Below are 115,343 nucleotides of genomic sequence, written 5' to 3'. Positions count from 1 at the left end.
CCTCCCTGCGCCTTGCCGCTGGTTCGCAAGCCGCCCCGCTGGACCGCAACGCCGTCGCCGCCGCCCTGCTCGGGCAGCTTGATGCGCTTTACAACATTTTGGAGCGGAACTTCACCTCCATCGTCGTCGAGGCGGGGGCCCGCAGCGTGCTTTTGGGCCGCTCCGTCATGGTGCACGACCCGGCTGGCCCCTATGAAGCGCAAGCCGAGGGGCTGGAGGCCGACGGCGGCCTGAGGGTTCGTTTGCCCGACGGCTCCGTGAAAGTCATCTGCACCGGGGAAGTCAGCGTGCGTAGTTTGTAAGCCCGAAGGGCCGCCGGGTTTTTGTTTGACCTGAAAATTGATTACCCGATAGTGTTGAACGCAGGTTATCAAAGGTTCAAACACCATGCGTCATACCGTAAGTCTAGCGGCGGTTATTTGCTCATTACTCATGTCGCAGGCTCTTTGGGCGCAGCAGACCGTGGAGGAGTGGCAGAAAAAGACCGTCGCCGATTTTCCCGACATCGGGGTCAGCGGATCGCCGATGAACCTCAAATTCATCCAGATCGTCAACGCCTTGCGGGTTTCGAATCCGGCGTTTTTTAAAACCTCCAACTGGCCCTACCTCATCGCCCAGCAGATTGCCGGGCCCAAGCCTTCCGAGTCGGCCATCATTCCCGGGCTCGTGGAGGAAAAAAAAGCCGAGATCCCCTCCGACAATGCCGAGAGCGTTGTGGACGTTCGTAAGTTGGCGGAGGACTTCAAAACAGGCCAAAGCGTCGCCAAATACACCGGCAAAAGAATCACGGTGAGCGGCGAAATCCAGCGGATCGCCCAGCCCGAGAACTCCGTGAGCGCCGCCTTTGTCTATTTAAAAACCGGGGACGGCCTTCCGAGCGTCAAGGTCGAGCTCAATAAGATGAAAAAGTACGCCGCCAACGTCATCAACGGCAGCACCATCCAAGGAAAAGACGGGTACGAGTTCCGGGTCAACGAAACCTCCTTGGAGGTGCGCTCCCATGAAACCCGCTCCACCTATAGCCCCATAAAGCACCACCACCGCAGCGACTCGGTAAAAAACGGCACCTGGGTCCCCATCATCAGCAAAGGCGAGGTCATCAAAATCGTCGGAACATGTAGCGGGATGACCTACGGAATCACCCTGACCGGCGCCGAACTGCAACGGGACAACAATGATCTGCCCTAGCGTCCAAGGAGCGGGTAGTTTTTACCCCTCTTCCGGTTCGAAAATGAGCAGCCCCGAGTTGGTGGTGACGACCACCTTTTTAGGCTTGGGCGGGGGCGCTCCGAACGGCAGGAACCGCTCGGAGGTGATGTGGTTGCTGAGCAACAGCGAAAGCGATGCCTCTGTAGCGAAGGGCAGCGGATACTGCGCCTTGGAAAAAAGATCCGGGGTGTTTTCCACCGTCGCAAAGAGGGGGAAAGCGTAATCCACGTGCACGGCCTGGAGCTCCAGGCAGCAGGCGGAGATGTTGGTCAGTTGCAACACGGAAATAAGCAGATAGTCGAAGGCTTCCACTCGCAAAAGAACATCGCCGTGCGGACGAATCTTCCGGTAGCGGCAGATATTTTGAGCGTAATAGGTGGGGTTGTAATACAGCCTTGGGGCAGGGTCGGGACTTCCGTTCGTTCTTTGGATCATAAGCCTGTGCGCACAGGCAAAAAAGAAGGGCGCGACCCGAGTCGCGTTGGCATTGAAGGCCCTGAGAAGCCCGAAACCAAAACGCGCCCGAGCCGCGCCGAGGTTTCGGCGTGGCTGGAAACGTTGGTTTCGGAAAATTTCTCAGGTTTTCAATGCCCAACTTCTGCCAATGCAGATTTTTTAAGATGTAAGGTGGTACTATTGCAGAACGCTTGCGTAGCGTCAAACTTTCCTCAATCACCGCCTTTTTCCTGAGTTCCTCAAGTTCCTGATAAAATCTCCCCCCACCCGAACGAAAAGAATTGACCCGACCCCGCCGTCCCTGAAAACTGCCCACTTTCTTTTAAACCAGATTATGTCTTATATCTCCGAAATCATCGCGCGCGAAATCCTCGACTCGCGCGGCAACCCGACTGTTGAAGTCGACGTGAAATTGGTTAGCGGCGCCGTGGGTCGCGCTGCCGTCCCCAGTGGCGCCAGCACCGGCGAACACGAAGCGCACGAGCTTCGCGACGGTGACAAGGGCCGTTACCTCGGCAAAGGCGTCCAGAAAGCCGTTGCCAACGTCACCAACGTCATCGCTCCCGCCCTCGAAGGCTTCGACGCCCTCGATCAAGTGACCATCGACAAGACCATCATCGAACTCGACGGCACCCCGAACAAATCCAAGCTCGGCGCCAACGCCCTCCTGGCCGTTTCCCTCGCCACCGCCCACGCCGGTGCCGCCGAACTCGGGATTCCCCTCTTCAAATACATCGGCGGACCCAACGCCAAGGTTCTGCCGGTCCCGATGGCCAACATTTTGAACGGCGGCGCGCACTCCGACGCTCCGATCGACTTCCAGGAATTCATGATCATCCCGAAGAGCGCCCCGACCTTCTCGGAAGCTCTCCGCCAGATCACCGAAGTTTTCCACTCCCTCAAGAGCGTGCTCAAGAGCCGCGGCCTCTCCACCGCCATCGGTGACGAAGGCGGCTTCGCTCCCAAGCTCGACTCCGCCGAGGACGCCCTCGACTCCATCGCGCTGGCCGTCAAGAACGCGGGCTATGAATTCGGCAAGGACATCTTCGTCGCCCTCGACGCCGCTTCCTCCGAATTCTACGACGCCGAGAGCAATCTCTACGTCTTCAAGAAGTCCGACGGCTCCAAGCGCACCGGCGCCGAACTCGTCGACTACTACAAGGCCCTCGTCGCCAAGTACCCGATCATCTCCATCGAAGACGGCTGCGCCGAAAACGACTGGACGACCTGGAAGCTCCTCACCGACGCGCTCGGCGACAAGATCCAGCTCGTCGGCGACGATCTCTTCGTCACCAACGTTGACTTCCTGCGCAAGGGCATCGCCCAGGGCGTTGCCAACTCGATCCTGATCAAGGTCAACCAGATCGGCACGCTCACCGAGACCCTCGACGCCATCGAAATGGCCAAGGAAGCCCGCTACACCTCGGTCATCAGCCATCGCTCCGGCGAGACGGAAGACACCACCATCGCCGACATCGCGGTGGCCACCAACGCCGGCCAAATCAAGACCGGTTCGCTCTCCCGCACCGACCGTATCGCCAAGTACAACCAGCTGCTCCGCATCGAGCAGATCCTCGGCGAGAACGCCATCTACGGCGGCAAGCTCAAGTAATAGCTTTTCTCCAGTAGACCATGGTTTTCATGGCGGGCGGCATTCTTTAAGGGATGCCGCCCGTTTTTTGCCTTGGCTAATTCGATAAGGTGGCGTTATTTTAGCAAAATACCCCCAGAGTTTCGGGATTACGCCGGGAATCATGTAACTTTCTAACCGCACGTGAACGGGACCTCCTATGGCGAAATTGAGCGTGGACGCAGCGACAGCGCGTTCCAGGTACTCAACCGTTTCCTGATCTTCGTGATCATCCTCGGCGTGTGCGTTGGTGGGGTGATCATGTCGGTCCCGATTATCAAGCAGTACCGGGAGCAGAGCGAGAAAATCAGGCGCCTCCAGAATGACCTTAGCCGCGAAAAAGCGCTCAACACGCGGCGCATCCGGGAGGAGCAGCTCCTCAAAAACGACCCGGCCTACCTTGAGATTGTTTCCCGCGACCGGCTCGACGTGATGAAACCGGGTGAGACCATCATCCACCTCGATCCGCCGAAGAACGGGAAGAACTAGTCCTTTTTCAATGAAGTTTCGTTGCGTCGCGTTTGCGTTTTTGTTGTTCGGTAGTTCTGCCGCTTACACCCAGGTTCAGCTCAAGCCCTTCCGGCCCGGCACTCCCACCGCGCAGGCGAGATCGCTCGCCGGGGCGTGGAAGGGAACGTTTATTTTCGAGCGGAAGGAAAACGGAGGGAGGGAAGAAGTGACCTACCTCATCGAGATCGGGCCCGACATGGGCACGCTGAAAGTGACCGCGCTGCCGCCCTTCAGCAGCGATCCCGATTCGCGCCTCTCTCCCCTTACCGAGGGGGCCATCCCGGCGGATTGGGACGGCGAATTCCTCCGAGCCCATTCGCAGAAAGGCTTCCAGGAGGGGAAGGCCGACGTCCTGATTTTTAAAAAATACATCCTGCGGCCCGGCGCCGACGAACGCCACCTCGGCGTCAGCTATGAAGTGACCCTGAAGAGTACCTCCCGCCGCAGCGAGCGCAGCGACACCGTGCGCGGCCGGGGCGAGCTGGTTCGCATCCGCTAGGCTTTTTTCTCCCCTCTCTTTAAATCTCCCATGATCATACGCACCCTCTCGTACCCCAGGGCCGGCCTTATCGGCAACCCTTCCGACGGTTACTACGGCAAAACCATTTCCGCCTGCTTCAAGGGCTTCCAGGCCTCCATTGAAATGTGGGAGAGCCCCTCGATCGAGCTGGTCCCGAGCCGCCGCGACCACTCCGTTTTCGAAAGCATCGAGAAACTGCACCGCGATGTGAAGCTGCACGGGTATTACGGAGGATTCCGGCTGCTCAAGGCGACGATCAAGGTCTTTTACGATTACTGCCTGCGCTACGGCATCGAGCTCGACGGGCGCAAGTTCACCCTGCGCTATAGCTCGGACATTCCCTCCCGCGTCGGCCTCGCCGGGTCGAGCGCCATCATTACCGCCTGCGCCCGCGCGCTCATGGCCTTCTACGGCGTCTCCATTCCGCGCCACCTGCTGGCCAACCTCGTCTTGAGCGTCGAGAACAACGAGCTGGGCATCCCCTCTGGGCTCCAGGACCGCGTGGCCCAGGCCTACCAGGGCGTGGTGTTCATGGATTTCGACCGCAAGTACCTCGAATCGCGCGGCTACGGCGAATACACCCTGCTCGCTCCCGATCTACTGCCCCCCCTTTACGTCGCCTACCGTGCTGAGCTTTCCGAGGGGACGGAAGTCTTCCACAACGACATCCGCGCCCGCTGGAAGGCCGGGGAGAAGGAGGTCGTGGACGCCATGGCGTTTTGGGCCGACTTGGCCGAGCAATTTAGAGCGGGCCTGCTCAAGGGGGACGTGAAGCTCCTCCACCAGCTCATGGACGCCAACTTCGACAAGCGCGCCTCGCTCTATGACGTAGGCGAGGGCAACCGCGAACTGGTGTCTACCGCTCGCAAGGCCGGAGCCAGTGCCAACTTTGCCGGAAGCGGCGGGGCGATCGTCGGCATTTTCGATGGCGACGAAGGCTTTGCCAAACTGGAGAGCGCCTTTGCGCCCAAGGGCATCCGCGTCCTGCGCCTCAGCCTCACCGAGCCGCTCTGCGACAAGCAAGCCTTCCCCGCCACCGTCCGATGAAAGCAGTTCTTCCCGCCGCCGGTTGGGGCACCCGTTTCCTGCCGATTAGCAAAGCCGTCCCGAAAGAGATGCTCCCGCTCGGAGCCAAGCCGGTAATCCATTACGTGGCCGAGGAGGCCGCCGCCGCCGGTTGCACGGACGTGCTCATCATTATCAACCAATCTAAGGAAGCCATCCGGCGCTACTTCGAGCCCGAGCCGTTTTTTGAAGGCATCCTGGAGCGCGCGGGCAAGCTGGAGGCCCTGGCGGAGTTCCGCAGCCCGGCCGGGCTCGCCCGCTTTCAGTTCGTTTACCAGCCGGAAATGCGCGGCCTGGGGGACGCGGTGCTGATGGCGCGTGAATTTGTGGGCGACGAACCCTTCGCCGTCATGCTGGCCGATACCGTGATCGCCGGGCCTTCGCCGCTGGGCCGCATGGTCGAGCTGGCGCGCACGCAAGGCCGTTCGTGCGTGGCGCTGGAGGAGTGCCCGGAGGAACGCGTTTCGCGCTACGGCATCGCTGGGGGGCTCGTGGAGGCTGACGGGCTCTTCCGGCTCGACGCGATGGAGGAGAAACCCGCGCCGGAAAAGGCCCCCCGCCTGCGTCGCGACGACGGGACGCAACTGCCGCCCCATGCCTTTGCCGCACGGTACGTTTTTACCCCTGCCATTTTTGATGCGCTGCAAGATTGCCCGCCGGGCCGCAATGGCGAGATCCAGCTCACCGACGCCATGCGCACGGTGATGGAAAAAGAGGGCTTCTACGGCGCGCGCCTGGGCGGCAAACGGCTCGACATCGGCAACCCGAAGGGGCTCATCGAGGCGAATACCAGCCTGGAAGCGCTCGGGTAGAGCTACGAGCGGATCATCGTCAGCAGTATCTTGAAGCGAGTGAGCGCCTTGAGGGCGTGGGGTACTTAATTCTCGTTACGAATCTCCAGATTCCCCACCCCTGCGAATCGGAGATTCGCTCCCAATGGCGTTCCCAATCTGGAGATTGGGAACGAGGCCCTTTTGTAAAATTCGTTTTACAACCCCTCGGGAGCTGCGATCCGGGCCGCGCGAGGGCGGGCGGCGAGCCGTGCCTTTACGCGAACGAACGCGCGGTGGAGGCGTTCGAAGAAGAGGTAGACCACGGGCGTCGTGTAGAGCGTTAGCGCCTGCGAAAAGAGCAGCCCGCCCACGACCGCGATGCCCAGCGGGCGGCGCAGTTCGGAGCCGATGCCGTAGCCGACCGCCAGCGGCACCGAGCCCAGCAGCGCCGCCATGGTGGTCATCATGATCGGGCGAAACCGGATGATGCAGGCCTGGTAGACGGCTTCCTCGGGCGAGAGCCCCTGGTTGCGTTCGGCGTCGAGGGCGAAGTCGACCATCATGATTGCGTTCTTTTTCACGATGCCCATCAGGAGAATAATCCCGATGAACGAGACCAGCGAGAGATCGTAGCCGCAGTAGATGAGCGCCAGCAGCGCCCCCACGCCCGCAGAGGGGAGCGTTGAGAGGATGGTGATCGGGTGGATCAGGCTCTCGTAGAGCATCCCGAGCACGATGTAGACGGTGACGAGCGAGGCGAAAAAGAGCAGCGGCATATTGGCCATGGAAGCCTTGAAAACTTGCGCCGTGCCCTGGAAGCTCCCCTGCACGCGCGAGGGCATGCGCAGTTCCTCCTTGGCCTTTTGCACGAGCTCCGTTGCCTCGCCGAGCGATACGCCGGGGGCGAGGTTGAAGGAAAGCGTGACGGAGGGGAACTGCCCCTGGTGGTTGACGGAAAGGTAGGCGTTGCCAAAGCTGAACTTGGCCACGGCGGAAAGTGGGACCTGCTTGCCCGCGCCGGATTTGACGTAAATGCGGTTCAACATCGCCGGGTCCATCTGCTCCTTGGGCGAGGCTTCCATGACGACGTGGTACTGGTTATAGCGCCCGTAGAGGGTGGCCACCTGGCGCTGGCCAAAGGCGTCGTACAGAGTATTATCGATGTCCTCCGGAGAGACGCCCAGGCGCGAGGCGGCGTCGCGGTCGATTTCCACATTAGCCTGGAGGCCGCCGGTGAGCTGGTCGCTGGTGACGCCGGTGAGCTGCGGGAGGCTTTTGAGCTTTTGTAGGAGCAGGTCGGACCAATGGTTGAGGTCGCCCAGGTCAGCGCATTGCAGTGAGTACTGGAACTGTGTCTTGGAGCTGCGGCCGCCGACACGAACGTCCTGGGCGGGCATCATGAAGAGGGTGATCCCCTCCACGTGGGCGAGCTTGGGCCGCAGGCGGTTGATGACTTCTTCGGCGGTCGCTTTGCGTTCTTTCAGCGGCTTGAGCGAGATGAACATGCGGCCGTTGTTGACGACGTTGTTGCCGCCGGTGAACGAGCCGAGATTGGCCACTGCCGGGTCCTCCATCACGATACGGGCCACGCGCCGTTGCAGCCGGGCCATGGTGGCGAAGGAGACGTCCTGAGCCGCCTCGGTGGTGCCCATGATGAGCCCGGTATCCTGCTGCGGGAAGAACCCCGTTGGGACGACCCGGTAGAGCGCGACGGTCGCTACCATCGTGGCGACGGCTACCCCGAGCATCAAGGTTTGGTGACGCAGCACCCACTGGAGACCCCGCTCGTAACCGGCCAGCAGGCGGTCGAACCCGGCTTCGAGTGCGCGGGCGAACGGCCCCGGGGGCGGGTAATCGGCGTCCTTTTTCAAGAACCGGGAGCAGAGCATCGGCGTCAAGGTCAGCGAGACGACTCCCGAGACCAGGATGGCCAGGCTGAGGGTTACGGCGAACTCGTGGAAGAGCCGCCCGATGAGCCCGCCCATGAAGAGCAGCGGAATGAAAACGGCCACGAGCGAAGTGCTCATGGAGATGACCGTGAAGCCGATCTGCCGCGCCCCCTTGAGCGCCGCCTGCATCACGGAATCGCCCGCCTCGACGTGGCGGAAAACGTTTTCGATGACCACGATGGCGTCGTCCACGACGAACCCGACGGAGACCGTGATCGCCATGAGCGAAAGGTTGTCGATGCTGTAATGGAGCAGGTACATCCCGCCGAAGGTCCCGGCGAGCGAAAGGGGCACGGTGATGCTGGCGATGAACGTCGGCCAGAAGCGCCGCAGGAAGAGGAAAATGACCATGACCACCAGCGCGATGCTCAAGACGAGCGAAAGCTCCACGTCGTCCACGGAGCCGCGGATGGTCTGCGTGCGGTCCATGATGACGTTGGTTTCGATCGCCGGGGAGATCCATTTTTGAAGCTGCGGCAGCGCGGCTTTGATCCGGTCCACGGTTTCGATCACGTTCGCGCCGGGCTGCTTGAAGATGATCATCAGGACGGCGGGCTGGTTGCCAGCCCACGCGGCGAGGCGCTGGTTCTCGACGCCGTTGACCACTTTGCCGAGTGCGTTGAGGGTGATCGGCGTGCCGTTGGGCTGCGTGACGACCAGGTTGCGGTAGAGGTCGGCGTCGAAAAGCTGGCCGTTGTTTTGCAGGGTCAGCGCCTGGCGGTCGCTCTCCAGCGAGCCGAGCGGGGAGTTGACATTCACGCTCCCCAGGAAGGTGCGCAGGTCTTCCAGGGAGAGGCTTGTCGCGGCGAGCGCGGCGGTCTGGATCTGGACGCGAACGGCTGATTTCTCCGCGCCGTTGATGTTGACCTGGCTGACCCCTTCGACCTGGCAGAGCTTCTGGCCGATGACCTGGTCGGCGGCTTCGTAGAGTTTGCTCGGCGCGAGGGTTGCGGACTGGAGCGCTAGGATCAGGATCGGCGCGTCGGCCGGGTTGATTTTGCGGTAGGTGGGGCGGCTGGGAAGGGTGGTGGGGAGGTCGTTGGCGGCGGCGTTGATGGCGGCCTGGACGTCGCGCGCGGCGCTGTTGATGTTCCGCGAAAGGTCGAACTGGATCGAGATGGAGGAGCTGCCTAGGTTGCTGACTGAGGTGAGCTCCGTGATGCCGGAGATCTGGCTAAGGCGGCGCTCCAGCGGCGCGGCCACGGCGGAGGCCATGGTGGCGGGGTCCCCGCCCGGCAGGGAGGAGGAGACGTTGATGACCGGGAAATCGACGCGCGGCAGCGAGGCCACGGGTAGAAAGTGGTAGGCCGTGGCCCCCAGCAGCGCGAGGCCGATGGCCAGGAGGGAGGTCCCGACGGGCCGTTTGATGAATGGCTCCGAAAGGTTCATTCCGGGGTTATTCCGCGTGGGCGGGTTGGGGCGTCGGGTGATGCGCGGGCCGCAGCCACCGGGCCAGGCGGTCCATGTAGAGGTAGATGACCGGCGTGGTGTAGAGGGTGATGAACTGCGAGAGGAGCAGCCCGCCCAGGATCGAGATGCCCATCGGGCGGCGCAGCTCGGAGCCGGTGCCCGTTTCCAGCGCCAGCGGCAGCGCGCCCAGCAGCGCGGCGAAGGTCGTCATCATGATGGGCCGGAAGCGCAGCAGGCACGCCTGGTAGATCGACTCCTCCGGCTTGAGGCCCTGCTCGCGCTCGGCCTCAAGGGCGAAGTCGATCATCATGATGGCGTTCTTTTTCACGATGCCGATTAAGAGGATGATGCCGATTAACGCGATGAGCGAAAGCTCCGTGCGGCAGAGCATCATGGCCAGCAGCGCGCCGACGCCCGCCGAGGGGAGGCTGGAGAGAATGGTGATCGGGTGAATGTAGCTTTCGTAGAGGACGCCCAGGACGATGTAGATGACCACGATGGCCGCGAGGATCAAGAGCGGTTCGCTGGCTAGCGAGGACTGGAACTCCGCCGCGCTGCCGGAGAACGTGGTGACGATGGTTTCCGGCAGGCCGATCTCTTTTTGCGCTTTCTGGATCGCCTCGACCGCCGCGCCGAGCGAGCTGCCGGGGCGGATATTGAAGGAGAGTGTGACGGCGGGGAACTGCGCTTGGTGAATGATGGTCAAGGGGGCGCTAACGGTTTTTAGCGTGGCAAAGGCGTTGAGCGGCACCATCTGGCCGCGGCTCGATTTCACGTAGACATGCGCGAGCGCGTCCTGCGTGAGCTGGAAGCCGGGTTGCAGCTCCAGGATGACTCGGTATTGGTTGAGCTGTGTGAAGATGACGGAGACCTGCCGCTGACCGAAGGCGTCGTAGAGCGTCTGGTCGATGGCATCGGGCAGGATGTTGAGCCGTGCGGCCTTGTTGCGGTCCACGTTGATGGCCACTTGCAGGCCGCCGGATTGCTGGTCACTGGCGACGTCGGAAAGCTCCGGCAGCGTCTTCATTTTCGCCAGGAGCGCCGGGGCCCAGTCGGCGAGCTCGGCTTCGTCGGCGTCCTGAAGCGTGTACTGGTACTGCGTGCGGCTCACGCGGCTGTCGATCTGCACGTCCTGCACCGCCTGCATGGAAAGCGTGATGCCGGGGACGTTCCTGGTGGCTTCGCGCAGTCGGGCGATGATCTCGTCGGCTCCTTCCTTGCGCCGGTCGCGCGGCTTGAGGGCGATGTAGAGCTTGCCGGTGTTGACGGTGGCGTTGACGGTGCCCGCGCCGACGAACGAGGCGACGTTGACGACGTCCGGGTCGCGCTGGACGATCTCCGCGATGGCCTTCTGCCGCGAGGCCATGCCGGTGAACGAGATGGACTGCTCGGCATCGGTCACGCCGATGATGAGGCCGGTATCCTGCTGCGGGAGCAGGCCCTTGGGGATGATCAGGTACATCCAGACGGTGAGAACCAGTGTGGCGATGGCGACGAACAGCGTGAAGCGCTGATGGGCCAGCACCCACTTGAGCCCCGTGTCATACGCGCGCAGGAGCCGCTCGAAAAGGCCCTCGGTGATCTGGAAAAACCGCCCGTGCTTCTCCTCGGCCTCGGCCTTGAGCAGGCGCGAGCACATCATGGGCGTCAAGGTCAGCGAGACGACCGCCGAGACGGCCACGGCGATGGAAAGCGTAATGGCGAACTCGCGGAAAAGCCGCCCCACCACGCCCGTCATGAAGAGCAGCGGGATGAAAACGGCGATCAGCGAGACGCTCAGCGAAATGACCGTGAAGCCGATCTGCTTGGCTCCCTTGAGCGCGGCCTCCATCGGCGTGTCGCCCGCCTCGATGTACCGGACGATGTTCTCGATCATCACGATGGCGTCATCCACCACAAACCCGGTGGAGATGGTCAGCGCCATGAGCGAGAGGTTATCCAGGCTGAAGCCGATCAACTGCATGACGCCGAAGGTGCCGATGACCGCCAGCGGCAGCGCCACACTCGGGATGACCGTGGCCCAAAATTTCCGCAGGAAAATGAAGATCGTCATGACGACCAGCACGACGGTGAGAACCAGCGTGAACTGGACGTCGGAGACGGAGGCGCGGATCGTCTCGGTGCGGTCGATGAGCGTGTGGATCTGGACGGAGGGGGGGATGGAGGCGCGCAGGCGAGGGAGGAGCTGTTTGACGCGGTCGGCGGTCTCGATGATGTTCGCGCCCGGTTGGCGCTGGATGTCGAGGATGACGGCCGGTTTGCTGCCGACCCAGCCTGCCATGCGAACGTTCTCCACGTTGTCGACGACTTCGCCGATGTCCTGGAGCCGGATGGGCGAGCCGTTGCGGTAGGCGACGATGATCGGCTTGTACTCGGCGGCGGAAAAGACCTGGTCGTTGACGCCGATGGAGTAGGCCTGGCGGGTGCCGTCGAAGCTCCCCTTGGGGTTGTTGACGTTGTTTTGCGTCAGTGCGGTGCGGATTTCCTCCAGGCTGATGCCGTAGTTGGCGATGGCCCCGGGGTTGATGCGCACGCGCACGGCGGGCTTCTGGTTGCCCTCGATGGTGACGAGGCCGACGCCGGTGACTTCGCTCAGCTTCTGCGCCAGGACGGTGTCGGCGATGTCGTTGACTTTCTCCAGCGGCAGGATGTCCGAGGTGATGGCCAGCGTCAGGATGGGGGTATCCGCTGGGTTGACCTTGTTGTAGGTCGGCGGGTTGGGCATCGACTTCGGCAGCACGCCGTTGGCAGCGTTGATGGCGGCCTGGACGTCCTGCGCGGCGGAGTCGATGTCGCGGTCGAGGTTGAACTGGAGGGTGATGGTCGAGTTCCCAAACGAGCTCGATGAATTCATCATGGCCAGGCCGCTGATCTGGCCGAACTGGCGCTCCAGCGGGGTTGTGACCGAGGAGGCCATCACCTCGGGGCTCGCGCCGGGGTACTGGGTGGTGACCTGGATGGTGGGAAAATCGACGGCGGGCAGCGCCGAGATCGGCAGCAGGGAGTAGCCCAGCAGCCCCATGATGATGACCCCCACCATCAGGAGCGACGTGGCAATCGGACGTCGGATGAACGGCTCGGAGATGTTCACGGGAAATTATTGTTCCGCTTCTGCGTCGGCGGCCCGGGCCGATTTCTCAAGCCGCACGCGGGAGTTGGCCTGCAAACGGTACTGGCCTTCGAGGACGACCTGTTCGCCGGGCGCAAGACCGGAGTCGATGAGCGCCTGGCCGTCCTGGATGAGCGCTACTTTGACGGGGCGCACTTCGACGCTCAGCTCGGGGCCGCCCGCGCCGGGGGCCGCGCCGCCGGAAGAGGCCGCTGATGGGCTCGGGGCGGCGGCGGGCTTGTCGCCATGGCCGCCGTGCCCGTGGCCGTTTGCGCCGCTGCCTTTGGTGATGACGAAGGCGAATTCGCCATTCGGCCCGCGCTGGATGACGGCGGCTGGGACGACCACGGCGTTTTTCCGCGTGGAGAGGAGCAGCCGGGCGTTGACGAACTGGCCGGGCCAGAGCTTCAGGTCGTCGTTGGGGAAGACGGCTTTCAGCTTGATGGTGCCGGTAGTGGAGTCGATGGCGTTGTCGAAAACCGAGAGCGTTCCGTTGCCGAGCGCCGGGCCGTCGTTGCGATCGACGGCGACGACAGGGAGGGGCGCTTTAGCCATTTCCTCGCGCACGGCGGGCAGGTTCTGCTGCGGTAGGGTGAAGATGACGGTGATCGGGTGGAGCTGCGTGACTTCGACGAGGCCCGTTGTGCCGGAGGAGTAAATGATGTTGCCCTGGTCGATCTGACGCAGGCCGACGCGCCCCTCGATGGGCGAGGTGAGCGTGGTGTAGGCGAGCTGGACGCGGGCGCTCTGCACGGAGGCTTCATCCGCGCTGACGGCCGCCTCGTCTTGGGCTACGAGGGCCTTCTGGGTGTCGTAGGCCTGCTGCGAGGTGGCCTTGCGGGGGAGCATCTCGGCGTAGCGGGCGAGGTCGAGCCGGGCATTGGCTAGCGTGGCTTCGTCCTGGCGCTTCTTGGCTTCCGCCTGGGCGAGGGTGGCCAGGAAGGGCGCGGGATCGATCTTGGCAAGGACGTCGCCCGCCTTGACGAGCTGCCCTTCGGTAAAGGCGACCTGCACGAGCTGGCCGTCCACGCGCGGGCGGATGGTCACGGTGTTGAGTGCCTGGACCGTGCCCAGGCCTTCTAGATAAATGGGGAGGTCTTTTTGCACGACGGGCGTGGCCACGACGGGCACCACTCCCGCTCCGGGCCGGAATGCGCCCCTGCCGTTGCCTGGAGCGCCCCCCGAGGGAGCGCTATGGCCGGGGCCTCGGAAATGCCAGTAGCCCAGGGCCGCGATGGCCAAGACGATGAAGCTCCAGCGAACGAGGTGGCGTTTCCACGCTGGCTTTGGTGTCTCCGGTACCGAGCCGGGGAGATTCGAGGGCTTCTCGGAAATAGGATGTTGAAGCATGTGAGATCTCGGGTGGTGTCGAGCGGAAGTTTAGGACGAATTCGGGTGGTTACAAGTTGCATTTTTTGTCAGTTGTCATAAAAATCAAAGCAACGCATGCCACCTGAATCTGCCAAAGAATCCCCAACGCGCCATCTGATTGTTCAGGCGACGCGTTCGCTTGTGAGCCAGTACGGAGAGGAGAAGGTGACGGTGGTGGATGTGGCGCGCTCGCTCGGGATGTCGCACGCCAATGTGTACCGGTTTTTCCGCTCAAAGGCCGAGATTCTCGACGCGGTGATGGACGAATGGCTTGCCGATGTGGAGGGGTTCATCAAGAGCGTGGCCGCGCGGCCTGGCACGGTGCCGGAGCGGCTGGAGGCGGTGACGCTGGCGATCTACCGGCGCAGGCGCTCCAAGTACGAGAAGGACCCGAAGATGTTTCTTGCGTTCCGGAAGGTGATCGAGGCCCGCCCCGACGCCATCGCCAAACGCAAGAAGGCGCTCTTCGATGTTTTCCGCGAGATTTTCGAGCAGGGGATCGAGTCCGGGGTGTTCGCGCCCATCGACGCGGTGGATGCCGCGATGCTTTTTGAGGACGCCACGGCAAGTTTCGTGCATCCGCTTTCGATCCCCAGGCACCCGTCCGCCCCCAGGGAGGAGCGGCTCAAACGGGTGATTCACGTCCTCATCGCGGGGCTCTCGGCGCGGGTTTAAGCCGGGTTGAACCGTTCGCGGAACTGCGCGGTTGTGTAGCCGGTTTTTTTCCGGAATTGGCGGTAGAAAAAATAGGGGGATGTGTAGCCGAGCTGCTGTGCGATCTCGGTGGCGGGCTTGGCCGTTTCCAGCAAGAGGACCTTGGCCTGTTCGATCCGTTCGTGGATCTGGTAGCGGCGGGGGCTTTCGCCGACGCAGGCCTTGAAGCTGTGGGCGAAGTGGGAGGTGCTCATGAAGGTTCGCCGGGCCAGCTTTTCGAGCGCCATGCCCGCCGAGACGTTTTCCTGGAGGAGCGAGGCCGCAAGGCGGATCTGGTCGCGCATGTTGCTCTCAGGTTTCTTCGTGGCACTGCCTTGGACGGCCCGGCGCAGTTTCACGATGAACTCCACGAGGTAAGCGCCGAGCATCATTTGCGAATCGGGCTCCTGCTGGCTGAACTCGGTGCAGATCCGGTTAAAGAGGGCCACGAACTCCGCTTTCTGCGGCAGGTTCAGCACGGGGCAGCGGTTACGGGTGCTCGGGAATTCCAGGTGGGAATTGGACAGGTCCTCCGGCCGGAAGCGGTAGACGAAGAATGAGATGGTGCGGGTCCCGGCGTATTCGCCATGGGCCTCGCCGGGCCTGAAGACGATGAGGTCGCCCGCTTCGGCGCGGTATTCGCGGCCCTCGACCCACAATTCCCGCACGCCTTTGGTGATGTAGAGCAGTTCGTAATGCCGATGGTAGTGGAGGTAGCGCTCCGGATGCGCGGGGCGCGGCGGCTGCGGGCTGGCGGTCATCGCGACGATGGGCTCGGCGCTGTAATCCTCCAACGTCGGGGGCGGAGTGGGGTCAGCCGAGGTTTTGGGATTCACTTTTCGCATCGGAATCGAAAAATAGTGCATTCCCTCGGCCGGGGCGAGCGCTTTTAGAAAAGCGGGCTTTTAGCATGCCGTCTCGGGGCTGTCCCAGAGGGGCTTGAGGTCTTCGTCCTCGCGGGCCATCGGCTTCATTTCCGGAGCGAGGCGCAGGGAGATGTCCAGGAATTGCCGGGCCGCGCCGAGGTCGCCCAATTGGCAGTCGTAGCAGGCAAGGTTATAGGGGATGATTGCTTCGGTGGGGAAGCGGTCGAGGGCGTCCATCAGAATGGCCCGGGCTGCTTCGATCGACTCGGCGCGGCGCGTGGCGTAGGCCAGCGAGACGGCCCACTGGGAGTTTCCCGGGTCGAGCGTCGCGAGCTTCTGTGCCGCCGCTTGCATGGCCGCCCAGCGCCGTTCTTCCTGGTAGACGGCCAGGCGCACCACGAGGACCTCCGGCGCGGCAACCGTCGAGGGGCTCATTTTCGCAAGCTCCGCTTCGGCTTCCCTAGACATCCCGAGGCCCAGGAACCCTTCGGCCCGGGTGAGGTAAGGCTGATCGTCGGCGGCAATGGACATGGCTGGGAGAATCCCCTATTCGCGCCCCGTTTTCAAGCGGCATACCTGCTTCATTGGCGCTGGTTGAGTTTGCGGTATTCGAGCGGCGTTAATCCCAGGCGGTGTTTGAAGGCATGGCAGAAGGCGCTTGCGCTGGAAAAGCCGCACTCGGTGGCGATCTGCTTGAGCGGGCGGTCGCTCCCGGCCAGGCGCTCGCGGGCGATCTTCATATAGTGGCGCAGCGCGAGTTCGTGCGGCGTGGCCTGGAGGACTTCTCGGCAGACTTCGTGCAAATGCGCCACGGACCAGCCGACCTCCCGGGCAATGTCGCGTAGCGAGGCCGGGCGCTGTTCGATCATTTCGAGCGCCTGGCGCAGTTTCTCCGGCAGCTGGGAGCGCCCGCTGGTCTGCTCCCAGAGGCGCGCCTGGAACAGCAGCCGCCCGTAGGTGTAGGCGAGCAGCGCGTGGCGCTCGAAGCGGTCGTCCACATACGCTCGCACCGTTTCCGTGATGAAGGACTCGATCGCCTCGACGTCCCGCCACCAGGTGAGCCGGGGAACGCGTCGGCGGCCCCGGTTGCGTGGTGCTTGAAACATGGCGTTGAGGCAGCGGTAGGGGGCCTCGGGATCGCTGCGCGAAATCGTCTGGTCCCCCTCGTGATGCCAGAGGATGGCTCCGGCGCTGACCTCGGTCTCCCGGCCCTCGATGACCACCCAGCAGCGCCCGCCCGTGACCACCTCCACCCGTTCCATCCGGGGCGGGATCCGCTCGAAGGCGGGGACCTCCATCGCCGGGTGGTGGTAATATCCAATACTCATAATTTGGCTTGGGGGAGCCAGAGGCGACGTCTGATCAACTAATCCGATGTTTTCGACATGGTTTTGTTTTGAAACGCGCATTTAGGAGGAGGATAAGTGGATTCATCGTAGTTTTAAACAATTTACTTTCAAACCACCCGATGCATCTCTCCCTTCCCCTCAACACTCAATGGCAGTTCCAGGCTCCCGGTTCCGCCCGCTGGCTGGCGGCCACGGTCCCTGGCTGTATTCACACCGATCTGCGGCGACACGAGCTGATCCCCGACCCGTTCTGGGGGAGCAATGAAGCGGAGCTCCAGTGGATCGAGGAGCGGGACTGGCGCTACCGGTGCGACTTTGAAGCGACGCCAGAATGGCTGGAGCACGAGCACCTGGAGCTCGTCGCCGAAGGGCTCGATACCGTGGCGACGGTGTGGCTCAACGGCCGGGTCATCCTGGAGACGGAGAACATGTTCATCGGCTACCGCGCGGAAATTTCCGGCCTGCTGCGGCGCGGAAAGAACCGGCTCGAAATCCTCTTCGGCAGCCCGATGAAAACGATCCGCTCCCGTCAGGCCCCGGGGGATCTGCGCGAATGGAACGACCCGGTGGGCGGGTGCTCCCATCTTCGCAAAGGAGGCTACGCCTTTGGCTGGGACTGGGGCCCGCGCTTTGTCGCCTCGGGCATTTACAAGCCGATGCGCCTGGAAGCGTGGAGCGGCAACCGTTTCGAAAATGTGCGGCTGCGCCAAAAGCACGGGGCCAAAACGGTCGAGATCAGCGTGGCGGCGGCGACGGCGAAAAAGGGCGTGGGGAAGCTTCGCGGCACGCTTTCGCTGCGCGGCGCGGTGGTGGCGGAGCTGAGCGGAGGGAAGTTCGTGGTGAGCGCGTCGGAGCTTTGGTGGCCCAACGGGTACGGGGAGCAGCCGCTCTACACGGTGGAGCTGGAGCTGGTCGAAAAAGGCGAGGTGCTCGACACGTGGTCGGGCCGCGTGGGGCTGCGCACGATCGAGCTTGATCGGCATGCCGACGAGTTCGGGGAAAGCTTTCAGTTTGTCGTCAACGGCCTGCCGATTTTCGCAAAGGGGGCGAGCTGGATTCCCGCCAACAGCTTTGTCTCGGCCGTGGACCGCGCCACCTACGACAACCTGCTCTCCAGCGCGGTGGCGGCGCACATGAATATGATTCGCGTCTGGGGCGGGGGGATCTACGAAATGGATGATTTCTACGACCTGTGCGACGAAAAGGGCCTGCTCATCTGGCAGGATTTCATGTTCGCCTGCGCGCTCTACCCGGGCGGAAAGAGCTTCCTGGCTTCCATCGGCGAGGAGGCGGCCTTCCAGGTAAAGCGCCTCGGTGGCCACGCGTGCATGGCTCTGTGGTGCGGCAATAATGAAATCGAGCAGATGCCGCAGGAGATCCTCAAAAACCGCGGGCGCAAGAAAGCCTACGAAGATGTATTTTACAAAGTATTACCCGATGCCGTTCGCCGTTGGGACGGCGTGACGCCCTACTGGCCCTCCTCGCCCCACAACCCGGAGGGCTACCGCCACGGGAGCGTCAACGAGGCGGCTGGAGACGCACATTTCTGGGACGTCTGGCACCAGCGTAAGCCGGTCAAGCGGTATGAGGAGGTGAGCTTCCGGTTTTACTCCGAGTTCGGTATGCAGTCGTACAGTTCGCCGGAAGTCGCGGCCACCTTCTGCCCGCCGGAGGAGCTCAATGTCTTTGCTCCTGCGATGGAGAACCATCAGAAAAACGGTGCGGGCAACGCGATCATCCTCGACTATGTGGCGCGCCGCTACCGGATGCCCGCGAGCTATGATGCGCTGGCCTATTTGTCGCAGCTCAACCAGGCCTACTGCATGAAAGTGGCCGTGGAGCATTTCCGCCGGTCGATGCCCCGCACGATGGGGGCGCTCTACTGGCAGCTCAACGATTGCTGGCCGGTCTTTTCGTGGAGCAGCCTGGAATTCGGCGGAAAGTGGAAGGCGCTCCATTGGGCGGCCAAGCGTTTTTTCGCGCCGGTGCTGGTATCGGCCCGGGTCCCGGGTGATGAATCGGTCGGCACGGGCAATTCGCTCATCAGCACGATTCACGACGTGCAGCTCTACACCGTGTACGACGGCGTTCGCCCCACTACGGGTAAGCTGGAGTGGAAGCTCTACCACATCGACGGCAGGGTGCTGGAGGAAGGCCAAAAGAAAGTCGCGCTACGGTACGGAAAATCGCAACTGGCCAGGAAGCTGGACTACGCGGAGGCCCTCAAGCGCTACGGAGCCGGGAGCCTCTATTTGCGGGTTCGGCTCGAATCGGCTGAAGGAGCCGTTTCCGAGGATACCGTGTTCCTGACCGCGCCGCGCCGCGTTCATTTACCGCGCGGCCCGATCTCGATTGGCCTGGCGCCGGGGGCCGAGGGGGCGTGGGAGCTGACTCTGGTTTCGGATGTGCTGCAATACCAGTGCGAGATCATCCTGCCCGGCGTGCAGCCCGACGATAATTTCTTTGACCTCTACCCTGGCGAACCCCGGCGCATCCAGCTGCGGGGTGCCGGTGGCGTTGGCCAGCGGCAGATCGAAAAGGCGCTGCGCGTCCGTTCGCTGGTAGATACTTACGCTTACTGAGTAACCGGATCCCTGGGCAGGGTGAACCAGAACGTGCTTCCCTTGCCCAGCTCGCTATCGACGCCGATCCGGCCGCCGTGGGCTTCGATGGCGAGGCGGCAGAAGGTCAGCCCCATCCCGGAGGAGTTCTTCGTATGCGGGCCGACCTGGCCGAACTTTTCGAAAATGATCCCGTGATGGGCCGGGGCGATGCCCACGCCGTCGTCAATGACCTTGATGAGGAATTCGTTCGCTTCGCCCACCGAGACGGCCACGCGAATGACGCCGTCCGGGTTGGTGAACCGGAGGGCGTTGCCGATCAGGTTCTCCATTACGCGCCGGATAAGGTAGGCGTCGCAATGGACGGGCTCCAGTGTTTCAGGCAGTTCCAAGACGAGCTGCCGTTGCTCCAGGATGGGGCGGTAGAGCGCCATGGCTTCGGCGAGGATGGCTTTGAGCGGGTTCGGGGTGAGGCAGACGGGGAGGTTCCCGGACTCCAGGCGGTTGACGTCCAGCATGGAGTTGACCATGTTGACCAGGCGCACGGAGGATTGCCTGGCGGCGGCGAGACAGCTTCTTCCGGTGTCGTCCAGCGACGCGGAGACGGTTTCCATCAGGACGTCGAGGAAGCCCATCTGCACCGTCAGCGGGGAGCGCATATCGTGGACGATCATCTGTACGAGGTTGTCGCGCATCAGGCTGGCTTCGTTGAGTTGCCGGTTGACGTCGGCCAGTTCGCGGTTCCGTTTCTCCAGGCTCAGCTGCAACCCCCGGAGCTTTAGCTGGCACTCGACGCGCGCCAACACTTCCTCGGCTTGAAAGGGCTTGGTGATGTAGTCCACGCCTCCGCTTTGGAAGGCCCTGACTTTGGCTTCGGGGTCGCTGAGGGCGCTTAGGAAGATGACGGGAACCGTTGCCAGCTTGGCATCTGATTTAAGCCGTGCGCACACGGCGTACCCGTCCATGTCGGGCATGGTGATATCCAGTAAGATCAAGTCCGGCGGTGCGATCTCGATGGCCCGCAGCGCGTGCGCCCCGCTCGATACGGGCCTGACCTTGTAGCCTTCGCGGCTGAGGATCCTGGCCAGGAGTTTGAGGTTTTCCGGCACATCGTCGACCATCAGGATGGTGGGCGTGGCCCCCTCGGGTGGGATGAGGTTCATGGTGGTTTGGTTGTTTTTAGGTGGTTTGCCGGGCGGCGGAGTCCAGGAAGCCCAGCAGGCGGTCGGCATCGAACCGGTCGGCGAGGGCTAGCAGTTGTTGCGCGCGCAGGGGATTGGTGGCGGCGATGCTCTCGATGAGGTTTTCCACTTGCTGGTAATCCGCCGCTTCGACGGCCTCGCGCATGGCCGCGATCCAGTCGGCGCTCAGCCCGGCCTCGGAGATGGGGCCAGATGTGACGGTACGCGGGGCCTCGGGGCACTCGATGATGAAATCGGCCTTTAGAAGGGTGTGGATGGCCCGGAGGAGCTCCTCGTGGTTGATCGGCTTGGCGAGGAAGGCATCGGCTCCGGCGGCCAGGGCCTCGCGCTGGTGATCCTCAAGGACGCTGGCGGAGTTCACGATGATCTTTACCTCCGCGCCTCGGGGGCCGCTGGCGCGGATGCGTTTAACGGCCTCGGCGCCGTCGAGCAGCGGCATCCGGGCATCCATCAGGATCAGGTGCGGCGCCCAGGTGTCGAAGAGGGCCACGGCTTCTGATCCGTTGACGGCTTCCTTGAGTTCGAACCCGACGGGGGCGAGCAGTTGCCGCAGGAGGCAGCGGTTTTCCTCCAGGTTGTCGGCTAGCAGGACCCGGACTGGGGGCTGGCCGGGGCGCAGGCGGAGCGCCTTGGCGGGGTGGGGGGCGGGCTCGTCGGTGGCCTCGGCTTTCTCCAGATGAACGTGGAAGCGGAAGGTGCTCCCTTTGCGCACTTCGCTGGAGACGGAGATTTTGCCTCCCATGATCTCGACGAACGCGCGTGTGATGGCCAGGCCGAGGCCGGTGCCGCCGCCCACCTGGCGGCCGCTCTCGGTTTGGATGAAGCGCTGGAAGAGCTGGCTCTGGTCGCTCTGGGAGATGCCGATGCCGGTATCTTCCACCTCGATGTCGAGCCGCAGCGCGTGGTTGCCGGTTTCCACGGCGTGCGCCCGCAGGGCGATCCATCCGGTGAAGGTGAACTTTACGGCGTTGCCCAGCAGGTTGAAGAGGATCTGGCGCAGCTTGCGCTCGTCGCCGATGACGTGGCGGGGAATCTCTGCCAGATCCGGCGGGATCAGGCGCAGGTGCCGGGCCTCGATCTGGGGCAGGAAGATGCGCTCTAGGTCGGTGAGCAGGGCGTGGAGGTCGAAGGGAACGGGGACGAGGGTCGTCCGGCCGGCTTCGATTTTCGACATTTCCAGGATGTCGTTGATGAGGGAGAGCAGGAAATTACCGCTGCGGGTGATGATTTGGAGGTGTTGTTTTTGATGCTCTGGAACGGCGTTGTCTTCCTGCATCAAATGGGCAAAGCCGAGGATGGCGTTCATCGGCGTGCGGATTTCGTGAGACATGTTGGCCAGGAAGTCGCTCTTGGCGCGGTTGGCGGCTTCGGCGGCGTCCTTGGCCTCGCGGAGGGCGTCTTCCGCGCGGCGGCGTTCGGTGATGGTATGGCTGGTGCCGACGATGCCGAGGATTTCCCCGGCGGGTTCCCTGAGGGGCGTCTTGATGGTCTCGACCAGTTCCCAGGTGCCGTCGGGGTAGGGGACCCATTCCTCGATGTGGATCGGCTGGCTCGATGCCATCGCCTGGGCGTCGTGTTTGCGGAAATGATCGGCCAGATCCCGCTCGAAAAGTTCGTAATCCGTTCGGCCGATGACTTCGTCGCGTGTCTTGCCGACAAATTCCAGAAACGGCGAGTTGCAGCTTAGATACGCGCCGTTGATGTCTTTGGAAAAGATGATTTCGGGGATGGCGTTGAATAGGGAATTGATCAGGTTGGCCTGGCGCTTGAGTTCTTCCTCGATTTGCTTGCGCTTGGTGATGTCGAAGAGCAGCCACATGCGCCCGTGGGATTGGCCTTCGATGGTCAGGGGGATGAAATCCCACTGCAAGGTCCTGCCGTTGGCGATGGCGAGCTCTTCTCCCTTGATCGGCTGGTTCTCCTGAATGATCTCGCGGGTTCGCGCAAGGGACTGTTCCGGGTCGATGTAGGCATCGCGGAGGGCGGCGAGCATCTGCTGGGTGGAGAGGCCGATCAACTGCGCGGGTTTTTGGGTGATATTCAGGTTGGCGCAGAAGGCCTCGTTGACGAACTCGACGATGCCCTCGCGGGTCTCCAGGCAGACGCCGGAGTACATTCCCGAGAGAATGGTGAAGAAGCGTTGCAGCATGGTCTGGCGCTCCTGTTCGGCCTGTTTGCGTTCGGTGATATCGACGCCGACTCCCAGGATATAATGCTGGCCTTGGCTGACGAATGTCTCGCCGGAATAAAGCACATCGACGACGGTGCCGTCCTTGCGGCGGGTTTGTATTTCGACGTCGATGACGTGCCCTTTTGCATGAATTTCGGTGTCGATTTTGTTTCCGCTGGAGGGGTCGAGGTAGAGCTTGAGTTCCTCGGGGGTTTTGCCAATGACCTCGTCTCTGGAATAGCCCAGCGCTTCGGTGAAGGCGCGGTTGACGTCCACGAATTTTCGGTCGGGCAATGAGAGCAGGCCCAAGAGGGAGGGGTTGTTTTGGAAAAGGCGCTCGAAGCGTTGCCGGGCCGCCTGTTCGGCGCTGATGTCTTTGCTCAGGCTGATGAGTGCGGGGGCTCCGTTCCAGTGCCCCTGGCAGATCCGGGTCTCAACGGGTACGAGATCGCCGCCCTTGGTTTTCATCGGCAGCGGGCAGGTGGTTTGCTCGTTGCGCAGGATGGCGGCGAGGAGGGCGTCGGCGTCGGACTGGGGAGCGCGGGCATGTAAGTCCCGGTAGTGCATCCGGGTGAGCTCGTTGCCGCTGTAGCCCAGCGCGGTCTCCAGGGAGGGGTTGGCGCAGAGAATCCGCCCCTCCGGGGAGATGACGGCGACTAGGTCGGTGATGCTTTCAAAGAAGATCCGGAAGTTGGTTTCGCTCTCCAGCAGGGCGCGTTCGGCCTCCATCCGCTGGGTAATATCGTGGATGATGCTGTAGAGCAGCTCGCGGTTGTCCACGAGGATCGGGCTGGAATGCACTTCGACGTCTCGGATCTCGCCGTTTGCCAGGACGTGCCGGAAGTGAAATCCGGCGTAAAGCCCGGAACGGGCCTGCTCCATTTCATCCAATATCCGGCCGGGCGGGAGGATGTTGATTTGGGCGATATTCATCTTCCGCATCGCTTCGCGCAGGTAGCCGTAGAATTCGCAGGCCGCCGGGTTGGCGTCGACGATCTGGCCGTCTTTGGGGTTGATGAGCAGTTCGATGGAGCGGTTTTTTTCGAACATCGCCCGGTGGCGCGCTTCGCTGGCGGCCAGCGCGGCGGTCCGTTGTACGACCAGCTGTTCCAGTTCCTCCCGTTTCCGGACGATGGTGTAGGCCCGGATGGCCAGCAAGAAGGTGAACAAGAGGCCCACCCCGAGGGTCAGCCAGCCCGCTCGCCGGGGGTGGTTGGCGTCGAATTCCGGCCCGGGATGTGCGGTGAGCTGCATGACCTTTCCGAAGGCCATGATGGGGACGGTGTAGGAATATTCGCGGGAGGAGGCGGGCTGGGTGTGCGGCAAATTCGCGGCGACCGGTTTGGCTGTTCCGTCTTTTTGGAGGAAGGCCCATTCGATGGAAACCGTCGGATCGGGATGGGTGTTTTCCAGCGCGGTTTCGATTTTCAGCACCGCCATGGCGAACCCGCGGAGACGGTTGGGTTCGTTGTTGGCAAATACGGGTTGCAGGACGATGAGGCCCCGTTGGGGTTTGTTGTCGATGACCAGGTCGAGGGGTTCGCTGGCGGTCGCGAAGCGGAAGCGGACGGCTTCCTCCAATGTGGCGCGCCGCAACGGCTCCGAGCCGAGATCGAAGCCCACGGCGCGTTCATTTCCCTCCTTGGGCGCCGGGTGTAGGACGGGGTAATAGGTGTCGCGGCCGGAGGCGGGTTCGCGGATTTTCCGGGCGTCGTTCTGCCAGATCTGAAACTCGGGGTCATCCTGTTCCCGGATTTGTTGCTCGAACTTTTCCTTTTCCTCGGCGGCGATGGCCGGGACCCAGTCCCAAGCCTGAAAACGCCGGGCGTCTGTCAAGTAGCTGGCGTACGCCTGGAAGCCATCCCGGGTGACGACGGCGCAGCTCCGGAAGTAGCTGGCCAGGCCCTGCAGGCCGCTGTCGCGCAGGTACTGCAAGCTTTCGGAAAAGGTGGCGGTTTTGCTTTCCGCGAGGTTTTCGAAGGCGCGGTTCCGGTTCCGGTTTTCTGTTTCATGCGCCATCCAGGCCCAAAAGAGCGTGATCTGGATTCCGATAATGATCACCGCCACCGGCTCCAGGAACCAGAGCCAGCGGGGGGCATTCGCCTGCCTGGAGCGGCGGCGGATCAGGTGGGTGGCGGCCCCCAGGACGGCCACGACTGATAGGGTCACCAAAAGCGGCGGAAGGGCGGCCTTGATGATCTTTGCGTGGACCGATTGCGCATCGACGGTGAACTCCAGTAGCGCAATCGGCTTGGTCGTTACCGGATCGTTAACCGGGACGACGGCGGAGAGCCACCTTTTCCCGCCGCTCGGGACCGGTTTGGCGATGACCGGGACATTGGACCGGTAGGCGTGAAAATAGCTCTTGGGGGCCTTCTCAAGAGGGCTGCCGGGCTGGATCCCCTCCGGGGAATCCTTCGATTCGCTGTTCAAATAGTAGAAAAAGGGGCTGGAAGCATGCCGCCCGATGAGGGCGATGGAATGGCAGTCGGGGTGGCTTTTTTTGAGGAGCTCGTAGTAGCCTTTCAGCCGCAGGTAAGCTGGTTCCGTCAGATCGGAGGGGGCGGCGGTGAGCTTTTTGATGCGCTCGGGATTGGTTGCCAGGGCGATGGCGCGGGCTTGGTGAAGTAGAATCTCCTCCTGTTCGCGGTTGGTCTGCTGGGCGAAGAACCAGGCCCCAAGGATGCCCGCGATGGCCACGGCTGCTAGCGTGATGGCCAGCCAGATGGTTTTGCGGCGATCGTCTGGTTCTTTCATGAAAAATGCGCCCCGCCTCCACAGGGTTTTGTATCATGCGACCGGGTAGACATAAGCATTCATGAGCTGGAGGTGATGTTTTTTCTTAGATGATAGGTAGGAAACCGCCAGTCCGTTGATTACGGAGTTTTACTTATAGCAATAGCTTTGCCGTTTCGCCAGAAAGATTAGCAGGTCAGAGGGGGGACCCGCGTCCGCGGCGTACGCCCCCTCCCCCCAAAAAAACGGGCGGAGTCGCCGGTCCGGGCAGCCTGTTTGCCCGGTGATCGTGACTCCGCCCGCGGGGGGGTGAATCGGGAATGGTTGTTCTATATCTAGAAAGTCACAAGAACGCGGCAGCCGAGCACCAGCACGTCGTGGTTATCCGTGCCATAGGGGTTGATGATGCCCTGTACGTTGGGCTGAATCGCGGTGAATTTGTTGAGCGCGATTTGATAGCCGAGCTCCAGCACTTTTTCGGCTCCGGACTTCTGCGAAACCGACGCGGTGTAGTCATTGCTGAATTTCCCGTAGGTGAACCCGAAGACGGTCATGTCCGCGGGACGGCTGGGGATCAGCCCTTTGTAGACCGCGCCGCACGCGAATTGATAAGGGATGAGCTGGACGCTTTCCTTCGGTTGGTAGACGAAGTTAGTAAACAGCGAGAGCCCCTGATCCTGCCCGGGGATTGGCCGGTAGACTTGCTGATCAGCGTGCCAGTAGAAGCCGCCGGTATTGGCCGAGAGTTGGCCGTCCTGGAATCTCGTAAACTCCATCGATGAGTAATACGATCCAAACCAGAAGTGGCCGGGCTTTTCGTTGAACGTCGGCGTCCAGCCAAGCTCCGTGATGGCGGAAATGCCGTCGCGTCCCCGGATGCCCCAGTCCATGCCTTGCGCGTTGGTATCGTAAATGCGGTCGCTTGTTTGGAAGAGGCCCGCCTTGATGTAAAAGTCCGTTCCCGCCGGTTTGTAGATCACGCGGCCGCCCCACACAGACCCGGGATAGGAGGAAAAGGCGGTGGTGGTGAAAAAGCTCTTCGGGTTTCCGTCGATGCCGTTGTTTTGGTAGAGCCCGTAGAGCGGCGACGTCGCGAAATCGTCCGTCATCGGGAAGCGGCCCACTTTCACGGAGAGCTGATCGTCGAAGAGTTTTTGCTCAAGGTTGATGCTGTAGAATAGCAGCCGCTGGACGCCGTAGTCCTGCTGCACGGGGTAGAAATTCCCGATCCGTTCCGAGGTCAGGCTGGTGCCGTTGCGGTCAATCCCGGCGATCGTTAGCGTCGCGCCTTTCCAGTTTACCAGCGTTTCGAGATCGAACTTGGCTCCGAAATAAAAGTTGTCGGAATAGCCAAAGCCCGTGCTCTTTTTCCCGCCCACGACGTTGGAGGCCATGTCGGCTTCGTAGGAGGCAAAGAGCCTTACGCCGCTGTGGTTATCGGGGTTGTTGAGGCCGAACCAGTTGCCGGTGAAGCTGTCGCCGTTCCACCAGTTTTCGAAGCTCTGGCCGAGGCCGCAGTGAGCGTCGAGGATTGACTGGGAGGAGAGGTCCTTAGCGCTCTTGGTGTCGCCTCCGGTGCCCGCTTGCGCGCTGGAGAGCAGGCCGATGGAGGCGAGAGTTGCCGATGCGAGTTTACGTAGATACCGAGTGTTTACGTGTTTCATTTGGGGGTTGTTGGGGATGTGGCTGGAACGAGGGGTTTCAGCTGTGAGGGACTCTCGCAGAGTTACGGCGGGATAAAAACTAGTTTGCTACATGACAGTAATGTCACCGGCTAAAAACTATAGACAGAGTGTAAACTAGTGTTAGACAAAAACGACTAGCGATATTTGCCCCGGAACTCCCTGGGCTCGCGCGGTTTTTTGGGGGGCTGCAAGGTGGCGTTACTGTCAAGTAATAATCGTTTTGCACTCCGGGGCGACCGTGCTTAATTTCCAAACAGATCTAATTCTCCTCTCCCCCCCCAAGATCCCACAACCCAATAATCCCCATCCTCCCCCATATGAAACTCCATTCCCTACTTCTGCCAATGACTATGGCAGTCACATTGGTGACCGGTGCCTTTTCCCAGGGTGCCAGCCCGGTAAAGATCGGCTTTATTGTAAAGATGCCCGAACAGCCATGGTTTATCAATGAGCAGAATGCCGCCGAGGAGGTTGGCAAGAAGCTCGGCTTCAGCGTGGTGCGCATCGGCGCCCCGGACGGCGAGAAAGTCATCACCGCCATCGATAACCTCCACTCGCAGGGCGCGCAGGGGTTTGTGATCTGTACGCCGGATGTCCGGCTCGGCCCCGCCGTGGTCGCCAAGGCCCGCGCCTATAACATGAAAGTTGTCAGCGTGGACGACCAGTTTGTCAGCGGCGGCAAGCCGATCGACTCCGTGCCGCACCTGGGCATGTCGGGCTTTAAGATCGGCGTCCAGGTCGGCCAGACCATCTCCGAGGAAATGGCCCGGCGCGGATGGAAGCCCGAGGAAGTCGCCGCAGTGCGCATCACGAACTACGAGCTGCCCACTGCGAAGGAACGCACCGACGGCGCGACCAAGGCGCTCCTCGACGCGGGCTTCAAAAAGGAGAACATCTTCGACGCCCCGCAAAAAACCACCGACACCGAGAGCGCCAACACGGCTTCGGCCCCGGTGTTTGCCAAGCATGCGGCGTTTAAAAAGTGGGTCATCTACGCCCTGAATGAAGAAAGCGTTCTCGGCGGCGTGCGCGCCAGCGAGCAGTTCGGCCTCGATCCGGCGGCCGTCATCGGCGTCGGCATCAACGGCTCCGGCGTTGCGTTTGCGGAATTCCAGAAAGCCCATCCCACCGGCTTCTATGCCACCGTGGCGGTCAGCTCCACCATGCACGGCCGGGCCACCGCAGAGAACCTCTTTAACTGGATTACCAAAGGCGTCGTCCCGCCTGCCAACACTGAGACCGCAGGCACGGTGATGACCCGCGAAAACTGGCAGAAAGTTCGCAGCGATTTGCAGCTCTAATTTTCGCCCCTCCGGCCCCGGCCTGCTTTAATCCCAACGTTTTACTCCAGACAATCTCCCCCCGCTATGGACCAGTCCGATATTCCCCTCCTTGCCGTTGAAGACATCAGCGTCGAGTTCCCCGGCGTCAAGGCGCTCAACTCCGTGAACCTCGAAGTGCGTGGCGGCCAGATCCACGCGCTGATGGGGGAGAACGGGGCGGGAAAATCCACGCTGCTCAAAGTGCTCAGCGGCGTCAACCGCCCCTCCTCGGGCTCGATCTACATCGAAGGCAAAGCCTACACCTTCCGGGGGACGGCCGACGCCATCAAGGCTGGCATCTCCATCATCTACCAGGAGCTTAACCTCGTGCCGCAGATGACCGTGGCGGAGAATCTGCTGCTGGGGCAGTTCCCTGCGCGGCACGGGTTTGTCAACCATGGCGAGATGCTCAAAAGGGCCCTCGAAATCATGGCCAAGCTGGATGAGCCGCTTGATCCCGATGAGAAAGTTGCCAGCCTTTCCATCGGCCAGCGGCAGATGATCGAGATCGGCAAGGCGCTCTTGCGCGATGCGAAAATCATCGCCTTCGACGAGCCCACCAGCAGCCTCTCCGCGAGGGAGACCGAGAACCTCAAGCGGGTCATTCGGCAGCTTCGCCAGGACGGGTGCGCTATTGTTTACGTCACGCATCGCCTGGATGAAGTCTTCGACCTGTGCGACGCCGTGACGGTCTTCCGCGACGGCACCCGCATCCACACCTACACCACCATGGACGGCCTCACCGAGAAGGACCTCGTGCGGGACATGGTCGGACGGTCCATCCAGGACATTTACGGCTACCGTACGCGCCCGCTCGGCGAGCCGCTGCTGGAGGTCGAGGAGCTCACCGGCCCCGGCCTGAGCGCCCCCGTCAGCTTCACCCTGCACCGCAACGAAATCCTCGGCTTCTTCGGCCTGGTCGGCGCGGGCCGCACCGAGTTGATGCGCCTGCTGTGCAGCGCCACCGAACCGACCGGCGGTCGCATTCTCTACCAGGGTGTGCCGGTTCACTTCAACACCCCTCGTGATGCCGTTCGCAGGGGCATCGCCATGTGCCCCGAGGATCGGAAAAAAGAGGGCATCTTTCCGATATGCAGCGTATCGGATAATATCAACATCAGCTCCCGGCGCTTCCAGTCCGGCCCGCTGGGGTGGCTGCATCCGCGCGAGGAAACCCGCGTGGCGCTCGACCAGATTCAGCGCCTGGGTATCCGCACACGCGATCATACTACAAGCATCGTCACGCTCTCCGGCGGCAATCAGCAGAAGGCGATCCTCGGGCGCTGGCTTGCCGATAAGATCGATCTCCTCATCCTCGACGAGCCCACGCGCGGCATCGACGTCGGCGCCCGCCGCGAAATCTACGACATCCTTTACGGCCTCGCCGAAAAGGGCAAGGCGATCATCTTTATCTCCAGCGACCTGCCCGAGGTCATCTCCGTCTGCGACCGCACCGCCGTCATGCGCCATGGCCGCCTCATCAAGACCTTCAGCCGCGACCAGGCCACGCCAGAGAACCTCTTAAGCGAAGCCCTTCCCTCCTAATTCAAATTCAACACCGATCAATCGCTATGGAATCCCCCGCCTTTTCATCCGCATCGCTTGCATCCCGCCGTTCCGAGGTGCCCGCGCCCCTTCCCATCAATCTGGCGCCGCTGACGCCTCCTCCACCCGCCGTCGCGCCCAAGGCCGGGAACGGCGCCTCCGGCATCAGTGCATTGGTTAACAGCATGATCCGGAATTTCGGCATCGTGCTGATCTACGTGATCCTGTTTTCGGCCTTGTCGATCTTCGTGCCGGACTTCCTTAGCTTACGCAATCTGACCGGCCTGCTGCTCTCGGTGACGCTCATCGGAACGATCGCCGCGACGATGATGCTGGTGCTCGCCCTCGGTGAGGTGGATCTTTCCATCGCATCGACCGTCGCCTTCAGCGGCGTCATCGCGGCCCTGGTGACAAGCGCCTCGGGGAGCGTCGTCCTCGGCGTATTGGGGGGCATCGCAGCGGGAGCGCTCGTTGGCATCTTTAACGGCGTGGTGATCGCCAAGCTCGGCATCAACTCGCTTATTACCACGCTCGCCACGATGGAGATCGTTCGCGGCCTGGCCTACATCACCTCGCAAGGGGACGCAGTCGTCATTACCAACGAGAAGTTTTTCCTCCTCGGCTCGACGGTATTCCTCGGCCTGAGCCTGCCGGTCTGGACCATGTTCCTCATGTTCGCCATCTTCGGCGTGGTGCTTAACCGGACGATCTTTGGCAAGAGCGTGCTGGCCATTGGCGGCAATATGCAGGCGGCCCGGCTCGCCGGGTTGGCGGTTGACCGGGTCAAGATTTTGGTCTTCGGCCTCCAGGGTGTCGCAGCCGGTCTCGCTGGCGTGCTGCTGACCTCCCGTATGAGCTTGGGCGACCCGAAGACCTCCGTCGGCCTGGAGCTCGCCGTCATCTCGGCGTGCGTATTGGGCGGCGTCTCGCTGGTCGGTGGCGTGGCCACCGTCTCCGGGGTCGTTGTCGGCGTCCTGATCATGGGCAGCGTGCAAAACGCCCTGGGGCTGCTTAATGTCCCCACCTTCTACCAGTACCTGGTTCGGGGCGGCATCCTGCTGCTGGCCGTTTTGTTCGACCGCTGGCGGATCTCGCTGGCAGCCAAGAAAGTCAGCCGCTCGTAACCAAGCCGAGAAATTCGGCGCGATATTTAAGGCGCTTGCGATCTACGGATGGCGAGCGCCTTTTTTGTTGTCAAAGGATGCTGATTTGGGCGAGGCGGCATTCCGTTCCAGAGCACTCCTCGCGATCCCCGTGAATGACCTCCATCTCAAATCCATGGGGTCCCGGCGGCAGTTCATCGGCAATGATCAGGGCGCGCACCATGCCCCGGGGACCGCTCCAGTCCGGTCGCTCCCGGACGACCGGGGTCCAGGGCCCTTGGTCGATGCGGTAGCGGAATTCGGCAGACTTTTTGCCATAGTCGAAGATAAAAGCCAGCCCGCGGCCGGTAAAATCAAACTCCAGCCGCGCCCCCGGGACATGGGTCTCCCAGACCTGCTCGATATGGTTGGTCTCATGCACTCGCTTCAATATCCAGGGCCCTTGCGTGCGAACCCGGGTTAGGGGCAGTTCGTGGGCGCTTTGCCAATGGAGGGCGGTGAGCGCTTCCGGCAGGCAGCCTGTATCTGAAATGTCCCCAGCGGGAGCCGAGAGTTCTTTTTGCAGAAAAGCGATGATCGCCTCGCCGTAACTCCAACTCCCACGGCTGCCGGGGTGCAAGGCGTCGGGCAGCCATTGCGCCCAAGTCATGCGTCCGGCGCGAACTTCATTGAGCGCGTGCAAGCCCACCCAGACGGAGCCCACGCCATAGTGCTCCGCGAGCTGTTCAAACTCCGCGATGCTCGCCGGTACCTCGCCCGCCATCATCGCCGCATACATTTCCTGGCGAAAGGTATAGACCAGAACGACATCCTGCCCCGTGGCGAGCAGTTTGCGCAAAAGCCCTTCGCGACTGCGGCTGCGCCGTTCTGTCGGGCGCTCGTAGTCGTTGACGGCATATTCCACAAAGGTCAGCTGACAATCGCGCTGGATAATTTCCCGATCCACTCGCAGGCAGCCCGAGTCGCTGCCGGTGGCCCCGATCGCGGCGTTCTCGGTGACAATGGTGGCTTTGGGAAACGTTTCAGCGAACCAATTCGCCACGGGCCACGGCCAGTTCTCCCTACATTCCTCGGTGATGGAACCGCCAATGAAACCAATATGGAGATGCCCCCGCGCCAAGGCCTGCCGTGTCCGCGCCAAACCCCGCCGGTGTCGGATGGTTTGGAGTTGGTCAATAGGTTGGGGTGGGAGCTTCATAGTTTATCACAAGATTCCGGGTAGCGTGACCCGTGGCGCGGGACCTAAAATATCGCGCTGACGGCTGCTGTTTTTCCATAGGTAGATCGCGCAAGAAATTGACTTTTTCGCCCATGAACCATACGGTGCGCGTCGTGCATCTCCTTTATCGTATCCAAATCGAGCGGCGCTATGGGGAGTATTCATTCCCCCCCCACCGGCGGAAAGCCTGGGCGTTTCAAATCATTTTGGAGGGAACCTGTTCGCTTTTGATCCGGAAGGACAATCGCGTCACGGAGGAGCGTATCAAGGGGCCGATTCTCTGCGTTGCGGGGCCGGACTGCGCCCATGTCTGGAGCGGAACAGCGGAAGATCGCTGCCAAGTCATCGTTCTTCATTTTGACCAGGCGGATCCCATTTTGTGTTCCGTGTTGGGGCAGGACGGGTGCCGCTATGTGCGGCTTTCGAAAGGGGATCTTGCCGCCATCCAGGGCCTTTACGAGCGTTGTAGCCAGGTTCGGCGCGCAGCGGGCTTTGCCTCCGAGCGGGTCCACGCTTCGTATAAGAATAATGCCACCAATCTTTCCAAAGAAACCGTTCCGCCCCGCATTCCGCTCGAGGCCGGGCAGAAGGCGGTTTTCTATGCTCCGCTAATCTATGATATCGTTGCCAAGGAGCTTGCGCTGATTTTCCTGAAACACATTCCCCGGGCCGATCTCGGTAGCCTGCCGGATTTTAGTGAAAGCAAGGTGGCGGAAGCGCTGGCTTGGTACGAGGTCAATCTCGCCACGGGGCCGAGTATTCAGGATGTCGCTGCGGCGATTCATATTTCCCCGACGCATTTGCGCCGCCTCTTTCACAAGGTGCGGGGAATGTCTCCGCAAACGGCGTTTACCCACGTGCAGTTTGAACGATCCAAATGGCTGATGCGGGATCGTTCCATGTCGTTTGAACGGGTGGCCGAAAGCTCTGGCTTTGGGAGCGCAAGTGCGTTCTCCAGAACCTTTAAAAAGGAATTCGGGATTTCACCGAAGCAATATCGGATATTACTTAGCCAGCCCGCGCGCCCCTAGAAAGGCATCTCTTCGACCTCTTGCAAGGGGAGCTTGAGGGGTATTTGTCCTTGCCGCAAGGCGGAAAGCCTCACGGCAAGGACGCTGAATGGAGGTTCTAGAACCGCACTGTAACGCTGACGTAGACCGTCCGGCCCATTCCGGCCAGTGACTGAATGATCTCGGTCTTCCCGCTCGCCAGGTAGTTATCGAAATTCACGCCACCCAGGGGCAGGTAGTAGAATTGATCGAAGAGGTTGTTGACCCCGACGTCCAGGCGGATATTGCGCCACTGGTAGCCGGTCCGAAGATTCACCAGCGCATAGCCCGGCGTCGTGGGTTCGCTGCGGAGTTCATCAACGTCGTTTTTCGCATCAACCAGCTGGAGTTCCACGCCGCTGCTCCAGTTCCCGAGGGTTTCATTGAGGCTGAACCGTGCGTTGAGCGGCATCACGTGGTAGAGGCTGCCGCCGGTATCGACCCGCTCTCCATGGAGCCAGCCTGCAACGCCGGTGATTTCGCCCCGGCCAAAGGTTGGGTTTTCCCACAGCCGCTTCTTCAGGGTGAGATCTACTCCGTAGAGGAACGCATCGTGGTTGGCAAATCTGAGCTGATCCAAGGTGTTCCCTGCTTTCTTGACGATGCCGTAGCGGTCGACATCGATGTAATCTTGTACGTAGGAGTAATAGGGCGTAACGCCAACACTCCAGTCCTTTTTCTCTGCATCATGCCAATCCGCTGTGGCGCTAACCGTGTGGGCAGCCTCGGGCTTTAGGTCCAGGTCGCCGGTGTAGTAGTTGCCGTCGTTGAACCAGTTGATCATCATGCTGGCCATTTTCACCTTCGACCAGGCATAGCGTTCGTAGAGGCTGGGCGAGCGGGTCTTGCGGGCGAACCCCAGGGTGTAGGTGCTGTTCTTGTCGGGTTCGTAGGTGGCCTCGGCAGTGGCGTCGAGGTTGAAGTCGGTCTTCTCGTGGTCCTTGCTATTGAAGATCGCGGCGTCGGCGGCATACATGCCGGAGTAGCCGTGCACGTTGCCCGTATCCATCCAGACCGCTTCGGGCCGCACTCCGAGGAGCGTCTTCCACGCTTTGTCCCACTGCGTTTCCCACTCGCCATAGAGGCCGAAGCGGTTGCGCTCGCCGTGGTTGATGCTAACGAACGTGTTCGGGCCCATCATCATCGTGTTGCCGGGAACGGCGGGCCAACGGTCGTCGAGTTCGAAGCGGTGGAATTCGTTGCCCAGGCGCAGGGTGCTGCTCTCGAAGAACGGGATCTCGCTCTTGATGACGTAACCCGTGTTTGTCGCCTTGGTGTTCATCGGCATGTACATCGGGTTGGGGTAGGTCTGCTTATCCTTGCCGATATCCATCTTGTGGGTGACGGTCTGCCAGTAGGCGCGCGCGTCGAGGGTGCCCCAGTCGAAGGTTCCCTTCCAGTCGGCATTGACGAACCCGCCTTTGTTATCAATGAGATCCATCCATTGCCCCACGAATCCTTCGTTGGGGGTCACGGTGATGCCGCCCGACAACGTCACGAGGTTACTCGCATTTTGCGCCGCGAGGGTGACGACGTGATTGGTCGTTTCGTAGTACGTGGAGGGGACTTTGTCGCCATGGCCGTCGTAGTAATCGCTCCCTTTGCTCCACGAGCCGACGTAGCCGAGGCTGACATTCTGGGTCGCTACGGTCGAGGCAACTGTGCCGCCGTAGGAGTTGTTATTGCTTCCATAGAAACCGCTCAGTAGCGACGCGGCATAGAGCCGATTGGTCCCGCTTGCGAAGACGGGCGCCGCGGGCTCGACGATGACCGTGCCGCCGATGCTGTCGCCGCCAAGGCTTACGGGGGTGACCCCGTTGATCACGGTCACCTTGGCCTCGCTGCTCGCTGAGAAGTAGGATAGCGCGGGGTTCATGTGGTTGGGGCAAGCGGAGGAAATCGTCAAGCCGTTGATCTGGACTTTGACGCGTTCATCGGCCAATCCATGCAGCGACGGCGTGGAGGCCAGCGCGCCGTTTTGCTGGAGGGCGACCCCGGGCAGGCCGTCCAATAAGTTGATGGCGCTATCGCCGGGTTGCGAGGGGATGAGGGGCGCTTCGGTAGTAGCCGTTACCACTACCTCTGGCAGCCGTTGGGGCAATGGTTCACCGTTGGAATCAGCGGCGAAGGTTGGGGTAGCCCAGGAAAAAAGCGATGCGGTGAAGAATGATCCCCAACGCGTCAGCGATTTGCGGGGATGCAAAATGAAAAATGAAGATTTCAAAGTAATATAAAATAGTTGAGACGCCAAACCCGTTGGAATGGCGCTAAAAGGTTGTTGGTTGGGGCGCCGGATGCCTGGCATGCGTGCGCGCGAGAATTTATTCCGGCGGAAACGTCGGAATGAGTGGGCGGCAATCGTCACCGCGAGACAGCCCACGTCCGGCGGAATATCCGATATTCCACACGGCTGCGTGGTGCCCTGATGTTAAGCAAGACCGCGTTACGATTGCGCGAGATTCGCCGCCTCTATGGGAACTGGCGAGGGAGGGGGAACGTTGCGCCGGGGAAAGCGCCGCGAGATCGGCTTGGGGTAAGCAAATACAACACAAGCCGGCCATAAGGAGAATTCCCGTTTGGCCAGAAGAAAGTCGCCTACCTTTTTTTCCGCCTTCAAGATCGCTGACTGCTTTTGCTCTTTGCTCCGGCCCTGCGCAATCGCGCGGCACATTTCGCAGGGCGCTTCTCCGCTAAACGTCTTTTCGCAGCCAGCCTCGAGCGACCCTTCTTCCACGGAATAGCTCCAGATCATCTCGGCCCAAGCCACCGTTTGCATCGCAGCCCAATGCCCGCCGATCACGGCGAACATGGCAAGGCACATAAGGATGGATGCGAACTGGCGAACCATGGACAACGGAAACGATCTGTCGTGGGAAAATGTCAGGGGAACAGGCTGTTAGGTAAGTCGTTTCGGAGGATGATATTACCTGCGGGGCGCCAATGACGGTCGCCCGGAGGTGCGGGGTGCTTGACGTTGTTGCGGAGGATCCAGGCGAAGCCGTTCCGTGCTGTCAATTTGAATGACTTTGGAATCCTGGATCACAATCTCGACTTCGCCAAAAAGCATGGAGCCGATGCGGTCCTGTACAATCTCCAGCCATAGCTGAGCCGCGGGCGTTTTGGGTTTAGCGCGTTGATCCAATTTATTCACGAACGTTCTGATCATAGTTAATTTCCCAGGTTTCGAAGTTTTTAGAAGGCGATTTAGCGCACGAGGTTGGCATAGAGTCGTGCGGAGATGAGCGTTAACACCGACACAAAGGCGAGGAGAACCGAGATATCCCAGCCCACTCCAAATAGGCTGGAGCCGCCGTGTACCATCAAGGCACGCAGAGCGTCCACTTCGTAACTCAATGGATTGGCATGGGCGACGACTTTGAGCCACTCGGGCATGACGGCGATGGGATAAATGGCATTGCTGGCGAAGAAGAGCGGCATGGTAAGGACCTGCCCGATCCCCATGAACCGCTCCCGCGATTTGACGATGCAGGCGATGATAAGCGAAAAAGTGGAAAAGCCCATCGCACCCAATAACACTACAAGCGCTGCTCCGAGAAGGGCCGGGAGGTGGAAATTAAGGTGTACGCCCAGCAGCCATGCGAGCAGGTAGACGAATACCCCCTGGATCAAGGCGCGAAGACCGGCCGAAAGGGCTTTGCCGAGCACCAGCACCAGGCGCGGGGTCGGGCTGACGAGGAGTTTGTGCACGATCCCGAGATCGCGCTCCCAGATGACGGCGATGCCGTAAAAGATGGAGACGAATAAGACGCTCTGGGCCAGAATTCCCGGGGCCATGAAATCCGTATACGGAAGGTCGCCAGTGGCCACGGCCCGAAGTTTGGAGAAGACGTTGCCGAAGATTAAAAGCCACAGCGCGGGCTGCACGGCGCGGGAGATCAGGTCGGTCGGGTCTCGGCGCAGTTTGATATATTCTGTTTCGACCAGGGCCATACATTGCCCGGCGAGGCGGGTGAGCCCGGTAAACCGCCCGGCGGGGACGGCAAACGGTTCAGCCCATTCAAGGAGTGTGGCGTTGTTGAGGGATTTCATGAATCGCTAAATTGGGTATTTGCGGTGGGGGCGGGGAGGAGCTTGGCAGCGCCTAGCCCAGGCGGACGAGGCTGCGCCTGCTTTGGGAGATATCGCTAAAGTTGCTCGAGGTTTCCGGTTGTTCTTCGGAATAGCGGGTAAAGACATCGTCCAAAGAGGCGTCCGAAATCCCGAGGGAAAGCTTTAACTCCTCCGGGCTGCCCAAGGCTTTCACTCGGCCGCGGTTCATGATCGCCACGCGGCTACAAAGGGTGTCGGCTTCCTCCATGAAATGGGTGGTCAGGAGGATCGTCATGCCAAGTTCCCGGACGAGCCGTTGAATCTGTTCCCAAATGGACTGGCGCGCGAGCGGATCGAGGCCTACCGTGGGTTCGTCAAGAAAGAGCACTCGGGGGCGATGGAGTAAGGCCAGAGCGATCTCCAAACGGCGAACCATTCCGCCGGAATATCCACGGACCAGGCGATGTGCGGCCTCTTCGAGCCCGGCGAATTTCAGCGCGCCAGCGATGCGTTCGTTGGTGATGCGCCGGGGGACGCCATAGAGCTTCGCGAAGAGGCGCAGATTTTCGAGGGCGGTCAGGCCGCCGTCGGCGGATACCAGTTGAGGCACATAAGCGATCTCCGCACGCACACGACCCGGCTGGTGCACGATATCAAAGCCCGCGATCGTTGCCGTGCCGGAGCTGGGCGGCAGCAAGGTCGTGAGCATCTTGATGACCGTGGATTTTCCCGCTCCGTTAGGCCCCAGCAGGCCGAAGATTTCGCCCGCGCGAATGGAGAGCTGAATATGATCGACTGCGGTGAAATCGCCGTAGGTGCGAGTGAGTTTTTGGAGTTCAATAATGTCCATGAAGTGATGAAATGTGCGGGGGCCCATCGTTGGGAAGGCTTTCAAACAATGGCCTTGCTGTCCCGTTGAAAGGGGCTGTGCACGGAAGGAAACGGCACCAGTTGGCCGTTGGCTCGATCGTTTTTTGGGGCGGATATCTAGTCTGCAAGCATTTCGATAAAAGCCCGCACGCGGGTGATTTGTTCTTCGGTCGGCGGTTCCTCTGCGTGCACGCTGTGTTCCAGCGAGACCATGGGGACGCCCTTCTTTTTGAAATACTCGCGTTCGAGCCCCTGGACGACGCTGCCGTAGGGGCAGCCGGTGACAAACGATGAGATGATGCCTCGGGCCTGGGTTTTATCGACGAGCTCCTCCACCCGCCTGCGGCGCAGCGTGGCCGAAGCCCCCGCGCCTTCGCCTAGCTCGCCTTTGAGCTGCGCATCGAAGAGATAATGCGCGACAGCCTCCAGCGGCGGAATATCTTCGCGAAAGTCTGAGGTGCCATGGATCACCCAGCCGAGAATCACGCCGTTGGATTCTTCGATCACCTTGAGCAATTGAGGCCCCCCGGCGACACCCCCTGCGAGCACTAGCGGAATGGCGGGGCGGCGCTCTGGGTTGAGCGCTGCGGCTTCGATATCCGCGAGGATCTGGTCCACGATGCATTCAAATTTCTCGGGTTGGCCAAAATAATGAGTGGAGCCAAACAAAAGCGCCGAGGTGGGCAGGCTGCTGAGGTAGAATGGCGCTTCGATCCGAAGATCGAGGATGCGCCGCACTTTGGTCATGATGCGGTTCTTGAATTTCAGCTCCGCCGCAAGGCGATCCTGGTCCACGGGTTTGCCTGTGAGCCAAAGGGCGACCTTTTCGAGTTCGTTGACCAGGAAGGCGACGAGATCATCCCGGCGTTCGCCTTGCTTGAAGGCCGAGGCCGCGTCGATGCAATGGAGCTCGTACCCGTCGTGCAGGGAATGTTCCAGGACCATGCTGATTGGTTCGCAGGTCGATCCGAAATAAAGAATGCGCTTGATGGCGTTGTCTTTTCGTAGGTGCAGTCGGCCGATCATCGCTTTGATCATCGAGCAGAATTCCGCGGGAATATGGAAGTGATTCTCGGCCACGGCCTCGGCGTGGAGGCTGTCGTCTTTCCATAGTTCCGCAAAGCCGACGGGAATCGTATCGCAGGCGCGGATGAGCGGGGCTTCCCAGGAGTTGCCACCCCATATGACAGAGTGGCCTTCACGGGCCCATTGCTCAATTTGTTCTAGCGAGTAGCTGGCCGCGAGTTCCCGCAGCGCCTTGACGGCATTTGAATCGGCGGCGGAGAGCGGGGCCGCGACCCGGGGAGCGCGCCGCAGTCTTGGAGCGGTCTGCACGGCGGCCCTCACCGTCGGATCAAGCTTGGATGTGTTGCTCATGATATAGGGTGCGTTTTTCGTTGAGGACTTCGATAAAGGCTTCGATGCGGGTTTTCAGTTGGCCGTGGTCGCTTTGGGAATAGTCGCTGGAGATCTCCATCACGGGCAGGCCCTGGCTCTGGAACTCGGCGATAAAATCCTTTTTGGCGACGCCATAGCAGGCGCAGAATTTTAAGAAGACGTAGATGACGCCGTCGACGGCATATTCCTGGGCGAGCTTGCCGGAGAATTTGATCCCGTCGTCCAGCGGCCTCATTCGCGCGCAGGGGGCCTGGTCGAGGTAGCCGTTGGCGAGCGCCTGGTAGGGGTCGCCGGTTTCGGCGATGCTATGGTAAAATGGCCGCGAACCGGCGCAATGGTCCTCGATCACGACGCGCGCGCCGAGTTCATTCTCGATGATGTCGAGCAAACGGCGGTCTCCATCGGCCATGATGCTGCCGGAGATCATGAGGCGCAGCGGATTCTCCGGGCGCGCCGGAAGGCTCTCGATATGGCGGTAAACTTGTTCAAGCGCCGGGATCAGCCGCTCCACGGGCAGGTAGTAAAAGGCCCGCACGAGGTCGAGATATTCCTTGCCGGAAATGGGCGGGTTAGTTCGTTTGCGAATTTCGGAGATTTGTTTCAGCAACGCGCGGGCGCGGTTGTAGAGCACGATGTTGCGGCTTACGTCCTCTTCTTTGATCGGGGTGCCGGTCAATTGCGCGAGGTCGTCGCGGAAGTTGAGGATCTCCGAGCGGAAGAACGTTCGCGCATCGTCGCTGGCGCGCAGCTTCGGAAGGTTGAGCAGCTTGGTGGGGACGAATTCCTCGATCACCTCCGACGCCCGCTTCATCGTCGCGCAGGTATGGAAGTTGTAGACTTTGTCGAACGACTTGTAGAACGGATCGTTTTCGCGGAAGAAGCCGATGCAGCTCTTGGTGAAATCGCAGAAGACGCTTTGGGTGTAGAATTCCCCCGCTGAGACCGTCTTCGGGCTGCCCGCTTTGACCAAGCGCGAATGCCGCACGCCTGCCGCACTCAAGAGTTCGACCGGGGTGTAGTTGCAGATGTAGCCGACTTTCTTGATGTTCTGCGCGTCGATGAGCGACTGTTGCTCTTCGTCCACGAGAGCCGCGAATTGTTTGAGATCCAGCTTTGCCGCCGTCTTCTTCTTCCTTTTCTTCGCAAGGGCTCGGGTTACGTCGTGGGTTCCCGCGTACTGTTTCCAGGCATGGATGGCCGCGCCGATGGCCCCGGCGAAAATCAGGTCGAGCTTGGCCTTGGTGAATTTCGCGCCGATCTCCTCTTCGAGCACTTTCCACATCCCGACGTTGTTTGAGACGCCGCCGCTGAAAACGATATCCGGCTCGATCCCGATCCGGCCAAGCAGGTTGTGGACCCGCCGGGCGGTGGCGTAGTGAATGCCCGCGGCGATATCCGCGCTGATTGCATCGTTGTTCTCCCGCACGCCACGCGCCCGCAGCGAAATGACTTCGGATTCTGCGAACACCGCGCACTGGCTGCTAACCTGGGCGGGTTTCTCGGATTTCAGGGCCACGGCGCCCAGATCGCGCAGATCGACGCCGAGAATGGAGGCCGCTTTTTCCAGGAACCGTCCGGTGCCCGCGGCGCATTTGTCGTTCATCACAAATTCAACGACCTTGCCTGTGGAGGGATCGATCTTAATGGCCTTGGAGTCCTGCCCGCCGATGTCGATGATCGTGCGCGCCTTGGGGATCAGCGCGTGTGCGCCCATCGCGTGGCAGCTGATTTCTGTAACTACGCGGTATTGGATATCATCGTATTTGAGCGAAATGCGCCCGTAACCGGTGCCGACGATATAGCCAATGCTGGCGCGCCGAATGCCAGAAGCCTTGAGCAGGCGGGTGAGGAGTTCATCGGCCGTCTCCTGCATGAAGAGCCCCGTGGGGATTAGCTCGGTGAATATCTCTTCGCCATTGATGAGGACGCCCTTGGAACCGCGCGACCCGAGGTCGAGGCCCACCACGGGGACGGTGGTGAAAAATTTCCACTCGCCTCCGAGGACGATGTCGTTTGCTTGGTGTTTCATGTTGCCGTTGGTGATAGTCTTTGAAGTTTCGTTAGCGCTCGACCAATACGGGGGAGGGAAGTTGCGCAGGCGGCGTCAGTTTTCCTTCGTGAAGGTTCCAGCGGTTCCCTGCGCGTTTGGCCAGGTGGAAATCGTGAGTTACCAATACGAGCGCGTAGCCTTCATCAGGCAGGGCCAGGAGGAAGTCTGCAACTTGTTCCGCGCGGTGGACGTCGAGATCGTTTGTTGGTTCATCGGCGAGGATGACCGCGGGTCGCAAGAGCAGCGCGCGAGCCAGAGCGGCGCGTCGTTTTTGCCCGACGCTGAGCTGATGCGGAAGAAACCCCGCTCGCTCGCCCAATCCCAGGCGGTCAAGTAATTCCCGGGCGGCGGGGCGTTTCTCGCGCGCTTTCCCGGCGAGGAGCGCGGGGAGCAGGACGTTGTCGAGCACCGAGAGCGAGCCGACCAACTGCGCCGTTTGAAATACGAAGCCGTAGAAGGTGTTTCGTAACCGGGAGCGTTCCGTGTCAGAGAGCTTTGCCGCGTCGCGCCCGCCGACCAGGACCCGGCCGGAGCTAGGTTGCAGCAACAAAGCCAGGAGGGTCAGCAGCGTGGTCTTGCCGCTGCCCGAGGGGCCGACAACTGTCGTGACCTCGCCGGAGCGAATTTGCAGCGAGACGTTGGCGAGAATCGTTTCCGCGCCGAAAGAGCGGGAGACATTTTCCGCTTCAAGAACGATGGAGGATTCTGTTTTCAATCAATATCTCCTTGCGCCATGGTTAGGGCGGGTTCGAGTTGAGATACCCGCAGCGCGGGGGCCGCTGCGGAGAGAAAGCCGATCGAGCTGTAAATGCCGAGGATCGCCACCGCAGCCGCTACCAGCAGCGCCAAGCCCGGGGGGACGAAGGGCAATGCATTCTGTGCCGTGAGGTGGGCCTGTGCGAGACGGTACAAGCCGCAACCGAGCGGCAACCCCACCGCCGCACCGGCCAAGGCGAGGGTCACCGCTTCGCCGATAATCAGCTCCGCCAGGCCTAGCTTAGTTGCGCCGAGGGCCCGGTAGAGCGCCCATTCCCCCTTGCGATCCCACGCGGCAGAGGAGAAGTGCCCCAGCAGGTACGCGATGCCGCCCAGCGCGGTAAAGATTCCCGCCGAGGCCAGGATCAGGACAAACGAATCCATCAGGCGCTTGAGCCGTTGAAAGGTGTCCGCCGCGCGAATGACTTTCACGGGCCCCATATCCTCCAGTGCCTGCGCAATTTCCCTGACCTGGCGCGGATCATCCACTTCGATCAGCAGGGCCGAGATCAATCCGCGCGGATCACCTGCTTCCTGCCAGACCGGTTTCAGCGCCTCGGAGTCAGCGGCCAGAGCCTGCGCCGAGTCGATTGGCATGAGAATGGAGTGGTCGAGAGATGTGCCCGTGGGTTCAAGCCGGTAGGCAAGGCGGAAGATGCTGCCCAGCAATTCGATCAGAGAGCCGGGTCGGCTGATACCACCCATGATTTCCGATCCGATAATCACCTCGTCGGCATCCAAGTGATCACGACCATTGGGCGACATTCCCGCAAGCCTTCCGATAACAGCCTTTTCGATGCCGATGAGGCGGGTTTCCGAGCCAACCGAGCAGCAATCCAACCGTAGCGATTGGGTGAAAAACTGGCCATCAACCCGCTTAACCCCGGGCACCTTTGCCGCCAGCGCGCTGTACTTTTTATCCATGTAGACGCTCAGCGGCGAGCCCGCAAACAACGCCTTGTCTGGGTCTACAGTAGCATTGGATGGTACTACAAGAAGATCGGCTCCCAGCCGTTGGCGTCCCCGTTCCAAGCCCTTATCAAGCCCCTCGTAGAGCAGGAAAACGGCGAACAATAAACCCGCGCCGATGGCCACGCCGATTGTTGCCGCCAGCGATTGCCAGCGCCGCCGCAGCAGACCGTTGATAATGAGCCGGATCATAGCCTGGCCTCCCTCGATGTTTTTCCCTGGCCTTCCCAGGGGTCGGGTGGGGCCGCGTGTTTCCCCGGAATCCGTGCGCGAACGGCGATGAATAGGCCCTCAATGGCCAGCAGCGCAGCCCAGAGCCAGATCCAGTGGGCCGTATGATGGCAGGCCATTTCCGCGCGGCCGCACAAGCCGATGCCCCACGGCTGGGTTACGGAAACCGCCAGCAAGCTGAAGATCACAAGTACCACGCCGACCACGCGGCGCGCCTCACCGTGGCGTACAATCCATAGCAGCCCCGCTACGAGCACTGCTGCCGCCGCGATGAGAAATTCCGCCTGGAACGTCCAATGGCATCGCATCGGCACCGCCCCGCCTGCTGCGGTCGTGATTTGATGATCGCAAGGCGGAACGAACCGGGGCGTCAATAGCAGGGCGAGGGTGAGCGCCGTAGCCAGGAGGTTCGGGATCCAGCTTGATGCCGAGGTGAGGTCTTTTGATGCCATAAAATGAAGAAGGCGCTATTTCCCTCCGTTTTCCCGCTCGCAGCAGGAGGGGAGGGGGGCTTTTCGCTCAACGGTCGCTGGGGCTGTGGCTGCGGGTTGTGGATTGTTCCAGCCGTGGCTCAACGCAAGTGCTGTCCCAACAGAAAACAGGGTGGCGAAGAGAAAATAGAAGGTCCATTTCATACGGTTTGTCTTTTTGCCGATAATCCGGAGCGTCAAATTTCGTAAGTGAAGATGTCTTTGTTATTGAGGTGAAATTCCTCCAGCAGCTCTCGCTTAATGGCGAGAAAATCGGGGTGACTGCGGTTCCTCGGTCGGGCGAGCGGAACCGGGATGATCTTCTTGATGCGGCCCGGTCGGTGGGACATCAGGATCACCACATCGCTGAGATAGACTGCTTCCTCAACATCGTGGGTCACCATTACCATCGTGGTTTTTTCATCGAGCCAGATTTTCTCCAGCTCGCTGTGCATGTGCATTCGCGTGATGGCATCCAGGGCGCCGAAGGGTTCATCGAGTAGCAGGATTTTCGGCTTGTTGACCAATGCGCGAGCGATCGCCGCACGCTGGGCCATGCCGCCGGAGATCTGGGCCGGGTAAGCTTTGGCGAATTTTTTGAGGCCGACCAGCGCGAGGTAGCGCTCGACCAATTCGCGCCGCTCGGCAGCGGGTCGCGAAACGAGGCCGAAGCCGACATTCTCTTCGATGGTGAGCCAGGGCAGCAGGCGGTGTTCCTGGAAGATCACGCCTTTGTCCTTACTGGGGCCCTTGATGTCTTTTCCGTCCAACTCGATGCTTCCGTCGAAATCATTCTCCAACCCGGCCACGATTCTTAGCAGCGTGGTTTTGCCACAGCCGCTGGTGCCGACAATCGACGCGAACTGGCCTTTGCGGATTTTGAGATCCACGTTTTCCAGCGCGGTGACGGCCAGGCGGTCGGTGTTGAAGGTTTTGGTCAGCCGGTTGATTTCCAGCCCGATTTGATGCGAGTTGCTCATGCGATACGATGGGTTGCTAGGGCCAAGGCCGTGACCGGCGGGAAGAGCTTTTTCAGGGTTCTCCCGCCAGCCACGCTTCGCCCGGCATTAACTGCTAGTTGTCCAAACTGCCAAGCGCCTCTTCGAGGAAGTGAGGGGCTGCCCAGTCCCTTACGTCGAAGTCATGGGTGAGGTATCCGTGGTCGCGGAGGAAATTCTTTTCGATCTCGATGCCCGCTAGGTTTTTTGGCGAGAGATTGGGAACGAAGTCGAGCCCCGCTATGGCGCGGGCCGTGGCCGCGACCGTCGGGTGGAAGGTCACGCGATGCAGGATCGCCGCCGCCGCCTCCCGGTTGGCGTTGATCCACCGCCCCGCCCGTATGGCGGCCCGCAGATAGGCCACCACGACTTCCGGATGCTGTTCGGAAAATTCCGTGTTGATCGCGGCTGTGATAGGACCATTGGCCACCTGAAGCGTCCAGTCATCCCGGCGACTCAGGTCTTCGATGACTTTAAATTCGCCGCTCTCCACCAGCGCCTGCGTGCGTCCGCTATGGCTGTAGATGGCATCGACGACCCCCTCCCGCAGCGCCTGCACTTCCGCGCCGCCGTCCGCGAGCCTTCGGCCCGAGCTCTGAGCCCAAAGCTCGGACGGCTTCGATGCCGGTTCGAACCGATGATCATCGGCATCCTTGATGTCGACAATCTCGACCTCCTCGCGCTTGAGCCCGGAGAGGGCCAGGGCGTTAAGGATTCCCTTCTCGGCGGTGCCGCGAACGAAGTCGATTTTGGCGGTGTTCAGGCTTTGGAAGAGACCGATCTTGCGGCCTTTCAAATCGGCCACGCGCCAGATGTCTGAAAGCGCCCGGACGAGGATTTGCCCGCCGGTATGCGTGCCGGTCAGGGCGATGAGCCGGGTGCTGGTCAGGTCGGCCCGGGCCTGGATGGTCGGGATCGCCCCGCCGTCGCGGATCAAGTTCGGCAGCGAATGGGTGTAGTGCGGGATCCAGCCCTTGTTGTCGGGAAGCGAGCGCAGGTAAACGGCCTTTGCGCCGACTTTCTTGAACTCGTCGTCGAGCCAGCCGAGTTCAACGGCGACATTGGCGGCGTTGAAGACGGGGCAGATTGTATATAAGACCTCGGTGAGGCCGTGAATCGCCGCGGGCTTGGGTGCGGCTTCCAATGATGTGAAACTCATAGGATCGGATTGGGTATGCGATTTTTCGTGCGGCTAGAGCGACCGCAGCGCTTCCTCGAGGAAACTGTTGTCAGCCCATTCCTTGACGTTGAAGTCATTGCGAATATAGCCATGCTTTAGGAGGAATTGTTTCTCGATCTCGATGCCTGCGAGGTTTTTCGCCGAGAGGTTCGGTACAAAGCGGTAGCGCTGGAGCTCCTGCTTCAGGATGCACTTGCCAGCCCAGTGCGAAATGATGTCGCCGAAAATGTCGGCCGCTTCATCGCGGTGCACGTCCACCCAGCGGCCCGCCTTGATCGCGGCGCGCAGGTAGGCGACGACGACTTCGGGATGCTCTTCGGCGAGTTCTTCGCTGACGGTGATCGTGAAGGGTGAATTAGCCACTTGCAGCGTCCAGTCCGGGCGCAGCCCGAGGTCTTCAATGACCTTGACCTGGCCGTCGCGCTCGAACACATGGGCTCGGCCGCGGTTCGCGTAAATCGCGTCGACGTCGCCTGCCAGCAGCGCGTCAATCTCCGCGCCAAAGTGCGGGCCAGGCCCACTCCACGTGCCCCGGAAACGTTCGCCCGGGTTTTTTGTGGGAGCGTCCGAGGGGTAATCCGGCCCGCTCACCTCCAGATTGACGATCTCGACATCCGAGGTCTTCAAACCGGCGAGATCCAAGGCGAGCACAATGCCGCGCTCGGCCGTGGCGCGCCAGAAGTCGACGCGGTCTGTCTTGACGCGCTTGTAGAGCCCGATTTTGCGGCCTTTGAGGTCCGCGACTTTGTTGATGCCTGAATCGACGCGGACAAGAATTTGCCCGCCGTCGTTGGAGAAGGTCAGGCCGATCAATTTTGTGCGCTGGCCCTCGGAGCGGGCGTGAATGGCAGGAATGTTACCGCCGTCGCGGAATTGATTGGGCAGCGTGTGGTTGAAGTGCGAAAGCCATTCGGCGCTCGGTAGAGACCAAAGGTACTTCGAGGATGCACCGACTTTTTCCAGTTCAGTATCCAATAAGCCCTGGTGGACGGCGATGTGCGAGGCCACGAGGACCGGGCAGATGGTGTAGATCGCTTCCGTAACCTGCACGGAGGCGGTTTGTATTTGGGGATCAAGTTCCAACGTAGATGTGCTCATGATGGTTTGCTAGTTTAAGGTAAAAACTAAAGAATGATTTCCCGGACGGCGGTTGGCCCGGCGCCGAAGCTGTAGTCGAGGTATTTGACCTCGGTAGTGCGAATAATGTAGATCCCGGTATCGGTCAGTTCACCGCGTTCGACGCGGGTCTTGAAGCGGGGATTGCGGGCACTCAGGAGTTCGACGGCCTTCTGATATTCAGGGCCGTCTGTTAATTCCTCTGCCCGGCCGATGATTGCGACGTTTTTGAACGCTTCGAGCTTCTGGTTTTCGTGCTGAAAGAAGAAGTTGACGAGATTGTTGCTCGCGATATGGCGGGATTTGGCGGCCGCCTTGCGGGTGGAGAAAATGACGTTGATTCCGTCCGGGGCGAAGCTGCCCATTACGCGCAGAACGGGCGCGCCGTCCTCACGCACGGTTGCCAGCGTGGCCCATTGGGTTTGGTTGATATAGTCGGGTACGACTTGTGATAATAGGGCGGTTTCGGTAAGGGAATCCGCCGTGGTGGGTTGATTTGTAGATGTGCTCATATAAAATATTATTTGTAAAAATGGGTGGGTTTAGCCTGCGAAGCCTTTCTTCCAACGAAGTAGGTTGTTTTCGATTTTGCGCAGGGCGACGTCGACGAGGTAGCCGACTGCGCCAATGATGACGATCACGACAAAGAGCTGTGCGGTGAGCAGCATCTCCTGGGCGCGCGTTAGTAGAAAGCCGAGGCCGACGCGCGAGCCGAGCATTTCGGCCACGATGACGGTCGCCCAGGCCAGCCCGGCTCCGTAGCGCAAGCCGACAAAGATGGAAGGCAGCGCCGCCGGGAGAATGACTCTGCGTAGAAGCAGCGCTTGGTTGTACTCAAAGATACTGGCGACCTCGATATACTTTTTCGATACGCCGCGAATTCCCTGGAGCGTATTTAAGAATACCGGAAAAAACACGGCTTTGCCGATCATCACGCTTTTCGCAAACAGGCTGATGCCGATCCACAGTACCAGGAGCGGAAGCCAGGCCAGCGGCGGAACCTGGCGAAAGGCGTTGAGTGTGGTGCCTAAAAATCGCTCTACTGAATGCGAGAGCCCCGCGCCGATGCCAGTTAAAAGACCGAGCACGGCTCCGAGCGAGAACCCCAGGACCACCTCAATCGCGCTTGCGCGGAAATCGAGCAGCAAGTCTTGATTGACCAGCAGATCGTAAAATGATTCGGCAACTTCTCTTGGCCCGGGAAGAAATACGGGCTTGACCCAGTGGAGCTGGGTGGAGATTTCCCAAAGCAACAGGATCCCCACGGGAAGGGCCCAGTCCAGGGACTTATCTTTCAATAACGCCAGTACCGGCTTGATCTTCGCCAGCGCGCGGCGAATGCGCCAATAGTAACCGGCGGTATTGGGGTGTCCCACATACTCCTTGGGTTTAGCCGGGACCGCGCTGACGTTGCGGGCCAGCAATTGTATATTTTCAGCACTCATAAGTATCTCGTTGCAGTTGTCGAACCGGAGGCAGGCGCTTCGCCCCATTCTTTTTTGGGAATGGAGCGAAGCCCCTCCTTCATCATGCGATGTTCTTAGGTCTGTAGCCGTAAGTCTGACGATTCACGGCTACGGCTTGCTGCTATTGGCCGCTGGTTGCCTGGGCTAGTTGCGCTCCTGCGCGGGTGTCGATCGCGGGAGTCGCCGCTCCTTGGTTTGCGGCAGTCTTCGCGCGTTCGCTCGTGTCCACGAAGTAATCGCCGCCAGCGAAGAAGCGTTTGTCGATGAATGCTTCGATTTGCTTGTCGGTGAGGTGTTTCTTGGTGAAGAAGGGATCCCGTACGGAGATGGCCCATTCCTGGAATTTCTTCACCGAGTCAACCGCGTCGGCGTAGTCGACCTGGCCCCAGCTCCACGAGATTCGCGAAACGTCCTTCAGGTCATACAAGGCGACGGCTTTGGGCTCGCGAAGCTCACGCGAGGCAATCTGTGCCGCTTCGTCCCAGTGAGCGCCGTTGTCGGAATTGATCCAACGAACAGTGCGGTCCCATGCCAGCAGAAATGCCTTTACGAGGTCGGGATTCTCAATCGACCATTTCCGCATCGCGAAGAACATGGTGCGCCCGCCTGCGTTTGTATAGGCTCCGCCGGGAACTGCTGTAGCAATCTCACGCACTTGTTTCTGAACGTAGAGCGGTGCGGTCGACGAGGTTCCAGGGTGGCTTCCCGTGGAATCGATTTTCCCCGCGAGGAACGCTGAGATCGACGCCGCTCCGGAGATGTTCACGAAGCGGATGTCGCCTTTGGCAAGGTCGGTGTCGAGGTCATGTCCGGCCTTGATGATCGCTTCGCGGGACCCATAGTAGGGGCATCCTACCAGGGACGAACCGAGTTTCTTGTCTTTCAGATCCGCCACGGTTTGGATGTTTGAATCGGCGAGCACCTGGATGGCCACGCGCCGGGGATGGGCGTTGACGCTCTGCCAGATGACCACCGCGTCCAGTCCGTTGGCGCGGTGTTGCAGGGCGGGGTACGCCATGCGGCTGGTAATGTGCAGGTCGCCGCGGTCAAGAAGGGAAGCCTCGGCGCCCGGGACTCCGAGCACGCTGCTGTTGACCATTTCCACCTTGGCGTTAACCTTGGCGTATTCTTCCTGAAGCCATCCCTTTTTCGCGGCGATGGCGGTGACTTCCGTCAGTTGGATTTTGGCGGTTCGCTCTTTTCCCGGAACTTTCGGGGGCAGGGCGGTGGATTTGGTGACGGCTTGGTCCGCGTCGGCGGCAAACGAGACGCCGGCGCTAGCGAGAAGCCCCACCCACACCAGACGGTGTGTGATATTTTTGAGTAATGGGTTGATTTTCATACGGTGTTTCTCTCATTTTTTTTTGATTAGGGTGCAAATTAGGCAGCCACCGAAACCGGCCGGGGATTGAGGTCTTTGGGGTGGGTCAGCGCATTGACGCGCTTGAGCCTGCGTCCCATCGTCTCGGCCAGGGAGCTGACGCCGCCGCGGAAGTTGGGCGGCGGCACGTTGTACTTGGTCAAAATCGCGGCGGCTTTGTCGTAGATTCTCCGCATCCGGTCGGCGCTCGGGACGTCCACCTCGCCGGTGGCGCGCCAGTCGCGGCCATGGCCGAAGGGGAGGAAGGGCGTCACCAGGGTCGGAATGCCCTCGCTGGCGAAATGCTCGACGCCCTTGAGCAGGTTTTCATCGCTCTGGATGCCCGCGACGAGCTGTGTGGCGACTTCGCCAGGGAAGATCTCCTTCGCCTTGCGGAACGCTTTGATGTAGTCAGCAAGTGGCCGGTTGCCCTTGGCGTTGGGCATCACGTAACGGCGCTCCTGCGGGTCGTATACATCCACGTCCATTTGGATGTCGGTGAACCCGGCGTCGGCAAGGCGTTGCAGCCACTCGAAATCGAGCGGCGGCTCGATGACTGCGCGCCGGTAGAGCAGTTCGGGTAGGTAGCCGAGGCGCGCGCGGAGCGTTTCGAGCACCTTGATGTAGACATGCGCGCCTTTGTCGGCTCCGGGAAGCGTTCCCGAATCGACGGTCAAAGAAACCTGGCCGATTTCCGGCCCGATTTCCTCCACAGCCGCCGCGAAGGTCTCGCCGAGGTTGGTCCAGTAGTCGTCGTCATTGTGCAGGAGCTTGTGTTCGTTGTAATCGCCGGGAATGCAGCAGAACTTGCACTCGCTTTTGGCGCGGGTGTACAAGCAGCCCCATGCGGGCCAGATGACGAGGCCGTTATAGCAGGCGACCGTGACGTAGGGGAAACGGCCTTTCGTGATTTTGAAAAGATCGCCTTCCGAATCGTAGTCCTTGGAGGTTCCGCAAGGCGTAATGACGCCCGACATGCCTTCGTCGATGAAGATGGTGTCTTGTGACTGTCCTTCCAACCCCTTGGCCGTGTGCTGTTTGTCAAAGAAATCGGGTTTCTTGTAGAAGGTCGCGTCAGTGAAATATTTGCCGTTTTCGTAAACGGCGTAGTGGCCGTCGACATCGCGCAGTTCGAAGGGCGATTCGTCCCCGTAGCCGGTGAAGGAGAAGGGGCCGGTGATGTCGTCCTGCAACCAAGTTAATGCGATTGGGTAATAACCTTCGGCGGCGATTTGCGCCTTAAGTTCCGGCGTAATCTTGATTCCATTACCTTGGATCGCGATTTTTTTACTAACAATGTCTGTGTCTGGCATATGATTTTATATTGATGTATGTTGAAACGATGGGGCGGGTGAAGTTTCCCTAAAGGCTAGAAGTTATAGGTCACGACGCCGTTGACTTGGTGACGCGCCTTGGTCAGGTTTTGCTGATCAATGTAGTCGTAGCCAAGCTGCAGCTTGAGAACGCGGTTTGTTTGCTGCGTGGAATACGACCGGCTGATGACCGGCTCTACGGACCAGATGAACCAGTTGAAGCCGATGGAGTAGATGTCCGTCTGGGTGTTCCCCAAGAGGGTACTGGCCGCGTTCAGGCCGTCAAAGGCGGTGGGCTTGAACCGGTCATACCGAATCCACGGCTGGAAGTCAGGCAGCGTGCTGGGCGTCCAGAAGAGCGTTGCCACGTAGCTGTCGCTCTCTTTGTAGGCGGCGGTTGGAGAGGGCCAGGTTACGGTGGTGTCGTTGATGTTGGTCGAGTAACCGCTGTAACCATCCTGGCTGTGAACGTATTCGAAGTTTAGCAGGAATGGTTTGCGCAGCCACGCGACATCGCCGCCGTAGCGCCGCCGGGTGGGAAGGTCGTCATGGTCTTGCCCAAGATTTCCCTCATACCAGTTGCCTCCGAACTTCAAGTTGCGGAAAGTGGAGAAATACTGCGGAAACGGAGAGAGCACCACCCGGCCCAGCAAGTCGATGGACCTGTTGGTGTCCACTGCGTTTGGTCCGGAACCATTGTAGACGCCGAGGTTGTAGGCGATTACTGGTGTGGTGACCGCGGACGGGTCATTGACATTGAAGAAGGTGCCATTGGCAGTCACACCAATGTCACGGCCAAAACCAAGCTTCGAGACGTACTGTGCCTTATTAATGGTCGGGATTTGGTCTTCCGTCGCCACTGGATCAATACCGTAAGGGGTCAGGTATTGACCCACCTGGAATTGCAGCGTCCATGACGGTTCCAGTTCCAGCTTCGTTGTTTTGACGTCATACGTTGCGTAGACATCACCTAAGTTCACGTAACTTGCCTTGGTGCTGGGTGTGTTTACGGTATTCGTGACAACGGTCTTGGTGCCACTGGTTTTCGCGGTGGAGACCACGGTTACGGAATTGACTACCGTGGTCGGCGAAGCGATCAATCCCACTTTATAGTTAACGTCGCCGTCAGATCCCGGGTTAGACCGGAGGCTTCCGGTGAGGTTGATACCAATGCCGGACAGCTTAAAGGTTTGAGAGCTTTTGGCGAGCGCATCAAAACCTGCGGAATAGCCCAGCGAGGCATATCCGGTAAGACTGATCAGGTGCTTGTTTCCGTTGACCTGATAGCTCGAGATGCTGGAGCTTGATCCGACGCTTCTAATGGTGTTCTCGTCCTGGACGTCTCTCAGGGCTTCGAGGTCGCTTTTGGTCGCATATTCCGAGGATGTATCGGAATTGCTGTTGACGCCGATGTTTTCGAATTTCTCCGAGAAAGATCTGAGGCGGGTGTCGTTGGCGGAGGTGGTTTCTTTGAGTTGCTGGAGTTCCTTACGGAGTTCGCGCAGTTCGTTGCGGAGGGCTTCTACTTCGCTCTGGGTGGAAGACGAGGAGGCTCCTTCCGGAGCTTTGCTGGTTTGTGAGGAGGCCGCCTCGGCCGCGGGCGATGTGCTGCCGTCAGCGGCTATCGCCAGAGTGGAAAGGGGAATGCAGGAGGCTCCTACACCGACTAGCAGTAATCGCCGAAGGATGGATGTGCGGCTAATATCGCCAGTAGGCGAAGCCACAAAGACGCCGCCGACCGAGGGCCTCCGATCGGCGGAAAATGCGATGGAACTTGGCGTGGGCAGTGTGCCCGCGAGTTCTTGAACTGATCTCATGGTTGTTTTGTTTTTTCATGCAACCTCCAGTTCGCTGGTCGGAAGCCATTCTAAGGATTGGTATTTTCGTGGCGTCTACCTATCTGGTGGGTAGACGAAAAACTCCAGAAGACTGGTCATTCCGTCGAAAATGTGCACGGTATCCTTCTGCACACTACGATGCGGCGAATGTAACGATCCCCAGGAAATCAGTCTTTGCAAAAATTGTTGAAACATAGCCAGGAATTGTCATTCTGGCGAAAAAGAAGGGTTATTTTCCAATTATCCCCCGTTTTTTACGCCTACAGCGGGATGAAGATGAAAGCACGTGGGCTTTGACTCTGGGCCGGTGGGGGCGGTTTATTTGCCTCACCATGGGCATTTTGTGCAGCGTGGGCTTGACTTTCATCTTGCTGACAGGTAATCCACCTACCTACTATATAGGTGGTAATACATTGAGCGCCGCATCAGGGAGCTTAAAACAACCAGGCAGAATCCAATTTTATGAAAAAGTCATGGGCTTTATTTAGCAAAATCGCGCTCGCGGGCCTTATCGCCAGCGTTGCGGGCAACGTTTTTGCAGCTGACGCGGAGAAGGCTCCGGCCAAGGAGCTGAAAAAGGTGACGATCGCTTATGTCGCCACGACGTGTGACTCGACGGTCTACATTGCCAAGACCAAGGGCTTCTTCGCCGACGAGGGCCTCGATGCGAACCTGGTACTTGGGGACTGGGCCTTTATTAAAGAGGGTCTTGCGCTCGGGCGCATCGACGCTACGCAGGGCTTGGTGATGAACTACCTTAAGCCGATTTCCGAGGGGCTTGATGCGAAATTTACTGCCGGAGTTCACCGCGGCTGCCTGCACATCCTTGCGCCGAAAGACTCGGCCATCAAAACTGCGGCCGACCTTAAGGGCAAGCGCATTGGCGTGCCCGCGCTGGGCAGCAGCCCGTGGGTCTTCGCGGTGCGCGTGGTGGGCGACCAGGGCTACGATTACCAGAAAGACGTCGAATGGAAACCGTTCCCGACGCCAGAGCTCAAGATCGCGCTCGAAAAAGGCCAGGTGGACGCCATCGCCCTTGCCGACCCGATTGCCGAGATCCTGCTCACCGAAGGGAATGTCCGCAGCATCGTGGACCAGGCGACCGACGCCCCTTATAAAGACGAGTACTGCTGCGTGATCGTGACCAGCGGCAAGCTCGTGAAAAACGACCCGAAGACCGCCGCGGGCATCACGCGCGCCGTACTTCGCGCCGCCAAGTGGATTGCCGCCAACCCGCAAGCGGCCGCCGAGCTCGCGGTCAACGGCAAGCACATCAGCGGCACCGTGGAGGTCAACGCCCGCGTGCTTTCGAAGCTTGATTACATCCCGTCCGTGGAGGGCGGGCGTAACGCGGCGGCCACCGCTGCCAAAGCATTGAAGAAGATCGGCGTGCTCGGTAGCGGCGTGGATGTGGACCAGCTCGTCAAACAGGTTTTCCAACCGTTGGACAACGTCAGTGACGCTTGGCTGGAGAAGGTGACCGTGGAAAAAGTTGGCCAGGTTGAGCTGAAAAAAGATCACCCCGCTGCCAGCCAGGCCCAGAAAGCGCCCCATAACTGCTGCGACGAGCCCATCGCCACGAAATAGCACCGTTTGCATCGCTGTTTCATGAGGGTCAAATCCGTTCTCAACGCTTCCGCGCCGCTGCTAGCAGCTGGCGGCGCTTATGCGATTCATCGTTATTGGCCCGACAAGATCCCGCTTTCGGCCTCCCAGACCTTCCCTGGGCTGCTAGGGGCAGTTGCTCTGGTGTGGCTGGCCTACTTGGCTGCCTCATGGTGGTCTGCGCGGCTGCGTCAACGGGCCGGTGAAGTCGCCCCGCTATGGGCCGCGGCGCTTGCTGGCATCAGCCTTTGGCAGGTCGTCACCGGCAAGATGGGGCTGCTGCCTATGCCGTTTTTTCCGGGGCCCGACCGGGTCTTTTCGGTCTTCGGCGTCTCGTCCGAAGTCAGCATGCTGGCCATTGGCACGCTCCACTCGCTGCGGCTGCTGGCCACCGGGTTTATTTGCGGCAGCGGCGCGGGCTTTTTGCTCGGCGTCTGGATCGGCTGGAGCAAGCGGGCGAATTTCTGGGGAATGCCGGTGCTCAAGTTTTTCGGCCCGGTGCCCGCCACCGCGTGGATTCCGCTGGCCCTGGTGCTCTTCCCGACCACCTTCGGCGCCAGCGCCTTCATCATCGGGCTGGCGAGCTTGTTCCCGATGATCGTACTGACCTCCAGCGGCATTGCGGGCGTGCGCCACAGTCACCTGGAGGTGGCCCGTACCCTCGGTGCCGACCAATGGCAGTTGATTCGCCATGTGGCCATTCCCTCGGCGTTGCCCTCGATTTTCGTCGGCCTCTTCATGGCGCTTTCGGCATCGTTCCTCACGCTGATCGTAGCGGAGATGATCGGCGTCAAGGCCGGGCTGGGCTTTTACATCACGTGGGCGCAGAACTTTGCGGAGTATTACAAGGTATTCGCCGCATTGCTGGTGATGGGGGTGTTTTTTTCCGGCTTGATGAGCGCGCTCTTTGCCGTTCGCTCGCGGGTGCTGCGCTGGCAGCAGGGGGTCATCAAATGGTAGACGCTGCACAACAACCGCCCGCCGTCCACGCCGAGCAGGTGCGGAAGGTTTTCCCGCCCGCCGAGGGCGTCATCGCCGACAGCGCCGCCGGGACGGTCGCGCTCGACGGCATCAACCTCACCGTCCAGCCTGGCGAATTCGTTTCGCTCGTCGGCCCCAGCGGCTGTGGCAAGTCCACGCTGCTGCGCATCATTGCGGGGCTCACCGACGCTTCCGCCGGGCGGGTTTCTGTCAACGGCGTTACCGTTAGCGGCGTGGATACCAACATCGGCTTTGTCTTTCAGGACCCGAACCTCTTTCCGTGGCTGACAGTTCGCCAGAACGTTGCCTTTGGCCCGAACATGCGCGGCGGGCGGCGCAATCCGCATGCGGGCGATGTGGACGACCTGATTGCGCGCGTCGGCCTCGGCGCCTTTGCCGACGCCCTGCCGCAGCACCTCTCCGGCGGCATGGCGCAGCGGGCCGCTCTGGCGCGCGCGCTGGTCAACCGGCCTCCCGTGCTGCTGCTTGATGAACCGCTCGGCGCACTGGACGCCTTCACCCGCATGGCCATGCAGGACGAACTGCGCAACCTCACGCGGCGCTACAACACCACCACGCTGCTGGTCACGCACGACATCGACGAGGCCCTCTACCTGAGCGACCGCGTCATCATCTTTTCGCCGCGTCCCGGCCGCATTCAGGAAGAAATGGTGATTGGCAGCGGCTTCACCCGGGCCCGCAACGCGCCCGGCTTTGTCGAGCGCCGTCTGCGGATCCTGGAAACGCTGCACTTTGCCCCCACCGAGGCCGACCTTCCCGAATCCGTCGGCAATTGGAAAATTTAGCGGCGGGTTGATGGCTGTTTGGGGGGGCTAGATGCGCCCCTCGAAGCTCAGCAGTCGAGCACTGTTGAAAATCACAAAAAACGCGCCGAGTTCGTGGATGACGCTTGCCGCCAGCGGGCTGACGAGCCCGGCGCTCGAGACTGCGATGGAAAGCACGATGAAGATCACGCCGCAAAGCATGTTTCCATTGATGACAGCCAGCGTGCGTTTGGAGAGTTCCACAAACTGCGGGACGCGGCGCAGATCGTCAGACATCAGCGCGATGTCGGCGGTCTGAATCGCCACAGGGCTTCCGAGGGCCCCCATGGCGATGCTTAGATCGGCGGCCGCGAGGGCTGGGGCATCGTTGACGCCGTCGCCCACTACCAGGACGGTTTCGCCCTCGGCTTTGAGCGCCTCGACGGCCGCCTGCTTTTGCGCGGGCAGGCATTCCGCCTGGAATTCGCCGAACCCGATCTCTCCTGCGATGGCGGTAGCTACCTCCCGCCGGTCGCCGGTGAGCATGACGAAACGCTCGATCCCGCTTTTGCGAAGCTGCGCGGGCACAGATGGGGCCTCTGGGCGCAGCGTGTCGGCGAGGTAAACTGTTCCGGCATGGAGCCCGTTGCGTGCAACGTGGATCGCGCTCCACGCGGCGGCGTCCGGCGCAGCGGCGATGGCGACGCCCCGGGCCGAGAGCCAAGCCGCGCGGCCCGCTAGTAAGAGCCCTTCGCCCACGCGCCCCTCAACGCCCAGACCGTGCTCCTCGCAGACCTCCAGTGCCTCCGGAACCACCAGAGCCTGCTCCGTGGCGGCGCGAACAATGGAGCGCGCCACGGGGTGGTTGGAATGCGTCTCCAAAGCAGCGGCCCACGCGAGCAGTTCCTCGCGCGAAACCCCCTCGGCGGGATCAACCCGGGTGACGCGGAGATGGCCCGTCGTCAGCGTGCCGGTTTTGTCAAAGACCACGGTGCTGACATGGCTAGCGGCCTCGAAAAGCCGGACACTTTTGACCAAAATTCCCAGGCGCGAGGCTGCGGCAAGCGCGGCGATCATCGCGGCCGGGCCTGCCAGGATGAAAGCGCACGGCACGCTCACAATGAGCACCGCGATGGCCCGCTGGAGATCGCGCGTGAAGAAAAAGACGAACCCGCAGATTAGCAGGATGAGCGGCATGTAATAGCGTGCGTATTCCTCGGTAATACGCATGATGGGTGCTCGGGTGGCCTGGGCCTCCTCCACGATCTGGCGCACTTTTCCGAGCAGCGTATCCGGGCCCGCCTCGGTGACGCGCACTTCCAGCGAACCTGTCAGATTTGTCGTTCCTGCGAAGACCGCCGAGCCGGGCTCCACCTCCACGGGAAGCGATTCTCCGGTGATGTTCGCCTGGTTGACCGAGGAGCGGCCCGTGGCGACCACGCCGTCGGCGGGGATCACATCGCCGGGGCGCAGCCGGATGCGGTCGTCCGGTTTCAGCAGCGTGGCGTCGATCTCCTCCTCCTCGCCGCAGCCGTCGGGCCTCACGCGGCGGGCCACCGTGCGGGAGAGTTTCAGCAGCGTCTGGATCGCCTCGTTGGAGCCGAGCATGCTCCGATCTTCGAGCATCTGCCCCACGGCCAGGATGATGGCCACGATGCCGCCAGTCACAAACTGCCCCCCCGCGATGCAGGCCACCACGGCGAGCAGAATGAACTGTGCGATGTAGAGCTTAGCCGGTTCGGCGGATTTCCTGCGCAGGCATTCGAGCACTTCCCCGGCGATCGGCAGCGCGGCCACGAGCGCCCCGGCCAGGCTCCAGCAGGCTGCCAGGTCCCCCTGGCCGGGCAGAAGACGCCCAAGGCCGAAGCCCACCGCGAGCAAAAGCGCGGCGGCGATGACGAAGACGAGCTTAAGCCGCATCAAGCGGTCGGGTGCGGAAAGGCTCATGGCAGAGAGTCGGGTTCGGAGCGGCGAGGGGATTTATCGACCTGCGGGGCGAGGAGGACCCGCGGCGAGCCTGTGCCGGGAAGCAGCGTGGAGAGCTTGGCCTTGGGCAGGGCGACGCTCAGCGCCTCGCCGTAAAGTCGTGCGCGCACCAGCGTCGGGTTGGCGGCGTATTGCGTTTCGAGCGCGTTGAATGCGGAGGCTTCGCCCCGGGCCTTGGCGATGGTTCCCTGGGCATACGTCTCGGCTTCCTGTCGGATGCGGTTGGCCTCGGCTTCGGCTCCCGGCAGCTGCGAGGCCGCGTAGCTGTTGGCTTCCTCAACGAACGTCCTCGCCTGCACCTTGGCGCTCACCACCGCCTGGAAAGCCCCGGCCACGGTCGAGGGCGGGGCGATCTCCTTGGTTTCAAATGCCAGCAGGCGCAGCCCGAGGCCGAGCCGATCCAGCTCCGCCTGGGCCAGGCGAAGCGCGCTCAGGCCGATCTCGTTTTTGCCCACCGTGAGCGCGTTTTCCACGCTCATCGCAGAGACGGCTTTGCAGGCGGCTTGGTAGAGAATGGCGTCGCGCAGGCCGTCGCGGTCGGAGGCCCCGAGCGCGTACGCGGCGGGGTCGGCGATCTGGTAGCGCACGACGAAATTGGCGCGGATGATATTGGCGTCGCCGGTGAGCGAGTAGGGCTGCGCGGCGGGATCTAGCGAGCCCGAGTCGGCTCCGGCGCAGGCCCAGAGATTGAGCGGCACCTCCTGGACCGTCTTTACCGGCACCTTGATGACCTCGTCGATGGGCAGCGGAAAGGCCAGCAGCAGCCCCGGCGGACGGGGAGCGCCGAGCGGCCTGCCCAGCCGCAGCACGAGCCCCGCTTCGTTCGGGGCCACCATGGCGATCCCCGAGGTGAAGTAATACAGAAGCACACCCAGCATCCCGAAGCCGAGCACCCGCGTCGCCGAGCGCAGCGCAGCCAGCACGTCGTCCGAGGTAAAGGCGGCGTCAGTTTTTTTTCGCTTCATCGGCCGGGTTGGGTTGGGTGAGGAGGTCGAACGGGGGGCGCGTGGTATCCAGTATGAGCGTGGTGTTCTGGTTGATCGACTTTTTGAGCGTGTCGATGCGGCGCAGAAACAGGTAGAGCTCGGCATTGCGGCTGTGCGACTGGCTGTAGATGCGCGTCGCCTCGGCCTCGCCCTCGCCGCGCTTGATCTCCGCGTCCCGCTGTGCGTCGGCCAGGATCGCGGTCCGTTGCGCGTTGGTTTTGGCGCGGATGGCGTCGGCTTCCTGGCGGCCTTCGGCAAGGTAGCGTTCGGCGAATTGCGAGCGCTCGGCACGCATCCGCTCAAAGACATAACTAGTGTTAGCCTCCGGCAGCATGATCCGCTCAATGCCGATCTGCTCGACGCGGATGCCGAAGGCGCTCGCGGCCTGCGGGGCGACGATGGCGAGGATCTTCGCCTCGATCTCCTCCAGCGCCGGTTGATCGCGCGGTTCGGCGGAGATTAGCTCTTTAAATTCGCAGGTGCCCAGCACGGTATTCTTTGCGCTGCTGACCAGGCTGTCGAGCTTGCCCCGGGCGTTCTCGGCATTGCCCATGGCTTCCAGAAATTTGAGCGGATCCGCCACGCGCCAGCCGACAAACACGGGCACGACGACATTGCGGCGGTCCCTGGTTAGCGCCTCAGAAAGCCGGGCCTCGTGGAAATTGAGCCGGGCATCGACGCGGTTGACGGCCTCGACGGGCCAGGGCCATTTGAAGTAAAGCCCCGGGGCGGAAATCACGCTCATCGGCTTGCCGAAGCGCGTGACCACGGCCTGTTCATTTTGGCGAATGACAAAGCCGGTCATAAACGCCAGCAGGATCGCGGCGGTGAGGACGGGCGGCAGCAGCCGCACGAGGGAAGGGAGTTTCATCATGGCTTGGAAATTTTGCCCGGGACATCGGTGGAACGCGTGGCTGCCGGGCGAAAGTCGAGGTCGAACTCCGGGGGCGCGGCGTGCGGAGCCACCCCGATGATCGTCTTCGTGGCCTTGGGGAGCGTCTCGTCCAAGGCGTCGTATTCCAGCCTGGCGCGGAAGAGCGCGGGGGCCAGACGCTCGGTGGCGGCCACGGCGTCGAAGCGTCCCGTTTCGCCCACGGCCTGGCCGACGCGTTTGGCGCGCTCAGCCTCCGCCGCGATGGTCAGGTTGAGCGCCTCGGAGCGGGCCATCGGAACATTTCGGGCCTCGTAAGCGCGGGCCTGGTCGATCGCCGCTTCCTTGGATTCCTGTGCGCTGACGACCTGCTGATAGGCGGGGGCTACATTCAAGGGAGGGTGGATGTCCTTTAATCCGACAAACGTGATCTCCACTCCGAAAGCGTGGCGGTCAGCCTCGGCCTGGAGGCTGGTTTTAAGCGCCTCGGCGATGGCCTGCCGGTCCTCGGTCATCAGGTGAAAACTCTCCCGTGTGGCGGCGATCCGGACGAGTTGGCGCTCGGCCAGGCACTTGAGCGCGGCCTCGGGATCGGTCGCCGCGGCGAGGTAGACCACCGGATCGGCGATGCGGTAAAAGATCGGCACGTTGATGGTAAGGAGCGTTTCGCCGTGGTCCACGAGCAGGTTTTTTTCTCCCTCCACATGGGCTTTCGTCCAGAGAACCGGCAAGGTGGTTTCCCGCTCGAAACCGAGGCCGATTTCCCGAACGCGCCCCGTCTCCACGCTGATGATCTGCGCAAACGGCCAGGGCCATGTCACATGCAGGCCCGGCTCCAGCGGAGTGGCGGCCCAGCGCCCCATTGTGACGAGCACGCCGCGGCTGGCGGTGGGGATCGAGTGGAGGCAGGTCGCGCTCCAGGCCAGGAGCAGGCCCGCGAGAAATACCGGTAGCGCGGCGGCCCGCAGAAACCGGAGAATCCAGAGCTGGCGAAAATCTTTCCCCACCACGCGCTCCACTTCCCGGATCCACGCGCCCGCCCCGCCATCACCGGAAAGCGCGGCCTTCAGCCACAGGCTCGTGCCGGCCGATAGCGGCGGCTGGCGGAGGCCATTGGGTAGGAATTGGCGCAGGCCCAAACGCGTCCACGGTTCGACGGCCAGCGCCGAGGCAAGGCCCAGAGCCAGCCAACCGCCGGGGGCGTTATAGTCGGCCTTGGTGGCGATCTGAAGATAGATCAGCGCAGCGGCAACCCCGCAGGCGGGCGGGAGCAGCCAGGCCAGGCGCAGCACGTCGGCCAGCGCGGTGGCGTGCAACCGTTGCTGAAGGGATTCGGCGAACTGAGCGTAAACAAAGAGCCCCGCGCCGAGGGCCAGATAGATCAATGCATAGGCTCGGAGCGATTCCGGGCTGCTTTGAGTGAGCGGCCCGAGCCCGCCCGGCCCGGGCCACGCCACGCCGCCGAAAATCCCGACCAGCCCGAAAAGCGCGATCCACTGGCCGTGCGTTGCAAAGCGGGAAGGCCTGCCCAGCGGCGCGGCTTTTTTTTCAAACACCGCGTGGCCGTACCGGAGAACCGCCGCGAGCCATACCCAGAACATTAGCGCCACGACGCCCAGCGAAAGCGGGGCCGGGCAGCGCCGGTAGATCCAGAATGCGCCCGCGAGCGCCGCCGCCAGCGCGGCGATAAAACCCGGGAGCGGCCTGGCGGCCTCGCGCGGCTCATTCCCCGCTTCCGGAGAGGCATGGAGAGGCGGGGGATTCATCGCTCGGGCGCCGGTTGCGCGCGGTGAATGGCGCGGTAGCGCTTGGGAGAAGATTGAGTGTGAGCCTTGAAGGTGCGGTTAAAATGCGAGATGGATTCAAAGCCCGCCGCGTAGGCGATCTCGGAGACATTCTTGCGCGTCGAGAGCAGTTGCTCGCAGGCATAGACGATGCGTTCGCGGATCAAATAATGGCCGATCGAAATCCCTTCCTCCTGCCGGAAAAGCTTGGAAATATACCCCTCGCTCAGATCCACCGCGCGAGCGATGTCCGAGAGGGCCAGCTTGCCGGTGAGGTGCTCTCGAATATAGAGCTTGGCCCGCTGCACAGGGCCCGTTTCCACCGGCGGATGGGGCAGAGGCTCCTCCGCGAGGCTTTGGGCGATCCCCGTGATCAGCTCAACGGCCGGAGCCAGCAGGGGCGCGGGTTCGAGGGCATCGCCGGGGCTCTCCACGCCCCGTTCCGGCGTCCTTCCCTCGATGAATCCGCAAGGCGACGTTTCCTCGGAGGGAATCGGTACCGAAAAAAGGCGAAACCCGGCCCGGCACGAAACATACCGGGGCTCCCGGGCGGCGCGGGCCTCCCGCCGCAACCTCCGCAGCATCTCCCGGCAGGCCCCTTCGTTTGCAAGGCGGCATTGAGCGGAGCGGCAGACGAGGAGTTCATCCTCACCCGCTTCCTCCTCGCGCACCCAGAGCATCAGGCCGGTCAGCCGCGCCAGCGGTTTCAGGAGCGAACCGTGGAGCCTTTTCACCCGGCTTGCCGTGGAGGCATCCCGTGTCGTCGAACCGGGCGCGATTTCTCCAAAGGCGATGGCATTCATAGTCGTGGGATTTGCTGGAAACTAAATGAGGGCGATTTTGCGTGGGCTCTTAGTGATGGGCGTTAGCTTAGGAGTCCGCCCCCCTTCGGCTCAATGCGGCATGTGTGACAATTCCTTGAAGATCCGGGCAAAAATGACAGCCGTGTTACAAACCCGTAGCAGCTGGGTAAATAGCCGCCACAGGCAAGTATTGAAGGCCTCCCGAGGTAGAAAGCAACGGCCCGGGTATGACACAAAAACGCACGCAATGGCGTCATGCCGGAGCAGTTCGCTTCTTTACCACAAAAACATACTTCAACCGCATCTCTCATGAATAAACATCAAATCCTCAAGGGCTCCCTTGCCCTTCTCCTGGCCGGCCTCGGGGTCAGCACGGCCATGGCTTCGCCCTGGAAATTCGGCGTCATCTCGGATACCCAGTGGGCCGACTGCGCCAACGACGGCAAGAGCCCGCTCTCCTGCGCCGCTTCCATCATCAAGCAAATCGACACGGAATTCATCAACAAAGGTGTTTCCGTGGTGATCTCCGTCGGTGACGTGGTCGATTCCTCAACGACCTTCAGCTTCCAGATCCGCTCACTTTACGCCCAGGATCTTTACAACGCCGGGATCGGCTTCTATCCCCTGCGTGGCAACCACGATATCGCGCCCGCTCCGTCCCAATTCGTTGCCACATTCCCTCAAATCGCCAACGGTGGTATCAACAACAGCGGAACCACCACGGTCAGCTCCTTTTTGAGTGCCTACAACACTACCTATGGCGGCACCGGAAAAGACTCATCGTCGATAAACGGCTCTACTGATACCTATTCGGTTCTCAGCACGATCCTGAACGCCGCCGTCGTCGCAAGTAACGGACACACCTTCCAGAGCGGCAGCAACTTCAGCTACCCGACCTCGAATGCTCCGGCCGCGAACGGCACTGCCTTGACCGCATCCGTCTATAGTTTCACCGCCCCCACTTCGCAGGTAGCGTACACCGGTACCATCTCGGGCGTCGGTGGTATTTCCTATTCTTTCGACTTCAATAATACCCGCTTCGTGTTGCTCGACTCTTTCCCCGGCACCACCAACAGCACCAGCACCATCCCCTCCCAGCTCAACTGGGTTGCCGACCGCGTGCAGGTGGGCGGCACCAGCAACCGCCCCCTTCAGGCCTTCGTGTTCTCCCACAAGAACATCCTGGGCGGCAATCATAAGGACACCCTTTTCGGCGGCTCTTTGACCAACGATCCCGGTGACGGTTCGGTCTTCAGCGGAACGGCTTCCACCTTCCGGAAAGCCGCCGAGGATCACTTCATCAAGACCTTCGACACCAACGACGTAGCGTACCTGATCACCGGCCACGATCACCACTACAAGCAATCGGTCATCAACGATCCGCTCAATTCCAACTACTCGCTCCGCCAGCTCATCCTGGCCTCGGATTCGTCCAAGTTCTACACGCCCGCCACACCCGTCTCGGCCAACGAGACGATGGTTGCCGAGGAACTCTACCAAGTCGGCTACTACATCTTCACCGTGGACGGCCCGCGCGTAACGGTGGACTACTACGGCATTCCGGCCAACGTTGAAGGCAAACTCATCAACAACGCTAACGCAACTTATTTCTCTGCCACGCCGACCCTTACCGGCAATTGGGTCAAGCACCAGACCATCGGCCACAGCCTCAACGGTCAGGACTTCCTGATCCCGCAGGGCTCCAGCTACACGACCGTGTCCGACGACACGACGGTGGCGACCGGCACCAGCGCTTCCTTCTTTGGCGAAACCGGCTTTGTCGGCAGCTCCTTCTCAATCCTGAGCGGCAGCAACGGCAGCAACCGCTCCGACACAGTTGGTCGCGCCTGCACCAAGGAAGTCTCCACCGGCTGGGCTCCAGCGATCGCTGGCACCACCTATAGCGACGTGCTCTCCCTCTGGGGCCTGGCAGATATCGGTGCCACCCAGACCGATACGATCACCGTCGCGGTCAAATTCCCCACCGCGGGTCTCGGCACCATCTCGAAGGATAACTACGTCCTCGGTGCTCGCGATCCCAAGAGCGGCAAGTGGATCAACGCTGTCGATTACAACATCGTTGGCGGCACCAAAACGGCGATCAACGGCGCTTACTCCAGCAACTACACGCTTGGCTACCACGGCATCGTCGATAACGGCGACGGCACCGCGACCGCCTGGGCCGTGGTCAACGGCAACGCCCAGGAATTCGCCGTCATCGCCAAGCCCACGGGCCACTACCTGCCTTGGGACTTGAACGGCGACGGCTCCGTCAACGCCTCGGATTACACGGCGATCCTTGCCAAAATCCGCGCAAAATCCACCGACACCACCTACGACCTCAACAACGACGGCCGCGTTGACGCCGCCGATGGCCGCTGGCTCATCCAGCACTACATCACCAACTACTAAGCGAGATCAACTGACTCACTAGTTCATATCTAAAAATACCATTATGAAATTCATCAAACATCTTCTCGCGTGCGTCGCCGCCGTCGGGCTCCTTGCCCACGCCGCCAACGCCGCCGTAACCCTCAGCCTTACCCCGGTCACCAGCAGCACCGTCTCCGTGGGCGACTCGGTCCAGTATTACCTGACGATCAGCGGCCTCAAGGGCGTTGACAATCCGAACACCGCGTTGAGCGGATACATCATCGATCTGGAATATGATTCGACCAAAGTCACGGTATCGCTTTCGAGCTACCTGACCTCGTTCGGCGGCGTTACGGAGACGAACTCCATTGCCGTCGATACCTACACTGCTGACGGCCTGCTCTCGCTGGCAGCCGTCTCCAGCGCCTCATCGAGCGCCTTCAGCTCGCAGGTTTCCTCCTTTACCCTGGCCACGATCACCGTGACGGGGCAAAGCGCCGGTTCCGCCAGCGTTTCGATCAATTCCGATTCGAGCCTGAGCGACCAAGACGGCAATACGGTCGCGGTCGGCTCCGTGTCGGACGCCGCGGTGACGGTCGTACCCGAACCGAGCACAGCGGCCTTCGTGGGTCTCGCCGGTCTTCTGGCGGTTATGCGGTTCCGCCGCCGCTTTGCGCAGGTAGGGTAGAATCTAGGTTGAAAGGAATTCGTTCGTTTGTTAACCCGGCCCGGTCCGCGCCAAAACGCGGGCCGGGTTCTTCCCGTTTTACTAGATGAAGCTTAAAACCTGGCTGGTCATGGGCGCGCTGTTGCTGCCCGCCCTCTTCCTTATCTTTCCGGCGGGCAAAGCGGATCGCCCCACGCTCAAGGCCCCCCGGGACCGCGTCAGCTATGCGTTTGGCATGAGCGCCGGGGCCTCGCTGAAGAATGCCTACGGGCCGCTTGACCCCGGGGTGATCGGCCGTGGCATCAAAGATAGCCTCGGTGGCCGCACCTTGCGCCTCGCCCCCGACGAAATCGAAAAAACCCTCCGTGGAGCCGCTCTTGCGAATACCAAAGGTGAGTCGATAAACAACGCCTCGGGCTCATTTTTTGCACGAATTTTTAGCTCCTTCGGCAGCGAGCGCGAAAAACGAAGTTACGCTGCCGGAGCGAACCTCGGCGGCATGTGGCGCTTGCTGAATGCCGACCTCGCGCCAGAGATCGTCGTGCTTGGGATCGAAGATGCGTGGGCGGGCTACACGGCGGTCATGAACGAGGCCGAGGCGCGGGCGGAGACCGAACGCTTTGGCCGCGAGTGGCAGCTACGCCGCGCGGAGGAGCGCCGGAAACAGGGCGAGAAGAACCTGGCAGAGGGGGCCGCCTTTCTGGCCGCGAATCGCCAGCGCAAAGACATCTCAGCCCTGCCCACCGGTTTGCAATACAAAGTGCTCAAGACGGGATCGGGCGCGAGCCCTTCCTTTGATAGCTTTGTGGAGATCAAATATCGCGGTACGAAGCTCGACGGCACTGTTTTTGAAGACACAGCAAAATACCCGAAGCCCGTGATCGCTTCCGTGGCTGGGATTCTTCGCGGTTGGGCCGACGCGCTCCAGGCTATGAAGCCCGGCGACAAGTGGCAAATTTACCTCCCGCCCGATGAGGCCTACGGGTTTGACGGAAATGGCGGCACCGTAGGCCCGAACGAGACGGTCGTCTTTGACTTGGAGCTAGTCAAAGTCGTGCGCTCCGGCAAGGACCAGCCCCCGGCCGATTTGAGCGACTAGTCGTTATTTTCCTGCGCCGGCTGGGCGTTGGTTTCGCCGAGGTAGAGGCAATCCAGGCCCACGTCCTCCCTCACCTCCACGTAGGGCTGGAGGAAGGCGGCGTTGTCGTTGAGCCGCCGCCGGTCTCCCGGGTTTTTGGTGATCGACAGGGTCATGTAGCGGAAAGACCACTTCCCCTTGACGCTCAGCGGCGTGCCTGCAAACTCGTTTTGGATTTGCTTGCCGTCCTTGTCCAGGACCAGCACGCCGACGCGCGGGTACGGCCCCCTGAAGTAGAGCGTCCACGCCGAGAACGTATAGTTCTTGTCCTTCTTCACCGGGATCTTTTCGCCGCGCATCATCAGGCCTCCGTTCGTTGTGTGGTTGATGAAGATTGGGTAGCTGCCGCCGGGGCGGGGGCCGCCCTGCGCGAGGGAGATTACCGCCAGGTTTTCCCAGCCTTTGATCGAAGGCGTCGTCGCGGCTGCAGGGGAGGGGCTGGGCGAAGCGTCGCTGCCCGCAACCGCCGGAGACGGTGACGGCGATGGCGGGGCCGAGGGAGTTGCGGGGGCGTCGAGCTTGAACGTTGGGTTGGTGATCAGGTTTGGCGCATCGACGGCGGCCACCCAAGTACCGGTGTATTCCGTGGGCCGGGCCGACGGTTTCCCTACCGGGTGCAGGACCGCCTGGATCGAGCCCAGCCCGGCGGGGAGCTTGCCCGTCCATTTACCGGAAGCCTTTGCCGCAGGGATGAGCGCCAGCCGGGTGGTAGCATTGGGTAAGACCCGATAAACCAGCTCCAGATCATAGCGGCCATCGAGCTTGGAATCTGGCGTGCCTTCGAACAAGCGGTTGGCGGGGTTGAATTTCAGCGGATTGATCGAGCGCGTTTCCCAGAGCACCACGGTCTTGCCTCCTTCCTCGCCCGCCGGGCAGGCCAGCGCGAACGGATGGAGGGCGGTTTCAACTGCGGGCGTGGGGCTGGCCGAAGGGGTTGGCGACGGCGACGGAGTGGGCGTCGTGCCAGGCGATGCCGCGGGCGTTGCCGTTCCCGATACGGAGGGAGACGCCGAGGGTGAAGGCGTGGGCGATGCCGAGGGTGAAGGCGTACGCGTGGGCTTCTTTTCCTCCGGCGGCAGATCGGTTTGCGTGAGGGAAATTCCATGGAGTCGCACGGTTCCCGAGCCTTCGAAATACGGCTGCATGTAGACCGCCTTGTCCGGGAAGCGCTGCTTATTGTTGCCCCCCCTGGAGGAGATGGCCTGCGAGGAATAGGCCCAGCGGTCGCGGACGTTACCGGTGTACATTCCGTGGTTGCCCACCTGCTTGCCATCCTGGTCGAGGTAGGCTACTCCGCAGTTGACGAAGCCGTTCTGGAACTGGATCCAGAAGCTGTAGAGGTATTCCTTCTCCTTTTCGATGGGGATCTTATCGCAGGTCATCCGGGTCTGGCTGTTTTGCGGAAAGAGCAACTCCACCTGAGTGCCGCCCGGGTGGGGCCCTCCCGGCGAGATGCTGCCCGAGGGCACCCGGGACCAGCCTTTGAGGACGGTCGGCGTGCTATTGGTGCCGCTGGCCATGGTGCCGAGACCATCGAAGGCGGGGTTGGCGATCAGGTTCGAGCCCGTGAGCACGGGGATCCACTGGCCAGTGTAGGCGGGCGCGGGGGCGGCCCCTTTTTTCGCGGCGGGCGCGTGTAGCACGGCCTGGATGCTCACGAGCCCTGGCGGAAGCGCGCCGCTCCAGGTGCCGCGAGCCTTGGCCTTGGGAATCACCGCCAGGCGCGTCACCTCGTTGGGCGGCGTCAGCGCCAGCAGCTCCAGATCCCAGCGGCCGTCCAGCTTGGGGATGTCGCGGCAGCGGAAGCTGGTGCGGGTATTGCCCTCGGATTCCGGGGTGCCCTTGCGGAATTCCCAGGCCAGCACCGACTTGCCATTCTGCTCGCCCGCCGGGCAGACGATGGCCTGCGGAAACTCCACCTCGCCCTTGCTGAGCGCCATATCTGCCTCGGTTTCCGCGATTTGCTGCCGGTAGGACGAGTTGCCTTGCGCCTGCGCGTTGGACTTCGCGTAGGCGAGCACCTGATCGAATTCAGCCGTCATGCCGACCTTGATCATCGAACGCAGAGCGACAAAGATCTCGTCTCCGTTTGCAAAGCCGTTCATCCCGTTGCCGGAGCTTTGCATCAGGCCGATCCAATCCTTCGCGGCCTTGCGCGCGGCCTCGACGTCGTTGAACTCCACCGCGCGGTTGAAAATCTGCATGTCGATGCTGAAGAGCTGCCAGGCCGGGTTGCCCTGATAGGTTTCGACGATCTTCTTGGCGGCGAAAAGCAAATCCAGCGAAAGGTGCCGGGCCTCGGGCCAGCGAACCAGCTCGCTGCTCATCACGCGCAGCAGCGTCTCGTTGTTGAGCGCGGGGTTGCCCACCCTCGAATCCGCGAGCTCCTTTGGCAGGTCCTGGAGCAGCTTGGGATCGTGCTGGCGGGCGCGGATGATGAAGGCCAGCCATTTCATCGGTTCATCCTGCGCGGCCTTGGCCTCCGCCTTTGCCCGCAGCACATCGAGACTGCCGAGCTTTTCCGCCACGTCGAGCGGGGCGAGGCCGGGGAAGGAGACGTTGCCGTTCGAATCGGATGACATCGAGCTCATCCACGACGAGCCGGAGGAGAAGTTGTTCATCCCCAGCAGCGCCGCCTTGGGCTTGGCGGAGGGGAAATAGAGAAGCTCGACTTGGCTGAGCGCCTCTTCCTTGCGCCCGAGCTCGGCCAGGCCCTTGGTGAGCGAGCCCCGGAGCTCCAGGCTCTGGAAGGGGGAGGCTTCGTCGCTCAGCTCGATCCCCTTGCTCCAGACCTTCACGGCCAGCTCGAGGTTGTTTTCGCTGTCGCGCAGCCGCTGGCCCAGGCGGTTGCAGATCCACTCGGTCTGCCGGTTGCCGGAGTTGTAGTTGGGCCCCGCGGCGATCGGCTGCGCGGGCTGGTTTAAGACCACCTCGGCCAGTTCCGGCAGCGCGTGGCCGTTTTCGTAAAGGGTGATGACGTCGAAGCGATTGTCAAAGAGGCAGCCGGGGTCTTTCTTCAGAATTTCGCGGCAGAGATTGAGGCCCTCCTCGCGCTGGTCGCGGTTGTTCATGGCCTGCACCAGCTTCCATTGTAGCGTGAGGTCATCCGGGCGCAGCGCGACGACCTTGCGGTACCACTCCGGTGCTTTCTTCGAGTCCTTGCGGGCCCAGGCTTCCGCCAGGAGCAGGCAGACGCGGGCGGAGTCGGGCGTGGTGGCGGCCTGTTTCTCCAGGTCGGCGATGTAGGTGTCGAGCGCCTTGAACTGGTTGAGTACGTCGAGGGAAATGTAGCGGTAATAGTCGCCGCTGGTCTGTGGTGCGAGCGGATCGATGGCCAGCAGCGTCTTGGCCAGCGCGACGGCCTCGGCCTCCTTTTTCTCCTGGCGGTAGCTTTGGAGGAGGTCCGTTTTCTGCCGCATGTCGTTGGGCTGATTGCTTCCGCGGGCGATCTGCTTTTCCAGTTCATCGGCTTTTTCCGTAAGGCCGAGGCGTTTCAGGTCGGGCAGCAGCGCCTGGAGTTCCTCGCGCGGTGGCCGCAGCGTCACCAAGCGCAGAGCGGCCTTGCGCGCCACTTCGTCGTTCTTCGCCTTCTGCGCGCACGAGAGCATGATCTGCTGCGCGCGCTTGTAGACGTCCCGCTGCTGGGAGCCGACTTGGTCGAGCAGCGCGAAGGCTTCCGGCGTCTTCTGAATCTCCACGGCCATTCCGGCGGCCAGGAGCCGCAGCTCATCGTCCGGGGTGGAGGCCAGGAGGGCCTGGAGATCGTTGAACGCGGCTTCCTTCTTATCGTCGAACCACTCCAGGTAGACGCGCGCCAGGGTGGGGTAGATTTTCAGCTCAGCGGGTACCTCCAGCTTCGCCAGGCTCTCTAGGTAAAGGTCTAGCCCATTGAGCGGTTTGATGAGCTGGTAGGCCTGCCGCAGCGTGCTGATGCGCTGGTCGTCCATGTAGCGGTTGGGGTAGGGGACCTGCGGCAGATTCCCGTTGCGGTAATAGCTGCGGTAACCGTTGAAGCCGAAGAACATCGTCTGCGCGGTGTTGGCCCCTCCGGCCTGCGCGGGCAGGGAATCGCGGAAGGTCTCCGCCAACAGCCGCACGCCGTTTTTTAAGTCATTCTTTTTCAGATACGCCTGGGCAAGGGAGGACCTGAGGTAGCCGTAGTTGGTTCCTCTGTTTTTCTTGGAGAGTTCCATCAGCTTCGGCAGGTATTTTTCCGCCGCCTCGATATTCCCGCTTTCCGTGGCCAGGGAAAAGGCGACCTGGACCTGCATTGGGTCGCTCAGATCGATGTTCGTCTGCACGTCGTCGGCGATTTTCTTTGCCTCGTCCTTCTGCCCAGAGCTATTCAGTGCAGAATATCGCATCACCTTGGATAGGAACGCCATTTTCGGGTCGGAACCGGCAAGCCGCTCGGCGAATTTCTGCGTCAGCTCGGACGCCTTGAGTGCATCCGGCGAGGGGCCACCCTGCGGGCCCGTCATGAAGCGCGGCAGCGTCTCGAAGCAGAGCTGGTCGAGCTCCTTGCCGCCAGCGGGCGAGTCGGCCTGGGCCAGGATCTCGCGCCAAAGGAGGTCGCGGGCCTGCACCAGGCTGTAGCAGACGAAGCGTTCCATTCGGTCGACGTTTTGCGCGGCCAGGTCCTTTTCCAGCTCGGCGATGAATGCGTCCGGATTTTGTTCCCGCACGGCGATGGCCGCCAGGTAAACGAGTGCCTTGTCCCGGGTCTCCTCGAACGTGGGGCCGCTGGACGGCGCGGCATTATTCATGGAGCCCATGGGGCCGTAACGGTAGGAGCGACGGTATCTGTACTGGTGGCTGTTCTGGCTGTTGACGAGCTCGGCGAAGGATTGCTGGGCCAAGCTCGCGGCGTAGATGCGCTTGTTGGCGTTGCTGGGACTGCCGCCGAGGAACCCCATGGGGCCCACGAAGCCGGGCTGCGGCGACGCGGAAGCCGGGGCGGGCGTGGCGGCGGCCCGGGCGGGCTGGGGCATCCGGCGCAGGTCCCAGAGCGTCCGCTTGGCCTCCTCGGAACTGCCCATCGCGATCTGGAGCTCCGCAAGCGTCATGCGGCCGCTGTAGTCGGCGGGCCGCTGGCGCAGCGCATTGGCGAGCGTGGTGAAAAGCTTGGCCGCCCCGGGCTGTTTCTGCACCCGCGCGAGCGCCAGGCGCCACGGGGCCGGGTCCTTGAGCACCTCGGCCTCGTGGTCCGCGAGCACGCCCACGGCTCCCTCGGCGTCGTTGTTGTTGGCCAGCGCCTCGGCGAGCGCGGCGAAGTTGGCCGTCGTCGGCTCCACCTCCGCCAGCGCCTTGTGATAGCGGGCCTGCTCGGCAGTGTTGTTCTCCTGCTCGGCCAGGCGCAGGAGCTGCTTGAGGAGCGCCGGGTCCTTGGGCCGCGAGGCGAGGGACTTGGCCAGCTCCTCGCGCGCCTGCCCGTAATCCTGCATCTGCTGGAAAATCTCCGAGAGATAAAGCGCATAGCGCCAGCCGCCCTCCTCGCTCCGCTGGCGTTCGCGGAAGCGGTTGATGAGGACGTCGATTTTGCCTTGGGCGAAGTAGTATTCACTCACCTGGCGTAAGATTGCCATTTTTGCCGAGGCATCTTCTTCCGCCTCAAACGCCTCCTCGGCGGTCTGCTGAGCCTTGGCTGCCTCGCCCGCCTGGCTATAGGCCTGGGCAAGCCGGAGCCGGATTTGGTTGGGCTTTTCGCTCAGCTTGACGGAGTCGCGCAGCTTGGCGATGCCCTCCTCGGGCGCTCCCGAAGCGAAAGCGAGATCGGCGGCGAAAAGGTGCGCATCGGCGTTGGCGGGTGAGAAGGCGATCCACTCCCGGGCCACTTCGCGGGCCTGATCCCACTTCTGCACTTCCTGATAGGCGCGACCCATTTCCAGGAGGAAATCGCCGGTCTGCTTTGGCTCCAGCTTGATGAGGCGGCGCAGCGCGGCCACGCGCTCATCGAGGTTGCCCGCGCGCTTGGCGCATTCGGATTCCAGCCGGGCGAGCGCGAAGGATTCGGGGAAGCGCTTTTTGCCCTCCTCGATCGCCTGGCGCGCCGAGGGGAGGTCGTCGGCCTGCAACGCGATGCGCGCTAGGAGGCGCAGCTCGGCCTCGGTCGCCGTAGGGAGCTTCTCCGTAAGGGCCTTGCGCGCTGCGTCAAGCGTTTCGCCTGCTTTCAGCGCCTGGAGGTATTGCTGCTCGGTCTGTTCGTACATCGCCGGGGCGGCCGCCAGCATCGGCTCGTAAAGGGCCGCGGCGGCGCTCCATTCCTTGCGCTCGGAGAGGATACGCCATTGCAGCGCGAGCAGCGAGTAATCGGCCGGAGCGAGCGCCACGCCTTTTTTCACCGACTCCAGCGCGGCATCGAGCTTGCCGTATTTCAACTGGATCGAGGCGAGCCGTTGGTAGTTTGCCGCATTGGCGCGCGCCCCCTCAACGAGCCCTTCGAGGCACTTCCACGCCTCGTCGTCGCGGTGCAGTTCGAAAAGGAAGCCCGCCCGGCGTTCCCGCAGATCGCCCGCCTCGGGGGCAAGCGTGCAGGCGCGTTCCATTTGCTCGAGCGCCTCGTCGTTTAGGCCACTGTCGCGCAGGATATCGGCCAGGCGGCTGACCTGGCTCGCGTCCTTGGTCTCCGGCGGAGCGATTTTCTTCCATGCCTCAATCGCCGCTTTTTGATGCGCCTCCTCGTGCCCCTTTTTGAAAAGCGCCCACTCTGCCGCGCCGAGCAGCTCCCAGTAGCTCAGCTCCTCGGGATGTGCCTGCGCAAGGCCCGCCAAAATCTGCCGCGCCTCGTCGGCCTGGTCGGTATCGCGCAGCAGCCGCGCCAGCTCCACTTGCAGCTCGTTGCGGTCGGGGGCCCACTGGCCCGCCTTGCGCAGCCAAGTTACCGCGTCGGCCTTGCGGTTGAGCTCCACCAGCGCCCCGCTCAGGCGCGTCGCGGCCTCCACGTCCTTGTCGTGATCGGCGAGCCATTTTTCATAATAGCCCACCAGCCCCGGGAGATCATCCTGGCGGCGGTAGACCTCCTCAATGCGCGAACGCACGTCGCGGTGAATCCAGCTCGTTTCGCTGGCCTGCGCGAGCGCCCCCTCGTAGATGGCCAGCGCCTCCTTGGTCTTGCCCTGGCGTTCCTCCACCTGGGCGAGGCGGATCGTCGCGCTGACTTTCCGGAACGGATCGGTTCCGGCGAGATCGCGCAGTTTCGTAAACGTCGCGCGGGCATCGTCATACTTCTCGGCGTCGAGCTGGGCCTCGGCCACTTCTTCGATCACGAACGGGTCGTTGGGGAACTCCGCCGCCATTTTTTGCCACGTGGCGAGCGCCCCGGCGTTATCGAGACTGCGCTGCTGGGCGCGAGCCAACTCGCGGTAGAGCGGTGCGCGTTCGGCTGCGGGCGGATTGGCCGCGAGAGCTTTGGTGAAAGCTTCGATGGCCGCTGCGAGCTTCCCTTCCGTCGCTTCAAGGCCGCCCAGCGAGCGCCACACGCGGTAATTATCCGGCATGAGCTTCGCCGCTTCCGTAAAGGCCGCCCGGGCGTCGGCGGTTTTTCCCTGCCGCTCGGAGAGCATTCCCAGTAGGATTTGGTAAGTTGCCGCTTTCGTGGGCAAGCCCGTGACCATGGCTTCCATTTTCCAGCGCTGGGCCAGCTTTTCCAGCCCTTCGTTTTCAAAGTAATACTGGTAAACCTTGTCAAAGGCGGTCCCCTTTTCAGGCGACTTGACGAGGATTTGTTCATAGCGCTCCACCACGGCCGGAACGAGGGTCTCGGCATAAGCGCCGCCGGAAATCAGGAGGGCCGCGACGGAAACGTGCAGAATTTTGGATGGGTTCATGGGTGAGGAAAAAGTGACTTGGGTGGGCGGGAAAGCGCCTCGTCGTCAGGCCAGCGTTTGGCGGCGACGTCGGCGAGGAAAAGGATGAGGGCCAGCAGCGCCAGCCACGGCCAAAGCTCACGCTCGACGGGGGCGGTGCGGTCGTTGGGGAGCGTGGAGGGGTTGTACGCACCGCCGGTCTCTTTCGCGATGGCGCGCAGCTTCGCCTCGTCGAGCGGGCGGAGCAGGAATTCATCGGGATAGCCCGCGCTGATGGAGGCGTATTGCTGGTCGAAGGTCTGGTCGCCGTTCTTCAGCGTCACCTGGGCGTGCCACGCGCCGTGCTTGGCGGGCCAGCGCGCGGTGAAGCGCCCGGGGCCCGCTGCTTGGAGCGGAAGCTTGGAGGCGCGGTTGTCGGGGCCGAGCAGCGTCAGCTCGCCTGCCAGGTCGCTTGCGTAGTTGCCCCGCTCGTCCAGGCAATCGACCGTGAAGACGAAATCATCCCCCTCGCGCGCCAGTTGCGAGGGCTGGTGCTTGAGCGCGGCGGTGCGCATCAGTTTGCGGCACGTTTGCGCCCAGAATTTCCCGTAGCCCTCCCATTTGAGCCAGTCGACGGCCCAGCGATTGCGGGCGTCGGAAGTGAACGCCCCGGATTGGCCCAACCCGCAGCGCCACGTGGCCAGGAGCGGCTCCTGCTTTTCCGTGACGAGCCAGAGCTCCGCCGTCGGCTTCGTCTTGGTGTTCACGTAGCCGAGCAGGAAAGGCGCGCCGGAGAAATCGAGGCCGCCCAGGAAATCAGCGGGCGCCACCTGCACCGGCAGAAACGGCATGTCGCGAATGGCCGACTTCGCCGCCGTCATCGTCTCCTTGGTGAAAATCTGCGGAATGCTGCCCGGGTTGTCGGTGAAATAAAAGCGCCCGTTGCCCCATTCGGAGATTTTCTTGAGCAAGTCCTGGTCCGTATCGCCGCCGACGCCCACGGTACTCAGTGTGATGCGCTGCTGGGCCATCTGCGTGGCCAGTTCGTAGAATGGCCCGGGCGTGGAAACGCCATCGGTGAGAAGGATGACGTGCTTGAGCTTGGCCGACGAAGTCTGGAGCCGCGAGAGCGCCATCTCCATGGCCGGGGCCATTGCCGTGCCGCCGCCCGCCTCAATGCTGGCGATCTTTTGCTGCACGCCCGATTTGTCCGAGGCGGATTGCAGGTCGGCTACCCAGAAGCTCTCGTGGTCGAACGCGATGACTCCCACGTAATCCTTCGGCCCGAGCAGCTCCACGGCGGCCTTGGCGGCGTCCTTTGCCATCTCGACTTTCTCGCCGCTCATGCTACCGCTGCGGTCGATGACCAGCATGAGCGCCAGCGACGGGTTCTCCTGCTCTTTCTCAAAGTCGCACCGGACGGGGAGGACATCCTCGACAGGCGTGCGGTAATAGCCGCCGAGGCCGAAAGAAAGCTCGCCGCCGAGCATGAGGAGGCCGCCGCCGAAGTCCCTCACATAGCTGGCATAGAGCCCCATCTGTTCCCGGGTGAACTCCGTGGCGGGTACATTATCCAGAATGAGCAGATCATAATTCTGGAGATCGCCCATGTCGGCGGGCGCTCCCTTGGCCGGGCGTACATCCAGGAGAATGCCCTCTTGTTGCAGCGCGCGGGCGAGGTAGCGCGCCTGGTCGGGCTTGTCGGCTAGGAGCAGCGCCTTGGTTTTGCCCGATGAACGCACAAAGGCCGAGGCGCGGTTGTTGTCGGCGATGGTGTCCTCTTTCGCCTTCACCGCCACGGTGAACTCGTCGGTTTTCTCGCCGCTGACGCTCTGCGTCATCTTGAAACGGTTGACGCCGCGTTTGAGCCGGACCTCGCGGCTGGCCACGCGCGGGCCATTGCGAAAGACCTCCAGCGTGGCGTCGCTCTCGCGGTTGCTGACGACTTCCGCAGCGACTTCGAAGGGCTCGTTTTCATTCGCCTGATGGGGCGCGGTGACGGCTCGCACCAGCACCTCGGGGCGGTCGGGCGGCTCGACGGGCACCGTGCAGACGCGCACGCCCGAGGCCTTCAGCTTCGGCAGCACGCGCAGGACGTCGCCGTGCGTCTCCTGGCCGTCGGTGAAGAGGACGGCTGTTTTCGCAAAGCCGGGCGGGAAGGAGGCGTCGGCGAAGGCGAGCGCGGCGGCGAGGTCGGTGCGGTCATCGGCCACTTTGGGGAGCGCTTCCCCAAACGCTGCGGGGGTTCCCTGGACCTCCACGGGGTTTCCAGCGAACGCGATGAAGCGCTCGTCCCGGTAGGTCTTTTGTTTCCCGGCCTCGGCGGCGAAGGCCAGTGCGCGATCGCGGGCGGCGCTGCCCACCGAGCGGCTGGCGTCCACGAGCCAGATGACCGCCTGTTCCCGCCGCTGCCCGATCCAGCGCGGCTCGGTGAGCGCCAGGATGAGCAGGATAAAAATAAGCCCGCGCAGCACGAGCGCGAGTGTGCGCCGCCGGGGCGAGAGCGGGGCGGCGGAGCGGCGATGCCAGTAAAAAAGGAGGCCCAAGCCGAGCAGCCCCGCCAGCGGCCAGTAATGGAGGCATTCGATGCTCATTCGGTGATCCTCCGGTGAAAGAGCGCCCACTCCAGCGGCAGCCAGAGCGCCCCGGCCACCAACGCCCACCACCAGACCGGCAGCGAGCTTGCGCCCCCGAGCCAGCCCGAACGCGCCGGAGCTTCCGAGGGACCGGACGCGGGCGCTCCGGTGCCCGGTGCCCGTTTAAGCTGCGTGGCCACGGAGCCGGGCAGGGGAGGGGCTTTTTCGGTTTCCTCCGGTTGCAGCGACTGGACCAAATTGGCCAGCAGCACGGGGAAGGCCGTGCGGTAAACGAAGTCCGAATCCTCCAGCCCGAACGCCTGCACGAGCCAGCGCGGGGCCCCCGCCTTCCACTGGCCGAAAAGCAGCGGCTTTTCCGCGTGCCCGCCGCTTTCGCCCGCGAGGTATTGCGCGAAAAGCGTCGCGCCGGGGGCCGGGGTGTAGCCGGAGACTTTGTCGAGCCGCACGTTGTCGAGCGAAACGAAGCGCAGGATCGGCTCATCGCGCAGCGTTTCGCTCACCAGCGCCGAATCCAGCGGCCCGTCGTATTTTCCCCAGGGCCCATCGGCCTGCGGATTAATGACAAGCATCGCCGAAGGCTGGAAACCCTCCGGCGGCACGCAGCCATAGAAAAGATAAAGCCGCGAGGGATCGGGCGCGGCGGGCAGCGCGGTCAGGGGCCAGGTGCGGTGGGTCTCCACCAGTGGCAATGCCTCCAGCGCGGCGTCGAGAAAGGCGTGCGGCGGCGCGACGACTTCCACCGGCACGGGATGCAGCGCGGGCAGGCTCGCCTGGGCCACGTTGTCGGCGGCAAGGTCGTCGCGCTTCATTTCCGTGAGCCGGGCTTCGAAGCGAACGGCCCCCGTGGCCGAGCCCTCCCAGGTTTTTCGCCACGGCTTGCCCGGTTCCAGCTTGAGCTTCTGGACGTCGATGAGCGCCCCGTCGGCGCGCACCTCCAGCTCCGCCTCGACGGGAGCCGAGGCCGCCACGCGCCCGATCACCTGGTATTCCCCCGGTGCGGCCAGCGAGCGCCGGGCCGTGAAAAGCGTGATCCCGGCATTCACCGGCTCCTTCGCGCCGACCCACTGGAAATGCACCTCCTTGAGCGCCTCCGGGGCGGGCTCGGGTTCCCAAACGCCGTCGCTGACGAGCAGGATCTCGGAATTCTTGCGCTGTGCCGCCAGGTGGTGGGCCAGCGCGAGCGCCCCGCGCATGTCGCTGACGGTCCCGCCCGGTGCGGCGGTTTTCAGGGCCCGTTCCAGCGCCGGTTTGCTGCGGGTCCACGGGCAGAGCACGCGGGGCGCTTCCCCGGCGGCTACGAGAATCGCCTCGTCGAAAAGCCGCAGGTGGGCCACGCGGCGGCGCACCGTTTGCAACGCCGCCTCCCAGCGGCTTGGCGCGGCATCGGCGGCCGTCATTGTTACCGACGTATCGAGAACCAGGATCACCGCCGCCGGTTTGGCCGTTTGCCACGCGGCGAGCGGCTGGGCGATGGCCAGGACGAGCAGCAGCAGAAAAAGCAACTGGAGCGCCAGCGAAACCCAGCGCCGCAGCTTGCGCCAGAGCGAATGGTTGTAGACCTGCGGCGTGAGGTGCTCCCAGAAAAGCAGTGTGCTCACCGGCTTGCGCTGGAGCCGGGTGCGGATCAAGTAGAGCGCAATGACCGGCAGCGCCAGCGCCCCAAGCCCCCACGCGAGCGGCCACAGGAAGTTCATTTGACGAACCCTCCTTGCAACAGCGATTGCATGAGCAGATCGGGCGCGGCCACGCGCGTATTGGTCTGGATCAACGCGACTTGGTGCCTGCGGCAATAGCTCCGGATGCTCTCCTGGTAAGCCTCCACGCGCTCCCGGTATTCAGCGCGCGTCCGGTGGTCCACGATCACCTTGCGCGGCGCGCCGGTCTCCTCGTCCACGACCTCATATTCGCCGCGCTCCCCGGCGTCGGTTTCGGTGGGGTCGATCACCTGGATGACCGCCAGCTCATGGCGCGCATAGCGGAGGCGGTCAAGCGCGTGCAGCGCATCCTCCAAGTCGGCCCCCCAGAGGTCGCTGACCCAGATGACCATGCCTCGCCGGGGCTGGCTGGCGATCCACCTGCGCGCGGCCTCCTCCAGCCGCCGCGGCTCGGGTCGGCGCGCCGCCACGGGGCACTGGGCCAGGTAGCGCAGCAGTTGCAGAAAACGGTGCTTGCCCCGCGAGGGTCGCCACGGCTCGTAGCGTTCCGCCCCCAGCGGCATGACGGCGGCGCGGTCGAGATTGGCCAGCGTAATATAGGCCAGGCCCGCCACGATCCGCCGGGCCTGGTCGAACTTCGCGGGCTCGCCCCAGTCCATCGAAGCCGAGCAGTCGAGCAGCAGATGCACGTGCAGGTCTTCCTCCTCCACAAAAAGCTTCAGCACGAGCTGCCGCCAGCGCGCAAAGGCATTCCAGTCGATGTGCCGCCAGTCATCGCCGCTGATGAACGGGCGGTACTCGGCGAACTCGATGCTGGAGCCAAAGCGCGAACTGCGCCGCTCGGCGCGCATCTTGCCGCTGACGATGCGCCGGGCGAGCAGGCTGAGCGATTCGAGCTGCGCCAGGAACGCGGCATCGAAGAGTTGGTCCGGGTTGGTTTCGATCACGGAGGAGGGGGAGCCGTTCGGGGTTGCGTTCCGGTTAGCGGTTCCACTCCGCCCGCTGCGTTTCCACCACGCGGCCCAGCAGGGTGTCGGCGTCGAGCCCGTCGGCCTGGGCCTCGAAATTGAGCATCACGCGGTGGCGCAGGATCGGCAGCGCGCCCGCGAGGATGTCCTCGTGCGAAACGTTGAACTGCCCGTTGAGCACGGCGCGGATTTTCGCCGCCACAATGAGCGCCTGGCCCGCGCGGGGGCTCGCGCCGTAACGGACGTACTTCTTCACCTCCGCCGAAGCGTACTGCGTCTCCGGGTGGGTCGCCATGACGAGCCTCACCACGCTCTTGCGCAGGCTGGGGGCCACCGGGACATCCCGCGCAAAGGCCCCCATTTCCACCAGGTCTTTGCCATCGAAAACCGGGCTCACCGTCGGCTGCTCCCGGCGCGTTGTGGAGTCCAGGATGCGGTCGAACTCCTCCTCGGCCGGGTAGGAGACCTTCAGCTTGAAAAAGAACCGGTCCAACTGCGCCTCGGGCAGCGGGTAAGTCCCCTCCATCTCCAGCGGGTTCTGCGTTGCGAGAACGAAGAAAGGGGCCTCAAGGTGCCGGGTTTCGCCCGCCACAGTCACGCTCTTTTCCTGCATCGCCTCCAGCAGGGCCGATTGCGTTTTCGGCGTGGCGCGGTTGATTTCGTCGCCGAGCAGCAGGTTGCAGAAAATCGGCCCCGGGGAAAAATCGAAGCGCGAATGCCCGTGGCCGTCCTCGACGAAAATGCGCGTACCGATCAAGTCGGCAGGCATCAAGTCGGGCGTGAACTGGATGCGCTGGAAATTAAGCCGCAGCGCCCCGGCCAGCGAGCGCACGAGCAGCGTCTTGCCCAGGCCCGGAACGCCTTCCAACAGGATGTGCCCGCCCGCGATCATGGCGGTCAGCGCGTGTTCGATGATCTCATCCTGGCCGATGATGACCTTCTGCACCTCGCACTTCAGCTGCGCGAAGCGGTCGCGGAAAAGCGCCAGGTTTTGTTCGATGGATTGGCTGGGGGAACTGGGGAGGGACTCGCTCATGAGGGGTTATTTTTCGGTTTTGGGCCGGATCGTTTCGAAATACGTCTTGATGACCTGCCGATGGGCAGCGGGAATTGCTTCGTCGGCGATGGCCTGTTGGGAAAGGGTTTGGTATTGCTCGAAATTGACACCCCGGGTGGCGCGGGCGGCCTCGGCTTGGCCGGAGGCGCTCTTGAGCGTGGTCGTCTCGGATTCTCCCTCCGTGGCGGTGTTATTCATCGACTCCCGCTGGCGTTCGCTCGCGAGGTTCGTCTCCGCGCCGAAGCGGTTCAGGTTGGTCTCCGAGCCCGCCCCCTTGCCCTGCTGGTTTGTTTTGGCGAACGAGAGGCGCGGGACGAGGCACATCCCCTGGCCGTCGCACGGTTTATTGCCCGGGTTCTTGCAGAAACTGAGCTGCGCCATCTGGGTCGCAAGGCGTTTGCGGGCCTCGTTGCGCTGGCATTGCTGGCCGAAGGATTGTTTGAGCCCGTTGAGCCCCTGGGACATCTTCTGAGCATCGGACTGCTTCGCCCCCTGGCTGAATTGGCTCAGCGCCTGGCTCGTCTGCTGTTGCTGGCCCTGCTGGCCGAGTTGCTCGGAGAGTTTCTGCGCCGCGTTGCCCGCCTCCTGCGCCCCCTGCGGCGGCTGGGCTCCCGCCTGCCCGAGCTTCTCCGCCGCTTGCGCGGCCTGGTCCGCCGCCTTGCCGAAATCCTTTTTGCGCAACGCCGCCGCCAGCGCGCTCATCCCCTCCATGGGGGAGAGGGCATCGGCCAGCGCGGCGGCCCGGGGATCGAGCGACTGGGCTTCGAGCTTCGCCTTTTCCGCCGCCACGATCTCCTCCAGCCGGTTGAGATCCGCGAACCGCTGCTTTTCATTGCTCCCCGGAGCCATGAGGCGCTCCCGCAACGGCGCGGTCTCCTCCATCAGCTTTTTGAGGCCCTCGTCCTTCGCCTTGGCCTCCTCCCAGTCTTTGAAAACCGTTTCCAGCGCGACCGTCCGGGCGTCCTTCGGGACGGGGCGGGAGAGCGAGGCCTGTCGGGCGGCCACCTCGGCGTGGTAAAAAAAGCCCAGCAGCGCCACGCAAGCGGCCAAGCTCAGCGTCGAGGCCCCGGTCCACTTCGGCCAGGGCACCGGCCACACCTGGGCCCAGTCGAGGGCCTGGAGGCGGGCAAGCGTTTGGCGGTGAAGGAGGGCCCGCCAGGCGTCTTCGCCCGTCAGTTCGCCCGAGGAAAGCGCCAGATCGGGAAGCCCCAGGCGGCGGTCGAGCCCCCGGTGCAGCGTTTCGTGCTTCGGGCGTCGGCACCACCCGGCGAGTGCGGCGGCCAAGAGCGCGAGTGCGGCTCCGGCCATTACAAAGGGGAACGGGGCGATCCAGGAGCGCCGGAAGGCCAGCAACAGGAGCCAAAAGAGCCCGCCCACGGCCAAAATCGTCAGCGTAAGAGACACGCCTCCCTTGACCCGTTCCAGCTTCCATCGCGATGCAGCCTGGCGGGTGATGCGCAAGAATTCCTCTGAGGACTGACTGCCTTGAGCGTCCATTCGGCGGCCCAGCGTACCCGCCCTTCGCGGCAAGGCAATCTCCGAATTGCTTGTGCATTGAATCAAACGACTCACAAAGTATAGCCGGTAGTTGACTGATTGTCAGTCGACCGCCATATTTCCCCCTATGGCGCGCATCAGCAAAGCCCCCGGAGAACGTCGACTCGAATTGATCGAGACGGCGGAGCGCCTCTTTTTCCGCCGGGGCTTCGACGAAACGACCGTCAGCGACATCGTCCGCGAGCTCAACGTCGCCCAGGGGACCTTTTACTGCTATTTCAAGAGCAAGGACGACGTCCTGGCCGCCGTCATCCATCGGAGCATTTCCCAGGGCGTTGAGAAGCTCCGAACCGCCATCGCACAGCCTGCCCGGAACGCCGGAGAGCGCCTTTCGCGCCTCGTCTCCGGGATGCTCTCGGAGTATTCCGGCCACAGCAAGCTGGCCTTGTACATGCAGAAGGAGAATAACGCGGGCATTCACCAGAAATCGGTCATCGAAGTCGTCTCCCGCGTCACGCCGCTCTTCGAGGAAGTCATCCGGGACGGCACCCATTCCGGCGACTTCTCAGTGGAGCATCCCGCCGAAATGGCCGCGCTGCTGGTGGGCATCCTGGTCCACCTGCTCCATAACCCGGGCCTCATCGACGAGCCGCCCCGGCGCGAACGGATGTGCGCCACCATGGAGCAGATTCTCCGGGCATCGCTCCATGGCAGCAAAGGGGACCAGGGCATCCAACTCCAATGGTGAGCCCGGGCGGATCTCTTTTTAGTTTAAAAATGACTGATAGTCAGTCATTTGAACCGTTTTCGGAATTTGCGAGTATTTTTCCTCGGGGAAAACCTTGACACTCGTGGGCGGTATTCATACGTTCGTTTGAAACAAACGTATGGCCCCTGATCCAGCGCAAACTCCGACCCATCCCTTTCAGCCGATCGGCATTCCCTCGCCCTGCACGGAAACCCGAACCGCCATCCTTGATGCCGCCGAAGCGCTTTTTGGCGAAAACGGCGTCGACGGCACCTCCGTACGCGACATCGCGCGGCTGGCCAAGGCCAACCTGGGGGCCATCAACTACTACTTTGGCTCCAAGGACCGCCTGGCCATCGAAGTCTTCGTCCGGGCCCTGGAGCCCGCCAACCTGCGCCGCCTGGCCTGGCTCGACCGCCTGGAAAAAGAAGCCGACGGCAAGCCGCTCCCCATCGAGACCATCATGGAGGTCTTAATCCGGCCCATGCTGGAGCGCGGGGCCGAGGAGATCCACAAATCCGACGCCCTCCATCAGCTGATGTCCCGCTGCTTTCACGAGTCGAACCCGGAAGTCAAAGCCTTCGTCAAAGAGCGCTTCGCCAACGTCTGCCAGCGCTTTGACACCGCCATCCACCGGGCCCTGCCCGACCTTACCCCGGACGAACTTTTCTGGCGCACCCACTTCATCATCGGCGCCATGCACCACGCCATCGGGGCCTGGCTGCGGTTCGACTTCCTGCCGCTCCCGGCCCTGTCCAACAACGAAAAACCCCGTCGCATTGAGACCGAAGAACTCGTCCGAGAGCTCATCGTCTGCGCCACGGCCGCCTTCCGCGCCCCTTCCACTACAACTTCCAAATAATAAACCGCAGGCCGCCCCCCCCACTGCCGGCTCATCCTACAGCACAGCTCATGCAACTCATAAACCAGACTCCCACTACCTTCATGAAATGGAGCACGGCTCTCGTGGCGCTCTATTGCGGATTATCCCTGGCGGCCTGCAAACGCGAAACCCAAGCCCCACCCACGATGACCGCCGAAGTGGCCACCGTGAGCGTCGCGCGCCGGAGCATTCTTCTGACGACCGAACTCCCCGGGCGCACCTCCCCCTTCCGCATCGCCGAGATCCGCCCGCAGATCAACGGCCTCATCCAGAAGCGCCTCTTCACCGAGGGCAGCGACGTCAAGGAAGGCCAGCAGCTCTACCAAATTGATCCGGCCCCCTTCCAGTCCGCCTACGACGCCGTCAAAGCCACCATCCCCGCGCTCCGCTCCAAAATGGAGCGCTACACCAAGGCGATGGCCGAAAAAGCCGTGAGCCAGCAGGATTACGACGACTCCGACGCCGCCTACAAACAGGCCCTGGCCTCCCTGGAAACCGCCCGCATCAACCTCGCCTACGCCAGCGTCGTTTCGCCCATCTCCGGGCGCATCGGCACCTCGTCAGTCACCGACGGTGCCATCGTGACGGCCTACCAGACGACCCCGCTGGCCACCATCCAGCAGCTCGACCCCATTTACGTCGACATCCCCCAGGCCACCGCCGACATGCTGCGCCTGCAACGTCACCTCAAAGAAGGCGGCCTTCACCAGGATAACGACGTCAACAAAGTCCAGATCATCCTGGAAGACGGCACCAAGTACCCGCTGGAGGGCACCCTGCAATTCCGTGACGTCACCGTCGACCCGACCACCGCCTCGGTCATCCTGCGCGTCGTCGTGCCGAACCCCAACGGCGTGCTTCTGCCCGGCATGTTCGTGCGTTCCGTCGTCAAAGAGGGCGTCAACTCCAAGGCCATCCTGATCCCACAGCAGACCGTCGTGCGCGACACCAAGGGCAACCCGTATGTCTTGATCGTCAACAGCTCGAACATCGTCGAGCAGCGCCCCGTCGTGCTCGATCGCGCCATGGGCAGCAACTGGCTCGTCTCCTCGGGCTTGGAGGAAGGCGACCAGCTGATCGCCGAAGGCGGCTTGAAAACGCGCCCCGGTGCCACCGTCAAAGCCGTCCCCTTCGAGGATAAAAAAGCCGCGGCCCAGCCTGCCCCCGGCGCCAAGTAAAGAAAGGACCCCATGCTTTCGAAATTCTTTTTACAACGCCCGGTATTTGCCTGGGTCATCGCCATCATCCTGATGGTCGGCGGCGGCCTCTCCATCTACCTGCTGCCCATCTCGCAGTACCCGCCCATCGCGCCGCCCCAGATCGCCATCACGGCCAACTACACCGGCGCCTCCGCCGAGACAGTGGAAAACAGCGTCACGCAGATCATCGAGCAGAAGATGACCGGCTTTGACAAGCTCCTCTACATGTCGTGCACCAGCGACTCCTCCGGCCAGGCCCGTCTGGAGCTGAACTTCGCCCCCGGCACCGATGTCGACCTGGCCCAGGCCGAAGTGCAGAATAAGCTGCAACTCGCCATGGCCAGCCTGCCCGAGACCGTGCAGAGCCAGGGTGTCTCCGTCAAAAAGAGCACGCGCAACTACCTCTTGGTGCTCGGCCTGGTCTCCGCCGACGGCAGCATGGACGGCAACGACCTGCGCGACTACGCCGCCTCCAACCTGGAAAAAGTCCTCTCGCGCGTCAAAGGCGTCGGCGAAGTGGAAATCTTCGGTGCCCAGTACGCCATGCGCGTCTGGCTCAACCCGAACAAACTCACCGACTATAAGATGACCGTCCAGGACGTCATCACGGCCCTGCAATCCTATAACGTCGAAATATCCGCCGGGCAGTTCGGCGGCGCTCCCGCCGTCGGTGGCCAGCGGCTCAACGCCTCCATCATCGTCCAGAGCATGCTCAAGACGCCCGAGGAATTCGGTGCGATCCCGATTCGTACCAACGCCGACGGTTCCGTCGTGCGAGTGCGCGACGTAGGCCGCACCGAACTCGGCTCGGAGAGCTACACCGTAGAGAACTTCTGCGACGGCAAGCCCGCCGCCGCCCTCGCCATCCGGCAGGCCGCCGGGGCCAACGCCCTGGATACCGCCAACGCCGTCCGCGCCAAGATGCAGGAGATGAGCGCCTACTTCCCCACGGGGATGAAGATCGTCTATCCCTACGACACCACGCCCTTCATCCGGGTGGCCATCGGCGAAGTCGTCAAGACCCTCTTTGAAGCCGTCGTCCTAGTCTTCCTGGTCATGTACCTCTTCATGGGCAACATGCGCGCCACGTTGATCCCCACGATCGCCGTGCCCGTCGTGCTCCTGGGAACCTTTGCCATATTGGGTGCGATGGGGTATTCCATCAACATGCTCACCATGTTCGCCATGGTGCTGGCCATCGGCTTGCTCGTGGACGACGCCATCGTGGTCGTGGAAAACGTGGAACGCATCATGAGCGAGGAGGGGCTCTCCCCCATGGAGGCCACGCGCAAGTCCATGGGCGAAATCACCAGCGCCCTAATCGGCATCGGCCTTGTGCTATCGGCCGTATTCGGGCCCATGGCCTTCTTCCCCGGCTCCACGGGCATCATCTACCGGCAGTTCTCCGTCACCATCGTCGCCTCGATGATGCTCTCGGTCGTCGTCGCCTTGGTATTAACGCCGGTGCTCTGCGCCACCTTCCTCAAACCCGTGGAAAAAGGGCACGAAGCGGCTGAGGGGGGCGTCTGGTTTCTGCGCCCATTCTTCCGCTGGTTCGACGCCATGTTCTTCAAGGGCCGCGACGGCTACATGCGCGTCGTGGGGCAGGTGCTCACGCACAAGGGCCGCTACATCATGGTGTTCATCCTGATCGTCGCGGGCATGTGCTACCTCTTCCAAAAAATGCCCACGGCCTACCTGCCTGACGAAGACCAGGGGATGCTGATGGTGCAGGCCATGCTCCCGGCCAACTCCACCCTGGAGCAAACCAAGGAAGTCATGAAACAGGTTAATGATTACTTCCTGACCAAAGAAAAAGACGCCGTGGAATCGTGCATGACGGTCTCGGGCGTCAGCTTCTCCGGCAACGGCCAGAACGCGGGCTTGGCCTTCATCAAATTGAAAGACTGGGATCTGCGCAAAGCGGAAAACCTGAAAGCCGCCCCCGTCGCGGGACGCGCCATGATGGCCTTCTCGCAGATCCGCAACGCCCGGGTATTCGCCTTCGCACCGCCCGCCGTGACGGAACTCGGTATGGCCGGAGGCTTTGACTTCGAGCTGATCGACCGCGCTGGCCTGGGCCATGAGGCGCTCATGAGCGCCCGTAACCAGCTCTTCGGCATGGCGATGCAGGACCCCGGCCTCACCAAAATCCGCCCCAACGGCCTTGAGGATACGCCGGAATACCATGTCGATGTGGATTGGGATAAAGCGGGCGCCCTGGGCGTGCCGATCAACACCATCCACAACACCGTTTCAGCCGCCTTCGGCAGCTACTACGTCAACGACTTCATCCAGGCCGGGCGCGTCAAGAAAGTCTACGTCCAGGCCGATAAGGATTACCGCATGTTGCCGTCCGATCTGGAGCGCTTTTACGTCCGCAACGACAAGGGCAAAATGGTTCCATACTCCTCCATCGGCTCGGGGCACTGGGCGAGCGGTTCACCCAAGCTGGAGCGCTTCAACGGGTTCCCCTCGGTCAACATCATCGGCGAGCCCGCGCCAGGCAGAAGCTCCGGCGATGCCATGCACTCCATGGAGGAATTTGTCAAAAAACTTCCCAAAGGCATCGGCTATGACTGGAACGGCCTTTCCTACCAGGAACGCCAGGCCGGTTCGCAAACCGGGCCCCTCTACGCCTTCTCCGTCCTGGTCATCTTCCTCTGCCTCGCGGCCCTGTATGAAAGCTGGCCCATCCCGATCTCGATCCTCATGGCGCTGCCGCTGGGCGCCATCGGCGGTATCATCGCCACTTCCTTGCGGGGCTACTCCAACGGCGTTTACTTCCAGATCGGCCTCTTAACGACCCTGGGCCTGACCACCAAGAACGCCATCTTGATCGTCCAATTCGCCAAAGCGCGCGTCGAAGAGGAGGGGATGGACCTGCTCCAAGCCACCCTCGAAGGTGCCAAGCTGCGTTTCCGCCCGATCGTGATGACCTCGCTAGCCTTCGGCTTCGGCGTCCTGCCCATGGCGATCGCCAACGGCGCGGGCGCGGGGGCCCAGAAAGCCATCGGCACCGCAGTCATCGGCGGCGTGATCACCTCCACCCTGCTGGTCACCATCTTCGCCCCGCTCTTTTACGTGTTGATCCAAAAAACCTTTGGTAGAAAAAACCGGCTTTCCGTGCGGAAAGAACCCGAGTTGACCGCGAAAGCCAATTCCTAAAATGAAAAGAACCATCCCTTTCCTGGCGGCGGCCGTCGTCGTCGCCACCGCCGCCGGTTGCACGATGATCCCCAGCTACCACCGGCCCAAGGCCCCCGTGCCCGAAGCCTGGCCCACCGGCCCCGCGTACCCCAAAGCGCAGGCCGCCGCCACCGACGTCTCCAAGCTCAAGTGGCAGGATTTCTTCACCGACAAGAACCTTAAAGAAATCATCGGCACCGCGCTGGCGAACAACCGCGACCTGCGCATCGCCGCGCTCAACGTCAAGGAAGCGCGCGCCAACTACCAACTCCAGCGCGCCGAGCTGCTCCCCGTCATCGACGCCACCGCCGGGGTCGGCCGCCAGTCGTACTCCTCGCGGAACTCCTCCACAGGGGCCCGCTACACCTACAGCACCTACAGCAGTGGGCTGAACCTCGCTTCGTGGGAGCTCGACTTCTTTGGCCGCCTGCGCAGCCTCAAAGGCAAAGCGCTGGAGAGCTACCTCGCCAGCGAGGAAGGCCGCCGTGGCGCGCAAGTAACGCTCATCGCCTCCATCGCCAACGCCTACCTGACGCTGGCCGCGGACCGCGAGAACCTCAAGCTCGCGCAGACCACCGTTGAGGCCCAGCAGCATTCCTACGAACTGGTCAAGAAACGCTACGACCTCGGCCTCGCCCAGGAGCTGGACCTCTACCAGGCCCAGACCCCCGTTGACACCGCGCGGCGCGAAGTCTTCGCCTACACCCAGCAGGTCGCGCAGGACGAGAACGCCCTGGCCCTGCTCGTGGGCGCGCCGGTGCCCGCCCGGCTGCTTCCGTCCAACCTGGACGGCGTCAGCCAGCCCAAGGAAATCGCTTCCGGCATCCGCTCCGAAGTTCTCCTGACCCGGCCCGACGTCCTGCAAGCCGAGCACCAGCTCAAAGCCGCCAACGCCAACATCGGCGCGGCCCGCGCGGCCTTCTTTCCCAGCATCAACCTGACCAGCGCGCTGGGCCTCGCCAGCGGCGACCTCGCCGGGCTCTTCAAAGCTGGCGGAGACGTCTGGAGCTTCGGCCCGCAAGCCAGCATCCCGATCTTCGACGCCCGCACCCTGCCCGCCTTGCGCATCACCCAGGCCGACCGGGAAATCACCGTCGCGCAGTACGAAAAAGCCATCCAGAGCGCATTTAAAGAAGTGGCCGACGCGCTTGCCGTGCGCGGCACCATGGGCCAGCAGGTTAAGGAACAGCAGTCGCTCGTCAACGCGCTTTCCGCCACCTACCGCCTCTCGAACTCCCGCTACCAGCAGGGCATCGACGACTTCCTCAACGTCCTGGACGCCCAGCGCTCCCTCTTCGCCGGGCAGCAAGTGCTCGTCACCCTGCGGCTCGCCAAGTTGACCAACCAGGTTAAGCTCTACTCCGTACTGGGTGGCGGCGCCGAGTAGCGGCGGCCATCGATCATCGGGCGGGCACCCGGAATCCGATGGTATTAGAGATTCTATTTTGCTATCTTTTTTTCGCACTGGAAAAACATGCAATCACCCATGAGTCCCGAACCGACGGCTCCCGAGCCGCCCCCCTCAGGCGAAAAGGAAATCGCGCGCCCATCCAAACCCTTCAAGCGCCTGTTGGCCCTCGGCCTGGTGATCCTCGCCGCCGCCGCGGGCGCGCTGTATTACGAGGTAGCCGTCGCCCCCTACGAATCCACCGACAACGCCTCCATCGAGGGCCACGTCACCCCCGTCGCGCCGCAGATCCCGGGGCGCGTCATCCGCTTGGCAGTGGAGGACAACCAGGAAGTCAAGCGGGGCGAGACCCTGCTGGAGATTGACCCCAGCGACTACCAAGTCAAAGCCGCGCAAGCCCAGGCCGGGCTCGCCGCCGCCAAGAGCCGCCTGGAGCAGGCCCGCGCCCAGCTATCCGTCGAAGAAGCCCAGCAGGAACAAGCCCGCTCGGGCCTGACCGCCGTGGAAGCCGAGGCGAGCCGCGCCCAGGCCGAGCTGAAGCGCTACCAGTCCGTTGAAAGCCGCGCCGTCTCCCGTAGCCAGGTCGACGTCGCCGAGACCCAGGCGCGCTCCGCCGCCGCGCAAGTCGACGTCGCCCGGGCCAAAGTCCTCGGAGCCGAGGCGCAGGTAGGCCTGGGCCGGGCGGGAGTCCAGACCGCCACCGCCGACATCGCCCAGGCCGAAGCCGCGCTGCGCCAGGCCGAGCTAAACCTCTCCTACACCAAGATCGTCGCCCCGGACGACGGCCGCGTCACCCGGCGCTCCGTCGAGCCCGGAGCCTACGTCCAGCCGGGCCAGGCCCTCCTGGCCATCGTGCCGCACCGCCTCTGGGTCGTGGCCAACTACAAGGAAACCCAGCTCGAACACATGCGCCCCGGCCAGCCCGTCACGATCCGCATCGACGCCTACCCGGGCCAGAAATTCACCGGCAAAGTCGAGAGCATCCAGTCCGGCGCGGGCGCCCGCTTCAGCCTCTTCCCGCCCGAGAACGCCACCGGCAATTTCATCAAAGTCGTCCAGCGGGTCCCGGTGAAGATCGTCTTTGACACCGCGCCCGATCCCGCCCTGGCGCTCGGCCCCGGCATGTCAGTCGAGCCTGCCGTCCGGGTGAAATGAGCACCGCCGTCGCCGCCCAGCCCCACAAAGTGATCAACCCCTGGTGGGTCGCCGCGGCGGTCATCGTGCCGACCTTCATGGAAGTGCTCGACACGACCATCATGTCCGTCTCGCTGCCGAACATCGCAGGCAACCTCTCCGCCTCCAACAGCGAGGCCACCTGGGTACAGACCAGCTACCTTATTTCCAACGCCGTCGTGCTCCCCGCCTGCGCCTGGTTTTCGTCGTTCTTCGGGCGCAAGCGCTTTTTGCTCGCTTGCATCCTGCTCTTTACCGTCGCCAGCGTCGTCTGCGGCATGGCCCCGAGCCTCGCCGTCCTCCTCCTGGCCCGCGTCGTGCAGGGGGCGGGCGGCGGCGCCTTGCAGCCGATCTCCCAGGCCGTGCTGCTAGAGAGCTTCCCGCCCGAGAAGCACGGCGTCGCCATGGCCGCCTACGGCCTGGGCGTCATCATCGCCCCCGTCGTCGGCCCCGTGCTGGGCGGCTGGGTCACCGACCACTATTCCTGGCGCTGGCTCTTTTACATGAACCTCCCCATCGGCGCCCTGGCGTGGTGGATGGTCCGGCGCTTCGTCTTCGACCCCGACTACATCCGCGACGCCCGCCCGGGCCGCATCGACGCCTCCGGGTTCTTCTTCCTCATCGTCTGGCTCGGCACCCTGCAAGTCATCCTCGACAAAGGCCAGGACGCCGACTGGTTCAACGCCGGGTGGATTCGCTGGTTCGCCCTGATCTCCGGCCTCTCGTGCGTGGCCTTCGTCTTCCGCGAGCTGACCAGCGCCGCGCCGCTGGCCGACCTGCGCGTGTTTAAGAACCGCAACTTCGCCGTCGGCACCGTGCTCGTGAGCATCTCGGCCATCCTCATGTACGGCCCGCTCACGCTCCTGCCCCTCTTTTTACAAAGCCTCATGGGCTACAGCTCCTTCCAGTGCGGCATCGCGCAGATCCCGCGCGGCCTGGGCCTGCTCGCCTTCATGCCGCTGGTGGGCATCATGGTCAACGGCTTTGACAACCGCAAAATGATCGGCGGCGGCTTCTTCATACTGGGCATCTCCACCCTCGCCCTCTCCTGGCTCAACCTCGATCTCACCCAGCGCGACCTTTTCCTGCCGAACTTCATCCAGGGCGCGGGCCTCGCCTTCTGCATGGTCCCGCTGATGACCGTCTCCCTCGGCATGCTTAAAAAAGAGCAGATGGGCAACGCCACCGGCATCTTTGCCCTGGCGCGCAACCTCTTTGGCTCGATCGGCATCGCCATGGTCACCTCCATGGTCACGCGCGGCGCGCAGATCCACCAGGCCGCCATGGTCGAGCACGTCACGCCCTACAACCCCCTTTACCAGAGCGCCGTCCAGACCGCCCACGGCCTCCTCGGCTCGCAGGTCGGCGCGGTAAAAGCCCAGGCCATGGCCGACGGCCTCATTTACCAATCCATGCTCCAGCAATCCGCCATGATGGCCTACCTCGACGACTTCCGGATGCTCGCCTTTCTCTCCATCCTCGCCGTCCCGCTGGCCTTCCTCCTGAAACGCGTAACGGTCAAAGGCACCGTGGCCGTTCATTAGCACCTTTTCCCATGAAACCCCATCTTTCGCCCCTCGCGTTCCTCCTCATCCTTGGCGGATGCTCCGTGGGCCCCGACTACCACCCGCCCCAAACCACCGCCCCCTCGAAATGGAACGCCCCCCTTTCCGGTGGGGAAAAGGGAGCCGCCGCCCCCGTCGCCGCCTGGTGGAAAACCTTCCGCGACCCGCTGCTGAACTCCCTCATCGCCCGCGCCGTCAGCGCCAACCCGGATCTCAAAATCGCCGAAGCCCGCGTGCGCGAGGCCCGGGCGCAGTATCGCATCGCCCTTGCAGGCTTCGGCCCCACCGTCGACACCGGCGGCATGGTGGGTCGCTCGCGGATTCCCAAAAGCCTCACCGACAACATCCAAGTCCCGCCCGCGCTTTTGAAAGAAGTCTCCATCTCGCCCGAGAACGAAGCCTACCTAACCGGCTTCCAGGCCTCGTGGGAGGTGGACGTCTTTGGCGGTACCCGGCGCGCCGCCCAGTCGGGCCGGGCTGAGTTCGACGCCGCGCAGTACGCCCTGCGCAACGCCCTGGTCGTCCTGCTGGCCGAGGTCGGGCGCAACTACGTCGAACTGCGCGGCGGCCAGCGACGGCTCGAAATCGCCCAAAAGAACATCAAGGCCCAGCAAGAGGCCCTCGAAATCTCCAGCGACCGCTACAAAAACGGCCTCACCAGCGACCTCGACGTCCAGCAAGCCACCGCGCTCCTGGCCACCACCCAGGCCGAGATCCCCCGCCTGGAAGCCTTCATCCAGGCCTCCATGAACCGCCTCGGCGGCTTGCTCGGCCAGCCCCCGGGAGCCCTTGACGCCGAGCTTTCCCGGCCCGCCGCCATCCCCTCCACGCCCCCCGTCGTACCCGTCGGCCTCCCCTCCGAGCTCCTTTGCCGCCGCCCTGACATCCGCCAGGCCGAGCGCCAGCTCGCCTCCGCCAGCGCCCGCATCGGCGTCGCCACCGCCGATCTTTTCCCGAAATTCTACCTCACCGGTGCGGGCGGCTACCTTTCGCTCAGCACCGACGACTGGATCAGCAAAGGCAGCGCCTTCTGGGCCCTCGGCCCCACCGCCCAGTGGCGGATCTTCGATAGCGGCCGCGTTCGGGCCAACATCCGCGTCCAGAACGCCCGCCAGGAGCAGGCCCTCGCCCAGTATGAGAAAGTGGTCTTGAATTCCTTTGAGGAAACCGAGAACGCGCTCGTCGGCTACGCCAAGGAAAAACTCCGCCGCCGCAGCCTGGAGCAGGCAGTCAAAGCCAGCCGCGACTCCCTCCAAATGGCCAAGGAACTCTACACCAAGGGCCTGGCCAACTTCATCAACGTACTCGACGCCGAACGCTCCCTCTACCAGACTGAGGACGCCCTAGCCCAGAGCGACAAAGCCCTCAGCCAGAACCTCATTGCCCTTTACAAAGCCCTCGGAGGCGGCTGGGAGTAAAGAGTGGCTTTTTGCGCAACTGTCCTGATTTAGCCACCTCCGCTCCAGCACACCCCGGGGATTCCACGCTCCCCGTGTAGGGGATTTAGAGTAATTTTGCAAAAATGGCTGGCAGAAAATCGCAAGGCATGAGAAATGCTAATCCTGCAATGGGGGATTCGCACTCCCAAGCTCTCTTCAAGAACATGACCCATCTTTTCACCTTTGGCTTGAGCGCTGGGACGCTCTATAAAGCGTCGTTGTGGCATCAATGACGCAGTCCCACTCCTCCACGCAATCCAAAACGCTCCCGCTGGCGCTCGTCGCGCTGGGCGTCGTTTTCGGCGACATTGGCACCAGCCCCCTTTACGCTTTTAAAGAATGCCTGGAGCACGGTTCCAGCTTCGCCGACATCGTGGGGGTCATCTCCCTCATTTTGTGGAGCCTCATCCTGCTAGTCTCCGTGAAATATGTCGGCCTCATCCTGCGGGCCGACAACAACGGCGAGGGCGGCATCCTCGCTCTCCTCGCCCTGGCCTTTCCGGAAAAGCGAGATAACCGCCTTGGCCGTGCTGGGGCCATCATGACCGGCCTCGGCATCTTCGGCGCGGCCCTGCTCTACGGCGACGGCGTCATCACCCCCGCCATCTCCGTCCTTTCAGCCGTCGAAGGCCTGGAACTCATCTCGCCCGTCTTTAACCACCTGGTCATCCCGCTGACGCTCATCATCCTCGTCGGCCTCTTCTCCGTCCAGCGCTACGGCACCGGCGCGGTGGGGAGTGTTTTTGGCAAAGTCATGCTCCTCTGGTTCGCCTGCCTGGGCCTCATGGGCTTGGTCCAGATCGTCCAGCATCCCTCGATCCTCGTCGCCTTCAACCCATTGATGGGCATCCAGTACCTCAGAGTCCACAGCTCCGCCTCCATGGTCGTCCTGGGCAGCGTCTTTCTATCCGTTACCGGCGGCGAGGCCCTCTACGCCGACATGGGCCACTTCGGGCGCGTCCCCATCCAGATGGCCTGGAACTTCCTGGTGCTCCCCGCGCTCGCCCTGAACTACATGGGGCAGGGGGCCCTGGTCCTTTCCAACCCCGCCGCCGCGAGCAACCCCTTCTTCTTCCTCGCCCCCGGCTGGGCCCTCTGGCCGCTGATCGGCCTCGCCACCATGGCCACCATCATCGCCTCCCAGGCCCTCATCTCCGGCTCCTTCTCGCTCACCACCCAGGCCATGCAGATGGGCTACCTGCCCCGCATGCAGGTCATGCACACCAGCCGCGACACCTCCGGGCAGATCTACATCCCGCAGCTCAACTACGCCCTTGGCGCAGCCTGCGTCGCCCTCGTCATCGGCTTCCGCAGCAGCTCCGCGCTCGCCTCCGCGTACGGCATCGCCGTCACGCTCACCATGCTCACCACCACCAGCCTCTTCTACTTCGCCGCCCGCCGCGTGTGGAAGTGGAAGACGCTGCCCACGCTGCTCATCTGCGTCGTCTTTGGCTTGATCGAGTCCGCCTTCTTCGCCTCCAACGCCCTCAAAGTCCTCCACGGCGGCTGGCTGCCCCTCTGCATCGGCTCCGTCCTCTTCTACCTGATGACCACCTGGAAGATCGGCCGCAGCCGCATCCGCAAACGCTTCGCCGCCATCATGCCGCTCAAGGAATTCGTCAGCTCGATCGGCCTCTCGGGCATCCTCTCCGAAAGCCACAGCCCCTACCGCGTCAAAGGCACCGCCGTCTTCTTCAACAGCTCCCCCAGCGGCACCCCCAACGCCCTCCTTCAGAACCTCAAGCACAACCACGTCATCCACGAGCGCAACATCGTCCTCAACATCGCCAGCGACCACGTCCCCTACGTCAGCCGCCCCGACCGGCTGGAGATCGACTCGCTCGACGGCTGCTTCTTCCATATCACCGCCCGCTTCGGGTTCATGGAGATCCCCACCATTGACGAAATCGTCTCCGCCGCCGCCTTGAAGCACTTCGAGATCGTCCCGGAAAAGACCACCTTCTTCCTCGGCCGCGAAACGCTCGTCCCCACCACCTCCAAAGGCATGAGCCCCGTGCGGCGGGCCGCCTTCATCGTCATGAGCCGCAACGCCCAGAACGCCGCCGAGTTCTTCCGGCTGCCCAGCAACCGGACCATCGAAATCGGCCTGCCGATCGAAATCTAGCCCCCGCCTATGAGTGAGCTCCCTCAGCGTGTGGCCGTCATCGAGCGTCACCCGGTGCTACGGGAGCGGCTTGCGGAACTGATCGCCGCCGAGCCCGGCCTGGAGCTTGCCGGAGAAGCCGACGACCTTCACGGCGGGATCGCCCTCCTCGTCTCCGCCCGGCCCGAGCTCGCCGTTGTCGGCCTCGCCTTGCGGAGATCCAGCGGCACCGACCTGATCAAACAAGCCCGCGCCCTTTCCCTCCCCACCGCACTCCTGGTCTACTCCGGCCACGACGAAACCCTCTACGCCCGGCGCGTCCTCTCCGACGGCGCCAAGGGCTTCATCTCCAAAGACTGCACCTCGGCCGAACTCCTCGCCGCCATGCGCCAAGTCCTTGGCGGGAAAATCTACCTCTCCCCGGCCATGACCGAAGCCATGCTCCACACCCTGACCGCCAGCCGGATCGCCGCCCCCGTCGGCCGCTCCATCGCCCACCTGAGCGACCGCGAGCTGGAAGTCCTGGAGAAAATCGGCGAAGGCAAGAGCACCAAAGAAATCGCCACCACCCTCGGCCTTGGCCTCGCCAGCGTCGATACCTACCGCGCGCGGATCAAAGAAAAGCTCAACCTGCGCAGCGCCTTCGACCTCGTCAGTTTCGCCATCCGCAGGCTCTACGACCTAAACTAGCCACCGCTGGTAATCCTGGTCAGCGTCAATCCACTATTCCGTGGCAGTGGATAAAAAACGAACAAACCCCGCCAGAGCTGTCTAGTTTGGTGTAATGGCAAATGTTACATGGTTGTACGGGAGATTTAAATTTTACGGGTAGGTTAATTCCTAAAAAAAGGCGCTGGCATGCGGAATGCTAATGGCGTTGACCTGTTCCGCTCCGGGCATGTCCCCGAGTGCGAGCCTCAACAAGGAACCATCAACTATGCTAAAACTCCGTAAAACATTCGCCCTAGTGGCAGCCATGGCAGCCATGGCGTTGACCATGCCGGTCCAAGTGTCGGCAGAGGACGCTCCGGCGTCAGCCGCGGCCACACCCGCCGCCGCCGCCTCTCCCACACCCGCGCCGCCCGATTCCCTGGCCTATCCCCCGGGAGCCAACGCGGGCAGCGTCACCGACCTCACCTGGCCAATCCCCGCCGAGGCGACGAGCATCAACCCGAAAGGCAAGAACACCGTCTCCAACGACGAACTGATCCAGAACGTTGCGCACAACAAGATCTCGATCAACCTCGTCTGGACGCTCATCACGGGCTTCATCGTGATGTTCATGCAGGCAGGCTTCGCCCTCGTCGAGACCGGCCTTTGCCGTGGCAAGAACGCCGCGCACGTCATGGCGACGAACTTCCTCATCTACGGCCTGGGCATGCTCGGGTTCTGGATCTGCGGATTCGGCATCATGTTCGGCGGCTACTGGAACGGCCCGGTACCCATCGGCTGGCAGCCTTCGCTCGGCCAGGGCCTGGCGCTGCTCAACGTCGAGCACACCATCACCCTCTTTGGGCATCCCTTCGGCATCTTCGGCGGCAAGGGCTTCTTCCTGGGTTCGTCGGTGTTTGATACCGCCGTACTCGCCCTCTTCCTCTTCGAAATGGTGTTCATGGACACCACGGCCACCATCCCCACCGGGGCCATGGCGGAACGCTGGAACTTCAAGAACTTCATGATCTACGGCTTCTGGGTCGGTATGTTCCCGTATGCCCTCTTTGGCAACTGGGTCTGGGGCGGCGGCTGGCTCGCTCAGCTTGGCCAGAACTTCGGCTTTGGCCACGGCCACGTGGACTTCGCCGGTTCCTCCGTTGTGCACATGTGCGGCGGTATGATCGCCTTGGCGGGCAGCATCGTCATCGGTGCCCGTATCGGCAAATTCAACAAGGACGGCAAGCCCAACGCCATGCCTGCGCACGACATCCCCATGGTCATGCTCGGCACCTTCATTCTCGCCTTCGGCTGGTTCGGGTTCAACCCGGGCTCCACGCTGGCCGGCACAGATAACCGCATCGCCATCGTCGCGGTGAACACCATGCTCGCGGGTGCCGCGGCCTCGCTCTCCACCACGCTGCTCGTCTGGTTCTGGTTCGGCAAACCCGATCCGTCCATGATGTGCAACGGCCTGCTCGCGGGCCTCGTCGCCATCACCGCTCCGTGCGCCTTTGTGACCACGCTGGGCGCGGTCATCATCGGCTTGATCGCCGGTGTCTTCGTCGTCGTCGCCGTGGTCTTCGTAGAGCGTGGCCTGAAGCTCGACGACCCCGTGGGAGCCATCTCCGTCCACGGCGTCAACGGCGCCTGGGGCGTGCTCTCCGTCGGCCTCTTCGCCAACGGCAGCTACGGCGCCGGTTGGGGTGGCGTTCACACCCTCGTCAAGGACGGGGTGATCCAGAAGATCGTCAACGATGCGGCTCCGGCCACCATCGATGCCTACAACAAACTCGTTGCGGAAGGCTGGGCCGACCAAGGCGTGACCGGCATCTTTGGCAAAGCCTTTGGCGGCGCCTACAACGACTGGTCGCAGCTCGGCGCGCAAGTCACCGGCACGCTCACCTGCGCCGTGTTCGTCTTCACCTTCGCCTTCATCTGGTTCAAGGTCTCCAACCTCATCTTCCCGATTCGTTCCAAGGCCGAGGACGAAGTCGCCGGTCTCGACATCCCCGAAATGGGTGCCGAAGCCTACCCGGACTTCCAGCTCACCAACCGCACGACTCCGGTTCATCACTAAACTTCAATTTGCCGGTTTGGCCGCTGCTTGAACTCAAGGGGCGGCCAGACCGGATTTTAGAAAAACGCAATCTGTATGAAAAAGATCGAAGCGATCATCAAGCCCTTCAAGATTGAAGAAGTGAAGGACGCCCTTTCCGGAAGCGGAATCGAGGGAATGACCATAACGGAGGTCAAAGGATTTGGCCGCCAGAAAGGGCACACGGAAATCTACCGCGGCAGCGAGTATTCGGTGGATTTTCTGCCCAAGATCAAAATTGAAGTCGTCGTGTCCGATTCCCTTGCGGAAACGGCCATCAAACTGATCACCGAAGCCGCCCATACCGGGAAAATCGGCGACGGCAAGATCTTCGTGCTCCCCGTGGAGGATGCCGTCCGCATTCGCACGCAGGAACACGGCGACACAGCAGTCTCCTAGTTCTCTTAACCCTTACAGGGGCAAGGTCGTGATGGAGATGTGAGAGTTTACCATCACGGCCTTCCCCCTCCTCCATCTTTTTTTGAGAGGAAAAGAGATAGAGGAGTCCCGGTCCGGCTTGTTGATGTTCGGTTCGGCCGGACCGGGAGCGGGGGAGAGAAAATGCAACAACCGAAACATCGAACACAAGGCTTTTTTCCGATTCAAAGCGCAATCCTTCGGCGGTAAAATCATTATCAACGCCGTTTCCCATCATTCCCGATTTCCATGAACTCACTCGCCATTGTCTACAGCGTCATCTCCCTTCTCACCTTGGCGGCCGGGTTGGCTGCCTGGTACTACACCTCCAGCCGCTCCGTCGCCTTCCTCTCCTTTTTCGGAAGCGTGGCCATTCTTTTCGCCGCTTACTTCATCCAAACGCACACCCAGGAGCAGCTGACCTACGTGATTCCATTCATGATCTTCGCCCTGTTTGCGGGCCGCGCCATCGGGATCGGCTACCGGAGCCTTAAAGACAAACCGTTGCGGGTCCCGTCCGTCTTGCTCGGCACGGCGTCGCTGCTCGCACTGGGTGCGGCCGTCGCGGGGTTTGTGAACGCGTAAGGAATGTAAGGGGCCCCACCTCATGCTGCTTGCCTCTGTTTCCGCCACGCCCTCGGCGTGGATGATCCTGCCATTTGTGGGAATGCTCCTGGCCATCGCGGTCATGCCGTTTGTTGCCAAGGGCCACTGGGAGCGCTGTTATCACCGCTGGTCAATGGCGCTCGGGGTGCTCTCTATAGGATATTATTTTCTGGTACTCCATAACCCAGAACGAGTGGTCCATACCGGGCATGAATACCTCAGCTTCCTGGCGTTGATCGGCTCGCTGTTCACCGTCGCCGGGGGCATCCACATCATGGTCAAAGGCGAGGCGAAGCCGTGGGCCAACGTCCTCTACCTCCTATTCGCGGCGGGAACGGCCAACCTGATCGGCACCACCGGGGCCTCAATGCTCCTCGTGCGCCCGTGGATTAGGATGAACAAATACCGCGTTACCGGGTTCCACATCGTCTTCTTCATCTTCATCGTCTCCAACGTCGCCGGATGCCTCACGCCGATTGGCGATCCGCCCCTCTTCCTCGGTTACCTTAAAGGCGTGCCGTTCTGGTGGGTCATGCAGCATTGCTGGGCCGCGTGGGGCGTCGCCATCGGGCTGCTGCTGGGCGTATTCTTCATACTGGATACGTGGAACTTCCGGAAAGCCCCGCGCCAGATCCGCGAGGCCGAGACGCGCCGGGAAACCTGGCGCTTCGGTGGCGGGCTGAACCTGTTCTTCCTGGCCATCATCCTGGGGGCCGTATTCATCAACAACCCGCCCTTCCTGCGCGAAGCCGTCATGGTCGCCGCCGCGCTCGCCTCCTACTTCACCACCTCAAGAGAAGTGCATAACGCCAACGACTTTTCGCTCGCGCCGTTGAAAGAAGTTGCATGGCTCTTTTTCGGCATCTTCGCCACCATGATGCCCGCGCTCGACCTGCTGCAAGCCCGCGCGAGCGTGCTCGGGCTGGAGACAGAAATGCACTTTTACTGGGGAGCCGGAGCCCTCTCCGGCGTCCTCGACAACGCCCCGACCTACCTGGCCTTCCTCGCCGCGGCCTTTGGCACCGCCGGGCTGCCCATCGAATCCGGGATGCCGGAATTCCTTGCCTCGCACGGCAGCTACCTGATCGCCATCTCCGTCGGCGCAGTATTTTTCGGTGCCATGACCTACATTGGCAATGGCCCGAACTTCATGGTCAAAGCCATCGCCGACCAGGCCAAAGTGGAGACGCCGGGCTTCTTTCGCTACATCATTTGCTACTCCGCGCCGATCCTGTTGCCGGTGCTTTTCGTCGTCGGAATGCTCTTCTTCTCCCGCTGGCGGATATTTTAGTGCGGTGGCAGCGGGGGGGCGATCCAAGGTTGCCGCCCGGATTTGCTTGCCGTCCGGCGCAACTCAGGCATAGTAAGCACCTTGGGATTATCTCGGGGTGTAGCTTAGCTTGGTAGAGCGCCTGGTTTGGGACCAGGAGGTCGGAGGTTCGAATCCTCTCGCCCCGATTTCTTTTTTGCCCTGCGGCAATTTTACCGGAAAGGCTCCCGGCGCGACGCGTTCCCGCCGCACATCGGCAGCTCCAGCCGCGCCGATACCCGGCCCAGCGATTGGCGAAGCTCCTGCGGCGGTTCCATAAAGGCCAGCGTCGTCTGGTAAATCTTTACCCCGTCCGCCGCGCAATCCACCACAAAGCCCTCGGCCTCGATCCGCTGTGGCGTACCGTCGTCGAAGGCAAACGCGACCCGCAGAACCGATCCCAGGTCAAAGCGCCATTGCGAGCGGAACCTCATTCCGCGTTCGCAGAGTTCGCAGGCGGCGGTCTCCGCGTCGACGGCATCCGCCCCGTAATCAAGGAAAAGGGCGGGCTGCAAACGTCGCATCTCAAATCGGGAAGCGGGCATGGAACAAGAGAAGAAGGGAGAGGTAAAATAGCCTGGTGCTATTGACGTTTATCATAGCACGAAAACAGGACGTGTCAAAACGCGGTAAATTTTTCCCGGCGAGAATTATTTTTATCAATCAACGTGCCGCTTCCTCGCTGGTTCGTTGGATTCATGGGGTTCCTCATCCACTTCCGCGAGCAGTTGAAAGGCGATGCGCGCCAGGGCCGTGGTAACGGCAATCGTCAGAAAGAGCCCCCCGATCCAGATCAAGTATTCATGCGGCACGGGGTGCGTGCGGCCTTCGGCGAGCTTGATGCCGAGCTGGGCGAGCGTGCCAAGGTAGGCATACAGGAACAGCCCGGGCAGCTGCCCCGCGGCGATCCAAAACAAGCACGGGCCGAACCGAATGCTGGTAACGCCGTAGAGGTAATTGAGCAGGCTTGTGGGGAAGAGCGGGTGAACCTGGCTTAAGAAAACGATCTTCCAGCCCTGCTTGCGAACGGCGGCGTCGAGCGTGTGCCAGCGGCGGCTGTGGGCGAACTTCCGCTCCAGCCACGCGCGGCCAAGCCACCGGCTGAGGCCAAAAGCGAACGCCGCCGCGATCAAGTTACCGACGAGCACCAGGAACGTCCCCCACCAGAGCCCGAAGAAAAGCCCGCCCCCCATCGCGATGATCCCGCCGGGCAGCAGCAGAATATTGCACGCGGCGAAGAGAAACGGATAGAGCACCGCGCCCCAGACCTGCATTTGCGCCAGCCGCGCTTGCATCTCCCCGATCCACTCCACCACAGGCAGCAACCGGGAGAGCCCGACCACGGCCCCGCCCAGCAACGCGAAGCCCGCAAGCTGCGTGGCGATGGCGCGGGAGAATTTCGTCATGGGGGGTGAAAAAGAGCGCCCTAGCGTTTGCGCGCCGCTACGAGTTCCTCGGCGAGCCGCAGGGCGGCGATCATGCTGCCGGGCCGGGCCAGGCCGCGCCCCGCGATTTCAAAGGCCGTGCCGTGATCCGGGCTCGTGCGCACAAACGGCAGCCCGAGGGTCACGTTCACCCCTTCGTCAAAGCCCTGGAGCTTGAGCGGAATGAGCCCCTGGTCGTGGTACATACAAAGTACGCCGTCGAATTCCCCCGAGACGGCGCGGAAAAAGAGCGTGTCTGGGGAGAGGGGACCCGTGAATTCCGCCCGGCCGCGCCACGCCTCGGCCAGCCGCGCCACGGCGGGGGCGATCACCTCGATCTCCTCACGGCCCATTGCGCCGTCCTCTCCCGCATGGGGATTGAGCCCGGCCACGGCAATCCGCGCGGGCCGGGAACCGCTCAGGCGCAAGGTCAGAAACTCAGCCAGAAGCGAGCCCACTCGCTCGATTTCAGACCCGGTAACGAGCCGCGGCACCTCGGCCAGCGCCACGTGGATCGTGACGAGCGCTACGGTCAGCTTGCCGCCCGTGAGCAGCATGGCGAAATTCCGAACGCCCGCGCGCGCGGCGAAAAATTCCGTATGCCCCGGGAAAACGAACCCCTCCGCTTGCATGCGGGATTTGTGGATCGGCCCCGTGACCACCGCGTCGATCTCCCCCCGGGCCGCCAACTGGGCCGCTTCCTCCAGCGCCGCAATGGCAGCGCGGGCCGTGGCGGGTGTCGGTTGTCCGGGAATGGCTCCCCCAGCGTCTCCAATGACGCGGTAGGTAAAGCGTGGGTCGAGCGGAGCCGAGGCCAGCGCGGCCTGGATCACCTCGGGACCCACTCCGGACGGGTCGCCCAGGGTGATGCCGATCGTGCCGAGCGAACTCATCGGGCGTGCCCTAGAAAATCCGGATGAAAGCCTTCTCGCGCAGGCCCTTGATCCACTTATCCTGAGCCGCTTGGCGTTCCGCCTGGAGCGCCTTCTTTTCCACCTCGTCGCGGATCACCGTCAGCGGCTTGCTGTCGGCCGGTTTGCGGGAGTCGACGTAAAGCAGGTAGTAATTAGTGCCCAGGTCGATCACGTTGCTCACGTGTCCCGGCTTAAGCGCAAAGGCCGGGTTGGCCAGGGATTCATTAAGCGTCGAGCGCTCGATCCAGCCCCAGTCGCCGCCGGTTTCCTTCGAGCTGTCCTCGGAGTACATCTGGGCCAGGTTGGCGAAGTCGCCGCCCGCCGCTACTTTCTTGCGAAGCTCCTCAGCCAGCTCCTTGGCGCCGGGCGTGTCCTTGTGAAGAATCAGCATGCGCAGCTTGATCTGCTCAGGCGTGGAGTATTCGGCAATGTGTTCCCGGTAATATTTTTCCACCTTGGTCGGGGAGAGCACCGGGTCGACCTTCACCGAGCGGCTGCGCATCGCCTGGACGATCATCTTGTCCTTTTCCACCTTGCGGAAGCGCTGGAGCGTGTAGCCCTGGGCCTGCAACGTGCGGATCAAGGCCAGGCGGTCACCCTTGAACTGCTCGCGGATGATCGTGTTGATGCGGTCATCCACGGCGTAGTCGGGAATGGAAAACTTGTTTTTGCTGAAATCCTGGAGCACCAGCTGCCGGTCGATCAGGTCGTTGATGGCGGCCAGGCGGGTTTCCTTCACCTTTTGGTCAAGCTCCGGCCCAGCGGGAAGCGATTGTCGCAGCGACATTTCGCGGTTGAGTACCAGTTCGCGGACTTCCGAGAAGGTGATGACCTCTCCGTTGACGACTGCCGCGACGCCATCGAGCACCTGCTCCTCCGCACATACGGGGAAAGCGGTCAAGACTGCGCTGAGGGCAAGGAGGGCCAGGGCTCTGAATTGCATAGGGATGAAAATTTCCCCAACGGTAAGGAGGAGTGGCGCGAAGTCAAGCATCCGCTTAGACCAGTAACGCCCCCGGGGTTTCCCTGAAGCCCTCCAAATTGAACGATATGCTGGCGAAACCGGCGCGGGATGTTTATCGTGAAGCGCAAATGCAGTTTAAGGATTACTATCAGACTCTGGGGGTGGCCAAAACCGCCAGCCAGGACGAGATAAAGAGCGCTTTTCGCAAACTGGCCCGCCAGCATCACCCGGACATGGTCAAGCCTAAGGAGCGCGCCGCCGCGTCGGAGCGCTTCAAGGAGATCAACGAAGCCTACGAAGTCCTCGGCGACCCCGAGAAACGCCGCCAGTACGATACCCTCGGTGCGGATTGGGAACGCGGCGGGGCCCAGCCGCCCCCCGGATGGCATCAGCCCGGCCAGGGAGGCCGCCGCGCGGGAGGGCCCGGAATGGGCGGCGGAGATTTCGAGTTCAACTTCGGCGGCACCGGCTTTAGCGACTTTTTCGAAGCCTTCTTCGGTTCCGGCGGCCGCCACGCCAACCCCTTTGCCGCAGGCCGCGCCGCCGGGGCGAGCCGGGGCGTTGATGTCGAGGCCGACTTGGCCGTGACTTTGGAGGAAGCCCTCCACGGCGCCCGGCGCAAAATCACCTTCCAGCGCCAGGGCCATAAACCGCAGACCTACGAGGTCGCCATCCCCGCGGGCGTCCACCCCGGCCAGCGCATCCGCCTCGGCGGGCAGGGCGAAGCCGGGGCCCACGGCGGCCCGGCGGGCGACTTGTACTTAAACGTGCGCTTCGCCCCGCATCCCGATTTTCAGGTCGAAAAGAACGACCTCATTTACGAACTGGCCCTCCCGCCTTGGAAGCTCGTCCTCGGCGGCCAGGAGACTGTGCCGACCATGGAGGGCTCCGCGCACCTCAAAGTGCCCGCGGGCAGCCAGCCTGGCCAAAAGTTCCGCCTCAAGGGCCGGGGCCTGGCCAAGGAAGGCGGCGTGCGCGGCGACCTCTACGTCGCCCTTTCCACTGAGATCCCCAAAGACCTCACCCCCCGCGCGAAGGAACTTTGGGAGGCCCTGGCCAAGGAAGGGTAGCCACCGCCATGGGGCGCTTCGACTTCCTCCGCCGCCTCTGGTGGGGGAAACAAATTGCACGATAACCGGGCTTTTTTCTTGTCCCGCCAGGTGCCCCTTACTAATCTCACGCCGCACGGCGGGCGAGAGACTCGGACGCTGTGAATAACTTGTGAACAAACGCGAAAAAATGCCTTCTTTCCCTGAAATCCACCTAAATACGGACATGAGCGTCCGTTTTGGGTGTGGAACAGGCATGAAATCGCGGTTCCACAAATCCAGCTTTTCTAAGATGTTCAAAACCAGCGACTTTGCTGTTTGTTCCACCTCCTCCCTCCGGCGGGTTGCCGGGGGCATTTTGGCGGGAATTCACCTGTTTTTAGGGGATTTTAAGGATATGACCCTGGGAATTTGCCCCCATCCGGTCATCCAGTAATAAGTGTGCATAATCTTATTATGGAAGACCATTTCGCCATGATCTGGAAGCATATCGCCGACGCCATCCGTCCGGAGGTGAGCGGCGATACGTTCCAGCGTTGGTTCAAGGCGATCGCGCTTCTCGCGGCGGACGAAAACCAGATCACGCTGCGGGTGCCCAATAACATCTACCAGCTCTGGATCGAGACCAACTACATGGGCCTCCTCCAGTCCTCGTTGGTCAAAGTGCTCGGCAGCCCGCGCAAGGTGAACTTCACCATCGCCGACACCCCGCCCGAAAAAGAGCCCGCCGAAGCGGCCCCCGCCGCCGCCGGTACCTCCAAGGCCACCGCGCGCCACACCCCGGCCAACGGCGCCGCCCCCGCCGCCGCGAGTGGCACCGCCAACGGCACCGGCGAAAAAACGCCCCCCAACGGCCTCAACCCGCGCAACACCTTTGATTCCTTCGTCGTCGGGACCAACAACCAGTTTGCCCACGCCGCCGCCCTGGCCGTCGCCCAGAACCCGGCCAAGACCTACAACCCCTTCTTCCTCTACGGCGGAGTGGGCCTTGGCAAAACCCACCTCATGCACGCCATCGGCCAGCATGTCCAGGGGGCCAAAAAAGGGGCCAAAGTCGTCTACCTCTCCAGCGAGAAGTTCACCAACGAATTCATCGACGCCATCCAGAACGGCAAACTCGTCAAATTCCGCAACAAATACCGCCAGGCCGACGTCCTCTTAATCGACGACATCCAGTTCCTCGCAGGCAAAGAGCGCTCCCAGGAAGAATTCTTCCACACCTTCAACACCCTTTTCGACGGCCACAAACAGATCATCCTCTCCAGCGACCGTCCCCCGAGCGAAATCCAGAACCTCGAAGGCCGTCTCGTCTCCCGGTTCGAATGGGGCCTCACCGCCGAGCTTCAGCCGCCCGACATCGAGACCCGCGTCGCCATTTTGCGCAAGAAAGCGCAAGCGATGACCATCAAGCTCGACCCCTCCATCTACGAATTCCTGGCCGAACGCATCAAAACCAACGTCCGCCGCCTCGAAGGGGCCCTCATGCGCGTCGCCTCCTTCTCCTCCTTGAGCGGCCGTGAGCTGACCCCGGACACCGTGGAACACCTCCTCAAAGACATTCTCCAGGAGGAAGCCCGCCGGGCCGTCACCATCGAGCAAATCCAGCGCAAAGTCGCCGAACACTACGACGTGCGCCTGGCCGACATGACCAGCAAACGCCGCCCGGCCAACATCGCCTTCCCGCGCCAAGTCGCCATGTACCTGGCCCGCGAACTCACCAAAACCTCGCTGAGCGAAATCGGCGACGCCTTCGGAGGGCGCGACCACGGCACCGTGCTCCACGCCTGCCGCCTCGTCAAAGAACGGATGGCCGGAGAAGACCAGGTTCGCCAGACCGTCTCATTTTTGGATAGCCAACTAAACCGATAACCTTGACACTTGGCCCGGGATTGCCTTTGATCCAACAAACCGGGTTCAAGTAGCGCAGAGGTCCCCATTAGCCCCTTAGATTTTACCAATCCACCTTTTATGAAGTTCAGCGTTAGCAAAGAGAAGCTCCTCGAAGGTCTGCAAACCGTCCAAAACGTGGTCAGCACCCGCACCACGTTGCCGATCCTCTCCAACGTCCTGTTGCAAGCAGCCGACGGCCAGTTGCGGTTCACCACATCCGACCTCGACGTAGGCATCCGCTCCGGCGTGGAGGCCGCGATCGAAAAACCCGGCGCCACGACCCTCCCGGCCCGTCGCCTCCTCTCCATCGTGCGCGAACTTCCCGCCAGCGAGATCACCATCGAGGTCGACTCCAAGAACGTCGCCTCCATCCGCAGCGGCCCCAGCTTCTTCAAGATCCTCGGCCTGCCGGAGGAGGAATTCCCCCCGCTGCCGAAGTTTGAGAACGCCAAGACCTTCACCCTGCGCCAGAAGGATCTCCGCGAGGCCCTGAAAAAGACCTCCTACGCCATCTCCACCGACGAGACCCGCTACGTCTTGAACGGCATCCTCTTCTCCTTCCGCGACAACAAGCTCACGCTGGTTGCCACCGACGGCCGCCGCCTCGCGCTCGTGGACATCGAGCTCGAATTCCCGCGCAGCCACGAAGGCGACGTCATCATTCCGGCCAAGGCGATTGGAGAAATCCAGCGCCTGCTCTCCGACGAAGGCGACATCAAAGTCAGCATTGGTGAAAACCAAGCCGCCTTCGAAGTCGACGGTACATTCCTGGTCTCCAAGCTCATCGAGGGCAACTATCCCAACTACCGGCAGGTCATCCCGGCGGAAACCAAGGAACGCATCACCCTGGAACGCGCGCTCTTCCACGACGCCGTTCACCGCGTCTCGCTCCTCTCCAGCGAGAAGAGCAACTCCGTCAAGCTGGTCTTCACCAAGAACAACCTCGAAATCGCCGCCAACACCCCGGACGTGGGCGAGGCGCACGAATCCCTGGCCATCCCCTACAAAGGCAAAGACATGGCGATCGCCTTCAACCCGGAATTCCTCATGGCCCCGTTGAAGAACCTCGCCGTCGACGAAGTCTACCTCGACCTCATCGACGAAATGAGCCCCGGCGTCATCAAGATCCAGGGCCCGTTCCTCTACGTCATCATGCCGATGCGCATTTCGTAGGGAAGAAGCCGCCAAGAGGCACGAAACGATTTACCCGTTCCCCGCTTCGGTGGGGAACGGGCTTTTTCTTCCCCGCTCGTTCCCAATCTCCAGATTGGGAACGTCTTCTGTCTGCGAATCTTTGATTCGTTCAGTGCCGTGATGGAACCAGACAAGGGCGTTACAAATCTGGAGATTCGTAACGAGGAGGCTGAGGCTGGGGGCTGGCCCTCGGGTTGAAAACGAGGCTTTTTTCAAAATGAACCTATTCATTACCGGAATTGATACCGACGCGGGGAAAACCTACGTTTCCACGCTCCTGGTGCGGGCGCTGCGCGAAGCCGGGCTCGACACCGCCCCGATGAAACCCTTCTGCTGCGGCAGCCGCGAGGACGCCGAAAAGCTCCACGAAGCCTGTGGCCGCTCCGTCCCGCTGGACGAGATCAACCCCGTCTACTTCGCCTCGCCCACCGCCCCCTACACCGCCGCCAAGCTCGAAAACCGCCCCGCAGACGTCGCCTCCGTCCTGTCCGCCTTCCATCGGCTGCGCGCGGCACACCGCTCCGTCGTCGTCGAGGGCGTGGGCGGCTGGATGGTCCCCATTACCCGGGATTACTACGTCGCAGACCTCGCGGCGGAGATGGGCCTCCCCGTGGCCGTGGTCGTTCGCAACCGCCTCGGCGCCTTGAACCACGCGCTCCTCACCGTTCGCGACATCGAGCGCCGGGGGCTGAAATTTGCCGGGATCATCTTCAACCGCGCCGAACCGGAGAACGACCCCGCCGCCGCCACCAACCGCGAACTGCTCGAAGAACTGCTCGGGGCTCCCGTCCTCTTCGAAGTCGCCCCCGGGCAGACCTCGCTCGACGGGGCCGAACTGCAAACCCGCCTCGGCGCAAAATAGATTCCCTGACGCTCAGCAAGCTCCCGACTTCCGTAGGCATTTGGAGAGAGAGGGAGCTCATGCTACTACAGAAGACGTTTCATCTGCCTGCGTCGCGCGAGGCAGCGCAGGCTCGGCTGGCCGATCTGCCCGGCTACCGTCGTGAGTTGGCAAGGTTTGACATCGCCGTCGTTTCCTCCGAGGGGCGGGCCCACTTTGTGGCTCGGCTACCCGGGGGGTTCCGCGCCGACGTCGAGCTGGAGAAAGTCCCCGGCGGCAACGGGGCCCAAACGCTTTTTCGCTCCAGCGGAGGGAATGTGGAGATCCTGGGCGTCCTGGAGTTTTTCCCCATCCGCCCCGGCCTCACCGAAGTCGTTCTGACCCTTGATTACTTGATCGGTCCGCTCTTCTTCCGGTGCGTCGACCGGGTGGGGCACTGCATGGACCGCTTCCTGAATCGCGAACTCGAGCGGGTCGAAGCCGCCCTGAGCGGCGCGGGCGACTGCCGCCGCCTGCGGATCAACAGCCCCGCGCGGATGAATCACCACCCGCGTTAGGCGGGGAATAAGAATCTCCTCCGTGGTGAATCCTCCCTAGTTCACCTCCGTCTTCTGCGCCACCGGGCTGACCCCGGCGCGGATCGCCACCAAGCTGCGCAGAAAGGCCGGGTCAACCGGCTTGAGCACGAACTCGTGGAACCCGCTTTGCGCTGCGTGCACCCGGTCGTGCTCCTCCCCGAAGCCGCTCATCGCCACCAAGTGCGTTTTCGCCAGCTCGGGGCGGGAACAAAGACACTCCGCCACCGAGAACCCGTCCACGTCCGGCAGGTTCAGGTCGATGAGCACAATGTCGGGCTGGAAGGAGAGCGCCCGGTCGAGCGCCTGAGCCCCCGAGGCACACCCTTGCGTCTCGTGCCCCCAGCGCTTAAGCAAACGGCCCAGCGTCTCGCGAAATTCCGTATTGTCGTCCACCACCAGCACGCGGCAGGAAAGCGGCACCGTCTCCGGCCTCGCCGCGGCTTGGTCCAGCGGGTCCGGCTTCGGAATCGGGCGCGCCGGGGCCATCCCCATCGGCAGCCGTACCGTGAACCGGCAGCCCTTGCCCACCCCGTCGCTTTCCGCTTTCACCCGGCCTCGGTGCAGATGCACGAGCTGCCGGACCAGCGGCAGCCCCAGCCCCAGGCCCCCCCGCTCCCCGGCCCCTTCCGATTGCACGAACGGGTCGAAAATCCGCTCCAGCATCTCCGGCGGCAGCCCGATGCCCTCGTCCACCACGTAGAGCAGCGCATCGGTACTGTCAGCCTTCAGGCCCAGGCTCACCTTGCGCCCCGGTGGAGTGAACTTCGCCGCGTTCGCCAGCAAATTGCTGACAATCTGCTGCACCCTCACCGGGTCCGCCTCCAGCCAGAGCGGCTGCGAAGGCAGGCTGACGACCAGATTCTGCCCGCCCTTGGTAAAGACCGGCCTCGCCACCTTCACCGCCTCCCGCACGGCATCCACCAGGTCGAGCGTCGTCTTTTGCAGCACCAGCTTACCCCGGGTCACGCGGGAAAGATCCAGCAAATCCTCCGTCAGGCGCGAGAGATGGCGCACCTGGGTTTCGATAATCTCCGCGGCATCCTCCGGCTCCGGCGAGCGCAGCAGCTCCACCGCGTTGAGGATCGACGCCAGCGGGTTGCGCAGCTCATGGGCCAGCATCGTCACAAAGCGGTCCTTCATCTCGCTGAGGCGGTCCATCTCCAGCTCATGCGCCGCGAGCTTCCGGCGGGCCTCCGACTCCACCTGGCTGAGATCCTTCAGCTCCTGGGTGAGGTGGACGAACGAATGGCGCAGCTCGATTTGCGCCATGGCATGGCGGCTCAGCGTCTGCAAAATTCGCATCTGGCGCAGATCGAAATCCGGTCGCGGCTTGCTGTCCAGGATGCAGATCGCCCCCAGGGCATACCCCTCGTGGGTCAGCAGCGGCGCGCCCGCGTAAAAGCGCAGCGGCGGCTGGAGTTCGAATGCCGGGCCCGGGTTAAAGCGGGGGTCCTCCGCCGCGTCGTGCACCACCAGCCCTCCCGGGTCCAGGATCGCGTAGGTGCTAAAGCCGCGCTCTCGGGGCACCTCCGACCACGGCAGCCCCGTGCTGGCCTTGAACCAGAGCCGGTTCTCGTCCACCAGGCTTACCAGCGCCACCGGCGCGTGGAAAATAAACCCGGCCAGCGCGGCCAGCGCGTCAAAAGTGGCATCCGGAGGCGTGTCCAGCAGCCCGTATTGGCGCAATACCCGCAGCCGTGCTTCTTCGTTTGGCGGCATTGGGAAACTCATTTCCTTCCACCGTTTTCAGCCTTCCTCCTACGTCCCTCATCCATGGCAGCCCCTCCTTTTTTGGTTGCGACTAAAGGGCATCTCTGGAAACCAGCGGTGCCCCCAAAGAATCGCAATTTGAAGACACGCCGCGTTTATGAAAACCGGACGTCCTTCCCCGGCTCCATTTCGAAACTTAGCTCGAAATGCTCCCGGGTCTTGGGCTTGAGCACCCGTTCCAAGTGCTTGATGTAGATGGCGTTCTCCTTGTAGAGCGCCAGCTTCTCAGTCGACTCCACCTCCACGGCGATGAAAAACGCCCATTCGCCCGCCGGGTCGATATTGCGGCCGCAGCGCAGCACCAGCACTTCGTCGATTTTGAGCAACTGGGCGCGGGTCTGGCGCGTAATGGAGTCCAACTCTTCGGGAGAGATCTCCGGGTTGAGTTTAAAAAGCGCGAGGTGATGGATCATGACCACAAGTTCCCGAAAAAACTATCGGCTCGGAGCCGGTCGGTAAGTGTCCACACGGCGAGAGAGTTCCTCAATCCACGCCTGAGCCTGCGTGGCGTCCAGGCGCTGGGCGTTCGCGGGCGCAGCCCAGGTCTCCGGCGGTAGGGAGGAGGCCGACTCCAGCCGCTCAATGCGCACCGCCATGCTCCAGCCCGGGCCGATGAGGCGCAGGTGCTCCGGTTTTTCCCCCGGGGTGAGCGTCAACTGTGCGTACCATTCCTGCACGCCGAGGTTCTTGGCCAGCTCGGGCATCAGGCGCACCTCCAGCGTGCGCAGTCCCTGGACGGCCGCTACTTCCTTCACCTGGAAGAGAATCGGCAAAAGCGCGAGCTGCTGGGGAGGGAAGGGGAGCACCATTGGCTCCAGGCCCTGAGCCTTCTTTTTCTTGTGCCGAGGCGCGTCCCCCGGCGGATTGGTGAGATCGTTAAACGGGGCCCCGTTCGGGCTCACCCAGACGGCATTCCCCGCCCGGCAGAGCGCCACCGGCGTCCCGTTATAAACCCCGCGAAGGAGCAGGTGCTCCGGCGGTTGGAGGAGCAGCTCATAGCGCGCCCCGAGCAGCTCCGGCGGCACCCCGGTCATCTCTTCCAGCACCACGGAGAGCGAAAGCGCATGGTTGGTGGCCTCGGGGGTGAAAACCGTCGCGATAGGCTTCAGCACCCGGCCCAGAGTGTCGTAGGGGTTCGAAGAAACAGGCGCCTGCTGGGCCCGCAGGGGCAGAAAACACGCCAATAGCGCGGTGAGGACAAGGATCGGTAATTTTTTCATGAAGGCCAAGGTTGCGTTCGCCAAGCCAACGATCTTTACTACCGTCATTGCCGAAATGCCACTATTGACGCTATTTTTAGCCGACGGAGGGTTGATTTTTGCCTTCAAGCACTCAACGATGCCAGGCAAGACGGTCCTGCTTTGCCTTTTTATCGCCTCGATTTTCTCCTGGGCGGTCATGGTTACAAAGCTGCGGATGGTCAACACCGCCAAAAAGCAGTCGGGCAGCTTCCTGGATCTCTTCCGGAGCCATCGCCAGCCGCTGCACCTCTATGAATCGAAGCTGAAGTTCGAGGGGTCGCCCCTCTACGCCGTCTACCGGGCCGGGTGCCGCGAGCTGACCTTCCACTTGCTGGGCTCCCAGGAGGTGGACGACACCTTCCGCGCCCGTCTGGAGGACGCCCCCAAGATTTCCCCGGCCCAGATGCGCGTCGTCACCACCTCGCTGGAGCGGGCCGTGGGCGAGACGTCCCTGCGCCTGGAGGAGGGGATGATCATGCTGGCCATGGCGGTCAGCGGCGCCCCCTTCCTCGGGTTGCTCGGCACGGTCTGGGGCGTCATGGAGACCTTCGGTGGCGTCGCCGAGGCCGGTTCCGCCAGCTTAACGGCCATGGCCCCCGGTGTCTCCGCCGCGTTGATCACGACCGTCACCGGCTTGCTCGTAGCCATTCCCGCCATGTTTGGCTACAACTTCCTGGTAACGAGCATCCGGGCCTTGATCGTCCGGATGGACAACTTCGCCGCCGAGCTTTCCAGCGAATTCGAGCACCAGTACGTCGACCACACGCTCCGTGACTAGCGCGTCATGAAACGCTTCTCCGACCGCCACCAGCTTACAACGCTCTCCGAGCTCAACGTCACGCCGCTCCTCGACCTGGCGTTCGTGCTGCTCATTATTTTCATGATCACCACGCCGCTTATGGAGAACAGCAGCAAGCTCGTGCTGCCCACCCACAAAGCAGCCGAGGGCGCGGCGGAACCGCCCGATGTGGAGACCATCTCCATCGACCGGGACGCCCTTGTCACCATTGGCAAATCGCCCGTCCCGCCCGAGGCCGTGCGCGAAGCCATCGAGAACCTTAAAGCCACCCGGCCCGCCCTGGCGGTGCAAATCCGGGCCGATAAATCGCTTTCCGTGCAGCAACTAATGGAAGTCATGGACTCCATCCGGGCCGCCGGGGTCACCAAAGTCGGCCTCGTCGGGACCAAGGAGCAATAACGAGGCGATGAGCGGCGATTCCAAATTTCGGCGCAACGTCCTCCTCGTCGCGATGGCCCACATCCTCGTCCTGGGGATCATCTACCTGTGCACCTCCTTTGGCGGCAGCAAGCCCATCGAAATGCAGACCTGGCTTGACGGCGGTTCGCCCCCCTCGGGCGACCCGGACGAAGCCGGATCAGAGAAAACCGTCGCGACCGCTGCCACCGTGGAGCCGACCCCCGAGCCCACCCCGGAGCCGGAGGCCTCCCCCGAGCCCAAGCCGGAGAAAAATGCGGAGGAGCCCCCCGTGAGCCCGAAGGACGAAGCCGCCAGCGAGATCGTGCTCGCCACGCCAACCCCTCAGGCAACCCCCACGCCCACGCCCCCCCCAACGCCGACCCCAACCCCAACTCCGACGCCTACACC

88 protein-coding genes, 1 tRNA gene and 1 pseudogene (1 of these 90 running past the window's edge) are annotated in these 115,343 nt (G+C 62.3%); 43 read left to right on the top strand and 47 right to left on the bottom strand.

Going from position 1 to position 115,343, the window contains the following annotated elements; all coding sequences use genetic code 11:
• Positions 1-302: the 3' portion of a biotin--[acetyl-CoA-carboxylase] ligase gene (locus B2828_RS14535; protein WP_479634491.1), read on the top strand. The gene continues 496 nt to the left of window position 1, outside the view; the window shows 302 of its 798 coding nt (coding positions 497-798); its start codon lies off the left edge, out of view; it ends in the stop codon at positions 300-302.
• A gap of 85 nt (positions 303-387) precedes the next feature.
• On the top strand, positions 388-1,188 hold the full coding sequence (locus tag B2828_RS14530) for an OB-fold protein (RefSeq protein ID WP_479634490.1): 801 nt from the start codon (positions 388-390) through the stop codon (positions 1,186-1,188).
• Between the two features lie 21 nt (positions 1,189-1,209).
• Here B2828_RS14530 and B2828_RS14525 read toward each other — a convergent pair whose 3' ends face one another.
• Positions 1,210-1,521: a hypothetical protein gene (locus tag B2828_RS14525; protein WP_479634489.1), complete on the bottom strand. Its 312-nt coding sequence runs from the start codon at positions 1,519-1,521 to the stop codon at positions 1,210-1,212.
• A 478-nt stretch (positions 1,522-1,999) separates the two neighbouring features.
• Here B2828_RS14525 and eno point away from each other — a divergent pair, with 478 nt between their 5' ends.
• The 5 genes from eno to B2828_RS14500 all read left to right on the top strand — a co-directional run bounded on the left by eno (position 2,000) and on the right by B2828_RS14500 (position 6,202).
• A complete protein-coding gene (gene eno / locus B2828_RS14520; protein ID WP_479634488.1) occupies positions 2,000-3,277 on the top strand; it encodes a phosphopyruvate hydratase in 1,278 nt (425 codons plus the stop codon).
• 162 nt (positions 3,278-3,439) lie between these two features.
• The gene (locus B2828_RS14515) at positions 3,440-3,784 is read left to right on the top strand and encodes an FtsB family cell division protein (protein WP_479634487.1); all 345 of its coding nucleotides are present in this window, start codon (positions 3,440-3,442) and stop codon (positions 3,782-3,784) included.
• A gap of 10 nt (positions 3,785-3,794) precedes the next feature.
• Positions 3,795-4,304: a hypothetical protein gene (locus B2828_RS14510; protein WP_479634486.1), complete on the top strand. Its 510-nt coding sequence runs from the start codon at positions 3,795-3,797 to the stop codon at positions 4,302-4,304.
• Between the two features lie 30 nt (positions 4,305-4,334).
• Positions 4,335-5,372: a mevalonate kinase family protein gene (locus B2828_RS14505; protein ID WP_479634485.1), complete on the top strand. Its 1,038-nt coding sequence runs from the start codon at positions 4,335-4,337 to the stop codon at positions 5,370-5,372.
• The gene (locus B2828_RS14500; RefSeq protein WP_479634484.1) at positions 5,369-6,202 is read left to right on the top strand and encodes a UTP--glucose-1-phosphate uridylyltransferase; all 834 of its coding nucleotides are present in this window, start codon (positions 5,369-5,371) and stop codon (positions 6,200-6,202) included. The genes B2828_RS14505 and B2828_RS14500 overlap by 4 nt, the downstream gene beginning before the upstream one ends.
• A 176-nt stretch (positions 6,203-6,378) precedes the next feature.
• On the opposite strand, the gene B2828_RS14495 is transcribed toward B2828_RS14500, so the two are convergent.
• The 3 genes from B2828_RS14495 to B2828_RS14485 are packed head-to-tail and all read right to left on the bottom strand — an operon-like array spanning position 6,379 to position 13,981.
• Positions 6,379-9,501, bottom strand: coding sequence for a multidrug efflux RND transporter permease subunit (locus B2828_RS14495; protein ID WP_479634483.1), 3,123 nt, complete (start codon positions 9,499-9,501; stop codon positions 6,379-6,381).
• A 7-nt stretch (positions 9,502-9,508) separates the two neighbouring features.
• Positions 9,509-12,613, bottom strand: a complete 3,105-nt coding sequence (locus tag B2828_RS14490) for a multidrug efflux RND transporter permease subunit (protein WP_479634482.1) — start codon at positions 12,611-12,613, stop codon at positions 9,509-9,511.
• Between the two features lie 6 nt (positions 12,614-12,619).
• Positions 12,620-13,981 carry an efflux RND transporter periplasmic adaptor subunit gene (locus B2828_RS14485; protein WP_479634481.1) on the bottom strand — a complete coding sequence of 454 codons (1,362 nt, stop codon included), beginning with the start codon at positions 13,979-13,981 and terminating at the stop codon, positions 12,620-12,622.
• Positions 13,982-14,077: 96 nt separating this feature from the next.
• Between B2828_RS14485 and B2828_RS14480 the strand changes: the two genes are divergently transcribed.
• Positions 14,078-14,677: a TetR/AcrR family transcriptional regulator gene (locus tag B2828_RS14480; protein WP_479634480.1), complete on the top strand. Its 600-nt coding sequence runs from the start codon at positions 14,078-14,080 to the stop codon at positions 14,675-14,677.
• On the opposite strand, the gene B2828_RS14475 is transcribed toward B2828_RS14480, so the two are convergent.
• The 3 genes from B2828_RS14475 to B2828_RS14465 form a co-directional block, all read right to left on the bottom strand.
• Positions 14,674-15,531 carry a helix-turn-helix domain-containing protein gene (locus B2828_RS14475; protein ID WP_479634479.1) on the bottom strand — a complete coding sequence of 286 codons (858 nt, stop codon included), beginning with the start codon at positions 15,529-15,531 and terminating at the stop codon, positions 14,674-14,676. The genes B2828_RS14480 and B2828_RS14475 overlap by 4 nt on opposite strands.
• 69 nt (positions 15,532-15,600) lie before the next feature.
• A complete protein-coding gene (locus B2828_RS14470) occupies positions 15,601-16,092 on the bottom strand; it encodes a TPR end-of-group domain-containing protein (protein WP_479634478.1) in 492 nt (163 codons plus the stop codon).
• Positions 16,093-16,142: 50 nt separating this feature from the next.
• A complete protein-coding gene (locus tag B2828_RS14465) occupies positions 16,143-16,889 on the bottom strand; it encodes a helix-turn-helix transcriptional regulator (RefSeq protein WP_479634477.1) in 747 nt (248 codons plus the stop codon).
• A gap of 140 nt (positions 16,890-17,029) precedes the next feature.
• On the opposite strand from B2828_RS14465, the gene B2828_RS14460 reads away from it, so the two are divergent.
• A complete protein-coding gene (locus tag B2828_RS14460; RefSeq protein WP_479634476.1) occupies positions 17,030-19,492 on the top strand; it encodes a beta-mannosidase in 2,463 nt (820 codons plus the stop codon).
• Here the strand turns inward: B2828_RS14460 and B2828_RS14455 are convergent.
• From B2828_RS14455 to B2828_RS14445, 3 genes are all read right to left on the bottom strand, one after another.
• The gene (locus tag B2828_RS14455; protein ID WP_479634475.1) at positions 19,486-20,634 is read right to left on the bottom strand and encodes a hybrid sensor histidine kinase/response regulator; all 1,149 of its coding nucleotides are present in this window, start codon (positions 20,632-20,634) and stop codon (positions 19,486-19,488) included. The two genes, B2828_RS14460 and B2828_RS14455, sit on opposite strands and share 7 nt — an antisense overlap.
• Positions 20,635-20,650: 16 nt before the next feature.
• On the bottom strand, positions 20,651-25,600 hold the full coding sequence (locus tag B2828_RS14450) for a PAS domain S-box protein (RefSeq protein ID WP_479634474.1): 4,950 nt from the start codon (positions 25,598-25,600) through the stop codon (positions 20,651-20,653).
• A 314-nt stretch (positions 25,601-25,914) separates the two neighbouring features.
• A complete protein-coding gene (locus B2828_RS14445; RefSeq protein ID WP_479634473.1) occupies positions 25,915-27,243 on the bottom strand; it encodes a carbohydrate porin in 1,329 nt (442 codons plus the stop codon).
• Positions 27,244-27,608: 365 nt separating this feature from the next.
• Here B2828_RS14445 and B2828_RS14440 point away from each other — a divergent pair, with 365 nt between their 5' ends.
• The 3 genes from B2828_RS14440 (at position 27,609) to araH (ending at position 31,255) form a co-directional block, all read left to right on the top strand.
• Positions 27,609-28,565 (top strand): arabinose ABC transporter substrate-binding protein, encoded by a 957-nt coding sequence (locus tag B2828_RS14440; RefSeq protein WP_479634472.1) that lies wholly within the window; start codon positions 27,609-27,611, stop codon positions 28,563-28,565.
• A 66-nt stretch (positions 28,566-28,631) separates the two neighbouring features.
• Positions 28,632-30,131, top strand: a complete 1,500-nt coding sequence (gene araG / locus B2828_RS14435) for an L-arabinose ABC transporter ATP-binding protein AraG (protein ID WP_479634470.1) — start codon at positions 28,632-28,634, stop codon at positions 30,129-30,131.
• 26 nt (positions 30,132-30,157) lie between these two features.
• Positions 30,158-31,255 carry an L-arabinose ABC transporter permease AraH gene (araH, locus tag B2828_RS14430; RefSeq protein ID WP_479634469.1) on the top strand — a complete coding sequence of 366 codons (1,098 nt, stop codon included), beginning with the start codon at positions 30,158-30,160 and terminating at the stop codon, positions 31,253-31,255.
• 70 nt (positions 31,256-31,325) lie between these two features.
• Here the strand turns inward: araH and B2828_RS14425 are convergent, their stop codons facing one another.
• A complete protein-coding gene (locus B2828_RS14425) occupies positions 31,326-32,276 on the bottom strand; it encodes an SGNH/GDSL hydrolase family protein (protein ID WP_479634468.1) in 951 nt (316 codons plus the stop codon).
• A 269-nt stretch (positions 32,277-32,545) separates the two neighbouring features.
• Here B2828_RS14425 and B2828_RS14420 point away from each other — a divergent pair, with 269 nt between their 5' ends.
• Positions 32,546-33,484 (top strand): helix-turn-helix domain-containing protein, encoded by a 939-nt coding sequence (locus tag B2828_RS14420; protein WP_479634467.1) that lies wholly within the window; start codon positions 32,546-32,548, stop codon positions 33,482-33,484.
• 97 nt (positions 33,485-33,581) lie between these two features.
• Here B2828_RS14420 and B2828_RS14415 read toward each other — a convergent pair whose 3' ends face one another.
• From B2828_RS14415 to B2828_RS14330, 18 genes are all read right to left on the bottom strand, one after another.
• The gene (locus B2828_RS14415; protein WP_479634466.1) at positions 33,582-35,705 is read right to left on the bottom strand and encodes a TonB-dependent receptor; all 2,124 of its coding nucleotides are present in this window, start codon (positions 35,703-35,705) and stop codon (positions 33,582-33,584) included.
• Between the two features lie 240 nt (positions 35,706-35,945).
• Positions 35,946-36,350 (bottom strand): hypothetical protein, encoded by a 405-nt coding sequence (locus B2828_RS14410; RefSeq protein ID WP_479634465.1) that lies wholly within the window; start codon positions 36,348-36,350, stop codon positions 35,946-35,948.
• Positions 36,351-36,425: 75 nt separating this feature from the next.
• The gene (locus B2828_RS14405) at positions 36,426-36,668 is read right to left on the bottom strand and encodes a YezD family protein (protein ID WP_479634464.1); all 243 of its coding nucleotides are present in this window, start codon (positions 36,666-36,668) and stop codon (positions 36,426-36,428) included.
• A 38-nt stretch (positions 36,669-36,706) separates the two neighbouring features.
• Complete coding sequence (locus tag B2828_RS14400; RefSeq protein WP_479634463.1) at positions 36,707-37,552, bottom strand: ABC transporter permease; 846 nt, start codon at positions 37,550-37,552, stop codon at positions 36,707-36,709.
• A 52-nt stretch (positions 37,553-37,604) separates the two neighbouring features.
• On the bottom strand, positions 37,605-38,429 hold the full coding sequence (locus tag B2828_RS14395; RefSeq protein WP_479634462.1) for an ATP-binding cassette domain-containing protein: 825 nt from the start codon (positions 38,427-38,429) through the stop codon (positions 37,605-37,607).
• A gap of 110 nt (positions 38,430-38,539) precedes the next feature.
• On the bottom strand, positions 38,540-39,799 hold the full coding sequence (locus B2828_RS14390; RefSeq protein WP_479634461.1) for a 2-hydroxyacyl-CoA dehydratase: 1,260 nt from the start codon (positions 39,797-39,799) through the stop codon (positions 38,540-38,542).
• Complete coding sequence (locus B2828_RS14385) at positions 39,777-41,849, bottom strand: 2-hydroxyacyl-CoA dehydratase (RefSeq protein WP_479634460.1); 2,073 nt, start codon at positions 41,847-41,849, stop codon at positions 39,777-39,779. Before B2828_RS14385 ends, B2828_RS14390 begins: the two co-directional genes overlap by 23 nt.
• Before the next feature lie 31 nt (positions 41,850-41,880).
• Positions 41,881-42,585, bottom strand: a complete 705-nt coding sequence (locus tag B2828_RS14380; RefSeq protein WP_479634459.1) for an ABC transporter ATP-binding protein — start codon at positions 42,583-42,585, stop codon at positions 41,881-41,883.
• Positions 42,582-43,787, bottom strand: a complete 1,206-nt coding sequence (locus B2828_RS14375) for an ABC transporter permease (protein WP_479634458.1) — start codon at positions 43,785-43,787, stop codon at positions 42,582-42,584. The genes B2828_RS14380 and B2828_RS14375 overlap by 4 nt, the downstream gene beginning before the upstream one ends.
• On the bottom strand, positions 43,784-44,278 hold the full coding sequence (locus B2828_RS14370; protein WP_479634457.1) for a DUF4418 family protein: 495 nt from the start codon (positions 44,276-44,278) through the stop codon (positions 43,784-43,786). The genes B2828_RS14375 and B2828_RS14370 overlap by 4 nt, the downstream gene beginning before the upstream one ends.
• 215 nt (positions 44,279-44,493) lie before the next feature.
• On the bottom strand, positions 44,494-45,276 hold the full coding sequence (locus B2828_RS14365) for an ABC transporter ATP-binding protein (protein WP_479634456.1): 783 nt from the start codon (positions 45,274-45,276) through the stop codon (positions 44,494-44,496).
• A 94-nt stretch (positions 45,277-45,370) separates the two neighbouring features.
• A complete protein-coding gene (locus tag B2828_RS14360) occupies positions 45,371-46,453 on the bottom strand; it encodes an ABC transporter substrate-binding protein (RefSeq protein ID WP_479634455.1) in 1,083 nt (360 codons plus the stop codon).
• A gap of 33 nt (positions 46,454-46,486) precedes the next feature.
• Positions 46,487-47,572 carry an ABC transporter substrate-binding protein gene (locus B2828_RS14355; protein WP_479634454.1) on the bottom strand — a complete coding sequence of 362 codons (1,086 nt, stop codon included), beginning with the start codon at positions 47,570-47,572 and terminating at the stop codon, positions 46,487-46,489.
• 26 nt (positions 47,573-47,598) lie between these two features.
• On the bottom strand, positions 47,599-48,102 hold the full coding sequence (locus B2828_RS14350) for a pyridoxamine 5'-phosphate oxidase family protein (protein WP_479634453.1): 504 nt from the start codon (positions 48,100-48,102) through the stop codon (positions 47,599-47,601).
• Positions 48,103-48,132: 30 nt separating this feature from the next.
• Positions 48,133-49,035, bottom strand: a complete 903-nt coding sequence (locus B2828_RS14345; RefSeq protein ID WP_479634452.1) for an ABC transporter permease — start codon at positions 49,033-49,035, stop codon at positions 48,133-48,135.
• Positions 49,036-49,177: 142 nt separating this feature from the next.
• Positions 49,178-50,398 (bottom strand): ABC transporter substrate-binding protein, encoded by a 1,221-nt coding sequence (locus B2828_RS14340; RefSeq protein ID WP_479634451.1) that lies wholly within the window; start codon positions 50,396-50,398, stop codon positions 49,178-49,180.
• A 38-nt stretch (positions 50,399-50,436) separates the two neighbouring features.
• Positions 50,437-51,729, bottom strand: coding sequence for a radical SAM protein (locus tag B2828_RS14335; protein ID WP_479634450.1), 1,293 nt, complete (start codon positions 51,727-51,729; stop codon positions 50,437-50,439).
• A gap of 56 nt (positions 51,730-51,785) precedes the next feature.
• On the bottom strand, positions 51,786-53,546 hold the full coding sequence (locus tag B2828_RS14330) for a hypothetical protein (RefSeq protein ID WP_479634449.1): 1,761 nt from the start codon (positions 53,544-53,546) through the stop codon (positions 51,786-51,788).
• A gap of 483 nt (positions 53,547-54,029) precedes the next feature.
• On the opposite strand from B2828_RS14330, the gene B2828_RS14325 reads away from it, so the two are divergent.
• From B2828_RS14325 to B2828_RS14315, 3 genes are read left to right on the top strand one after another with little or no spacing between them, the layout of a single operon-like run.
• Positions 54,030-55,154, top strand: a complete 1,125-nt coding sequence (locus B2828_RS14325; protein WP_479634448.1) for an ABC transporter substrate-binding protein — start codon at positions 54,030-54,032, stop codon at positions 55,152-55,154.
• A 21-nt stretch (positions 55,155-55,175) separates the two neighbouring features.
• On the top strand, positions 55,176-56,132 hold the full coding sequence (locus tag B2828_RS14320; RefSeq protein WP_479634447.1) for an ABC transporter permease: 957 nt from the start codon (positions 55,176-55,178) through the stop codon (positions 56,130-56,132).
• A complete protein-coding gene (locus tag B2828_RS14315) occupies positions 56,126-56,959 on the top strand; it encodes an ABC transporter ATP-binding protein (protein WP_479634446.1) in 834 nt (277 codons plus the stop codon). Before B2828_RS14320 ends, B2828_RS14315 begins: the two co-directional genes overlap by 7 nt.
• A 27-nt stretch (positions 56,960-56,986) precedes the next feature.
• Here the strand turns inward: B2828_RS14315 and B2828_RS14310 are convergent, their stop codons facing one another.
• Genes B2828_RS14310 through B2828_RS14290 form a run of 5 tightly spaced genes read right to left on the bottom strand, consistent with a single transcriptional unit; the run spans position 56,987 to position 63,347 of the window.
• A complete protein-coding gene (locus B2828_RS14310) occupies positions 56,987-58,864 on the bottom strand; it encodes a heavy metal translocating P-type ATPase (RefSeq protein ID WP_479634445.1) in 1,878 nt (625 codons plus the stop codon).
• Positions 58,861-59,868 (bottom strand): protease modulator HflK, encoded by a 1,008-nt coding sequence (gene hflK / locus B2828_RS14305; RefSeq protein WP_479634444.1) that lies wholly within the window; start codon positions 59,866-59,868, stop codon positions 58,861-58,863. Before hflK (B2828_RS14305) ends, B2828_RS14310 begins: the two co-directional genes overlap by 4 nt.
• Positions 59,849-60,763 carry a protease modulator HflC gene (hflC, locus tag B2828_RS14300; RefSeq protein ID WP_479634443.1) on the bottom strand — a complete coding sequence of 305 codons (915 nt, stop codon included), beginning with the start codon at positions 60,761-60,763 and terminating at the stop codon, positions 59,849-59,851. Before hflC ends, hflK (B2828_RS14305) begins: the two co-directional genes overlap by 20 nt.
• Positions 60,760-62,526, bottom strand: a complete 1,767-nt coding sequence (gene hflK, locus B2828_RS14295; protein WP_479634442.1) for a protease modulator HflK — start codon at positions 62,524-62,526, stop codon at positions 60,760-60,762. The genes hflC and hflK (B2828_RS14295) overlap by 4 nt, the downstream gene beginning before the upstream one ends.
• Positions 62,523-63,347 carry a helix-turn-helix domain-containing protein gene (locus B2828_RS14290; protein ID WP_479634441.1) on the bottom strand — a complete coding sequence of 275 codons (825 nt, stop codon included), beginning with the start codon at positions 63,345-63,347 and terminating at the stop codon, positions 62,523-62,525. Before B2828_RS14290 ends, hflK (B2828_RS14295) begins: the two co-directional genes overlap by 4 nt.
• Positions 63,348-63,656: 309 nt before the next feature.
• Here B2828_RS14290 and B2828_RS14285 point away from each other — a divergent pair, with 309 nt between their 5' ends.
• The 3 genes from B2828_RS14285 (at position 63,657) to B2828_RS14275 (ending at position 67,486) form a co-directional block, all read left to right on the top strand.
• Positions 63,657-65,759, top strand: coding sequence for a dockerin type I domain-containing protein (locus B2828_RS14285; RefSeq protein WP_479634440.1), 2,103 nt, complete (start codon positions 63,657-63,659; stop codon positions 65,757-65,759).
• A gap of 43 nt (positions 65,760-65,802) precedes the next feature.
• The gene (locus tag B2828_RS14280) at positions 65,803-66,408 is read left to right on the top strand and encodes a hypothetical protein (protein ID WP_479634439.1); all 606 of its coding nucleotides are present in this window, start codon (positions 65,803-65,805) and stop codon (positions 66,406-66,408) included.
• An 85-nt stretch (positions 66,409-66,493) separates the two neighbouring features.
• Positions 66,494-67,486, top strand: a complete 993-nt coding sequence (locus B2828_RS14275; protein WP_479634438.1) for an FKBP-type peptidyl-prolyl cis-trans isomerase N-terminal domain-containing protein — start codon at positions 66,494-66,496, stop codon at positions 67,484-67,486.
• On the opposite strand, the gene B2828_RS14270 is transcribed toward B2828_RS14275, so the two are convergent.
• The 6 genes from B2828_RS14270 to B2828_RS14245 are packed head-to-tail and all read right to left on the bottom strand — an operon-like array spanning position 67,483 to position 83,083.
• Positions 67,483-75,351 carry a tetratricopeptide repeat protein gene (locus B2828_RS14270; protein WP_479634437.1) on the bottom strand — a complete coding sequence of 2,623 codons (7,869 nt, stop codon included), beginning with the start codon at positions 75,349-75,351 and terminating at the stop codon, positions 67,483-67,485. The genes B2828_RS14275 and B2828_RS14270 overlap by 4 nt on opposite strands.
• Positions 75,348-77,903, bottom strand: coding sequence for a VWA domain-containing protein (locus B2828_RS14265; protein WP_479634436.1), 2,556 nt, complete (start codon positions 77,901-77,903; stop codon positions 75,348-75,350). The genes B2828_RS14270 and B2828_RS14265 overlap by 4 nt, the downstream gene beginning before the upstream one ends.
• The gene (locus B2828_RS14260) at positions 77,900-79,600 is read right to left on the bottom strand and encodes a VWA domain-containing protein (RefSeq protein ID WP_479634435.1); all 1,701 of its coding nucleotides are present in this window, start codon (positions 79,598-79,600) and stop codon (positions 77,900-77,902) included. The genes B2828_RS14265 and B2828_RS14260 overlap by 4 nt, the downstream gene beginning before the upstream one ends.
• A complete protein-coding gene (locus B2828_RS14255; RefSeq protein WP_479634434.1) occupies positions 79,597-80,508 on the bottom strand; it encodes a DUF58 domain-containing protein in 912 nt (303 codons plus the stop codon). Before B2828_RS14255 ends, B2828_RS14260 begins: the two co-directional genes overlap by 4 nt.
• A gap of 34 nt (positions 80,509-80,542) precedes the next feature.
• Positions 80,543-81,565 (bottom strand): AAA family ATPase, encoded by a 1,023-nt coding sequence (locus tag B2828_RS14250; RefSeq protein WP_479634433.1) that lies wholly within the window; start codon positions 81,563-81,565, stop codon positions 80,543-80,545.
• 6 nt (positions 81,566-81,571) lie between these two features.
• A complete protein-coding gene (locus B2828_RS14245; RefSeq protein WP_479634432.1) occupies positions 81,572-83,083 on the bottom strand; it encodes a hypothetical protein in 1,512 nt (503 codons plus the stop codon).
• Positions 83,084-83,210: 127 nt separating this feature from the next.
• On the opposite strand from B2828_RS14245, the gene B2828_RS14240 reads away from it, so the two are divergent.
• From B2828_RS14240 to B2828_RS14170, 15 genes are all read left to right on the top strand, one after another.
• Positions 83,211-83,831, top strand: a complete 621-nt coding sequence (locus B2828_RS14240) for a TetR/AcrR family transcriptional regulator (RefSeq protein WP_479634431.1) — start codon at positions 83,211-83,213, stop codon at positions 83,829-83,831.
• A 139-nt stretch (positions 83,832-83,970) separates the two neighbouring features.
• Positions 83,971-84,693: a TetR/AcrR family transcriptional regulator gene (locus B2828_RS14235; protein WP_479634430.1), complete on the top strand. Its 723-nt coding sequence runs from the start codon at positions 83,971-83,973 to the stop codon at positions 84,691-84,693.
• A gap of 50 nt (positions 84,694-84,743) precedes the next feature.
• Positions 84,744-85,892 carry an efflux RND transporter periplasmic adaptor subunit gene (locus tag B2828_RS14230; RefSeq protein WP_479634429.1) on the top strand — a complete coding sequence of 383 codons (1,149 nt, stop codon included), beginning with the start codon at positions 84,744-84,746 and terminating at the stop codon, positions 85,890-85,892.
• A gap of 12 nt (positions 85,893-85,904) precedes the next feature.
• Positions 85,905-89,081, top strand: coding sequence for an efflux RND transporter permease subunit (locus tag B2828_RS14225; RefSeq protein WP_479634428.1), 3,177 nt, complete (start codon positions 85,905-85,907; stop codon positions 89,079-89,081).
• A gap of 1 nt (position 89,082) precedes the next feature.
• Positions 89,083-90,489, top strand: coding sequence for an efflux transporter outer membrane subunit (locus tag B2828_RS14220; protein WP_479634427.1), 1,407 nt, complete (start codon positions 89,083-89,085; stop codon positions 90,487-90,489).
• A 99-nt stretch (positions 90,490-90,588) separates the two neighbouring features.
• Positions 90,589-91,665 carry an HlyD family secretion protein gene (locus B2828_RS14215; protein WP_479634426.1) on the top strand — a complete coding sequence of 359 codons (1,077 nt, stop codon included), beginning with the start codon at positions 90,589-90,591 and terminating at the stop codon, positions 91,663-91,665.
• Positions 91,662-93,227 (top strand): DHA2 family efflux MFS transporter permease subunit, encoded by a 1,566-nt coding sequence (locus B2828_RS14210; RefSeq protein ID WP_479634425.1) that lies wholly within the window; start codon positions 91,662-91,664, stop codon positions 93,225-93,227. The genes B2828_RS14215 and B2828_RS14210 overlap by 4 nt, the downstream gene beginning before the upstream one ends.
• 11 nt (positions 93,228-93,238) lie before the next feature.
• Positions 93,239-94,666, top strand: coding sequence for an efflux transporter outer membrane subunit (locus B2828_RS14205; RefSeq protein ID WP_479634424.1), 1,428 nt, complete (start codon positions 93,239-93,241; stop codon positions 94,664-94,666).
• Positions 94,667-94,916: 250 nt separating this feature from the next.
• Positions 94,917-96,812 carry a potassium transporter Kup gene (locus B2828_RS14200; RefSeq protein ID WP_479634423.1) on the top strand — a complete coding sequence of 632 codons (1,896 nt, stop codon included), beginning with the start codon at positions 94,917-94,919 and terminating at the stop codon, positions 96,810-96,812.
• A gap of 9 nt (positions 96,813-96,821) precedes the next feature.
• Positions 96,822-97,481, top strand: a complete 660-nt coding sequence (locus B2828_RS14195) for a LuxR C-terminal-related transcriptional regulator (protein ID WP_479634422.1) — start codon at positions 96,822-96,824, stop codon at positions 97,479-97,481.
• A 247-nt stretch (positions 97,482-97,728) separates the two neighbouring features.
• Positions 97,729-99,522 (top strand): ammonium transporter, encoded by a 1,794-nt coding sequence (locus tag B2828_RS14190; RefSeq protein WP_479634421.1) that lies wholly within the window; start codon positions 97,729-97,731, stop codon positions 99,520-99,522.
• A 75-nt stretch (positions 99,523-99,597) separates the two neighbouring features.
• The gene (locus B2828_RS14185; protein WP_479634420.1) at positions 99,598-99,939 is read left to right on the top strand and encodes a P-II family nitrogen regulator; all 342 of its coding nucleotides are present in this window, start codon (positions 99,598-99,600) and stop codon (positions 99,937-99,939) included.
• 267 nt (positions 99,940-100,206) lie between these two features.
• A complete protein-coding gene (locus B2828_RS14180) occupies positions 100,207-100,542 on the top strand; it encodes a hypothetical protein (RefSeq protein WP_479634419.1) in 336 nt (111 codons plus the stop codon).
• Positions 100,543-100,564: 22 nt separating this feature from the next.
• Complete coding sequence (locus tag B2828_RS14175) at positions 100,565-101,854, top strand: sodium:proton antiporter (protein WP_479634418.1); 1,290 nt, start codon at positions 100,565-100,567, stop codon at positions 101,852-101,854.
• A gap of 93 nt (positions 101,855-101,947) precedes the next feature.
• Positions 101,948-102,021: transfer RNA gene (locus B2828_RS14170), tRNA-Pro, on the top strand.
• A gap of 24 nt (positions 102,022-102,045) precedes the next feature.
• Here the strand turns inward: B2828_RS14170 and B2828_RS14165 are convergent.
• The 4 genes from B2828_RS14165 to B2828_RS14150 all read right to left on the bottom strand — a co-directional run bounded on the left by B2828_RS14165 (position 102,046) and on the right by B2828_RS14150 (position 105,153).
• Positions 102,046-102,387, bottom strand: coding sequence for a hypothetical protein (locus B2828_RS14165; RefSeq protein WP_479634417.1), 342 nt, complete (start codon positions 102,385-102,387; stop codon positions 102,046-102,048).
• Positions 102,388-102,531: 144 nt separating this feature from the next.
• Positions 102,532-103,278 (bottom strand): TVP38/TMEM64 family protein, encoded by a 747-nt coding sequence (locus B2828_RS14160; RefSeq protein WP_479634416.1) that lies wholly within the window; start codon positions 103,276-103,278, stop codon positions 102,532-102,534.
• Between the two features lie 20 nt (positions 103,279-103,298).
• Positions 103,299-104,189 (bottom strand): 4-hydroxythreonine-4-phosphate dehydrogenase PdxA, encoded by an 891-nt coding sequence (pdxA, locus tag B2828_RS14155; RefSeq protein WP_479634415.1) that lies wholly within the window; start codon positions 104,187-104,189, stop codon positions 103,299-103,301.
• Between the two features lie 10 nt (positions 104,190-104,199).
• Positions 104,200-105,153, bottom strand: coding sequence for a peptidylprolyl isomerase (locus B2828_RS14150; protein WP_479634414.1), 954 nt, complete (start codon positions 105,151-105,153; stop codon positions 104,200-104,202).
• Between the two features lie 107 nt (positions 105,154-105,260).
• Between B2828_RS14150 and B2828_RS14145 the strand changes: the two genes are divergently transcribed.
• The 6 genes from B2828_RS14145 to B2828_RS14120 all read left to right on the top strand — a co-directional run bounded on the left by B2828_RS14145 (position 105,261) and on the right by B2828_RS14120 (position 110,705).
• A complete protein-coding gene (locus B2828_RS14145) occupies positions 105,261-106,244 on the top strand; it encodes a DnaJ C-terminal domain-containing protein (RefSeq protein WP_479634413.1) in 984 nt (327 codons plus the stop codon).
• A gap of 151 nt (positions 106,245-106,395) precedes the next feature.
• Positions 106,396-106,659: a hypothetical protein gene (locus tag B2828_RS14140; RefSeq protein WP_479634412.1), complete on the top strand. Its 264-nt coding sequence runs from the start codon at positions 106,396-106,398 to the stop codon at positions 106,657-106,659.
• Between the two features lie 38 nt (positions 106,660-106,697).
• Positions 106,698-108,092 carry a chromosomal replication initiator protein DnaA gene (gene dnaA, locus B2828_RS14135; protein ID WP_479634411.1) on the top strand — a complete coding sequence of 465 codons (1,395 nt, stop codon included), beginning with the start codon at positions 106,698-106,700 and terminating at the stop codon, positions 108,090-108,092.
• Positions 108,093-108,191: 99 nt separating this feature from the next.
• A complete protein-coding gene (gene dnaN, locus B2828_RS14130) occupies positions 108,192-109,286 on the top strand; it encodes a DNA polymerase III subunit beta (RefSeq protein WP_479634410.1) in 1,095 nt (364 codons plus the stop codon).
• A 238-nt stretch (positions 109,287-109,524) separates the two neighbouring features.
• Positions 109,525-110,169, top strand: coding sequence for a dethiobiotin synthase (gene bioD / locus B2828_RS14125; protein WP_479634409.1), 645 nt, complete (start codon positions 109,525-109,527; stop codon positions 110,167-110,169).
• A 59-nt stretch (positions 110,170-110,228) separates the two neighbouring features.
• Positions 110,229-110,705 (top strand): hypothetical protein, encoded by a 477-nt coding sequence (locus B2828_RS14120; protein WP_479634408.1) that lies wholly within the window; start codon positions 110,229-110,231, stop codon positions 110,703-110,705.
• Positions 110,706-110,741: 36 nt separating this feature from the next.
• Here B2828_RS14120 and B2828_RS14115 read toward each other — a convergent pair whose 3' ends face one another.
• From B2828_RS14115 to B2828_RS14105, 3 genes are all read right to left on the bottom strand, one after another.
• Positions 110,742-112,445 (bottom strand): hybrid sensor histidine kinase/response regulator, encoded by a 1,704-nt coding sequence (locus B2828_RS14115; protein ID WP_479634407.1) that lies wholly within the window; start codon positions 112,443-112,445, stop codon positions 110,742-110,744.
• 146 nt (positions 112,446-112,591) lie between these two features.
• Positions 112,592-112,909 (bottom strand): Dabb family protein, encoded by a 318-nt coding sequence (locus B2828_RS14110; RefSeq protein WP_479634406.1) that lies wholly within the window; start codon positions 112,907-112,909, stop codon positions 112,592-112,594.
• A 21-nt stretch (positions 112,910-112,930) separates the two neighbouring features.
• Entirely contained in the window at positions 112,931-113,716 is a 786-nt protein-coding gene (locus tag B2828_RS14105; protein WP_479634405.1) for a hypothetical protein, read from the bottom strand.
• Here B2828_RS14105 and B2828_RS14100 point away from each other — a divergent pair.
• From B2828_RS14100 to B2828_RS14090, 3 genes and pseudogenes are all read left to right on the top strand, one after another.
• The gene (locus tag B2828_RS14100) at positions 113,715-114,515 is read left to right on the top strand and encodes a MotA/TolQ/ExbB proton channel family protein (protein ID WP_479634404.1); all 801 of its coding nucleotides are present in this window, start codon (positions 113,715-113,717) and stop codon (positions 114,513-114,515) included. The genes B2828_RS14105 and B2828_RS14100 overlap by 2 nt on opposite strands.
• Positions 114,516-114,521: 6 nt before the next feature.
• Positions 114,522-114,935, top strand: coding sequence for an ExbD/TolR family protein (locus B2828_RS14095; RefSeq protein WP_479634403.1), 414 nt, complete (start codon positions 114,522-114,524; stop codon positions 114,933-114,935).
• Between the two features lie 7 nt (positions 114,936-114,942).
• Positions 114,943-115,343, top strand: a pseudogene (locus B2828_RS14090) (hypothetical protein); the annotation flags it as partial.

This window comes from Spartobacteria bacterium UBA695 (genome assembly GCA_002298145.1).
Taxonomy (GTDB): domain Bacteria; phylum Verrucomicrobiota; class Verrucomicrobiia; order Chthoniobacterales; family Chthoniobacteraceae; genus UBA695.
Note: the sequence above shows the minus strand (reverse complement) of the source record. Positions and strands in the feature narration are given on the sequence as shown.

Coding starts and splice junctions, on each gene's coding strand:
- B2828_RS14195 (WP_479634422.1), top strand. CDS start 96,822: ATGAGTGAGCTCCCTCAGCGTGTGGCCGTCATCGAGCGTCACCCGGTG.
- B2828_RS14115 (WP_479634407.1), bottom strand. CDS start 112,445: ATGCCGCCAAACGAAGAAGCACGGCTGCGGGTATTGCGCCAATACGGG.
- B2828_RS14265 (WP_479634436.1), bottom strand. CDS start 77,903: ATGAGCATCGAATGCCTCCATTACTGGCCGCTGGCGGGGCTGCTCGGC.
- B2828_RS14485 (WP_479634481.1), bottom strand. CDS start 13,981: ATGCTTCAACATCCTATTTCCGAGAAGCCCTCGAATCTCCCCGGCTCG.
- B2828_RS14395 (WP_479634462.1), bottom strand. CDS start 38,429: ATGGGCCCCCGCACATTTCATCACTTCATGGACATTATTGAACTCCAA.
- B2828_RS14250 (WP_479634433.1), bottom strand. CDS start 81,565: ATGAGCGAGTCCCTCCCCAGTTCCCCCAGCCAATCCATCGAACAAAAC.
- B2828_RS14340 (WP_479634451.1), bottom strand. CDS start 50,398: ATGAAAATCAACCCATTACTCAAAAATATCACACACCGTCTGGTGTGG.
- B2828_RS14245 (WP_479634432.1), bottom strand. CDS start 83,083: ATGGACGCTCAAGGCAGTCAGTCCTCAGAGGAATTCTTGCGCATCACC.
- dnaA (WP_479634411.1), top strand. CDS start 106,698: ATGATCTGGAAGCATATCGCCGACGCCATCCGTCCGGAGGTGAGCGGC.
- B2828_RS14495 (WP_479634483.1), bottom strand. CDS start 9,501: ATGAACCTTTCGGAGCCATTCATCAAACGGCCCGTCGGGACCTCCCTC.
- B2828_RS14160 (WP_479634416.1), bottom strand. CDS start 103,278: ATGACGAAATTCTCCCGCGCCATCGCCACGCAGCTTGCGGGCTTCGCG.
- B2828_RS14270 (WP_479634437.1), bottom strand. CDS start 75,351: ATGAACCCATCCAAAATTCTGCACGTTTCCGTCGCGGCCCTCCTGATT.
- B2828_RS14510 (WP_479634486.1), top strand. CDS start 3,795: ATGAAGTTTCGTTGCGTCGCGTTTGCGTTTTTGTTGTTCGGTAGTTCT.
- B2828_RS14385 (WP_479634460.1), bottom strand. CDS start 41,849: ATGAAACACCAAGCAAACGACATCGTCCTCGGAGGCGAGTGGAAATTT.
- B2828_RS14180 (WP_479634419.1), top strand. CDS start 100,207: ATGAACTCACTCGCCATTGTCTACAGCGTCATCTCCCTTCTCACCTTG.
- B2828_RS14410 (WP_479634465.1), bottom strand. CDS start 36,350: ATGGTTCGCCAGTTCGCATCCATCCTTATGTGCCTTGCCATGTTCGCC.
- B2828_RS14240 (WP_479634431.1), top strand. CDS start 83,211: ATGGCGCGCATCAGCAAAGCCCCCGGAGAACGTCGACTCGAATTGATC.
- B2828_RS14145 (WP_479634413.1), top strand. CDS start 105,261: ATGCTGGCGAAACCGGCGCGGGATGTTTATCGTGAAGCGCAAATGCAG.
- B2828_RS14210 (WP_479634425.1), top strand. CDS start 91,662: ATGAGCACCGCCGTCGCCGCCCAGCCCCACAAAGTGATCAACCCCTGG.
- B2828_RS14150 (WP_479634414.1), bottom strand. CDS start 105,153: ATGCAATTCAGAGCCCTGGCCCTCCTTGCCCTCAGCGCAGTCTTGACC.
- B2828_RS14310 (WP_479634445.1), bottom strand. CDS start 58,864: ATGAGCCTTTCCGCACCCGACCGCTTGATGCGGCTTAAGCTCGTCTTC.
- B2828_RS14215 (WP_479634426.1), top strand. CDS start 90,589: ATGAGTCCCGAACCGACGGCTCCCGAGCCGCCCCCCTCAGGCGAAAAG.
- B2828_RS14345 (WP_479634452.1), bottom strand. CDS start 49,035: ATGAGTGCTGAAAATATACAATTGCTGGCCCGCAACGTCAGCGCGGTC.
- B2828_RS14330 (WP_479634449.1), bottom strand. CDS start 53,546: ATGAGATCAGTTCAAGAACTCGCGGGCACACTGCCCACGCCAAGTTCC.
- B2828_RS14175 (WP_479634418.1), top strand. CDS start 100,565: ATGCTGCTTGCCTCTGTTTCCGCCACGCCCTCGGCGTGGATGATCCTG.
- B2828_RS14440 (WP_479634472.1), top strand. CDS start 27,609: ATGACTATGGCAGTCACATTGGTGACCGGTGCCTTTTCCCAGGGTGCC.
- B2828_RS14420 (WP_479634467.1), top strand. CDS start 32,546: ATGAACCATACGGTGCGCGTCGTGCATCTCCTTTATCGTATCCAAATC.
- B2828_RS14190 (WP_479634421.1), top strand. CDS start 97,729: ATGCTAAAACTCCGTAAAACATTCGCCCTAGTGGCAGCCATGGCAGCC.
- B2828_RS14220 (WP_479634427.1), top strand. CDS start 89,083: ATGAAAAGAACCATCCCTTTCCTGGCGGCGGCCGTCGTCGTCGCCACC.
- B2828_RS14390 (WP_479634461.1), bottom strand. CDS start 39,799: ATGAGCAACACATCCAAGCTTGATCCGACGGTGAGGGCCGCCGTGCAG.
- araG (WP_479634470.1), top strand. CDS start 28,632: ATGGACCAGTCCGATATTCCCCTCCTTGCCGTTGAAGACATCAGCGTC.
- B2828_RS14205 (WP_479634424.1), top strand. CDS start 93,239: ATGAAACCCCATCTTTCGCCCCTCGCGTTCCTCCTCATCCTTGGCGGA.
- B2828_RS14200 (WP_479634423.1), top strand. CDS start 94,917: ATGACGCAGTCCCACTCCTCCACGCAATCCAAAACGCTCCCGCTGGCG.
- B2828_RS14360 (WP_479634455.1), bottom strand. CDS start 46,453: ATGAGTTTCACATCATTGGAAGCCGCACCCAAGCCCGCGGCGATTCAC.
- B2828_RS14095 (WP_479634403.1), top strand. CDS start 114,522: ATGAAACGCTTCTCCGACCGCCACCAGCTTACAACGCTCTCCGAGCTC.
- B2828_RS14120 (WP_479634408.1), top strand. CDS start 110,229: ATGCTACTACAGAAGACGTTTCATCTGCCTGCGTCGCGCGAGGCAGCG.
- hflC (WP_479634443.1), bottom strand. CDS start 60,763: ATGATGAAACTCCCTTCCCTCGTGCGGCTGCTGCCGCCCGTCCTCACC.
- B2828_RS14105 (WP_479634405.1), bottom strand. CDS start 113,716: ATGAAAAAATTACCGATCCTTGTCCTCACCGCGCTATTGGCGTGTTTT.
- B2828_RS14185 (WP_479634420.1), top strand. CDS start 99,598: ATGAAAAAGATCGAAGCGATCATCAAGCCCTTCAAGATTGAAGAAGTG.
- B2828_RS14480 (WP_479634480.1), top strand. CDS start 14,078: ATGCCACCTGAATCTGCCAAAGAATCCCCAACGCGCCATCTGATTGTT.
- B2828_RS14350 (WP_479634453.1), bottom strand. CDS start 48,102: ATGAGCACATCTACAAATCAACCCACCACGGCGGATTCCCTTACCGAA.
- B2828_RS14400 (WP_479634463.1), bottom strand. CDS start 37,552: ATGAAATCCCTCAACAACGCCACACTCCTTGAATGGGCTGAACCGTTT.
- B2828_RS14260 (WP_479634435.1), bottom strand. CDS start 79,600: ATGAACTTCCTGTGGCCGCTCGCGTGGGGGCTTGGGGCGCTGGCGCTG.
- B2828_RS14355 (WP_479634454.1), bottom strand. CDS start 47,572: ATGAGCACATCTACGTTGGAACTTGATCCCCAAATACAAACCGCCTCC.
- dnaN (WP_479634410.1), top strand. CDS start 108,192: ATGAAGTTCAGCGTTAGCAAAGAGAAGCTCCTCGAAGGTCTGCAAACC.
- pdxA (WP_479634415.1), bottom strand. CDS start 104,189: ATGAGTTCGCTCGGCACGATCGGCATCACCCTGGGCGACCCGTCCGGA.
- B2828_RS14460 (WP_479634476.1), top strand. CDS start 17,030: ATGCATCTCTCCCTTCCCCTCAACACTCAATGGCAGTTCCAGGCTCCC.
- B2828_RS14335 (WP_479634450.1), bottom strand. CDS start 51,729: ATGCCAGACACAGACATTGTTAGTAAAAAAATCGCGATCCAAGGTAAT.
- B2828_RS14290 (WP_479634441.1), bottom strand. CDS start 63,347: ATGAATGCCATCGCCTTTGGAGAAATCGCGCCCGGTTCGACGACACGG.
- B2828_RS14365 (WP_479634456.1), bottom strand. CDS start 45,276: ATGAGCAACTCGCATCAAATCGGGCTGGAAATCAACCGGCTGACCAAA.
- B2828_RS14230 (WP_479634429.1), top strand. CDS start 84,744: ATGCAACTCATAAACCAGACTCCCACTACCTTCATGAAATGGAGCACG.
- B2828_RS14500 (WP_479634484.1), top strand. CDS start 5,369: ATGAAAGCAGTTCTTCCCGCCGCCGGTTGGGGCACCCGTTTCCTGCCG.
- B2828_RS14315 (WP_479634446.1), top strand. CDS start 56,126: ATGGTAGACGCTGCACAACAACCGCCCGCCGTCCACGCCGAGCAGGTG.
- araH (WP_479634469.1), top strand. CDS start 30,158: ATGGAATCCCCCGCCTTTTCATCCGCATCGCTTGCATCCCGCCGTTCC.
- B2828_RS14325 (WP_479634448.1), top strand. CDS start 54,030: ATGAAAAAGTCATGGGCTTTATTTAGCAAAATCGCGCTCGCGGGCCTT.
- B2828_RS14280 (WP_479634439.1), top strand. CDS start 65,803: ATGAAATTCATCAAACATCTTCTCGCGTGCGTCGCCGCCGTCGGGCTC.
- B2828_RS14110 (WP_479634406.1), bottom strand. CDS start 112,909: ATGATCCATCACCTCGCGCTTTTTAAACTCAACCCGGAGATCTCTCCC.
- B2828_RS14455 (WP_479634475.1), bottom strand. CDS start 20,634: ATGAACCTCATCCCACCCGAGGGGGCCACGCCCACCATCCTGATGGTC.
- B2828_RS14470 (WP_479634478.1), bottom strand. CDS start 16,092: ATGTCCATTGCCGCCGACGATCAGCCTTACCTCACCCGGGCCGAAGGG.
- B2828_RS14465 (WP_479634477.1), bottom strand. CDS start 16,889: ATGAGTATTGGATATTACCACCACCCGGCGATGGAGGTCCCCGCCTTC.
- B2828_RS14370 (WP_479634457.1), bottom strand. CDS start 44,278: ATGGCATCAAAAGACCTCACCTCGGCATCAAGCTGGATCCCGAACCTC.
- B2828_RS14275 (WP_479634438.1), top strand. CDS start 66,494: ATGAAGCTTAAAACCTGGCTGGTCATGGGCGCGCTGTTGCTGCCCGCC.
- B2828_RS14225 (WP_479634428.1), top strand. CDS start 85,905: ATGCTTTCGAAATTCTTTTTACAACGCCCGGTATTTGCCTGGGTCATC.
- B2828_RS14505 (WP_479634485.1), top strand. CDS start 4,335: ATGATCATACGCACCCTCTCGTACCCCAGGGCCGGCCTTATCGGCAAC.
- B2828_RS14100 (WP_479634404.1), top strand. CDS start 113,715: ATGAAGGCCAAGGTTGCGTTCGCCAAGCCAACGATCTTTACTACCGTC.
- hflK (WP_479634442.1), bottom strand. CDS start 62,526: ATGAATCCCCCGCCTCTCCATGCCTCTCCGGAAGCGGGGAATGAGCCG.
- B2828_RS14530 (WP_479634490.1), top strand. CDS start 388: ATGCGTCATACCGTAAGTCTAGCGGCGGTTATTTGCTCATTACTCATG.
- B2828_RS14235 (WP_479634430.1), top strand. CDS start 83,971: ATGGCCCCTGATCCAGCGCAAACTCCGACCCATCCCTTTCAGCCGATC.
- B2828_RS14320 (WP_479634447.1), top strand. CDS start 55,176: ATGAGGGTCAAATCCGTTCTCAACGCTTCCGCGCCGCTGCTAGCAGCT.
- B2828_RS14445 (WP_479634473.1), bottom strand. CDS start 27,243: ATGAAACACGTAAACACTCGGTATCTACGTAAACTCGCATCGGCAACT.
- bioD (WP_479634409.1), top strand. CDS start 109,525: ATGAACCTATTCATTACCGGAATTGATACCGACGCGGGGAAAACCTAC.
- B2828_RS14285 (WP_479634440.1), top strand. CDS start 63,657: ATGAATAAACATCAAATCCTCAAGGGCTCCCTTGCCCTTCTCCTGGCC.
- B2828_RS14375 (WP_479634458.1), bottom strand. CDS start 43,787: ATGATCCGGCTCATTATCAACGGTCTGCTGCGGCGGCGCTGGCAATCG.
- eno (WP_479634488.1), top strand. CDS start 2,000: ATGTCTTATATCTCCGAAATCATCGCGCGCGAAATCCTCGACTCGCGC.
- B2828_RS14405 (WP_479634464.1), bottom strand. CDS start 36,668: ATGATCAGAACGTTCGTGAATAAATTGGATCAACGCGCTAAACCCAAA.
- B2828_RS14450 (WP_479634474.1), bottom strand. CDS start 25,600: ATGAAAGAACCAGACGATCGCCGCAAAACCATCTGGCTGGCCATCACG.
- hflK (WP_479634444.1), bottom strand. CDS start 59,868: ATGAAGCGAAAAAAAACTGACGCCGCCTTTACCTCGGACGACGTGCTG.